Raw genomic sequence first — 88,749 nt, 5'->3', positions numbered from 1 at the left:
GTTCATATAATGAATTATCCTTCTAGCATATTTATAAGATTTATATCATATATTAAGAGAAAGAATGCAAGTTAGAAAGGAGTCTTACAGAATGAGTTATTTGGAGGGAAATGACTTTAGTGAACAAAATATGGTAAGTGTACCTAATCCCTACGTATATCAGACATTACAATCAGTAATTGGTAAAYATGTGGTTATTGAAACTGTAAGAGGTAATGTAAGAGGAAAGTTAAAGGATGTGAAACCAGATCATTTGCTCATTGAAGATACGGTACCGTATATTGTACGCATTCAACAAATTGTATGGATTATGCCAAAACAATAATCAAATTACATCTAATTTGATTTATAAMAGATTAGCGTCATARACRACCAAGTAAAAACACAGGGTTTTATCTCTGTGTTTCTTCAAATTTTCGTTTTTGAATATATGCTTGAGCATGAATAATTTCTTCCTGAAGCTCTTTTAATTCTTTCATAGATTCTGATTCAATAGCCATGTAAGTAGTAACTAAACTGATCATCATATCCATNTTGAGCATGAATAATTTCTTCCTGAAGCTCTTTTAATTCTTTCATAGATTCTGATTCAATAGCCATGTAAGTAGTAACTAAACTGATCATCATATCCATTTTCTCTACTATATTTTGAATGACCTGTTCAGATAGCTCTTTTTTAGGGTGTTGTATTGCTATTAATACATTTTCCATATAATTGTTCTTTCTTTGCTGGATATCATAAATAAACTGTTTTGTGTTTGAGTTCATTTGTTKTTCCTCCGTTTTGGATATATTTCCATTCTATCATATTTGAATAGAAAATATTGGATTCCCCTAAATTTACACCTGTCTCGCACATCCCCTCAAATATACAAACTAATTCCTTAACGTACAGGGAACTAATCGAAATGCGTCAATTTTATGTCTAAACGTATAATTTTCTTTTTTTGGTATGGTGACCCATGCCCATCAACTTAAGAACGGAAACAAAATGAACTTTCGTTCAAATGAACTAAAAAACTCTTAAAATACTTTTTGTCCTTAAAAATGAGCATGCCAAATAAACCTCAATCAATCAAATTTCAAAAATTATGCAGCTCTCTTNAAATGAACTAAAAAACTCTTAAAATACTTTTTGTCCTTAAAAATGAGCATGCCAAATAAACCTCAATCAATCAAATTTCAAAAATTATGCAGCTCTCTTTTGTTTTCCCAATCCACTATACTCATAGACAACACCCATAATATCAAAGACTGTTTTCTTTTCATATCGATGAGATTTCCACCCATTTTTCTGTAGTAGGTGGAATAGGCGGATTAGAATCTTTGTTATTTCTTACGATTAGTCAACCTATATTTTTAGATTTTTGATGAACTGGATATCACAAAATGTAGGTATCCATTCTCACGCATACCAAATACCCCTAACATGGATTCATTTTTTACTAGGGGAGAATATGGTATGATGAATGAAACTATGATGTTAGGCTGTTAATCGATAATCATAGTGTATATTGTGTGTAATAAGGTGAAGGAGAAGCTTCAATAACTTATTTACACATGCAATGGACGCAACTTTATGACATTTGTTATATGGTTGCGTTTTTAATTTATCGTAGTATTCTATAATGTGATTTCGTCCGTAACGCCGTAGTTTAATCATGTTTTGGATGATTAGGAAAAGTAATTTCCGTAAATGTTTATTTCCACGTTTTAAAGATAATCTCTATTTGCCAACGCAAAGTATATAACTCATGTATTTGTTCCATCGAAACCCATTCCCACGGTGTATTCGTCACGTACACGTTTAATCCCGCTATAAGTTTACTTTTCTCTGAGTACGCTCTATTTTTTGATTTTTCTTTTTCAGCAATCTTCGCTCGTCGTTTTTGAAGTTGTTTTTCTGTTAATCGATTAAAAATGACGCGTGCAAACAGTTGTTGTTTATCACCAATATAAGCATTTTTTAATTCAAATGTTTCTCCAGGTTGTAGTTGTTTTAAAATCTGTTTTACATCAATTTGTATGTATTCCGATTGTTTCTTAATTGCACCATTTTTAAAGTATTCTGGGTTTGGATTTTTCACATATACATTCGTGTTTAATTTTAAACGAGAAATATAGTATGTACCTCGTTGATCCATTTGATCTAAGTCTTCCAATGAAAAATAACCCAAATCACGAATACATAGATCCCCTGGTCGTAAGGTATCTAAGCACTCTGTACCAAATGTTTTGTCATTATTTTTTCCTGGTCCAACTTGAAAGTTAAGAAATTCCCCACTGTGCAGATCATATTCTAATTGAATTTTGATTCCGGCTGTTTGAGCACATCCTCCAGAGCCTGGATATACATTCTCTAAAGCATTTGGCACTTGAAATACGGTGGCATCTAGGATACAAATTCGTTGGAAATATGAGAAAAAATGGTTAGAAATTTGCGTTTGTTCACATACTTTTTGTTGTAACAGTAAAGAAAAAATATGTTTTAAAAATAAAACTGCTTTTGTATTTAAGCGTTTATTTAAGCCCTCAGGACTGAGTAAAGTACCAGTAGCTGCATGAAGCCTACTACATAATCGAACTAAGGGATCACTTGCTACCCGTTGACTAATCCAAATGCAAATAGTAGCTAAGTCTGAACCAGAAAACTTACGTTTTCGTTTTATAAATCCGATTTCTCTTGCAAGTTTTTCTAAGAATACAGGTGTAACATATCGTTGTAGTTCTTCCGCAAATGATTGTAATTCATCTTGAATCGAAAGATGCATAAGAAAACGTCATCTTTTCTAATTTAGCTTGTTTAGAAAGGATAACGTTTTTTGGTACTTTTGGGGTATTAAAATCTCTTAAGTTGATGGTGATGTGGCGAGACCCCTACTTAAAACTTACAATTCATAATTCTGCAGAAAGGAAGTATATCTTTTTGAATAAAAATAAACAAAGTGATGCAAAAACGGTAATTGGAATATCTAGGAATGTGTTTGGGGACAACTTTCGGGTTGCTTATTAATAACCTTGCTCTTGGTATGATGATTGGTGTTGCTATTGGATTTGGAGTTTCTAAAATAAAGCAAAAGAAATAGCTTCATTTATACTATACAACAGCAGTAGAATCCGTAGTCCTTAAGTGATATTAATATGAAACAACACTCAACTATTAGTTAATACTGAGGTGGATAAAAAAACAATACTATCGTGCTTATTTCTAAACTTTCATTTATATTTTTATTAAAGGGGGGGAGAATAAAAGTGAAAATATGTATTCATGAAAAAGGTAACTCTAAAATTGCTATCATAGAAAGTTCAGAGATTGTAATAGGTGATGTGCAAGGAGCATTAGACTTGATGGCAACAGTTAATTTTGCACATGGTTGCCAAAAAATATTAATTAACAAATTAAATGTTGCAGAGCAATTTTTTGAATTAAAAACTGGTTTAGCGGGTGAAATATTACAAAAATATATGAACTACCGCATAAAGCTAGCTATTGTTGGAGATTTCCAAACATACAATAGTAAAAGCCTTGCAGATTTTATATATGAGTGTAATAAAGGCAAAGCAGTATTCTTCTTAAAAGATAAGGAATCTGCTTTAAGTACTCTTCATAGCGTATAGTCTTGGATAAGAAAATCCTTGTAGAATCTTGTAGCTAACTCTATAAAGATTTTTTATTTGTATTTTGTATATCTTATACAGTAGTAGTTAACATAAATCCCGTTATCGGTAGAAAAATGTTAAAGCAATAATTACACATAAAGAAAAAGAATCCCTTATGATTTCTAGGATTCTTTTTCTTGTTTAAAGTTTGCTCACACAAATATTTTGGAGTTACTTGACGTTTACTGCGTAATTATATTAAAAATGTGATGTGTATCATTTGTAAATAAATAGGATAATCTTAATTTTATAAATAGAAAATATTTGTGCCTAAGAAAAAACGGTCTTAAATCAAAGTATTTGGGCAGTTTTTTTGTTTTTCTCTTTTAGAACTAAAAGAACGGATGGAAATGCTATTGAATATGAAACATTAATCATAGTACATTTAAAAAAGGGGGGATTTTTCATAAAGAAGGTGAGAAAATGCTTGATAAAGCTGATGGTTCAATAAGGAGTCATATGTATACAGAAGAAGAACAAAAAATGTTATATAAACGGACGTTAATAATCGTAAGTATTTCACAAATGTTTGGTGGTGCGGGGTTAGCTGCTGGAATTACGGTAGGCGCACTTCTTGCACAGCAAATGCTTGGGACAGATGCATTCGCAGGGTTGCCAGCTGCTATATTTACAATGGGATCGGCAGGAGCCGCTTTAGTAGTAGGAAGGCTTTCTCAACGTTATGGGCGTCGAATAGGGCTCGCGACAGGATTTATGGTAGGAGGTTTTGGGGCTATTGGTGTGGTAATTTCCGCTTTAATAAATAGTATTATTCTCTTACTTGTTTCCCTGCTGATTTATGGTGCAGGTACAGCCACAAATTTACAAGCTCGTTATGCCGGTACAGACTTAGCGAATAAGAAGCAACGGGCAACTGCTATTAGTATTACAATGGTTATGACGACCTTTGGTGCAGTAGCAGGACCAAACTTAGTGGGTGTAATGGGGAGTTTTGCTCTTTCTATTGGTATTCCTGAACTTGCTGGTCCTTTCATATTATCAGCAGCTGCATTTCTTTTAGCAGGTCTCGTACTTTTTGTCATGCTTCGTCCAGATCCATTAATTATAGCGAACATGATAGAGACATATAAACAGAAGCATACATATAAAGGACATTCGATAACTAAGAAATCAATAACAAATAAAAGAGGCGTTACAGTTGGGGCAATCGTTATGATACTTACTCAAGTTGTCATGGTTGCTATTATGACTATGACTCCCGTACATATGGAACACCATGACCATGGCTTAAGTGAAGTGGGGCTTGTCATTGGGTTTCATGTAGGGGCTATGTACCTTCCATCACTCGTTACGGGAATCCTTGTTGATAAGATTGGTCGAATGGCAATGAGCATTGCGTCCGGAGCTATACTACTTATTGCGGGTGTGTTAGCTGCCATTGCACCAAGCGATTCTTTAATACTCCTGGTCGTTGCTCTTTCTTTACTTGGATTAGGATGGAATTTTGGTTTAATAAGTGGTACTGCTCAAATTGTTGATTCAACAGAACCTTCGACACGTGCAAAGACACAAGGGAAAGTAGATGTTTTTATTGCGTTGGCAGGGGCTTCTGGTGGAGCGATGTCCGGCATGGTGGTAGCTAATTCAAGTTATACAGCATTATCATTAGCTGGAGGAGCTTTAGCCTTATTACTCATTCCTGTTGTGATATGGTCTAGAAAAGGTGAAGAACATTAAATAAAATAGAAGTCCCAAAAGTGTTGCTTATTTGTACTGACATAGCAAAACGCATACGGAAATCTATTAAAAAAAATCGAAGAATTTGATATATAAAATTGTAAGGAGTATGTTTCCTTTTAATAACTTCGTAGAGGATGAAGCCCTCCGCTGATTAAAGTTGTATTTTATTAATAGATTTGTCCGTAATTATATCAACAATGCAATGCAAAAACTAAGGGTTAAAGAACGTTCGCAAGTGGTTATTAAGCTTCTTCGTATAGGAGAATTCAAATTATAATGAATGGGCCAACTTTTTTGGAGAAAGTTGGCTATTTTTTTATAGACAAAGGGAGAAGAATGATAAACATTCTTCTCCCTTTGTGTGTAATTAGGGTTAGCATTATCAATAGATAGATACACACTATTGTGAATTGCTGGATGAACAATTCACTTTTAAAATTATAACAAAATAAACCACAATGTAATATGAAATATTACATATTAAGGTATTGAAATATATTAAATTATTCAGGAGGTCGAAAATTATTATGACAAATACAAAATAAGTTATAATTTGCTGAAAATAGCTTGAAATGTTTCCAAAATCTCTTTTTATTATTTTAACTGTTAGGGGAGAAGAAAAGATCGAATTTTGGGATTAACAATGAGTGCGGATGATTTAATTGAAGATCCTGATATGAAAATGCAATATCTAACGACAATTCTAAACGAAATACAAAGATTCAGTGGATTAATAACTTGTTTGAACTTTCTAAGTTAGAACTTGGACAAGAAACTTTTCATCCAAGTTTCACATATGTAGACAGCATTCTGTTAGAAGTACTAGATTTACATGCTATCTTATTGAAGGAAAAAGAGATTCATTTAGAATTGCACGTTTTGGATACATTGCCACGACTTTGGATTATGTCATGTAAAATAGTACGGGTTATCAGTAATTTATTACATAATGCAATTCGGCACTCTCCTATATATGGAACAATCGAGTTGATTGTCGAGGAGAATAAACAAAAACAGCAAGTCCAATTCACTTTGCGTGATGAAGGGGAAGGGATTGCTCTAAATGATCAATTACGTATATTTGAACGTTTTTTAGAACAGATCCATCAAGAAATTCACAATCTGAAGGGTCTGGACTCGGACTAGCCATTGGAAAATTGCTAGTTGAAATGCACAAAGGAGCAATTGGTGTTCGAGATCGTTCTGATGGGAAACAGGGATGTGAATTTTGGTTTACTCTTCCCGTTACATCGGAAAAAAATAAGACGGTCGAAAGACTTTTGTAATAGTTATGTTATAGAAATGATAGACCTTCTTGTTAACATACATACAAGCACTATGTTACAGGAGGATTTTTATATTATGAAAATAAAATATTTATTGTTTATCGGAGTAATTGTAATGGTTGGGGGAATTTTATGGTTTTTATTCCGTCCCGAAAAATTATTTATTGATAAGCAAATTAATGAAGCATTGCCACAAACAGAAATAAAATCAAAAGATGTTCAACAACAAGAACGAGTAATAAGCAAAGGGCAGTTTCAGAATGGCGTTCATGAAACCATTGGAGTAGCAACAATCTATCAATTACCTGATGGGAAACGTGTTCTAAGACTTACCAATTTTGAAACCTCTAATGGTCCAGATGTTCGAGTGGTATTGGTTCCTACGGAAAGTTTAAAAAATAATGAAGATGTAAAAAACTATAAATATATTGAATTAGGTAAGTTAAAGGGAAACAAAGGATCTCAAAACTATGAAATTCCTGAAGATGTAGATATCAATACATATGGTTTAGTTTCTATATGGTGTAAGAGATTTAATGAAAATTTTGGTATGGCTCATTTTAAGAAGTAAAAAGAGATATAGGAATGGGGTTTTGGTGAAATCTGAATTAAATCTGATTATAATGCAATTCCGAAATGAAAAGATATACAGAAGAATCTTGGTAGGGATATAGACTACGAGGTCGTTCGTAAAAGAATATTAATGATGTCGTAAGTGGTACAACTATATGTGTGTAAATATATAGAAAACAAGCATTATTGCTAAAGCACCTTTTTTGAAATCAAGGTGCTTTTTCATACTGATTTTTTTCAGAGTGCTAGTATCAGTATGTCCAAGTTTCAGAGATTAGTTACAATTATCCTCGAGTTTTTGCGTAAAAAATCAATGAAAGACATTTGTAACATTTGTGAAATAGTATAGAAAGATATTTAAACTAAGATGTACATATCGAAGCTGATTTTATTTTAATCCGAAGTAAAAAGTATAAGCAATGTACGGTATAATTTCATCTTTTGTATTTTTGTAGAGTTGATAAAAGAAAGGGAGAGATCATATGAAAAAAGTGATTCCTGCAGCATTAGCATTTGCTGTTCTAGCAAGTCCAGTTTTTGCTTTAAAAGCAGAAGCAAGTACAGTATCTTCAGTTTCTAGCGTAATTACTTCTATTGAAAAAGAAAATCCATCATTAAATATTAAAGAGGGACAGATATCCGAAGAAAATTCCAATGTAAACCAAGAATTTAATGCAGATTATATTAATAATAATATTATTAAAGCGAATTTTCCATCTGTTACACCGCCTCACATTAAGCAAGCAAAGCCGCTTGAATATGTATATTTAGATTATTTTTATACAAATAACAATAAAATTATTGGGGACTGGAGAAACAAAGAACTAAAACATATGGATCCAAAACCTAGATTTTATTATGATTTAGGATTTATGGGGTATACCGAATCCCAAGTCGAAGAATATTTTGGAAGCACTTATGGAGAGGCCTTTGTAAAAGGACTTGTTCTGGAAACATTAGAAAACTTTTTCCAAACTCGATATGCGCAAGATCCAAATGATCCTGATGTGCAAAAAATACTGCAATCTAAATATTACGAAAAAAGTGAAGCTGAAGATTCATTCTGGTTGCCAGAATTTTTCCAAGGAAATGGTGGTTTAGAACGAGCAATTCTAGAGGAATTTGGAAAGAAAAGTTTAGACGAGCTTGGAATCCAAGTTATTTGGGGCGATAATAATTGGGGCGCTGAAAAGGCCGTAACAATTGGTTATTCATCGAAGACGCCGTTTAATCCACTAAAAGACGCTGAACTAACTGAAAAGAAATATCTTAAGAAAGTTCCTGGTGGATCAGCATCAATTCCAGCAAAAAATACAGGATATGAAGTAACATTTGACATCAAAACAGGGTTGACTAATGAACAATCACAATCATTTGCTCACACAGTAGGTGTAAATGCTGGTTTTGGTATTGAAGATATTTTTGAAATTGGAGCAAGTTATGAGTTCCAAAGTACATTTGGTACAAGTATCTCACTAAGCGAAGAACAAACAGTATCCCGTAAATTTAGTCTTACTAACGATACTGATAAAACGATTACAGCAGCATTATATCAAGTTACTGCTGAGTATAGCCTAAAACCTGGATCAGTCGCTGCGGGAGCTGTAAATAAAACAATAAATTCACCTTTTGCACAGTTTTGGCAAGGTGGCGGTTATTGGGATACAGCTACAAAAGTTAAACCATCATCTACTTCAACAGGTGCAATTAAAACAGATGATTTAAAACTAGTTCGTTCAGATGTACTAGAAAAATAAAGAGGTACGGAAAAGGCACCTTATTTTTTTTCACTTATGAAATCTTACAAATGTGTCATCTTTATGTAAGGTAATTAGATAGTTCATTTACTATTTCAATGTGATAATAAAAGTATAAGAAATAATAAAATTTTAGATGTTATAGGAGAGTGCTAGTAATGATTGTAACAACAACTTCTACGATTCAAGGAAAAGAAATTATTGAGTATATTGACATTGTAAACGGTGAAGCAATTATGGGTGCAAATATCGTACGAGATCTATTTGCTTCTGTTCGTGACGTTGTTGGTGGCCGTTCTGGTGCATATGAAAGTAAATTGAAAGAAGCACGTGATATTGCAATGGAAGAAATGAAAGTTCTTGCGAAGCAAAAAGGTGCAAATGCAATTGTTGGTATTGATGTAGACTACGAAGTCGTTCGTGATGGAATGTTAATGGTGGCCGTAAGCGGTACAGCAGTACGTGTGTAAATAGATAGAATGTGGATTTTTCTATAGTTGTTATGTATTTTCTATAAATATAGAGAAATTATGTTTATGAACACATCACAAAATATAAAAAAGGAAGAGAATTATAAAAATTCTCTTCCTTTTTTATATGTTCATAGATTTCTTACACCAGGACCAAAAAATTTTTATACGCAAGCTTTTTTAGGATTCACATCCGTGTTTCCTGTTGTGATACCTACTTACCTTTAGTCAACTTCCTCATTATTTTCTATAAACATTTGAACTTGACAACTATAGGATTCTGTATTGAAGACATCATTAAATAAATCCACTTCAATAAAACTTTTAATTTTTAAATTATTTTCTTTTACATATTTAACTATTTTTCTTCTACGTTCCTCCTCATTATGTTTACTATAGGCTAAAGTTAAATACTTCCCCTTTGGTAATATTTTTACATTTTGTTCAACTTCTATATTAAAATTCCCTTGAAATCCACTAAAAACATATTTTGGTTCTACATTACCATCTGAATTAAAGTTATATATGATTCCTCTTTCCATTGACATTTTCCACTCTTTATCTTGAATGATTTTCTCTAGGTCTGAATAGTAAAGTAGCTCCTTTAAGCTTCCTACTTCTTTACATGGTGCTACAATTACATAACGCTGTTCAAAGAATTTAATAGATATTTCATCATGATTTAATATATCCTTAGAATTCTCTACCTGCGTATTTAAGGTATCAATGCTTTTGATTATTTCTTGCATTTTATTTATGTTTTCTTCTGCTTCATATCTTTTTAATTGTAAAAATTTTAGTAATTTATCAGTATCACAGTCCTTAAAAATCTCTTGAAGTTCTACTATACTAGTTTTTAACTCTCTACAATTTTTTATAATATCTATATAAATAAATTGATCTATAGAATAATATCTATAACCTGTTATCTCATCAATATATTTTGGAATAAGAATACCTATTTTATGGTAATATCTTAACGCTTTTATTGTAATGCCTTTCATTTTAGCAACTTCCCCAATAGAGAATAAGTTTTTCACCCTAATCACTTCCTTTATATTTTTCTTGTTGACTCTCCCCTTAGAGGAGACCTTATTATCATAATAAGTTATTTACAATACTATATATATCCATTTTAATTTTTCGACATATAAATCGCTGCTATGGAAAATACAACATGACCGCTACTTGCTCTCGTCCCCCTAAAAAGAAGGGTGTTTTTATGTCGTTTTTTTAATTTGTATATAAAAGGGAGTTTATAAACATGGATGAAGTAATATATAGAAGTCTAGTTAAAGAGGATTATGATTCTGTTAAAGAATTGATTGGTGAAGCATTTGGCTTCAATGAATTTATTAAGGATAGGAAATTTTTAGATGCAATATTAAACATCTATCTACAAAGTTGTATTTTAGGAAGTTCATTTAGTAAAGTAGCAGAAAGACACAATAAGATTATTGGTGTTATTTTGGGGGATTCAAAAAAAGACAAAAATCGTTTAAAGAAAGCTCATAATACTTTAAGTCTTGCCTATACCATGCTTAAAGTACTCATGGCTAATAAGGAGAATAAAAAATTCATAAAAGAATTCTCGAAAGTTCAAGACACATATAAAGAACTTATACAAGGAAAAGAAGATGATTTTCAAGGGTGTGTACAGTTATTTATTGTATCTGGGGAATCTAGAGGTCTTGGGGTTGGAAAGGTTCTAATGAATCATTTGTCTAATTATATGAAAAGTACGGATGTGAAATCTTTATATCTATATACAGATACTAGATGTAACTATGGGTTTTATGACAGCCAAAACTTTGAACGTATAAATGAAAAAGAAATTTATTTTGATTCAATTCAAGCAAAACTTAATGTATTTTTATACTGTTATAATTTTAATTCTGGTGCAAATATATAATGAAGAACAAAAATAACAATAGATTCCTAACAGAATCGCCCTTATGCTATAAGATCAAATACTTGATGAATGAATTTTTTCTGATTTTGGACAGACTGGTTTTCTAAATTAATCTGTCTCTTTTTAATCATATGCATAGCTTCAATGCCACTCAATATAGAGATGGCTGTTTGATACGACTTAAATCCTAACATACAACGTACACGTTTCTTAATAAAACGATGATCTTGCTCCACGATGTTGTTCAGATATTTTATTTGTCTCACTCGGGTGCCTTCCGGCATCTTTTTTCGTTGTTCAACTGTTGAATCGATACTGGATAGGTTGGATTGAAAACATAGGTGTTGAACGAATGCAAATGCTTAAAGAAAATTTCACAAAATTAGTTTATGAAGCAAATGAAGGTAAATTATCATCGAGGTTAAGGCCTGTCTGGTAAATATAGAGTTTATAAAGGGGACTAACCGTACGCTCATTAACTTAAGAAACAGATAATCCTCCAAACGATATAAGTAAGCATTTTTCTATCCAAATGGAAACAAAATTTTTGTTATGGGGGTATCTCAAATATTAGCTTGATGGGTATGTACACAAACCCCTATTTTGTGATTTTGCTCTTAGTGAATTTTAATCAATTAGAGAGTTGATATCATACAATTTGAATTTAGATTGTAAAAGTGGTATTTGTTTCCCTAAAAAAGGAGAATGTATATGTTTAATAAAATGCGGGGCTACCTTTTATTTGGTATTTTTCTGATATTAGGAGCAACATTTATATTTATAGTTTCGAATTATTCATTTAATGTATATGTGATTTTACCCAATTCTGAAAAAGGAACCGAATTGTTATCTAATCGAATTGCAACCATTGGATTTGTCATTTGCGCAATTTTATTTTTTCGATATCTAATAAATTATTTAGTGAGTAAAACAAAAAAATGAAATTCTGATAAATTAGATATTTTTCTCAAAGGTTTACATAACACCAATTATAGATAGCAATCATGTTAAAGCAATAATTACACATAAAGAAAAAGAATCCCTTATGATTTCTGGGATTCTTTTTCTTGTTTAAAGTTTGCTCACACAAATGATCTGCACATCAATTCATCTTTGATATACAGATCATTTGTATGATATTGCTTATAAATAATTGCTGAATGATAAACTTACATAAATGCTTTTAAAAGTTCTTGAACTAATGGAAGTACTCCACCTACAAATTTCAAAACTGCCATTGCGATTTCCATATTATTTCCTCCTCTTTTTTGAGTATTAAGATGTGATGAATCTTTATACTCTTATTATAGTAAGCGCTTACATGATTATCAATACATTTCAATATGCAATATTTCATATTTTTATATATTTTATATTGTTATAATAAAAAGGGAAAATTCTACAGCATTTTTCGATAAACTGAACAACTAAAGAACATGAAAGTTTCCTACTAAAAAAGGAAGAGAATTATAAAAATTCTCTTCCTTTTTTATGTGTTCATAAACATTACTTATCTATCTTAAGAAAGTACACGTATACGATTATTGGTTTTGGCACAAATGTGTTGCGCCCTTAAATAATTCATACAGATGTCTAATCAAAGTGTTTGTAATGGTATACCTTTACGAATACTTTTTATTTTCATACCTCTAAGAGGGGGGACGCCCCATGCCCATCAAGCTAAGGGTGGGTTTTATATGAACTTCCGTTCTTGTTATCTACATGCTTTATATTTTGTTTATTTGTTTTTTAAAATACGCATACCAAATAAACTTTGATAAGGTGTATTTTAAAGATTATGCAGTTTTCTGCTTTAGATTGGATATAGTACACTGATAAACGACATCTAAAATATCAAAGACTGTTTTTTTCTCATATCGATGGGATTTTCGTCTGTTTTTCTGTAAGAGGTCAAACAGATGAAGGGAAATTTTTGTTGTCCAATATAGGCCTTCCGAATTTCATAGGTATCTCCTGGGCATAAGGTATCTAAACAATCATCTGTACCAAAGGTTTTATCATTATTTTTACCTGGCTCCATTTGAAAATTGAGGAATTTTCCACTATGTAAATCATACTCTAGCTGAATTTTAATACCAGCTGTTTGTGCACATTTTCCTGAACCAGGATAAATAGGAGCCAAATGATTGGGGACTTGAAAAATAGTAGCATCTACAATACGTATACGTTGAAAATAAGAAGTATATTGGTTTTGGATTTGAGACGAATCGTTTAATTGGCTTTTGAATAAAAGGGTCAAAGGAATATAAGCTTACCACATTCTTGATATCAAAGTTGTATGAATGGTGCCTAAAACCATACCGCTGGTTAAAGAAAGTACATATGTAGTGGACCTTTTTGGATAGATATAGTTATGCAAAAATGATAGTAAGGGGGCAAGGAAGTGTTTAATGATTTTAAGCTTGTGGATGATCGTCCGGTTTATATTCAATTAAAGGATCATTTAAAAAAAATGATTATGAAAGGACACCTGCTGGAGCACCAAAAGCTTCCATCTACCCGAGAACTTAGTAAATTATTATCGGTCAGCAGGACTACCGTTCTCACTGCTTACGCGGATTTAGAACAAGAATGTCTAATCTATGCAATAAAGGGAAAAGGAAATTTTGTAGGGAAAGTCGAAACATCCAAAACCCCATCCATAGAACTAAACTGGAAAGAAAAGCTCAATGAAGTTACCTTGCTAGCTGATGAATTGGATTTAATGAAGCACGGTGTTCGCTGGAAAAAAGACATGATTTCATTCAATAGTATTGCCCCAGATGAAAAACTTTTTGATGTTGAAAATTTTAAAAGGGCTTTTTTGACAAGGATGTCCATTGAAGGCGATATCATTTTGAACTATGGATATGCAAAAGGTTATAAACCCCTAATTGATTACCTTCTTCACTATATGGAAATGAAAGGTGTAGATATTTCCAATAAGGATATTCTTATCACTAATGGCTTCACCGAGGGTCTGGATATTTTATTGTCTTCCTTAGCTAAAAAATCCGGGCGTATTATTTGCGAAAACCCTACCCATCACGCTGCATTAAAGCTTTTTCGATTACATGGATTTGACATCCACGGGATAGAAATGAAGGATGATGGTATCGATATTTGTCAAGTTGAGAAGAGCTTATCCGAAACGGATTTTGATTTTGCATATCTAATCCCGTCCTATCATAATCCTACTGGGATTGTCACTTCCTCTGAAAAAAGGACTGAAATCATGAAACTTTTTTCAAAATATCAAATTCCTATCGTGGAGGATGGATTTAATGAGGAATTACGTTATTCGGGTTCCCATTTAGCACCGTTATTGACTTTCGCGGGATCTGGAAACAATGTTATCTATATCAGCAGCTTTTCAAAAATTCTTTTTCCAGGCTTACGTGTTGGATGGATTTTAGCAGATAAGGAATTAATCCACTGCTTGGAAAGTATGAAAAGGGCACGGACTATTCATACATCCACAATGGATCAGGCAGTGATTTATCAATATTTGCATGATGGCTATTTCGAAAAATATTTAAAAAAGGCCAAGTCAGTTTATAAGAAAAAATATGAACTATCCCTTCATGTTTGCAATCAAAACATTCCTTTTAAAAGAATAACTGGGGATGGTGGACTTCATCTTTTTATAGAGTTAGAAAAAGGAATTAATTCGCGTACACTTTTGAAAAAATGCTATCAAAAGGGCGTTGTTTTTTCTCCTGGGGATGTTTTTTACACGGATGGAGGAGGAAGTAATACGTTTCGATTAGGATTTTCCCGGTTAAAAGAAACGGATATTGTCGATGGAATTAAGATAATTGGTGATACCTTGAAAAATGAAAATTGGGAGTTGAAAAAATGAGAGTTGGCGTTATTATGGGAGGAGTGTCTTCCGAAAAACAAGTGTCCCTCATGACAGGGGAAGAAATGATTGCACATTTGGATAAGAGTAAGTACAAAGTCGTGCCTATTCAACTAAATGATAAAAAAGAGCTTGTTGAAAAGGTAAGAAATCTTGATATTGCCTTGTTAGCGCTTCACGGAAAATACGGGGAGGACGGCACGATTCAAGGTACACTGGAAACCCTCGGCGTTCCATATACCGGAAGTGTCATGCTATCAAGTGGTATTTGTATGGATAAAAACATTTCGAAAAAAATTATTTGTTATGAAGGTATTCAAACACCGGATTGGATTCATCTTTCGAATATGGAAGAGCTTCAGTTGGATGAATTAGACAAAATGGGATATCCGTTAGTGGTAAAACCAAATTCGGGTGGTTCCAGTGTAGGGGTAAAAATAGTATACGATAAGGATTCTTTATTATCCTCGCTTGCGGATGTATTCGAATGGGATTCTGAAATAGTTATTGAAAAGTATATAAAGGGCGAAGAAATTACGTGTTCTATTTTTGACGGAAAGCTTTTACCAATCATTTCGATTCAACATGCGGCTGAGTTTTTTGACTATAATGCGAAATACGATAATGCCGCTACAATTGAAGAGGTTATAGAACTTCCAGTTGCAATACATGAACGTGTCGCCGAGGCTGCAATGGCCTGCTATAGAGTATTAAAATGTAGTGTTTATGCTAGAATTGATATGATTGTAAAGGATGGAATCCCATATGTCATGGAGGTCAATACATTGCCGGGGATGACAAAAAATAGCTTACTGCCAAAAAGCGCTCATGCGGCGGGAATCAGCTATAGCGAGCTATTGGATATGATTATTGAAACCTCCTTACAGGTTAGGGGAAGCGAAGGCTTTTAATAGAAACATAATTAAATACAGTGTTAAAATTTATTGTTAATTCAGGTACTTTAGAACTAGTGGAACCGTAGCTGCTCTAGTCAATCTGATATTTTAATAGTATGGGAAAATATGATTCTTGGAAAGAACACTATGTCTTATATTCTTTCCAAGAACCATTCGTTTGTTTCAAGTGCCTTCGAATTCACTCATTTAATTCAAGTCCATATTCATGCATCCAACGCATGATCGTTGTATGAGCAATAAATAGCCCGTGTTCTTCCATCATTTCCACCAAGTCACGAAAACTTAAATTGTACCTTAGTACCATCTCACAGCTAATAAAATTATACCAGGCGATGTTTCCATAAAAGAATATGATCTAAGTAAGCATTTGCAACTAGGAGTTCTAATCAAACTTTTTTATAAATAATACAGCATGGTGCGATGTAGAGGAGCTCATTTTGACCAATCTTTTTTCAAAATGGATTCCTTTTTGTTTATTACAAAACCCCCGTTCCATTAGTATGTTTGATCAAACTTTATTCCAAAGTAATATATGGTTTCGCTTTTTTGTTAAGAATGATATTTTCTACACATATGAACAACACAGCATATCACCAGCATGGCCTGCATGAACCAAATACCATGAGGTAATGAAGTGATCTTCACCAGTAGTGGCACAAGTCCAAATCCTACTAAAAACCCACATCTTGTTGTGAGCGTGTTGAGACCGAACAAGCGACCGCGAACATGTTCGTCACTGCGCTGAAGGAGCGTATAGTGATACACTTGCACCATTGCTTCTGTAGCTCCTACAAGTAATAGAATAAGAAACGTGACGGGTGTTAACTCATAAATAAATGTGAGCGACACGAATATTGCAAACAAAAGTAGGCTGACGATATAACGCTTCTCGTTTATAACTTGCTTCTTTAGAATCAATGAACAAATAAATGAACCTACAGCTACAGTCGACCACATCAAGCCATTATACAAGTCCCCTTGTTCTTTTACAGATGCGATAAGTGGTAGGGCATATTGATAGGCAGAAGCTGCAAGTGGATAAACAAATCCGACCGTCAGCAAAAACATATAAATCCCTGACTGTAAAGCGTTTCGGACAGTATTCTTCTGTTGATCGGGCTGTACCGATTTGGTTTGTTCTTTCCAGTGAATTTTTAATAATATTATAGCTGATCCGATATACATCACACTGTCAAATATAAGTAAATACTTATATGAAAAAAAGGCTGAAATAAAGCCACCAGCGGTAAAACCAATGATACTCAATGTCGCTCCAAGACGCACAAGAAGTGTGTTGGTTTCTGTAAGGCGATCTTCGCCAAACATCGATGGGATTGATGCCCGAAAACTCACATCAAAAAATGTATATGTGATACCAAGTAAAAAAGCAATAATCACAATAAACAGCGGATGTTCTATGAAAACTAAACTTAACACAGCTATTCCGCTTGCAAGTTCTGAAATAATCATCGTTCGGCGCTTCGAATAACGGTCGGCAACGACGCCAGCCAGGTAACTTATCATCATACCACCAATTTGTCTCCCTAAAAAAAAGAGCATCAAATACAGTTCAGGATGCTTACTCATTAGCAGTGCGTTCGTCAAGCCGATAAACTGCATGCGTGAACCAAAATCCGAAAACGCTTTCGTATATAAATAATAGATTGGTTTCATAATAGCCTCCAAAAGTCTGGCGGCTAAAGAAGTGTACGTCCCCCTTATTAAGGGCGTACACTGATGATTGTATGCATAATAATACCTCCTGAAAAATCACAAACAAAAAAATAAGAGTGGAAGGGACGTGCTTCCATTGCTCGCCTTGTATTCCCTTTTATTATATGTTATAGGGGAATTAATTGTATAACGAACTGAACTAAAATAATATATTATCTACATCAATCAATTTGGTTTCTAAAAACTAAAAGAAATTTATAATTTTCATATTGGGGGTATTCATTCTCATTAACTTGATGGCGATGGGGTGGCGTCAACAAAACGCGAATTTCGTACGCTAAGGATTTTTTTATGTAAAAAACTTGGTTTTATCGTACGTTAAGAAGGTTCCATAAACGTCCGTTATTGTTACTTTTTTTACTGAAACTAAATTATATGTATGTTAAGATAGAGAAAAGATTGTGAAGAAATGTACTTATGCGACCAGAGTAGGTTAGTATGCACAAGTTATAAATTGAATAGTTTAAAGTTATAGAGCATTCCTTTGTAATGAGGGATGCTTTTTATCTTTGTCTAAAATTAAAAGGATATTTCTATAACAATAAAAATATAATTAATATAGATAATAATTTATTGTATAACGATAAAATACGTGTTAAAATCAAATTTACAATAAATAAGTGAGGTGCTTTTTATGAAGCGAGTGTCAACGCTCTTTTTAAAGATAGCTGTTATTCTTATTGGAATTCCGATTCTTGCTTTGTGTATATTTGGCTTACCTTGGTTAGCTAATAATCCAGTAAATCCAGATTATGCCCATATACTATATCCCATTTTAATCATTATGTATGTATCAGTGATACCGTTTTTCGTTGCATTGTATCAGGCGTTCCGACTTCTAAGCTACATTGACAAGAACAAAGCTTTCTCGAAATTATCTGTAAGAGCTTTAAAAAATATAAAATACTGTGCAATCACAATCAGTATCTTGTATGTGGTAGGCATGCCACTCTTTTATTTCATGGCGGAGATAGACGACGCACCAGGTATCATATTAATCGGATTGGTCGTTATTTTTGCTTCAATGGTGATTGCAGTCTTTGCAGCTGTTCTTCAAAAGCTATTAAAAGACGCTATAGATATAAAATCAGAAAATGATTTAACGGTCTGAGGTGAATAACATGGCAATTATAATCAATATTGATGTGATGCTGGCTAAAAGAAAAATGAGCGTAACAGAACTTTCGGAGAAGGTTGGAATAACAATGGCTAACCTTTCTATATTGAAAAATGGAAAGGCAAAAGCAATTAGGCTTTCAACTTTAGATGCAATTTGCAAAGCATTAGAATGTCAACCCGGAGATATTTTAGAATACCGAAGTGATGAAGACACTCAAGATTAATAAAGTAGGAATATTTAACATTGAAAGGAAAAGAAAGATTTCTTTTTCCGTTATTTCACAAAAGGGGATTTACTCATGAATTTAACCATTCAAAAATGGAGGTGCAAATCATGAGAGCACTAAAACAACTCGTTCGTTTCGGCTTTGAGCAGGCCCTATCATGTTTGTTTCCTGTCGTTATTTTTGCCTCTTTGGCCTTTACACAATTCATGCCACTTCCCTTCCTACCACGTTATGACTGGCTGCTCATCATCTGCCTTCTGATGCAGTGGTGGATGGTGCGTTCTGGGCTTGAAACACGGGATGAACTAAAGGTTATCACATTGTTCCACCTTATTGGACTTGCTCTTGAACTTTTTAAGGTACATATGGGCTCCTGGTCTTATCCAGAGGAAGGATATTTCAAAATTTTTGGAGTGCCTTTGTATAGCGGATTCATGTACGCAAGTGTAGCGAGTTATCTTTGCCAGGCGTGGAGAAGGTTAAAGGTTGAACTGGTTAAGTGGCCACCGTTTTTGGTAGTTGTACCTCTTGCAGCTGCAATTTATTTAAATTTTTTTACCCACCATTATTGGATTGATGTTCGTTGGTGGTTATCTGGACTTGTAATTATCGTCTTTTGGCAATCATGGGTCACATACGAGGTTGATGGAACTCGTTACCGTATGCCGCTCGCACTTTCTTTTGTGCTCATCGGATTTTTTATATGGATAGCCGAAAATATCGCAACGTTCTTTGGAGCTTGGGAATATCCAAATCAAACCGATGCATGGAGTCTCGTTCATCTAGGAAAGGTGAGTTCATGGCTCTTATTAGTGATTGTTAGCTTTCTTATGGTAGCGACGTTAAAGCAGGTTAAGGCGAAAAATTCCACTAGGGTAGATGCTAGTCAATTTTTATAACTGTTAAGAACCCTCTTTTAAAAAAGTCAGTTCCTTTGAACTGCACCCCAATTGTTAGACATAGTCTAACAATTGGGGTGCAGTTTTTTATGGCTAAATTTTCTTCGAAAGAAAAAATACGAGCGGTAAGACGATATGTAAATGGTACTGAAGGTGGGAAAACCGTATGAAAAAATATCATTCTTATAAAGGAACGGTTGGAAAGACTACACCAAATATTTTAAATCGCAACTTCCAAGCTGAAAAACCAAATGAAAAATGGGTTACGGATATTACGGAGTTTAAATTATTTGGAGAGAAGTTATACGTATTACCGATGTTGGATTTATTTAATGGCGCAATTATCACATATACAATTGGTTCAAAACCAACCTATTCCCTTGTTTCAACAATGTTAGACCAATCTTTTGAACGTTTAACGGGAGAAGATACACTTCTCATTCATTCTGATCAAGGATGGCACTANACCAACCTATTCCCTTGTTTCAACAATGTTAGACCAATCTTTTGAACGTTTAACGGGAGAAGATACACTTCTCATTCATTCTGATCAAGGATGGCACTATCAAATGAAACAATATCGCCATTCCCTCAATACACGTGGCATTACACAAAGTATGTCTCGTAAAGGGAACTGTTATGATAACGCAGTGATTGAAAATTTCTTTGGGATCATGAAGTCCGAACTTCTATACCGAAAAGAATTTAAGAGTATAGAATATTTTAAGCAAGAACTAGCAAAGTACATAACTTACTATAATCATAAAAGAATCAAGGCAAAACTAAAAGGCATGAGTCCGATACAATACCGGACCCATGCCCAAGAAGCNAGAACTAGCAAAGTACATAACTTACTATAATCATAAAAGAATCAAGGCAAAACTAAAAGGCATGAGTCCGATACAATACCGGACCCATGCCCAAGAAGCCGCCTAATGAAATAACCTGTCTAACTTTTTGAGAAATGAAAAAAGATTCATGTTTCCATCCAATAAATGGCTTAACTACGTTATCAAAACTAGAAAAATAAATTTCTTATCTTTGCGATGTGACCGTACTCTTTTACTTAGCGAACACATGATTACCAATTACTGCAACGGTTTGGCGTGTGGTAATCCATTTGTCTGTAGAGGTTGTTGGATTATAAAAATAAAGCCAATCAGAATTAGTTCCCTTCGTAGAAATCGCTTCTTCTACTGCCATTCTCGCTTCAGGTGTTGCCGGTTGATTAATCCTTCCATCCGTAACAGGGGTAAATGCATAGCCATATTTGATAGGTTCATAAATAACATCTGTAATTGTATTTGGAAATTCCTTTGCATGAACACGATTTAATATGACTTTGGCCACTGCGACTTTTCCCTCATAAGGTTCACCACCTGCTTCTGCAGTCACCAAACGAGCCATTAAGTCTGTTTCTTTTTCTGAAATGCCTGTAGTAATTATTAAGTGTTGACCTGCATAGATGCGGTCACCGTTTGTTTTGTTAGCCTGTTTAATTGATTGTATTGATACATTATATCGATTTGCGATACTTTGTAATGTATCTCCTCTTTGAACTTGATAAACAGCTTGAACTGAATTGTTTGTAGCTGTTAGTTTAGATTGTGGTGCAGGCTCGCTTGATGTAGGTGAGGTTGGAATGGTTAAATGGTCTCCAATATAAATTTGATTATTGGTCTTATGATTGGCTTGTTTAATTGATTGAATTGAAACTCCGTATTGGTTGCTAATATCCCAGAGAGTGTCGTTCTTTTTAACAGTATGAACAGTTGCAGCATCCGCGACTCCTTGATTAGATGCTAGTGTAATTATTGCGGCAGATAGGGGGATCCAATTTTTCACCTTGTGTAACTTCATCCGAAAAAACCTCCTGAAAATAGTTAAGATATACTTAATTTTGAATAAAAATAAATAAAAAAGAATATTTATTCTTAAATATAATTAAGCTATTTATATACTAACAAATTGTATAGATAGCGTCATTGTTTGTTTGATAACATGTTTGTTACATCTTTGTAACGAGGTGTTTTGTTGAGTACATATCCTTTTTGTTCTTTTTATTCATTTATTATTCATTTTATTGTGATTCTTAAATGTTAGCTAACCCATGTTAGATGTATTGGTTTAGATAAATTTCGTTTTTTCATATGGGTCTGTCCTTGAATCATCAATTCTTATAAAACAAAAAAAGTACACCACTACATATATGAGTGGTGTACCATTTTAATATAATGCTTTTAAATATCTCATGTACAATTACTTGTCTTTAATACTACAAAGTAGAAAAGCATTTTTTTATTTGCGTGAGAATCCTTCTTCATCAAGGTATTCTGTAGCTTCTGGATAAGAGTTAAATGTACCGTCTAAGTTTACGCCAGCGTATACATTCCACATATCATCTTCTTGGATAAGAGTAAGAATGTGGCCGTCTTCATTACGCCATTCCTCTTCTTTAGCAGGTTCAGCTTGTACTACTACTTCTTCTGGTTCTTGAGACAGAAGTTCGATTGATTTTTGGATTAATGATTGTAGTTCTTCCGCTGAAAACTCACGGATGTTAACCATGCCCTTATCATCTGTTTTATAACCTTTAATTCCACTTGCATATACGAATCCATTTCCATTTGGATGTAAATGATAGACAACGTTCTTTTTATCTAAGCGACTTTCTTCAAATTGAAAGTTTACACGTTTTAATGATACATTTTTTCTTTCTAATTGCGGGAAAGATTCAATAATCGATAATTTTTCTTCAAAAGTTAGCATATTGCCTCCAAAGTTATAGTAAAAGATTTAATCCGTTCATTATAGCACAGTCGTTTATATTTCCAAAGGTAGAAAAAGAGATATTCATTGTGTTTTCAGAAAGAAGGAAGCTTGAAAGGATGAAGGCGGTTACTTCACGATACTGTAAAGAGTTTATTAGAAAATGCACTGACGAGTCACCTTGTCCACGTTACAATGGAATGTGGACATTATATAGAGGTGGTTTTTTTATGATTCAAAAAATAATAAAAGAATGTTTAGCTGGTTTTACGGTGGCTATTGTTGCATTGCCACTTGCAATTGCGTTTGGAATTGCAGCGACAGGAACATCTGAAGGAGCGTTAGTCGGATTATACGGCGCTATTTTTGCTGGATTATTTGCAGCGTTATTTGGCGGGACAGCGGGGCAAGTAACGGGTCCGACAGGCCCGATTACGGTTATTGCAACCGGAGTTATCGCGAGCCATGGATTAGAAGCAAGTTTTATCGCATTTATAATGGCTGGAGTGTTCCAAATTTTATTTGGTGTATGTAAGCTTGGGTCTTATATACGTTATATTCCATATTCGGTTGTTTCAGGATTCATGAATGGAATTGCACTTATTATTATTTTAGGTGAAATGAAGCATGTGAAGAATAGTTTTTTACTTGTGCTGTTAACCATCCTTGTTATGCTTCTTGCAGGAAAGTGGATTAAAGCGATCCCAGCGAGCCTTATTGCATTAGTGGGTGTTACGGCAACGTTGCCATTATTTTCTCATCTATTGCAAGGACTTACGATTCAGTTACCTTTTGTAGGAACAATTTCTTTGAATAAATTTGTTGAAAAGATCGGAGCAATTCCAGAAGCGATACCTTCTCTGCATCTACCATCTTTCAGTGGATCAGTAGTACTTGAACTTATTTTTCCAGCGCTCAGCATTGCTTTATTAGGGTCGATTGACTCTTTATTAACATCTGTTGTGATGGACAATGTAACAGGTACACGTCATAAAAGTAATAAAGAGCTGATTGGACAAGGATTAGGAAACATCGCTAGTGGATTGTTTGGGGGACTAGCAGGAGCGGGCGCGACAGTGAGATCGATTGTGAACATCAGAAGTGGCGGGAAAACAGCAATGTCTGCCTGTATGCATAGCGTTATTTTGTTTATTTTCATTATGGGACTTGGAGCAGTCGTACAATATATTCCACTCGCAGTCTTATCAGGTATTTTAATTTTAACAGGGATTGGAATGTTTGATTGGGATAGTGTGAAAAAGATGCATGTAGCCCCAAAAGGTGATGTTGCTGTTATGCTTTTAACGATGATTATCACAGTGAAATTTGATTTAATGATTGCGGTTGCGTTTGGTATATTATTTTCCTTCATTATATATAGGGTGAGATGTAAAGAACGAAAAGCTTCTATTGTAAAAGAAGAAGGAAATGAGGCGACATATAGGATTCAAGGACCACTTTCGTTTTTATCTGCGGATCGTATTTTCACTTCTTTACAAGAAGTGAAATCTCATACGACATTGTGTCTTAACAATGTGCACTATATAGATACTTCGGGAGCAATGGCATTATTAAACTTTGTTGATCAAACAGAGAAAATAGGTGTAAATGTAACGATTGAACAACTGCAACCACATGTAGAAAAAACACTTCTAACGATGGCGAATGATGGACAAAGAGAAAAGTTACAAAGAATTACTGCTTAAGTAAAAAGCTTACTATGAAATGGTGTCTATGAAAAAAGCCTATCACACGATGAATGATATCATCTGTTGATAGGCTTTTTCTTATGTTACTATCATGTGGTACAACTGCTCGTAAAATCCCGATTGGTGATGGAAGTTTCACTTTATTATGCGTCTTGTGGAATCGCTACATGCTGTGCGATATATATACACATTTCCTTCTCGAAATTGCTGTATGTGTATAAGAAAATTTTGAGCCCTTCTCTTTGATACATATGTGCTGGCTCTTCTTCTTGATAGGGCTTGAGCTCAATGCTTTTTTTACAATTATGCATCGCATCTAAATGGTTTATCCAGTTTTGATCGAGAAGGTGGATACCCATTTGGCAGAATGCGTGATGCAGTGCTGTATCATCATGTAGTGCTTGTACGTTATTCAAGTGATTTGCAAGTGAATCTGTTAATAGATTGTGTAATTCTTCAATTGAATGGACTGTATTTGCTGATAATAACGGTAGTTCTTCCGTTGGCATAACCGATTGTAATTCTTCTATTAATGAAGTGAAATTCCATTCTTCTGGAACCATTCCTTCTAGTAAATATTTCTTTGCGATAGAGTTAATTATATGCTCGAGCATTGGTGTAATAAGCTCTATTATAGTTGTTTTTTCATGTAAGAACTGATTGCGAAGCGCATAGATTATATGTCGCTGCTCATTCAACACATCGTCTAACTTTACATTGTATTCACGAATGGAAGCATGAACACCTTCACGAACTAGCTGTATACGATTTACGAAGTCATGGACTTTTGGACTCAAAATTAGTCCTGTGCTATCTGTTTTTAATGTCTTTTTTATTTTCTCTAGCTCTTCTTGGGCAAAGCGCTGGAACATGTTATCTTCTAATGAAAGAAAGAATTGTGAACTACCAGGGGCACCTTGTCGACCAGCTTGATCTTTTAATTGCTGATCAGCACGGCGGGATTCATGACGCTCTGTCCCAATAATGTGCAGTCCACCAAGCTCTAATGCATCTTCTCCTAATAAAACAGAAGTACCGCGTCCAGCCATATTTGTAGCAATTGTAATTTTACCTTTTTGACCAGCAGTTGCAATTAAATCGGCCTCTTGCTCTAAGTTAGTTGTATGTAGCAATTGATAAGGTAGATTCGCATCATCCAAATAACGAGCTACCATTTTAGATTGTAGAGGGGACATTGTTCCGATTAAGATTGGCTGCCCTTTTTCATGGCGTTTCATGATTTCTTCACGTATCGCTTTATATTTTTCATCGGCTTTCATATAGACTAAGTCTTTTGCATCTTCACGGATGATAGGACGATTTGTTGGAATCGATATAACATTCATTTTATATATATGGTTAAATTCTTTTTCTTCTGTCCTTGCTGTACCTGTCATTCCAGAAAGCGTAGAGTACATGCGGAAGAAGTTTTGAATGGTAATAGCCGCTTGTATTTGGTTTTCTGCTGTGATTTCTAATCCTTCTTTCGCCTCAATCGCTTGATATAGACCATCGTTTAACGAATGTTCATCCATAGTGTGTTCTGTGAAAGTAGCAATATATATAATTTTGTTATTTTGTACGATATAGTCAACATCTCGTTGAAATATAACATGTGCACGTAATGCTTGAATCATACAATAATATAAAGATTGATGTTCGATAGCATATACGTTATCAATATTGAATAACGCTTCTATTTTTTTTATGCCTTCATCTGTAAAGTTAGATGATTTCGTCTCTGCATCATATGTATAGTGAACAGTGTCTTGAAATGCCTTGATTTCTTTTGCACATAATGAATGTAATTTAGAATTGCTGTGTTTTTTCTCTGTAATAATCAGAGGCGTTTTCGCTTCATCCATTAAGACACTATCGATCTCATCGATAATTGCGAAATGATGAGGTCGCTGCACCTGTCCTGATAATGAAGTTTTTAAATTATCACGAAGATAATCAAACACGAATTCTGCGTGAGTACCGTATGTAATATCAGCTTCGTATACACGCTTTTTTTCAATTGGTTCAGCTGAGGAGGTATTTAATCCAACCTGTAAGTCAAGAAATTCGTGGACTTGACCAATTAATTCTTTATCGCGTGTTGCTAGATAATCGTTTATTGTAATCACGTGCACACCTTTTCCTTCTAGTGCACGTACATAAGCTGCTAGAGAAGAAACAAGCGTTTTGCCCTCTCCCGTCGGCATTTCAGCAATATTTCCTTCTAATAATACGAGTCCACCAATTAGCTGTACATCATAGTGACGTAATCCGAGTACACGCTTAGCCGCTTCGCGAACAACAGCAAATGCTTCTACTTTTATATCATCAACTGTTTTCCCGTTTTGAAGCATGTCTTTGAAACTAGCTGTCTTTTGACGCAATGCTTCATCAGACAGCGCTTCTATTTGTGGTTCAAGTGTATTTATTTCATCAACAAGTAGTTCATATTTTTTTAGCTTACGTTTTTGTGAATCCCCTAATATTTTTTTGAACGAATTCAGCATGCTGTTTACACTCCTCTTACTGACAATAACTTTATTATAACATAGGATTGTACAAGTTTATGACGTACTATTAGGAGTAGTGATTAGCAGGGAAACAGGGATAATACTATTTTTAAGTGAAAATGTTAGATTTTTTATGCCTTTTCTAAAGGGAATAGGGTCATGATAAAAAGCATCATCTAGTTATATAGATGATGCTTTTTTAGTCTACTTTCAAATCAACAATTAAATAGGCTAATATTAAAACAAAGAAAATGCTTACGGCCGGTGCAGTTAGTACATGTCCAGCTGTAAAGCTAATACCAAGCGAGAGTACCAGTGTACTAAGGAGAAGTGTGTATTTCACGGTCATCATCGATTTGAAATGTTTCATGATATGAATGAACAGGCGAATTCCAAAATAAACAAACGGTAGCATATAAATAAGAAAGCCGATGATTCCAAATGCGAAGAATAAATCGTGAAAATCCATTTCGATTAGCTTGATCTTCTCTTTATAATTTCCACCATACCCCATACCGAGTAGTTTTTGTGATACAGGAGCTTCTTTATAAGACTCTTGATATACTTTTAAAAATTTATCACGGTCACTATAAATTAAGCTTTTTACCTCGGAATCTTCTGTAGCAACTTTTCCTTCTTTTCTTGCTTGTTCTTCATTTACTGCCTTTCTGTCTTTGTATATTTGTAAGTGAATTCCCATGTTTTTCGCAATAGGAGTCAGAGGTGTTATCGCAATTAAGCTGCTAAGAACAACAAGTGAAATAATCGTGTTGATAAGATGAGTAACACCTTTTCCTTCTTTTTTTCGTTGCACAATATATTGGATGAAAGAAAAAAGTAATGCGATACCGAGCGTAAGAACGATAGCTCCGTATCCAACTTTTGTTCCAACCATAATACTTGCATACATTGCTAAAATTGTTGGAATCCAGTAGTATGCTTTTGAAAAAGAGGTTGTTTTATTTATAGAGTAAAGTACAACAATTGGGAACATAATTGCAAAAATGGCACTTAAATCATTCCCTGCAAAGAACCATCCTCTTGAACCGACTTTTGCATTTGGATAGCTTGGAAAATCTGTACCAGACGCAATTGCAGCAATCATAACAACACTTAAAAGTAACGTTGTATATAAGAAATAGGTAATGATTTTTTGATAAGCATACTGTTTATCTTTTAACGCTTTAAAGACAATGATATATCCAAACAATAAAACGATTGGATATACGCTTTTTAAAATAAACTTAATTTCTTCCCCAAAAGAGACGGGAGACTTGACCATTAGATTGTTTGCAAGACCAGCTGTAAGCACGATACCAAGCAAGCTTAGGTAGAGAACATATTTCTTGTTACCGGGCTTTTTCCAATTGAAAAGAAGATACCCTAGTGCGAGAAGCATAAAGGCAAAACGTATTACAATTCCGACTGTCGCACTCATGTGTAATATGTAGATTGAAAAAGATGTTAGTAAATCTAAAATTGGTTGTAACACAATGAATAGTAACAGGAAATGTGGGAAGTAGTTATCCGTTTGTTTCAACTTGTTAACCATATTTTCCTCCATTTCTTCATTCTTTTATCGCAGTAATATTTCCCTTAAGGATTAGAAGATAAGGGGAATAGACCGTTCAGAAAAGTCTTTATTATAGGATAAGGTGAATGAATTTCTACATTTATTTTGATATATTAAACCTAAGAATACAACATTTCATTCTAATGGTAAATAGATGAAGGGGAGGCGACGAATATGTTTAAATTCCGTTATTCTTCTTTGTTACCATATGCTTTATACGGAAATATATACATAGTTTGAAATTATTAGACAGAAAATTAAGAAAAAAGAAGGATTTTGTAAGCCCTTTCTATAATTATATAAGTATAATCTTTAAGTAAGAAAGAGGGATATATAATGGAAGTAAAAAGTAAAGCAGAGTCTGTAGTTGTACAATATGAAGGACGCGTAGCAACGGTCATGGTAAATCGCCCAGAGGTATTAAATGCGCTAGATGAACCTACCTTGAAAGAATTGTTAGCAAAACTGAAAGAAGTAGCCGAAAGTTCAGTTCATATTGTCGTATTATGCGGGAATGGTCGTGGTTTTTCTGCGGGTGGAGATATTAAATCCATGCTTTCAAGTAACGATGAAAGCCGATTTGAAAGTATAATGAATACCATTTCTGAAATTGTTGTAACGTTATATACAATGCCAAAGCTTGTCATTAGTGCCATTCATGGTCCGACAGCAGGACTTGGATTGAGTATCGCTTTAACAGCTGATTATGTATTAGCTGATATTTCATCCATCATTGCGATGAATTTCATCGGAATTGGTTTAATTCCAGACGGTGGCGGACATTTCTTCTTACAGAAACGTCTCGGTGAAAATGTAGCGAAACAAATCATTTGGGAAGGAAAGAAGTTACCTGCAACAGAAGCACTAGACATTGGTTTAATTGATGAAGTGGTCGGAGAAAACTTCCAAGGTGCTGTAAAACAAAAAATCAATGAATGGTTACAAAAACCAATTCAATCGATGATTCAAACAAAACAAATCTTATGCGAAGTGAATCGCTCAAGTCTAGAACAAACGCTTCAGCTTGAAAAACGCGGACAATACGCAATGAGAAAAACAGTTGATCACAAAGAGGGGATTGCTGCATTTTTAGAAAAGCGTCCACCGGTGTTTAAAGGAGAATAAAAGGAAGAAAGTGCTAACACATTTTAGGATAATTGTGTTAGCACTTTTTTAAGGTAATGAGGGAAAAGATGAAAACAAGGAATAGAAAAATTCTCTTGATTATGAGTTTACTTGTGCTTACTTATTTTGCTCTGCATAGCACGCCGACTCTTGCAGTTCGTACAGGACTATTTCTTGAGGGGCATCCAATTGTTGCGATGACAGGAGAGATTGCAAAGGAAAGAAATATACAGAAAGAGGCGACACCGGCTGCTTATCAAACCTTATATGGAAAAGAGAATAACGAACCGGATCACTATTTCTTTCCGGAGGTACGGGCTCACGGATCAGGAATTGATATGATAAGTGCATGTGTGAGGAAACAGTGGTTTTTGTATCAAGCGGAGCTAGGATGCTACTAAACATAGAAAGAAGATATGCTATAGTATAAGTATGATATCTTGGTGGAGGTTGAAATATGTCAGCTTATAATAAGTTAGTCAGGGATCGTGTTCCAGAGAAAATTTTAATGTCTGGAAAAACATATACTTCAAAGAAATTAACAGGTCAAGCATACATACAAGCCTTAGCGAAAATCGGAACAGAAGAAATCCGTGAATTTGCTTCTATGAAAGAACGAGAACACGCATTGGATTCACTGGCGGATGCCTTAGAAGTAATCATCTCATTAGCGCGTGAAGAAGGTGCAACATTAGAGGATATCGAACGCATCCGTAAACAGAAAGAAGAAGAGCTTGGTGGATTTCAAAGAGGAATGTATTTGCTGGATGTTTTGGAGGAGTAGTTTAATAGAAAATCTTAGCCTTTATAGGAAAGGCTGAGATTCTTTCGTTATTTTACTTTAGCAAGATTAACCTTAGCTACAAAAAGACTAATGATAAAGAATACCCCTGTTAATATCCAGCCACTTGTAATTGCAACAGGTGTTTGAATTGCATAAGCAACCTGTAAACAAATGAGAGATGCTAAAAACCAGATTAGTGCAATTTCTACATGTTTTTTCGTCAATTTCATTTCAACTGTCCCCTTTGTTATTCTAAAGAATATTTTACCATAATTATGAAGTGAAAAAGAAGGCTTTCCTTGCGTTACAGGAAGAACTTCTTTTTTAATACACTTAAATTTCATAAAGATGAAAACAGTGTAGGTTATAATATAAATGTAGAATTATCAAAAAATATTTTGTTTGAACTATAAAATATGAATATAAAGAGGTGTTTAGGGATGAATATTGAAATTATTTTTGGGAATTTTCCAGTATTGGAATCTGCGAATCTAGTTTTAAGAAAAATTGAAGAGAAACACTTACAGGAAGTATATACGATCTACGACAACGAAAATGTATTTAAGTATTGTGGGATCATTCCTAAACATAACATACAAACAGTAAGTAAGATGATCGGTCATTTTGATAGGGATTACCATAAAAAAAACAGAGTGAAGTGGGGAATCTTTCAGAAGAATCAAAGTGATAAATTGGTTGGGATTATTGAATCTATGGATTTTAACAAAAAAATAAACATGGTATCTATCGGTTACTTTTTGGCAGAGGACTATTGGGGTAAGGGCATTGCAACTGAATCCGTTCATATGTTAGTAAAATTTTTATTCGAAGAAGTTCATGTAAACAGAATTCAAGCAGAGGTCATGCCTGCAAACGAGGTTTCAAAGAAAGTCCTCTTAAAAAACGGTTTTATAAAAGAAGGATTGTTAAGACAAGCTTCCTTATGGTCTGGAAAAGGAATTGTCGATTTAGAAATATACGGCATCATTAAAGAGGACTACATGCGTAATTTTAATTAAATTGATACAATTATGTTGAATTTTAACCCGTTCTCTTATGGATAGATTGCTACTTAAAATCAACATTTAGATTTTCAAATTGGCGCTACTTTTAAAAGTGTTAACTATGAGTAGAGGTTTTTCGATAATTTCGTTACACTGAATATTAGAAAAAAGCAAGGGGGAACTACATTGGCACATCATGCAAAAGAAACAATGGAACTGATTAAACAGCTTGTTTCCATTCCAAGTCCATCTGGGAACACAGGCAAAATCATTCACTTCATCGAAAAATATGTAAAAGAATGGAATGTAGAAACGAAGCGTAACAATAAAGGTGCTCTTATTTTAACGGTCAAAGGAAAGAATGATGCGCAGCACCGCCTCTTAACTGCTCACGTGGATACATTAGGTGCAATGGTAAAAGAAATTAAATCTGATGGACGTCTTCGCTTATCTATGATCGGCGGATTTCGCTGGAACTCTGTTGAAGGAGAGTATTGCGAAATCGAAACAGCGAGCGGAAAAACATATACAGGGACAATCGTAATGCATCAAACATCTGTCCACGTATACAAAGATGCTGGCGAAGCGAAACGTGACGAAAAGAATATTGAAGTTCGTATCGACGAGCGTGTATCTTCAGCGGATGAAGTTCGTGAACTAGGTATTGAAGTAGGCGATTTCGTCTCATTCGACCCGCGCGTTCAAATTACAGAGAGTGGCTACATAAAATCACGTCATTTAGACGACAAAGTAAGTGTGGCAATCTTACTAAAATTAATTAAAAGATTACAAGATGAAAACATTACACTTCCATACACAACGCATTTCTTAATCTCTAATAATGAAGAAATTGGATACGGTGGTAACTCAAACATTCCAGAAGAAACGGTAGAATACTTAGCAGTAGACATGGGAGCACTAGGAGACGGACAAACATCAGACGAATACACAGTATCCATCTGTGCGAAAGACTCTAGCGGTCCATATCATTACGCATTACGTAAACACTTAACTAACCTTGCGAAAGAGAACAACATCGAATATAAAGTAGACATTTATCCATACTACGGATCAGATGCATCCGCAGCAATTCGTGCAGGCTTTGACGTAAAACACGCACTAATTGGAGCGGGCATTGATTCTTCCCACGCATTTGAACGTACGCACGAAACTTCAATTGCGCACACAGAAGCATTAGTGTTTGCTTACGTGTTATCTGATTTAATAGAAGAATAGAAGGGAAATGGTTTTCTGAAGGAGTGATTGATATTTGTATACCAATCACTTTTTTTAATCCTGCTATTTTTGGGCAGTGATACTCCCGCCTCGAAATTTAGCAAAATCAAAGACGGTAGGTAGGGCTGATAAAAGTTTCACTTTATTTGAATCATGTGATATCATTTAACTTTATTAAAAGCGTATGTGAACGATTATAAGGAGTTAGGAATGATAGCTAATTCCTAGAAATAAAGCGTTCTTTAAATAAGTAAAAGAATCCTATGAAAAGGACTAATAAAATGAGACAATCTTGCCTCGGCTTATTCGTCCCTTTTTCATACATTTCATGTTATATGACGCGACTGAGCGAATGATATGGATATAGTTCGAGAGGAAGAACAATTTAAAATGATAAAGGATGCGAACAGATTGAATAATCACAGCACAACACCGGCATTTATATATACGTATGCATTCCGTGAGGATGAACGATCTTTATGTTACATGGAGATGCGCTCCCTTTTTGGAGTAGAGTCTCATGTTAATATTTTGAAAAGCAACATCAAAATTGATCCGAGCCGAAGTCCGTTTATTAAAGAACGAATCGAAGTAATGCATGAAGGAGATAACCTGGCAGATATTTTAGAACAAGTAGGACAAATTGATTTGGCAGGCGCTACATTCAAAGTCATTTTTGTTAAAATTAACGATCTCGATGATTCGAATAAGATAGAATATGGACAGCGACGTGTAATTGAAAGAGACATCGGCATGGTGATTGAAGGAGAAGCAGACGTACATCATCCAGAGCGTGTATTTGGAATTGTTCCTCTTGGTGGTCGTTGGTATTTTGGCGAGTATATGGAAAGTGAAGCGGTTTGGTATCATCACGTGAAAAAACCGCGCAGCTACTCTACATCACTGAGCACACGCGTTGCGAGAGCTGTTGCGAATATCGCTGTGCCAAACCCAGATGGAGTCAAAGCAATTGACCCGTGCTGCGGTATTGGAACGGTATTAGTAGAAGCACTGTCTATGGGAATTGACATCGTAGGCCGTGATATAAACCCTCTTGTTGTAATTGGATCAAGAGAGAACATTGCGCATTTTGGATTCGAAGGAGACGTAACAGTAGGGCCGATTGCGGATGTCACAACAAACTACGATGTAGCAATTATTGACATGCCGTACAACCTATTTACGCATGCAACACCAGAAGACCAACTCTCCATTCTCAAACATGCGCGCAGCTTCACAAAAAAAGTAGTCGTTGTAACCATCGAAACAATGGACCACATGATCCAAGAAGCTGGATTTGAAATTATAGACCGCTGTGTAGCGAAAAAAGGAACATTTTCTAGGGAAATACTTGTTTGTGAATAAAGGAAAGCGATTGGTGTATGTGCCAATCGCTTTTTTGTTGTTTCCTTGGATTGGGGTGACCTCTTTTTGCGTGGCGAATTTTGTCGGAAGGTCGATATCTCATGTCGAATCGCCGATATATGGCGAGAAGCGGTCGATATATTTTGAAAAGCGCTGATATATTGGAAAGAACGGTTGATATCGTTTTATTAATTGATCGTGATGGATTATTTATCTTTCGTTTTTTCCTGTTGTTCAGCTAATAAATTACGTAAAACATGTGCACGGTAAGACTCTAACTTTCGTCCTTCGAGATAACGAACTCCTAATTTTTTAAGCTCCGCTACATACCATCCTTTTGTTCCGTAGTACATGGGGGTCACTTCCTTTTTTGCTTTTGAACAGTATATGTTTTGAGGATTTAGAACTTTCGTTTTTTGTGGAGAGAATTTATAGATAGCAATGTTTTTTCTTGGCGTACGGCATAACTATTTAGGATTTCCTTTTGAGAATAATAAAGATTTATATAGAGAGCTAATGCGCCAGCGCGGTTGTTTTTCCAAATATAAATGGAGGGTCTTGAAATAAGACCTGCCTTTCATAATATATCGGTATACGTAAAGATAAGATGTAAGGGGGAAGTTGTATGTGCAATTTTATCATTATCGGTGAAGGGGGTGTCGGCCTTTCAACTGGGATGGCCTTAACGAAAAAATTTCCTCATGCCAAAATAGCAGTAATTGAAAAAGAGAGTGCACTTGCTCATCACCAAACTGGACATAATAGCGGTGTAATTCATTCCGGCATTTACTATAAAACAGGTAGCTATAAAGCTAGATTTGCTAAAGAAGGTAATGTAGCCATGGTTCAGTTCTGTAAAGAAAATAGGCATTGCCTATGACATGTGCGGAAAAAGTGATTGTAGCTACAGAAAAAGAAGGACTTCCTCTTTTTCATAATCTGTATGAGAGAGGTCTGCAAAATGGTCTGGATATATCTAAAATCGATCAAGGGGAATTAGCCGAGATCGAGCCTCACGTAAAAAGATTAGGAGCTATTCGCGTTCCGTCTTGCGGCATTGCTGATTATAAAGGGGGCAGTCATACATTTGCGTGCTTCATAGAAAAAAATGGAGGAGAAGTACATTTAGGTACAAAAGCAGAACAAATTTTTGAACACAAAGATTTCGTTACAATCGAAACAAACAAAGGCGTCTTTGAAACGAAATTTCTTATTAACTGCGCTGGATTACATAGTGGTCGAATCGCCAAAAAAGCAGAAATACTAACAGACATGAAAATCGTCCCGTTCCGAAGTGAGTATTATGAACTTGTTCCAGAAAAGCGCCACCTAGTAAAACACTTAATTTACCCTGTTCCAAACCCAGACTTTCCGTTTCTAGGCGTTCACTTTACAAGAATGATAAACGGGGACGTACATGCTGGGCCAAACGCAGTCTTAAGCTTTAAGCGAGAAGGCTATACAAAAAAAGACTTTGACATAAAAGACTTCATAGAAACCATGACATACACCGGCTTTTGGAAAATGGCAATGCCAAACATGAAAAAAGGCATAAAAGAAATGGTCCGCTCTTTCAGTAAACAATCCTTTCTTAAAAGTTTGCAGCGCTTAATCCCAGAGCTCACAGAGAAAGACATCGTTCCAACTCATGCTGGTGTAAGAGCGCAGGCCATTTTATCGAATGGAAACATGGTAGATGACTTTTGTATTATCCCAGGCATTAACTCTATGCATATTTGTAATGCACCGTCTCCAGCGGCAACGGCGAGTTTGAAGATTGGGGAGGAGATTGCAGGGAAGGTGCCGGATGTGATTTTGGACCGAATTTCCTTGTCAAAAGCTACTTTTTGAGGTAGCTTTTTAATTTTTTTTGGTAAATAACAAAATTTGTTGAATTACGGATATATATTGAGAAACAAGCGATATCTTTGAAAAATAACTAATATAGGAGGGGAATACTTAATATTTCTGTATGAAATATGATGTATACGGATATTTTCGAAATATTTATGTGGTGTATTCTCTTCTGTGAAAGCGCTTTATTATTTAACATACAATCCATATCGTTAGACAAGGAATTGATTTTATGAAACAATAGTAACAGGTAAGGAGAGGGTGCTTTTCCTTAAGTGCTTCGTATTGAATTTATTCTATAAGAGAAGGTGTGCTTAATGATTTTAAATTAAATAAGGAGCTGTTTTTATTATATGCAACAAAAAAATAATTTAGATTTTGGACCTCAAGATGTTAATATTGTTAATCCTAAACAAGCGAGGAAAGCTGTTGTTGCCACTGGTATTGGGAATGCAATGGAGTGGTTTGACTTTGGCTTATATGCGTATTTAGCGGTTATTTTAAGTCAATTATTCTTCTCGGGTGTTCACAATAGTGGTCTCCAACTTGTACTTACATTTGGTACATTTGCTGCCGCCTTTCTAGTTCGACCAATTGGAGGTATTTTCTTTGGTAGAATTGGTGATAAATATGGTCGGAAGATTGTTTTAAGTACGACTATTATTTTAATGGCGCTTTCTACATTATTCATCGCACTACTGCCAACTTATGAACAAATTGGTATTTGGGCACCGATACTATTATTAGTTGCTCGAATGATTCAAGGTTTTTCTACAGGAGGCGAATATTCAGGTGCAATGGTTTATATCGCAGAATCTTCTCCAGATAAAAAGCGTGGTATACTCGGTAGTGGTCTTGAAATTGGAACACTCTCAGGTTACATTGCTGCTTCGGTAATCGTTACCATTTTGACGTTATTGTTAACAGATGAACAAATGCTTAGTTGGGGATGGCGTATTCCTTTCTTAATTGCTGCACCAATTGGTTTGGTCGGTTTATATTTACGCCGCCATTTAGATGAATCTCCAATCTTTCAAGAGATGGAAAAAGCACAAGAGGAATCTGAAGACAATGAACAAATTCCATTTATCGATATTTTAAAATATCATAAAAAAGACTTCCTGCTAAGCACAGTAATTGTTGCCTTCTTTAATATTACTAACTATATGATCCTTTCTTTTATTCCTTCTTATCTAACGCAAATATTAAAAATCAAAGAAACAACTGGTTTAATCATCATTTCAATTACGATGGCACTTATGATTCCACTGGCGCTTTATTTTGGTAAATTAAGTGATAAAGTTGGTAATAAACGTGTAGTACAATTTGGTTTACTTGGTTTAACATTATGTTCAATTCCAGCATTTTTATTAATAGGTAATGGACATATTGCAGCCGTTTTTGCGGGTATTCTTGTTTTAGGTTTTTTCCTAAGTGTTTATGAAGGAACACTGCCTTCGTTATTACCGGCTCTCTTTTTCACAGATGTACGTTATCGTGCACTTTCTATATCTTTTAATATTTCTGTATCCATATTCGGTGGTACAACACCACTTGTATGTTCATACTTAGTTCATGCTACTGGTAATGCTCTAGCACCAGCATTTTATTTAACAGGTATAAGCTTAATTGGGTTAGTTGTATTTAGTTTACTATTTGTTACAACATCAGGGCGTGCATTAAAAGGTTCTTATCCTACCGTAGAAACGAAAAAAGAGGCACATCAAATAGCTAAGCAAGACCCTGAAGAAACACTTTGGTGGCATGAAGAATCTTTAGAAATTGAAGAAGTGAAACAATTATAACTCATGGAAAGTAACATGAATTTTCGTAATTTTTAAAATTCTTTGATTGAAGAGGTAAATCATCGCACCTTTCTTAAAAACATCGTGACTCTATTTCAAATTCAAATGAAAAGCATAAAAAACAAAAATCCCCCTTATTACAAATTGAATTGTAATAAGGGGGATTTTTCATGATAAGAAATCGGATTTGATTTCTTTTTCGCTTATATACCAACATAATTTATAACATAAGTGGTGTGCTGTAGTCAACTTTTACTATAAAGCTTGCTTCTCTTCCTCTAAATCGCGTTTTTCCCAACACTCTGTATTCTTTAAGTCAGGGATATCACTTGCATGGAAGACAGGTGTCTTTCCAGCTTTCTTTTGCTTCATATAGTCTTCTAAAGTGGCGTATGCAAACTTACCAAGAAGGGTAATGGCAATTAAATTTGTAAATACCATGAGACCCATAAATAAATCCGCCATATTCCAAACCGTTTGAAGCGTCGCAACGGAGCCGAATAAAACCATCGCAACTACCGCAACACGATAAATCATTAACCATGCTTTACTTTCCTTAATGAATGCAATATTTGTTTCACCATAATAGTAGTTTCCTAGTAATGAACTAAACGCAAATAAGAAAATAATAATGGCTAAGAAACTACTTGCCCATGAGCCAATTTGAGAACTTAATGCGATTTGTGTTAACTCAATTCCTTCTAAATTCGCTTGCTTATATGCTCCAGAGCATAATACGATAAATGCCGTTGATGTACATACTAAAAACGTATCAACGAAAACGCCGAGCGCTTGAACAAGTCCTTGTTTTACAGGATGTGTGACATCCGATGTAGCGGCAGCGTTTGGTGAACTACCCATACCAGCTTCAGTCGCAAATAAACCACGCTGAATTCCAAACTTCATTGCTGCCCCAATGCCACCAGCTATCGCTTGATCTAAACCAAATGCACCTCTAAATATTTCTAGAAAAACATCTGGTAAAATATAAAAGTTTTTAATTACAACAAAAACAGCTACGGCGATATAAACAATAGCCATTGGCGGAACAATCGTTTCTGTAATACGTGCAATACTTTTAATACCACCAAAAATAATAATCGCAACTAATGCAGCCATTACAATTCCTACGATGTACCGTTCCAAACCAAATGCGTTTTCAAATGCTAATGTTACTGTATTTGCTTGTACAGAGTTGAAAATTAATCCGTAAGTAATTGTAATCAGGAGTGAGAACCAAACGCCCATCCAGCGTTTATTTAAGCCCTTTTCCATATAATAAGCAGGACCCCCGCGAAATCCACGTCCGTCTTTAACCTTATAAATTTGTGCAAGTGTACATTCTACAAAACTTGTAGCTGCTCCAATAATAGCGATGAACCACATCCAAAATACTGCACCAGGTCCGCCCATTGAGATGGCTAGCGCTACACCAGCTAGGTTTCCGATTCCAATGCGAGCTGCTGCACTCAAACAAAATGCTTGGAATGGGGATATGCTATCCTTTTTCTTTGTCTTTCGGTTAAACCCACTACTGATTAAGCGCATCATGTCACCAAAATGGCTAATTTGTACAAATTTTAATTTAAAAGAAAAATAAAGCCCGAGGCCGATTAACATTGCAATAAGAATATATGACCATAGAATGTTATTCGTTATCTCAAGGAATCTACTAAAGATATCGATCATGTAATGCACTTCCTTTTCTAGTTATAAGAAAAGTATATGCAAAAAATATCGTAGAATCAAATTCAGTATGAAATAATGCTTCTTAATATTGGTTTATAATGAGATTGAGTAACAATATATTTATTATTCTGATTATTTTATTTTTGTGGAATAATTCAAATGTGAGGGGGAGGGATCTTTATTAATAGAGGGAACTACGAAGTTTGGTGAGGTGAATACGCTAGAAGATGTAAAAAATCCCTTGATAAGCAAGGGATTTTTAGGATGAAGTATCGTTTTAAAATAGATACTTAAGAGCGCCTAGAACCAGATTTGCGGCCGGCTTGCGTATTTTCATCGGCCAGCTCGGCTTCGATGTGAGAGGTTTTCGAAGACTCACCCATACGCCAATAAGTGATAAAGCTTATGGCAATACAACCAGCTACATAGAAGTAGAAAAGCGACTCGTGTCCAATGCTTTTCAGCCATAATGCGATGAACTCCGCCGTCCCGCCGAACACTGCAACGGTGATTGCGTAGGGGAATCCCACACCAAGAGCGCGGATTTCAGTCGGGAAGAGCTCGGCTTTCACGATTGCATTGATAGAAGTATAACCGGTGACAATAATGAGACCTACCATCATAAGCAAGAAAGCAACAATAGGGTATGTCGTTTGCTCCATGATTAGGAACAGTGGCACTGTCAGTAAAGTTCCGAGGATGCCGAAACCAATCAATAGCGGACGTCGTCCAATTCGATCGGATAACATACCAGCAATAGGTTGAAGTACGACGAATACTAATAGGGCGATAAAGTTAATCCAGCTAACGACTTCTTTAGGAAGACCGACAGTATTCACCATGAACTTTTGTAAATACGTTGTGTACGTATAGAAGGCAACGGTTCCACCAAGCGTTAACCCGACTACTGTTAATACTGCTTTAGGATGTTTCAGTAAAGCCCGAATAGTTCCAGCGCTCTCGCGGCTTTTAGAATCCATTTTTGAGAATTGCTCCGATTCATCCATCGTACGGCGCAGCCACAATACAGCTACTGCTCCCATTGCTCCGATGATAAAAGGAATACGCCAACCCCACGATTTCATATCCGGTTCGCTAAGTATTTGCTGGAGGACGATCTGAACACCAAGTGCGACCAGCTGTCCAGCAACAAGTGTTACATACTGAAAGCTCGAGTAGAAACCGCGGCGGCCGCTGCTGGCCATCTCGGATAGGTATGTAGCTGAAGTTCCATACTCTCCACCTAACGACAACCCTTGAAGCAGACGTGCGAGAACGAGAATAATAGGAGCCAGTATACCAATCGTGCTATAACTTGGGGTACAGGCGATAATGAGAGAACCACTGGCCATGATGGTGATAGAAAGCGTCAGTGCGGCACGGCGGCCGTGACGATCGGCATAACGCCCCATCAACAGGCTTCCAAGCGGGCGCATCAAGAAGCCAACGGCAAAAATTGCTGCCGTGTTGAGCAATTGACTGGTCGGATCTCCCTTAGGGAAGAACTCTGCTGAGAAATATACGGCGAAAGCAGAATAGACGTACCAGTCGTACCACTCAATCAGATTTCCAATTGAACCTTTGAAGATGTTTCCTGTGATGCGTCGCGTCTTTGCGCGCTGGGTGGATTGAGACATTATTAAAACCTCCTGTTGAACAATACAGATTCACATTCAGTACAAGCGTTTTTTTACATTTGAAAACCATTGTGTATTGTACACTTCTGTTTAACACTAGCATTGTTCCTCTGCTAATCTATCAACCTCCATCTGATTGAAATGATTTGAAAAACATCATCATGAGCTAAGTATGAAAGCGTATTAAATATAAATAGATTATATTATTTTATCTAACAAATCTCAATATAATGAAAATTAACTCTATTTTACGAGTAAGCAAAGCGTTTGGAATAAATCCTGCAGAGCCTAGTCCTAGAACTTACAAAAAAAGACATTGTCCCAACGCACGCTGGCGTAAGAGCTCAAGCCATTCTATCGAATGGACACATGGTAGACGATTTTTGCATCATCCTCGGAATCAATTCCATGCACATATGCAATGCCCCATCTCCAGTTGTAACAGACAGCTTAAAAATCGGGGAGGAGATTGCGAGGAAGGTGCCGGATATGGTGGTGAATCGGATGAGCGTTTCGGAAGCTACCTTTTGAGGTGGTCTTTTTTTGTTTGGGGGTGTACTGGAGTTGTGGAATTTGTTGGGTGGTTGCTATTTTATATTGAATTGCCAATATATTTGAAGAGTGATATAAAAGGCGAGATATACGACGTAAATAGTGCCACATTTTAAGTTATAATTCAGTTATAACAACTTTTTGTTTTATAATCTTATAAATGGTGGTGTTAGAAATGGATTACAATTTTGAGATTTTATCGCTTTTAGATAACTCAATTGAGTTTGAGAAGTTGCATAGTAAGTTTAATCGTTTTAATCCTTTTAAAATATTAAAGGTAGATAAGTTTGAGATTAGGCATTCTAACATGATTTCTTGGTTACTGGATCCGGAAGGAAATCATCATTTAAGTTCGTTCTTTGTAAATAAGTTGCTTTCTAAAACGTTTGTAAAAACAGAAAATGAAGATTTAATTAGTAAGTATAATTTTATTAAATTACATAAGCAGTCTCTTCAAGATTTGGAAGTTTTTCGTGAAGTGCAGACAACTCATAATAAGAGAATCGATATTTTAGCAATATCAGAATCACAAAAAATTGTTATCCTTATTGAAAATAAATATAAATCTTCAGAATCAGACGGGCAATTACAAGACTATTTAAATTTTGTTCGTGATACATATAAAGGATATACCATCATTCCGATATTTTTAAGTTTAGATGGTAGTGTTCCAAGTCATCCAGACTATTTTATTTTAGATTATGGAGATATATTGAACATATTGAAAGGATACATAGAAATTAGCAGTGAATATACCTATAGTGTGATTAAAGATTTTCTTTCCTATTACATGGATGTATTGGAAGGCGAACTCGTTCGGGATGAGGAAGATATTGAGTTGGCGCTAACTGTATATAAAAAACATAAATATGCAGTTGATTTATTGTGTGTGAATAGTAATGGAAAAGCAACTGGAAAATTTGTTCATAGTGAGCTACTAGATATTGTTAGACGTTTAAGTTTAGAAGAAAAAGAGGCTCTTCGTAAAATTTACACGGCTTATGCAGAAACTCTCAACTTTATACATGAGGCAGGAAATAGTGTAATGAGAGAGTCGTTTTTACAATTTGTTCACCAAAATAAGATTCCGAGTGATTGCTACCGCGAACATATCCGAATCCCTTCTTTCATTTTCCCAGAATGGAAACAGCTTGATGAGGTGTTAGGAGTACCAAATGAAGAGTGGTGGCTAAATAATGCTCTAATTATATGGTTTGAGAGAAAAGCAGACGATCGAATGAAACTTATTATTGAAGTTGGACCATTAGAATATGAAAAGAGATTACAGCTATTATGTAAGTTAGAAGAGAATGGGATTAATATTAAAGCAAGATCTAAGGAAGCTGGTGCAATGTATACAAGAATTTATGCAGCGAATGAAAGGATAAACAATTGGGCAGATAAAGATGAAATTCTTCGTACAATGAATACAATGTACAATAGTAATGGCTTCAATGAAGCGATCGCAGCGGTATCCGAAACGATAAAAGGCATCATATATGAACAAGAGAATGAAGACGATTCTTTCTCTAACAATGCTGAAGCGAAAAGTAATCAGACTGAAAAGGATACTTTAGCGAATGCATTTCAATTATTCGTTAATCAACATAGATTTCAAGGAGACTTTTACAACATTCATCATAGACTTCCATCACTCATTATGCCAGAGTTCCGATTACTTGAAGAACAATTTGGTGTACCAAAATGGAATTGGTGGTTAAACAACTGCGTAATTATGTGGTTTGAGCGTTTGAAAGATAATAGGTTGAAATTCACCATAGAAATTGGGCCACTTGAATCTCATAAAAGAATAGCCTTGCTAACAAGGCTAGAAGATAAAGGGATAAAAATAAGTGAAAGGGCTAAAAAGCCGGAAGCAGCTTATACACGGATTTATACGAGCACATGCAATATTTCCGATTGGTCAAATAAGGAGGAAGTATTGAGTGTGATGAATAAGTTGTTTAGTCATGAAGAATGTCAGGGTGTTATAAAGCTACTAATCGAGATAGCGGGAAGTAAGAAGTTTGGGGAAGTAAGAGAAAAAGAGCTTTACATGTAGTAGTATACGAGCCCTTTCGTTAACTATTGGTGTGATGGTTATGTTACTTTTTCTCATTAGTTTAATTGCTAGTAAGTAGAGGTGAGTGTTGAATTATCACTTAAATAGATTTAAAAGAAATAAGGGCTATTGTATAATTAAATAGTTGTTTCATGTTATTTCCTGAAATCTCAATTATAAACAGTTAATCGTAAATCGTCTTTATTATTGAAAGTATTAGCAATCTTTTTTTGAAGAGGAGAGAAAGAATTAGCTGGTTATAATGATTGGATTAACGGTGTGGATATTTGGAAAAACTAATCCGATTTTATGTATAGATAAGATCGATTTCAAAGCAAGAGTTTTGATTGTTTGTGAATAGTAGATTTGCTTTATAGAAAGGAATTAAATATGGACGGAAAAAGAATTCAACAGTATTGGTCTAATGAAATGCAAGCCATGTTAGAAACCTATAAACAGTTTCAAATTTTAATTCCAGCCATTGATAGACAAGGAGCAGCACATAACGGAGAAGATGGTAGATATGTTGAAAATCTTATTAGAGAATACTTGAAAAAATATTTACCAAGAAACTTGGAAGTCATGACCGGATTTATTTTACGACCTGCCGTGAAAACTGAATTAAAATGCAAAAACAGGAAAAATGAAGTGGATGCACATTCAACTCAACTAGATATTATTGTGTATGATAGTTTTAATTATCCAATTTTTCAGAGGTTCGGTGATAATGTAATTGCTCCACCGGAAGGAGTAGTAGGTATAATTTCTGTTAAGAAAAATCTGTATGATACAGATATTAAACATGAGGTAAAGGCTCTAAAAGAGGCGTCAAAGTTATGTAGATGTGTTGATAATCATGGACATGCAGTTAGGGGACCTTTTTTGGCATTAGTTTCGATGGATTCCTTTGAGAAAAAAGAGAAAAAAACAGAAAACTGGATTTTTGATAAATTAAAAGAAGTATATTCAAATAAAGACGACTGGTTTGATGATTTAATAGGGTATATCGGCTCTTTTAATCAGTGGAGTATATTTAAAAGACGTCCTAAGAAGGGAGATGTAGCCGAATATATTTATTTTAAGCATAAAGAGGGTGAGCAGCATTTGGGATTCCAGTATTTGTTGACGGGACTATTAAGTGTATATTATGATCCAACGAGAAATTATTTAACTAGACCAGGATTTACAGGTTTCCCCTCTAACAGAGACAGTGATGTTGTTTTAGGAAAGATAGATGTTAAGGCACTTAGATAGTCTAGTTTTAGATGAGTAAAATATTCTACATCCAGAGGTAAAGAGCGGTAACAATTTCCCTTCGTGATCACAAGGTGTTTTTGACAGTTTAATTTGTTGATGGAGCATAGGGGCTCGTCCCCCTGATCTCTACGCTGCAAGCATAGAGATCTTATTATTTCTCCTTCTTTCTTTGTTTCTCCCATAACAAACTCCTCAAAACATGCCCTCGATAGCTCTCCAACTTCCGCTCTTCATAATAACGACTACCTAATTTTTTTAATTCCGCTACATACTATCCCTTTGTTCCGTAATACATGGAATCACTTCCTTTTTTGCTTTTAAACAGTATATGTTGTGAAAATTATAAATTTCATTTTTGTGGAAAGAATTTATGAGGTCATATAGATTTTTTAAAAAATTATTACCTTGATATTTATACTCTGAAATTGGAAAAACAAGGGTATAATCAAATTGTGTAGAAAAATATGAAATTTGTAAGAAGGGAGAATGATGATGACACATACTTTAGTAAGGGGACAAAAGACAGATATTACAAAGGCTCATCCGGGAGTGGGTAATTTACTAGTCGGATTAGATTGGAATGCTCCGGTGAATATGGAAGTAGATGCGTCTGCTTTCCTAGTAGGGATGAATGGGAAAATTACAAAAGAAGAAGACTTTGTATTCTATGGACAACCATATTCTAGCTGCCAATCAATCAAATTAAATGAAGATGCTTCAGGTGGGAATAAACAAGAGTTTTTGCTAGATCTTACTCGTATGAAAAATGAAGTCCAAAAAATTGTGTTTTCAATTACAATTCATCACGCAGAGGAAAAGAAACATTTCTTCCGAGATGTTACTCACTTTCAATTGGGAATTAAAAATGAACAAACGAAAGTAGAAATCGCAAATTTTCCTATTATCTCCTCCTTCACAGATGAAAGTGCCATTATTGTAGGAGAATTGTATCGACATGCAGGAGAATGGAAATTCAATCCGATTGGATCGGGATACTTTGGCGGATTAGCAGCGCTATGTGAAAATTTCGGGATAGAGGTTACTGATGATGAAGAGCAAGTACCTCCTCCTATAGAGAAAAAAACAATTCCTACTCCAACACCGATACAAGCACCTATGAAGGTTGAATTAAAGAAAAAACAATCTATTAATATACAAAAATCTAAGATGGTGACAGCGACTCTTGAATGGGAAACAAATAAGGATCTCGATCTATATTGTTTCTATGTGACAAAGGCTGGAGAAATAGGGAAGATTTATTATAGAAATTTAGGTTCATCTAATGCGTCGCCGTATATTGTAATTGATGGAGATGCACAAGAGCCAGGTAAAGAAACGATTCGTATTTATCGACCAGAAGCGCTAAAGTATGTTTTATTTGCTGCATATAGTGCCGTCGAAAACGGAATAGGTAGCTTCTATTCTATGAGGGCAAAAGCGGTTGTAGATAACCACATGGGAAATGTCATAACAGCTCCTTTATTGGAAATAAACGACAATGCTTACTGGGTATGTATTGCCCATATTGACTTTACAAATCAAAACGAAATGAAAATCTCTCACGTGGAAAGTTATTCTCAAGATCATTCTGAGGCTTCACCACTGTTATATGAGGATGGGGGATTTCTTATGGATGTTGGGCCGGTTGAGTTTAAGAGTGAAGAGGGGTATGAGAAGTACTATAAAGGATAAAGTGCAAGAAGAAAAAATCATACAGTAAGCGTATGATTTTTTCTTTTGTGATAGTTTGAATTTATAAAATGATGAGGAGAAACCTATAAATGATTTTTAAACATTAAGGGATGGCATTAAGAATGCTACCCCTTAATGTATTCTACTGAGAACTTTAGCTGAGCTTGACTATGTTATTTATTAGCTTATCTTGCAGACCAGTTTCATTTTCATATACATAAGTGTTTAAAGCAAACTCGACATCTATTTCAAAAGCGAATATCTTTCCAAAACCTGTATGTTTATCTTCTAATCCTTTTACAGCGGAGAAACCGAAATGTCTAATTGTTTCTGCACAGGTGGAAGGAAATAAAAATATGTTATGGATATCTTGGAAGGTATTACTATTTTCTGCAAATCCATTATTTTTAAATGATTGAGCATAAAATAATTGTTTAACAATATCTTTCCATCCTGGTAATTTACCTAAGCCCTCTTTAATTCTGTAGTATTTTGCGTCTAATACATATAGTTCATGATTTTTTTTGAAAAGTATATCAGGTATTTGTTTTGTTTCATATTCCCTATTATCTACTATCCAGTATGGATTAGGTACAAGCCTATGAAGCGACGCATCATCTTCGAATATTTGAGCACACATTAGTTCCCAAATGTTATGGAAATATGGTGTGGCATATATTGAAAGTGCACTTGAATCTTCTTGGCTGATTTTTTTTAAGTAGCTGATTAATTCTTGAAAAAGCTGAATTTCTCTTTCTACAAAAGTTTGACTAAGTGCATTTGTCAATATGTGAATCATATGTTCTATGTTAAATAACTCTTCCATGTTATTTGGATAGAATTTAAAATCAAATAACCATCCGAATTGTAAGGAAATCTGATGAAGCACATATTCATGAATATAAGAAATTTCATGTTCAGAAAAAATTTGAGTTCTGCTAGTTATCAAATCTAAGTATAGGGGAAAGTCTCCTTGTATGTAAGGTTGAGTCTGTTTCATTGTCTTTCCCCAATTTATGCGCCCTTTGCCGTTAATTTCTTGTTTTTTCTTTTGAAATTTAATAATTCCGAAGTTTTGGTAATCTTCGACAAGCCGAGCTATGCTAGAGAAAGCTTCTGCTATCACATCATTACCGTCACCAAGAAGGTGATTTTCAAGTGTGGATTTTTCATATTTAATTAAAGTCTTTAATAATAATTTAGCTTTTTGCTTATTAACATTAATATCTTTAGATAGTTGAAAACCTTTAGGGAATACTATAAAGAGGTTGTCTTTATCAGTGCCAAAACCAACAAATTTAAACCTTATTTGATTTTTAAGTTTTTCGCATAGGCCTAGCTCATAGAATTTTTTGGGGATTTGTGTACATAGGTTACTCCATTCATATTCTACAAAAAATTTAGGCTCACTCATCTGCATCAGTCGTCGGTTCTGTAGTTAGGTTAAAGATTTCTTTTTTGAAAACATTTTCGTTATTTATGAAACCTGTCAGTAGCTGAGAAAATATAAGGTATTGGTCCTGTCTAAATATTTTATCTCTTTGGTGCCTCAGTACATCATCCCAAAGATACATTAGCAATTTTGATGCAAATACTTCTCTATCTTCAATTTCTTCTTTTTTCATAAAATAGGGGCCAATATGTTTATCTTCATTTACTTTTAATTTAGCCAGTTGTAGGTTTATTGGTTCAATAAACTGTTTCCAAGTAAATGTTTTTCCTGCATAGCTAAGTTCTGTTGTGCAAATATCATCATTTTCATCAAATATAATAGGAATATATTTGAATTTCCATCTGCGTTTGAAAGCGGAGTCCATTAAAAAGACCCCTTGGTCTGCACTATTCATAGTAGCAACGATATTTAAGTTATTAGGAATCTTGATGTTTTTTAGGTCTAAATTGGTATCTTCATTCAAATATGTAAGTAAGTCATCATTTTCAATACTGTATTCACTGATTCCCTCGCCATTTCTGTCTAACAATTGGAATAGGTCTCCAAATACTGCAGCAGTGTTAGCTCTGTTAATTTCCTCAATGATTAAAGTTTTTGAGCCATTACCTAAATCTTGATATGCTTCTTTTAAAATTTTTGCAAAAGGACCAGGTGAGAACTTATAAGTTACTTTATCATTCTCATTTTTGGGTTTTAGACATCCTACAAAATCCTGATAAGTGTATTCTGGATGAAATGTGACACGTGGACAACCCTCTCCATACTTTGTTTTTAAGTAGTGGCTTTTTCCAGTCCCTGGAGCACCGTATACAATTAAATTAATCGCTTTACCGTAGGATTTTGTTTCGCTGTCCTCTATAACTATCATAGAGGATTCGACGAGGCTAGAACGGTTTCTCGTTGCCCTAAAAGCAGAGTATTCAATAAAAATCTTATCAAATATTGATATTAAACTAGAGGAGTCTGAATCTTTGATGAGTAAAGTGTCATAACTAAAGCTTTCTTTATGTTTAAGGAATACCAAAGTATCACCTTCAGCTAATAAATGTCTGAAATTTGTAAATTCTTCAGAATCAGTACTCATTGATCCTAACTCGGATTGATTGCCTCCACGACTTAGATAGTGAGTAGTAAAGCAATGAGAATCTTTATGTTCTTTCCCGTCAATATATTCTAAATTCTCTTTAAACAATCGGATGTTAATTTTAACGCCATATCTTCTTTTAAATGCTTCTGTTGGATATTCATTTTGAACAATCATTTGTACATAATTATCAAGATAAGGGAAAAAATTGATTTCTTTTTCGTTACTTAGAGCAATGTGTTTTTGTTTTCCGCTATTTCCTGTTAAAGTATTGCTTTTGGCTAATTTCTTTATGAAAATTCCTTCGTATATATCCTCTGATAATTTGATTCTATGAGATAAGGCTGGAATCGTTTGTTGTATGAATCCTTCTAAATGTTGTAGTCCTTCGTTAAATGTAATACTCATGTTTTCCTCCAATTGTATCGGAATTTGTAAAGTCACTATAAATAAAATATCATAATAGGCTGCATTTTTTGTGATATTTCTACAATTTTTTTATGTTTTTATAAATTTACACCCTGATGTAAATGTGTTAATATAAGAACGTATTTTCGATTTTTAGGGGAGTAATCAATTTGAGTGATAAATCTGTAGGAAGACCGAAAGGGAAAAAGAAAACTGCAAAGATAGAAGTAACGATTGAACCTCAATTAAAAGAAGAATTTATGAATATGCTTCATAACAATAATGAGTATGCATCGATTGTAATTAGGGATTGGATAATTGATTATATTCATAGGAGAGGTGAAATCGAATGAATGTGGTGTCTTTATTTAGTGGTTGTGGAGGATTAGATTTAGGCTTTATACAAGCGGGATTTAATGTAATTTGGGCTAATGATTTTGATAAATTTGCTGTTCAATCATATGAACATAACATTGGAAGACATATTGTTCATGGGGATTTAAATGACATAGAGGTAACAGAGATACCTAGTCATGATCTGCTAATAGGTGGGTTTCCTTGCCAACCATTTAGCATGATGGGACAACAACAAGGATTTAATGATACAAGGGGAACTTTGTTTTTTAATATTGAACAAATTATTTTACATCACAGACCGAAAATTGTTGTTTTAGAAAACGTTAGAACTTTAACGACACATGATAATGGCAGAACTTATGCGGTAATAACAGAAAGGTTACAAGAAGCTGGCTATAATATTCATGCTCAAGTATTAAATAGTGCTGATTATGGGGTTCCTCAAACGCGTAATCGTATTTTTATTGTCTGTTTTAGAGAAGATTTAAATGTACAATTTGAATTTCCTCAACCAATTCCTCTAGTTAAAACATTACAAGATGTTCTAGAACAAAATGTACCAAGTAAATATTATTTATCTCATAAGATATTGCCAACTATACTTGCAGAAGGAACAAAGACTTATAAAGCAAAAGCTGAAATTGATTTAAGTGTTGCTCGTCCTTTATGTGCAACTATGGCAAAAATGCATAGAGCTAGTCAAGATAATTATGTGACACAGCCTAGTCAACTAGCAGAAGAGGCTGGGAAAACGAAAATTAGACGGCTTACTCCGAGGGAATGTGCTCGCTTACAAGGTTTCCCAGAAAATCCAAGCTATGAAATAGTGGTTTCTGATAGTCAAGCTTATAAACAGTTTGGAAATGCTGTAACTGTTAATGTAGGATATCACCTCGCAATGCAAATATTGAACACAATTAATGGACAAGTAGGTGATATTAATGAATTACAAGTTCATGGAAATTACCAATAATAAATTAAAAAAAGCGTTTATTACTGAATTAAAAGAATTGATCGGTGTTTTGGAAAAAACAAAATCCAATCCAAGTAACTTGAGGGAAGCAGAAGTTATTAATATCCTGTTGGAATTAGGAATAATTGAAAATAGAAGTGAATTTAATCCATTGTTGGTTTTTGTTGAAGATAGTTTGAATGTTAGTTCTAATGAATTCTTTTCATTGATAAGCAAAATTAACCATAATAAAGATCAGCAATGCTCAGTATATAAGTATTGTGAATATTGTAGATCAAATTTGATGAAAGAGGAAGAAATAGCTGAAAAACCTATACTAGTTGATTTATTTTGTGGTGCAGGAGGAATGTCTTTAGGGTTTAAGCAGGTGGGGTTTAAAATTGCGTTTGCAAATGACATTGAACCAGCTTGCATAGAGACATATTCCTTTAATCATCCAGAAATTCCAAACGAGTTTATTTATGAGGATGATATCAATAATATTATTGATGAGATACAATGTAAATTGAGATTTAAGGAAGTAGATGTAGTAATAGGTGGACCACCTTGTCAAGGGTTTAGTACTGCCAACCGCCAAAGACTAATTGATGATCCGCGTAATAAATTATATAAAAGCTTTGTAAAAGTTGTAGGGAATATACAACCAAAATTTTTCGTAATGGAAAATGTAACTGGAATGCTTTCAGTAGCAGCACAAGTTGTAGAAGATTTTGCTTCTATTGGTTATGATGTGCATTATAAAATACTAAATTCTGCTGACTTTGGAGTTCCTCAAAATAGAAAAAGGTTGATTTTTATTGGGAATAGGTTAGGAGTTCATAATGCTTCTATTTTTGATGAAATTAACATTGAAAATAATTTCTCATCAAAAAGATTTGTTCTTGAAGATGCGATAAGTGATCTTCCTAAACTAGAAGCTTTGCGAATTAAAAATGCAACGGATTTAGATACAGAGGAAAGTGGTATGAAAGTTGCTGTACATCCTAATTATCAAAAAAATGAATACTTATCTTTGATTAATGAGAAAGACAGCAATATAATTTTTAATCATAAAGCCCGTTATAATAATGATAGGGATATTGAAATTTTTGGACGTATGCATCAAGGAGATAAATCTGATGATCCTAAAATAGCTGATATTATGCCTTATAAAAATAGGAATCATATTTTTAAAGATAAGTATTTTAAATTGGTGTATAAAGAATTGTGTAAAACGATTACAGCACATATGAAATTTGATTGCAATATGTATATTCATCCGACGCAAGCTAGGGGATTAACACCTAGGGAAGCTGCTAGAGTTCAATCTTTTCCGGATGATTATTTTTTTAAGGGCTCTTTTACAAAAACTTATATGCAGATTGGTAATTCAGTTCCACCACTTATGAGTAGAGGAATTGCCAATGCTTTATTAAAATATATACATGAAAATTAATATAAATTTTATAAGTATAATATGAAAAAGCAGCAATTTAATTTGCTGCTTTTTTGTACACCCAAACAAAGTGTTTCCCTACATAAAAATTCTAATATTACTACTGAAAAGATGAGGACGAGATTTCTTGGTGTTACAATTAATAAAATTAGTCCCTGTTATTCGTTTAATTCTAGAATTTTTTATTATCGACCATTGATTTGACACAATTCTTGTACTAATAGTCCTAACTGGGATCAAACAAGCGCCCTCTAATTTGTCGAGTCTGTATACTGTCAATTTTTAATTAGTTTAATTTAGGATAGATGTTGATAGATCGATGGTTTCACATGTTTAATTTTATAGTCATTTTTATAGACATAAGGAAAATTTTACTATACAATTTCTGCAGACCCAATCTGGAAAATGGATAGGTTACACTGAACTAGACAAAAAATTAAGGTCAAGTAGACTACAACCAATATACTTGAGGAGAATCTACTATGACGAAAAAGAAAAGAGAACGAAGAACCTTTACAGCGGAATTAAAGCACCAAATGGTTCAACTGTATCAAAATGGTAAACCAAGGAAAGACATCATCATTGGATCGGTGGATCAATCAAAATCATACGTCTGGCTCGTTAAAGAGAAAGATAATAAGACCGCTGAACAGCTAGAATTGGAAGCGTTGAGAAAACAAAACAAACAGCTTCTTATGGAAATTGATATTTTAAAGCAAGCGGCGCTGATACTAGGACGAAAGTAAAAGTAGTGAAGAATAACCTACATAAATACTCGATATCAGCAATGTGCAATGTCCTACAATTATCAAGAGCAACGTATTATTATGAGGAAAAACAAGCACAAGATACAGTAGATGAATTGTCACCACTCGTAAAAGAAATCTTCCGCGAGAGCCGTCAGAACTATGGAACACGAAAGATAAAAGTGGAATTAAAGAAGTTAGGATATGTGATTTCACGTCGCCTTATTGGACGAATCATGCAGAACCAAGGTTTAGTATCTAACTATACGATTGCACAATTTAAGCCGAAGAGAGTTAGCTGTAATGAAGAAAAAATTTCAAACGAACTCGATCGTCAGTTCAACCAGAAAGAAGAACTGGCTGTAGTCGTAAGTGATTTAACATACGTCCGTGTGAACAAAAAGTGGAATTACGTATGTTTATTAGTTGATCTCTTTAATCGAGAAATCATAGGACATAGTGCAGGCCAAAAGAAAGATGCCGAGCTTGTTTCGCAACGGTGAAAACAAATTTGAATCAGATTACCTTATTTCATACAGACCGAGGAAATGAATTCAAAAACAAGCTGATTCATGACACGTTAGAGACCTTCCAAATCAAGCGTTCATTAAGTGCAAAAGGCTGTCCATACGATAATGCAGTAGCGGAAGCAACTTACAAAATATTTAAAACAGAATTCGTTCGCGGTCGTCATTTCGCAAGTTTAGAAGAATTGACCTTAGAATTGAACGACTACGTAAACTGGTTTAACAATATTAGAATCCATGGAACACTAGGCTATTTGAGCCCTGTTCAGTACAGGCAGGAACACCTTAAAAAAATTGTCTAGTTTCGTGTTGACATACCAAAATGACTATTAGAGGTGAAATAATGTTAAAAAATATCTTAGACGAAGTTAATACGATTTATAGAGACGAAGGTTTCTCGTTAGATTTAAAAGTAAGTGATTACGATGCTATTGTAGTAAAAAAAATAGCGAAAACTGAAGTATTAAGAAGAAACTCACATGATGATCATACAGGGGTATTAAATAATTCATTGTGTTCAAGAGTTGATCCTACTTTAACAAACGGTAATGGGGTTACGCATTTCTTTTTACCTAAATCAACATTTGGAATTTTACCACCTTTACTAAGTAATATTGAAAATATGAATTATGCTTTAACTATTCCTGTTACAATACCTTTCATAACTATCCATCTAATGTTAAAAAATATTCCGACTGGATATTATGATACATCAAAAGTTGATGTCTTAAAAAATGAATACTCATTAGGTGGATCAATGGTATTACAGTTATCTGCAAAAGAAACATCAGGATCTCGTTTAATGTTTGCTAGTAAAGAATTTATTCATGACCTTAGTCAAAGACAATTTTTTATGGAATTAAAATCCACACAATTTGAAAATGATTATATGATTTTACTGAAATACAAATCATCATTTAGATACTTATTATTATTTATACCTCAACCTTTGGGTGATGCTAAAAATCTAGGTAGGGGATTATATAATATTTCATCTAATACACCTGTTCCTTCTACATATTTTCAAAGCACAGGAGCAAAGAATCTAATAGTTTTAGGTTCCCCAGGAACTGGTAAAAGTAATTGGATAAAGGAAAATTTTGAAGGTTCAACAGAATCAAAACGTGTAACATTCCATCCAGAATATACTTACAATGAATTTATTGGTAGTTTAAGACCTGTAAATGATCCTACAGATGGAGTTAAATATACGTTTACACCCGGACCTTTTACAAAAATTCTTCAGTTAGCGTATTCAAATCCTTCTAAAATATACACGTTAATAATTGAAGAAATAAACCGTGCAAATACAGCAGCTGTATTTGGTGATGTATTTCAAATATTAGACAGGAATATAGAAGGCTTTAGCGATTATGGAATCGAAAATGAAGAAATACTTAATTATATTAATGAAAGTCTATTACACATTCAATTAGAAGAGATAAAGCTACCGCCTAACCTAAATTTAATTGCAACAATGAACAGTGCAGATCAAGGAGTATTCCAGATGGATACAGCTTTTAAAAGGAGATGGAATATTCAATACGTACCAATTGAATTTGATGAATGGCATGATTCTATATATTTTAAATATAATAATAAGTTTATTTCTGCTAAAAACTTTATTACAACTTTAAATACATATTTATCTGAAAATCAGTATTTACAAGTCAATGAAGATAGACTGATTGGTCCGTACTTTCTAAGAAGGGAAGAAGCAGAGAGATGGTTTGACAAAGAAGAACAATATGATTATTACAAAAAGTTATTTATATATCTATGGGATGATATTGCGAGAATAGACAGAAATTCTTTATTTAAAAAAGATTATCGACAGTTCTCTCTATTATGTAAAGCTTTTGAAGATGGAGAAGCAATATTTGTAGAGGCCTTACACGAAACATTAACTACACAATTAGTTGACGATCTAAATAGGAATAATAACGGTACTGAAGTTGATACAGAAACTGAGCCTGAACAGGATACGAATAGTGAAGCAGATCTAAATAGTACAGATGAAGATAATGGGGAGTTACAACAAGTACAAGCAGCAAATGATGAAGATGATACACATACTGATACAAGTGTAAATCAAAATAATTCTGAACAAGATAATCAATCAAGTCCACCGGATAATTTGTAAGGAAAGGCACTCTTAATAATGGAGAATAAAGTATATTTTTTCACAGAATTAAAACCAGAAAAAGTATCTGTGAAAATTCCAAATTATTTTTTTAAGCAAGGATTATGCGAGGAAGAAAATGATTATATAAAGTTTAAAATTACAGGGTTTTTAGTTAGTCAACAAAATGTTTTTGTAATTTTCCCTAAAGGTATATTTAAAAGTAATGATACTAGTCAAAATTATTTCGTTGCACAAATACTGTTTAAAGCTCTATTAAAGTATAATAAAAAATCTATACAAAAATTCCATATTAATTTTGGAGAAAATAATGAAGATAATAGCTTCCTATCATTAATTAATTGGATAGTTGAAGATTATAAAAAGTATGGATTAATTAAAAGAGAATTCAAAAAGAAGGAATTTAATGGTGATGCGAAAATAAATTGGAGTAAAACTATCAAAGAAACTACTCCTTATATTATTAATGGTAAGGTTTTATACTTAGATACAATAAGTATAAAATCTTTGAGAAGCCTAAATAATGAAATAACTACTGTTCAATATCTTATTTTAAAAGATATTGAAGAAGAGTATGGATGGCTATTAAATTTTAAAATTAAACATTCCTCTAATCTTCTAGATAATCAATATACTTATGAACGAATGAGATTTATTCTTAATAATGCTTTAAGAGTTACTTTCAATCAAAAAGAAATAAATCTATATAAAATGCTGTTAAATTATATTAATAATAAATTAAAAGCAACAGGGAAGAGTGATTTTCAATTACTATATACAAAATATTATCAATACATTTGGGAAGTTATATGTAAACAATTGTTTGAGGATAATGCAAACCTTAAATATTTACTCCCTAAACCATATTGGAAGGTTAATAGTGAAATTCATGAGACAGAACAGATACCAGATATATTAACAGAAGATAATTTAAATAATCTATATATTATAGATGCTAAGTATTATCGATCCTATGATGGCATAAACAATTTGCCGGGATGGAAGGATATTGTAAAACAATTGTTTTATGCTAAGTCTATAGATGATTCTAAATTTAAAAAAATATACAATGTTTTCGTGTTCCCGTCACCAGATGGGGATAGGAAAACAAATCTTCTAAAACATGGTACATCTTCTGTAAACAGGAAAGAGAGTGAATTTGGTGAAATTTATTCATTTAATTTAAATGCATTCTATGCAATGTATTGGTATGTACAGAATGAAAAAGGTAACGTTAAACAGGAATTACTAGATTATTTAGATGATAGAAAAAGGGACGAATAAATTTCGTCCTTTAATATATTTATAGTCTTTATAGTCGTCTTTCGAAAGTTTTTTAGATTATAAAAAGCAATATTGTAAAGGTTTTAAAAAGAAATAAAACAATATATTCTATATTTAACGTAATTATTTTCATTATCGTCAGTAGCATTCATGGAATTGAGTCAATATTTTGGGTACAGGAAAGTTAAATCTAAGCTACTTTGTTAGCCAGATCTTCTATTGCTTGGGAAGTTGTGTAATCAATACTACTATGAATCTTCTTGGAATTATACCATCCTTCAATGTATTGAAATAGTGCTTGATTTTATAACTCGCGAGTAAGGTTTGGAATTCTTGACTTGTATATTGTGTTCCTAAGCCAGCAAGAATGGGACATTCTGATGTTTTTTGAACATAGTAAGCGTTTTTTAGTACTTTTACTACTAGACTCGTTGCCATATTTCGTGAAAATGAATATCCAATAATTTTCTTAGAATACAAATCCATCAAAGATGCCAGGTAACACCAGCCATCTTTTTGCGTGTGAATATAGGTGATATCTGATACCCATTTTTTATTAATTGTCATTGTAGAAAAGTCCCGTTCTAGTAGATTTGTACGCTCTTTTACAGTTGTTTTTGATGAAGAATCAAATTCAATTAACCTTATGGAAACTCAAGTGAAAAATCACTGGAAGAGTATTAAATCTCGATTAGAAAATCTTTAGAAATAAATATTTTGGGAGGTCTGATTCTTTGTAAAGGGTCAGACTTTATTTTTTAGTAAAACTATATCAATGATGTTGTAAGAAAAAAGAAACATGAATTCTTATACAAAAGTATGAAAAAGTGTCACAATGATATTTTACAGGGTAGAGAGTATAAACATAGCAGGAAGAATAAACTTAAGAGATTGCACAAGTTGGTTGGTTTAAGTGTTATGCTTGTTAATATGCGTGTAGGCTATCATACCATCGTCATAAGACATTCCTATTGAAAAAACTTAAAGATACTTATAAAACTAAACAATTACTAACTCAAAGCACTTGATTGTCTATTATGAAAAGAACCATTAAGATGGGACGAGGCAAAAGCACCTTTTATGTTGTATAGTTAAACTATATTATATGAGAGGTGTATTTTTAGGGGGATGATTACATGAAAAGTATTATAAATGTACTAATAATTTTATCAGTATTTTTGCTAGGTTACTTACTTGGTAATATAGGCTTGGAATCCATAGTAGATAAACTTAAAAATGAATTTAAAGAATTAAATTTAGTAGCAATAATAGGTTTTATGTCATCGATAACTACCATAGTTGTTTTCATTGCTTATATTATTGGTAAGTTGTTTGCAATTAAAAAGACGGAATTTACTTTAAAAGAAGTTGTGGAAGTTTCTTATAAAAGTGATATTGAAAAGTATAGAATAATAGATACGTTAGAGTTAGGTGATAACCTCGAAGAATCAATTTATTTTGTATCTTCTGAGCCGATTAGAAAAATTAAGTTTTATGAATATGATTTTGAAAAAGACAAAAATGGAAAATTGGTAAACGAATACGGTGTTTTAAAGAATGGTGAAGCTTTAAAAATTGAAACATTTCTGCCTTGTGGTATTCCAAATTATAATGTTGAATATGAAAGGTTCGATTACGTTAAAGGTAATATTGTACTTGGTGAAAACGGAAAAGACGGATCTTTAAGTAGGAATCTTTCTATTAATCATACTTGGAAGAGTTACTTTTACTACTTAGTAAAATCTTAAAACCTCACTTAAATACAACGAGGTGAGCCACATCATAAATAATGATAAACTTGTATGATAAAAAGGAATTTCTTACTCCATTTCATTAAGAAAGCTCCTTGACTATTAAAGTGAACCCAATTAGTGGAACTTGAACAAAATACCTCTTTAATTCGCATAATAAAACTGTGAATTAAAGAGGTGTTTTTCATTACATTATCCAGAAGAAGTAAATTGGAAAGTAATCGAAATGAAGAAAGAAGGTTATTCCAATCGAACGATTATGGAGAAATTAAGTGTTAAAAATGTAAGTCAAATTAAAAGGGTGATGAAATGGTATCGCATGGATCAAATATATCGTTTCCAACAGCCTGCGGGAAAACAATATCCCTATGGGGAAGGGCCTAAAGAGCTGAGTGAAATAGAACAGCTACGATTAGAGAATAAACACTTGAAGGCTAAACTACTTGTTTTGGGAAAGTACCTGGAAATCGAAAGGGGTTAAAACCAAGTATTATCGCTAAGTTATGGAAGGAATTAAGAACTGAAATGACAGTAAAGGAACTATGCGTAGTGTTAGAATTTCCACGTTCAACGTTTTATTGTTGGTTACCAAAAGCGAAAGTTCTTGGAAACGAAATTGAGAAGAAAATTAAGAAAGTGCATCTATGTCATAAACTACGTTATGGATACCGATTTAAACAGAGGTGTACGACAATATAGAGAATTTAAATACGATATTAGTAGAAAAAGAAAATAATAATACGATACTTGATAAGTTTTTACATAACCATTATTGTAATAATTTTCATGTGTTTCATTCTTGAATAAACTAGAACTGTGAGAAATACAGGTAATTTTTATCTATTAACATCAACTATATAGTATCTCAATATCTTCAAACAATATTATGTAGTATTTTGCAATATTAGAGGTTCGATATCTTAAATGCTTAAAGAGTGTACTTATATAAAAGATATCTCTCGTAATTAAATGAGGGAATAGTCAGTTCATCATGTTTTAGATAAAATATTAATTCATTATAAAAATAGTCCAACAAGAATTTGGCGACTGTTGGGAGTATTGAATTTTTTGGTACATAGGAGATTGGAATATTTGGATTGCTGTCTTTTATGTTGCCAACGTAAGAGACATACTTCTTTTTCTCTCCCCCCAGCTTCTCCCACAACAAACCCCTCAAACTATGCCCCCGATAACTCTCTAACTTCCGTCCTTCATGATAACGAATTCCAGATTTTTTAAGCTCCGCTACATACCATCCCTTTGATCCATAATACATAGGGATCACTTCCTTTTTGCTTTTAAACAGTATATGTTTCAAAAGTCACAACTTTCATTTATCCAAAAGAAATTTAACAATCCCCCTTGAACTTCCCCCAACGTCACCCCCTACGATAAAAAAGAAGACAAACCGAAAGGGGAGTTCCAATGAAAAACACTGCAAGAGAAAAAAGAAATATCGTCATCATGTTGTTGCTATCAGCTGTTTTAGGGATTTTTTCACCATTGTTTATGTACATAACGGTGGCACGTAAAAATGAAGCGTACAAATACCATTGCCGAAAAGTATTTAATTTTCATTTGCTGATATTTCTTCTATTTAATGTTAGTTCACGTATCAGTAGAGTTTTGTTCTGGATTGTATTTGCCTTTGAAGTGATTCAAGTTGTCAGCATTGCATGGAAAGTCATTTGTAATCACCCATACCGTTACTTCATTCGCATTCCGTTATTTAAAGAAGACAAATATGCTGTGGGAGGAGAATAGGTGATGAATAAAGAAATGGAGACAATGCGGAATAAAATTGTCATTGGCATGTTAGCTTTACTTATAGGTATTTATTTTTGGATCAAGAAAAGAAAACAAAATAATTTAGATTATTATTTTGAGGAATACGATAGCTACGAAAACTCAACTCGAAAAAAATTCAATTCTTTATTGCTTGTAGTATGTCTATTCCAGTTAGGTATGTAAATGAAGGGAAAGAAAGGGATATCGGCGATTGTTTCTGATATGCTTCAGTACACAATTACGAAAAGAAATGTTATGTAAAGATTTGAATTATAAACGAAAAAATGAAAAGCAGGTGAAAACATGTCCTGGACAATTAGCGAGTTCGCGAGTATAGGTGATGTGACAGTACGAACACTTCGTTATTATGACAAAATTAATCTATTAAAACCAAGCGATTATACAGAGGGTGGGCACCGTTTATATACGAAGGATGATTTATATGTATTGCAACAAATCCAAGCGTTGAAGCATCTTGGATTTTCACTAGGGGAAGTTCAAAACATCATTTTACAGAATGATATCCCTAAGGAGAATTTTATGGAGCGGATCCATTTTCAAAAAGAGTTGTTATTGGCGGAACAAGAAAGAATTACGAAGGTACTCACACATATGGATGAAATGGCAGCGGTATTGCAGAAAGAAGAAACGGTAGATGTACCTTTATTTTGTTCTTTCTTACAAACATTCATATGGGAGAAGGAAAACAGAGAGTGGTTAGAAGAACGAGGGATACAAGATATCGATGATCAAGAGCTGAAATTGAAATCAAATCAACAGTTCATGCGCTTAATCAAGCAGTTAAAGAGATATAAGAAAGAAAAGAAGGATCCAAAGCACCCAGAGGTTCAAGTTGTTACCAAACAGCTTTCTAAATTAATAGAAGAAATCATTCAAAGTACTGGTGTACCGCAAGATGATTTTAAAAATGTTGTGAAACAAGATGATATTCCATTAACCGAATTTCCTGCTCTTTTGACGAGGGAAGAAGAGCAGTATTTGAAGGAAGCGATGAAGAATATGTAGTTAACAAGCCATATGTAATTTTAAAATAGAGTCACGATGTTTCTATAATCTTTTAACAATAAATTAGTTAAAAATAAAAGACTACATACTATACGTGAAAGAATATAAACAGGGGAATTATGTACAAGGATTTGATTGGTTTTGGAGGAGGACGAAGCCCATAGCGGGAGGCGTATCCGCAGATGCGAAGCATCGAGAACCTTAGAGAATAAGAATAATTAACTAAACAAGCGATTATAAATTAAATAAAAATAATCAGCTATCTAGACAAATGTAGCTTTGTAAAAAAGTTTGATCATTAAGGGGATATGAAATAAACCCTAAATTTGTATAATTAAGTAAAAGGTGAGTTGGTTTTGGAGGTAATTACATGGGTTCAAAAGAAACACCAGAAGAAAAAAGAGAACGCTTAAGACAAAATGAATTAAAAAATAACCCTACAGGTTCTCTGAATGATGGATTAAAGAGATCCGAAAATGGTAATTTAGTTGATTTAGTAGGTGGTATGGGTTGGAAAGGTACAGGTATATTAATTTTAGTGTTAATTTTAGGCTATATTATATACAATTACATTTTCAGTTAGAGGTGAAAGGCTCCTTAACATAATGCGGGTGTGTCCTTGGACAGTAACTCTTAAAAGGATTTTGGAGCACTGACATACAGAGGGATTTTTTATTTTCCTCTTGGAAAGCACTACACTACATTTATAAAAAGATGAGCCGAAAACTAGTGGTGATTTTCGTTTTTTTCTATAGTTGAGTTAGGATATAATATTGAAAAATCAAAAGGGAGGGGACTACAATCGAACACACTAAATTTATTCTATTAAACGAAAGACTGTTATTAAGAGAACTCACAAATAATGATTGGATTGATGTTCATAAATATGCTTCACAAGATAAAGTTTGTGAATATCAACCTTGGGGACCTAATAAAGTAGAGGATTCAAAGGACTTTGTTAAGCAAGTGATTAAAGATGCTTCTCAAGAACCAAGAACAAGATATGTATTTGCAATTGTTCACAAGGATATGGAGAGTGTGGTTGGAGCTGGGGAGTTAAATATTAGAGATTTTACAAATAAAAATGGAGAAATTGGCTATATTGTTAATCCGGATTATTGGGGAAAGGGATTAGCTACAGATGTTGCTAATCTATTGATTGATTTTGGCTTTTCCGAACTTAAACTTCATAGGATATATGCTACTTGTGATCCTAGAAATATAGGTTCATCAAAAGTATTAGAAAAGGTCGGAATGACTAAAGAAGGAAGGATTCGTGAGAACTTGTTAATAAAAGGTGGTTGGAGGGATTCCTTGCTATACAGTATTTTGGAAAACGAATGGCAAGAATAAACTTACAAATCTTCTTTAACTAATTGGTGCTTGAATAAGGAATCGCAAAACTATCAAACTCTTTTATTAATAAGTCATTCAATTTAAAACAAGAAGAGCATGTTTTGATTAATCTTTTTCGAAACGCGCTCTTTTCTTTTGTTCATTTATCGAGGTTAATAGCATTATTTCAAAGCTACACCACATAAATTTGATAAGGTGCCTTTATAGTTTTTGAGAATGTGCATATAGATATTATAATTGAAGGGAAACCAAAATACTGGAGGAATCACGATGCCAACCTACAACAAACTAGTACGCGACCACATCCCAGAAATAATCGAGCATAACGGAAAAACACCAATAACAAGAATACTAGATGAACAAGAATACATAGAAGAAATAGGCAAGAAAATAGGAGAAGAACTAACGGAGTATGTAGAAGCAGAAAGTAAAGAACATAAGATTGAGGAACTAGCTGATTTATTAGAACTTGTAAACGCACTAGCACAGTATGAAGGTGTAACGTTAGAGAATGTGGAAAAAGTACGGAAACAAAAAGCGGAAAAGCGTGGTGGTTTTCAGGAGCGAATCTTTTTAGTTGAGGTACATGATGACTAAAGGTCAGCTTAACCTTGAAAGCATATATTGGCTTTAAATAGTTTTAGAAGTTTCAAGTATTTCACAAGGTGTTGTAAAATGGATATAAATTACATGCGAGAAAGAGCACGATTTGATAGGGAGGCTTCCAAATGCATATGGATGAAGTGGGAAATTTGCAGTTAACGAGCCAGGCTCTTCAGGTAATGAATAATGGAATTGCTTTTACAAGTCATGATGGAACGATCACGTTCAGCAATCAATCATTCTGCAGCATGTTAAACAAAACAGAAAACGAAATAATAGGTAAGCACATATCGATGATTATTCCTAATCATAAAAAGCTAGTAGTGAATCAAAATGATAGTTTGCATAAGTACGAGTGTAAGATTGGTAACCAAGTATTCACTGTGAATGAATTCTCTGTATATCAGGGCGAGAAAGAAGACGGATTGATTGTCATTCTAGAAAGCAATGAAAAGAGTGTGCAGTCTTTGGAAACGATCATTAGTCGGTATGAAAATGCTTTGAATTTACTGTCGGAGTGTATTCTAGGGGTAAATGAGCAAGGGATTGTCAATTTTTTAAGTGGTGCTTATGCGCGGTTTTTAGGAATTGATGATCCGAAGGAAGCGATTGGGAAGCATTGTACGGAGGTTGTCGAGAATACGAGGATGCATATTATCGTGAAGACGGGGCAGGTGGAAATTGGACATATTCAGCATATAAATAATCAGAATATTATTGCAACTCGCATACCTATTGTTAAGGAAGGTAAGATTGTTGGTGCCATCGGTAAAATCATGTTTCATGATATCCAGCAGTTTAAAGCTTTGGGAGATCAGATTTGTGCAATGGAATCAAAGTTATCTTACTATCAAACTGAATTACAGCGGTTGCAAGAAGGTAGGTTGTCCTTTCAAAGTATTATAGGAGAGAGTGCGAAAATGAAAGAAGTGAAAACGATGGCCTTGAAGGTTTCTAAAAGTCGGTCTACCGTTTTGATAAGAGGAGAGAGCGGTACAGGGAAGGAGCTCTTTGCGCATGCGGTTCATCGTGCGAGTCCGCGTGCTAGGGGTTCATTTATTCGTTTGAATTGTGCTGCGATTCCGAGGGATCTTTTGGAGGCTGAATTGTTCGGATACGAAGAGGGGGCTTTTACAGGAGCGAAAAAAGGCGGTAAGCCTGGGAAGATTGAGTTGGCCCATAAGGGAACGTTGTTTTTAGATGAGATCGGTGATATGTCTTTGGACATGCAGGTGAAGTTGCTTCGTGTGCTGCAAGAGAAAGAGATTGAAAGAATTGGTGGTACGAAAATTCAAAAGATTGATGTCCGTTTCATTGCGGCGACACATCGAAACCTCCGTGAAATGGTACAAAGAGGGGAATTTAGAGAGGATTTATATTATAGGTTGAATGTGTTTGCGATTGATATTCCTCCGTTACGAGAGAGAAAGGAAGATATGATACATATAACGGAATTTTTAATTCAGAAATTGAATGGGGAGCTTGGTAGTAGCGTTCTTTCATTGGATGAGAGAGTAAGTGATATATTCATGGAGCATGATTGGCCGGGGAATATTAGGGAACTGGAGAATGTGCTGGAACGGGCGATGAATGTTGTGGAAGGAACAATCATTCAAGTGCATCACCTTCCTGTCTATTTGCGGAAAAAAGATTTGGAAGAAGAGTTAGATCATGAAATATTTGCGGTGGGTCAAGAGGAGAATGAGATGAGTTATTCACTGCAGATGGAAGTGAAATCCGCTGAAAAACGGGCGATTATGAGAGCTTTGGAAAAAACAGCTGGAAATATAAAAGAGGCAGCCGAGCTTTTGGGGATTCACCGGGCCAGCTTATATCGAAAAATAGAAAGATACGGAATATGATGAAGGCATGTAAAGGGCAAATAGGCCCTTTTTTTGTTTGGTTTGCAGTAATACATGCTGTCGCGTTTTTGCGACACTTTCTTATATATGCGACATGATCGCTATCATTTGTAGCACAAATGCGACATGTGAGGGTGTACATGTAAGGGAGACTCGGGGCATGTCCCTGAAGGAATAAGGGAATAGGGAATGAGTCAAGCGTTGGCATGTTTCTTGCTATATAAATAAAAAGGGTTTTAGCAGGAGGGGGATGGAATCTAGTGCTGGAGAATCATAGTTTGCCGTATTTTATTATGCAAAGTATTGAAAAGTCGCCTGATAAGGTGTATTTACAATTTGAAGAACAAAGGGTTACGTATGAGGAGCTCTATCATCGGATTACAAAGGCTGCAGCGGGATTTTGTGAACTCGGTATCCAAAAAGGTGACAAGGTTTGTATTATGCTTCATAACACCCCTGAATATCTGGATGTATGGTTTGCTTTATCTTTTATGGGAGCAATTGCAGTGCCTCTTAATGTGCATTTAAAGGGAGAAGGTCTGCAGTATATTTTATCCCACTCCGATTGTAAGCTAATGATCGTTGATAAGGAATTTGTTTCTCAAATTGCTTCTTGTTTACCATTTATAAAAAGGGAAATTGGGATTGTTGTCTACGGCAATAATAAAAGCGTAATCATTATGGATGATGGTAAAGAACGGCCGGTAATCGGATTGAAAGATGTATTGAATACAAATGATCATCACCTTCCAACTGAAGTTGTTTCCTCTTCTTCTATTAACAGTATCCTTTACACCTCTGGAACGACAGGATTGCCTAAAGGGGTCATGTTAAGTCATTCTGCCTATGTAAATTCTGCCCAGTCATTCGCTACTTATATGGTCGGCGCGAATTCGCAAGATATTTTATTTACAGCGCTGCCGTTATTTCATATTAATGCTCAAGCTCATACAGTACTCGGGGCTATTTCTTCCAATGCGACGATTGCTCTTGGAAAGAGGTTTAGTGCTTCTCATTTTTGGGATGAGATTCGAGGGCATGGCGCAACCATTTTCAACTCATTAGGGTCTATGATTCCGATTCTCTGTAAGCAGCCGGAGAAGGAAACCGATTATGAAAATCCTGCAAGGGTGACGGTTTGTGCCGCTACGCCTAAGGAATTTTGGAAGCCGTTTGAGGAGAGGTTTGGCGTTCGGATTGTGGAAGGTTACGGATTAACGGAAACGACGGGGTTTTGTGTAACGAATCCATTAAACGCTAATAAGCCACCTTCTATCGGAAAACCATATTCCTACGTCGAGACGAAGATTGTGAATGAGGAAGGAAATGAAGTACGGACTGGTGAAATCGGAGAGATTTTCATTCGTTCCTTACAGGCGCAAACATTCATGGAAGGCTACTATAAAATGCCGGATAAAACAGAAGAAGCGATGGAGGGGGGATGGTTCCATACGGGAGATCGCGGTTATCAAGATGAGGAAGGCTACTTATACTTTTGCGATCGAATTAAACAGTGTATTAGGAGACGTGGAGAAAACATCTCTTCTTGGGAAATCGAAAAGGTCGTGAATAATCATCCGAAGGTGCTTGAATCAGCTGCTATTGGCGTCCCGTCAGAAGTAGGAGAAGAGGATGTCAAATTATATGTGATTTTGAAGCAAAGTGAAATTATGTCCCATGAAGAGATTATAGATTGGTGTCAAGAACGTATGGCTTACTTTATGGTACCGCGATACATTCAGTTCAGCGAATCTTTCCCAAAAACCGCCACGGAACGGATTCAGAAGTTCAAGCTGAAGGAGGAAGGAATCGGTACTGCTTGGGATCGCGAGCAGGCCGGGTATGTAATTAAAAGAATGAGTTGAAGACGATGATTTGATCCTGTGCTAATGGGTAGTAAGATGTTTTTTGCTGTACTAGGAAATGTTTGTCTCATTACATGTTGGAAAGAAGGGATTGCATTGGAAAATAAGCGAGTTGTTTCATGGTCTAAAGAAAAAGGAATCGCGACTATTATCATTGATAATCCTCCTGTGAATGTACTGAGTTATGCTGTGATTGAAGAGCTGACGGCGGTGGTCGATGAAATTGAACGAGATGATGAAGTAATTGTTGTCCTCCTAACAGGCGCTGGAGAAAAAGCTTTCGTTGCAGGAGGGGACATCAAGTCATTTCCGGAATGGATTGGAAAAGGAAGTGAATATGCAGAGGAAAAATCATTGTGGCTTCAGAAGCCATTAAATAAAATAGAAAGACTGCCAAAGCCTGTAATCGCTGCGATTAACGGATTAGCGCTTGGGGGCGGGTGTGAGTTAGCCTTATCATGTGATTTACGGATTATAGAAGAACATACCAAAATCGGGCTTCCAGAAGTAAAGCTAGGCTTGTTCCCAGGCGCGGGAGGAACGCAGCGTTTGCCTCGCTTAATAGGAACTGCAAGAGCAAAAGAAATGATGTTCACTGGTGAACCGCTCACTGCCGAAGAAGCTTGGCGAGTTGGTTTGGTGAATCATGTTGTTCCGCGTGGTGAAGCACTGAATAAGGCAAAGGAACTGGCTGGGAAGATGGCTCGATTTTCCCTTCCTGCTTTATCTTTGATGAAGCAATCTATTAATAAGGGGTTATCTCTTTCTCTTGAGGAAGGGCTGAAAGTAGAAGCTCAAAATTTTGGCCGTGTATTTCAAACGAGTGATGTAAAAGAGGGGGTGGAGGCTTTTATAGAAAAGAGAAGCCCGCTTTTTCATCATAAATAAAAAGGCGTGACTATAAATCAGTAACAAGGAACTACATAATAGGATGTCTGCCTCTGGCAGGCATCCTAACAATATATGCAAGCATAGAAGAATATAAAGCGAATTTAAGAGAATCCATTTTATTGAGGGGGATTGCGGTTATGGATTTATTGATTGTGTTGTTATCGCTCGGCTTGCTTATATTTGTGGCTTACCGGGGGTTCTCGGTCATTTTATTCGCTCCGTTATGTGCTTTACTGGCTGTGTTTTTGACTGAGCCGGAACACGTTTTGCCGTTCTTTTCCAATGTTTTCATGGCGAAGATGGTCGGATTCATAAAATTATATTTTCCTGTATTCTTGCTTGGAGCGATATTCGGTAAAGTGGTTGAAATCACTGGTGTAGCAGAGAAAATCGCAAAAATCATCGTCCGTTTTATAGGCGTGAAAAGAGCGATTCTTTCCATCGTGTTGATGGGAGCGATTCTTACATACAGCGGTGTAAGTTTATTTGTCGCAGTATTTGCGATTTATCCATTTGCGGCGCAATTATTTCGCGAAGCGGATATTCCGAAACGTCTCATTCCCGCGACAATTGCATTCAGTGCATTCACGTTTTCTATGGATTCTCTTCCCGGATCGCCTCAAATCCAAAATGTTATTCCAACTACTTTCTTTAAAACAGATATTTATGCAGCTCCCACATTAGGAATCATCGGAGCATTGTTTATTTTTACATGCGGCATGCTGTATTTGGAAAGGTGTAGAAAGAAGGCAGCGGCTAAAGGGGAGGGGTATTTTGGAAAAGGCGGTGCCACTTCTGAAATGGCCGCTACAACTAGCGCGCAAGCGGCACCGACGCCGATGGTTTCAAGCGATGTCATTCCAGCTAGTTACTGGATGGCTTTTCTTCCACTTGTACTAGTTGGAGTAATGAATAAAGTCTTTACAGAATTTATTCCCGTTTGGTATACAAAGGGATTTGATTTTGCATCCATCGGTTTGAAGGAGTACGGAGCAATTGATATGGGACAAGTCGTGGGTATTTGGTCAGTAGAACTGGCACTTCTTATCGGTATATTGAGCGGTATATTATTAAACTTCCAAGCGGTAAAAGAACATTTTCAATCTATTACAAGCGTGGGCGTAAGTGGTTCAATCTTAGCTGCGATGAACACTGCGGCGGAGTATGGATTTGGTGCTGTTATAGCGGCTCTACCTGGCTTTGTTATGATTCAAAATTATTTGACTGGGACATTTTCAAATCCTTTAATCAGCGGAGCAGTCATGACGAATATATTATGTGGGCTAACGGGATCAGGATCAGGCGGAATGAGTATTACATTAGGTTTAATGGCAGAACAATATATTGAAGCAGCAGCGAACTTTGGTATTCCATTAGATGTGCTGCATCGTGTAATTGCAATGGCAGCGGGAGGCATGGATACTCTTCCTCATAACGGAGCAGTTATCACTTTACTTGCAGTTACAGGATTAACGCACCGGGAAGCTTATAAAGAGATTTTTGGTATTACTTTAATTAAGACGGCTGCTGTTTTCTTCGTTGTTGGCGTGTATTTGATGTTTTCTATTGTATAAGCGTATATATAATTGCAAACAAGCCATCATTTTATGAAACGATGGCTTGTTTGTATGTTTTCAATGCCATCTTTTAGAAATATGCGACCATGTACCTATGAAAAGAACCCCTCCTAAGCCCCTTACAATCCCTTCCCAACTCCCTACCAATAAATAAATTACTAAAAAGAAACAAAATAAAAAACAAAAAAACTACTACAAGCATTACTCCAAAAGAATGAATGTCGTAGTAGTTTTTTTAAAATATAAAATTAAATTACCAATTTTCCTCTCTCCTCTTTATATATATGAAGGAAGCGACAATTTCCTATTTACCATTAAGAGTGGAGGGAATAAACATGGCAGTGTACCGTAATGTACAGGTGAATTTTTGGCAGGATGATTTTGTGTTGGATTTAACGCCGGAGGAGCGATATTTTTATATATACTTGCTGACGTGTTCGAAAACGACTCAATGTGGTATTTATCCACTGCCAAAACGTTTGGCGGAGATGGAAACAGGTTACAACAGAGAGACTGTTGAGAAGCTACTGCAGCGGTTCATCGAGTATGGAAAGATATTATATGATGCGGAGACGAAGGAGTTATATATCCAAAATTGGTTGCGTTATAACCCAGTTACGAACACGAACGTGGAGAAATGCGTGTTACGTGAGTTAAAGGCTGTGAAAAGCAAAGAGTTTGTATATATGTTTCTTCAAAAATGCTTGGAGGAAGAGCTGAATATTCCGCTATTACTAGAGCATTTCGGTATGCCTGTTGAAGTGTCTGAGATTATTCCTCAAGAGATTTTTGAAAGCGGTGAAACGGATGGGGAAGTTGAAGAAGTGGAGCCGGGAAGCAGTGTATTCATGTTTTATGAACAAAACTTCGGTAGTTTGTCGCCTTATACTGCGAATGAATTAAGTGAATGGATCGCAGATTTGTCGGAGGAGCTTGTACTGAAAGCACTCCAGATTGCGCATGAAAATAACAAGCGGACAATTGCTTACGTGAAGGGCATTTTACGAGATTGGCACGGAAAGGGATATACAACACTCATTGAAGTAGAGGAAGCGGCAGTGAAGTTTCGGAAGAAGGAAGCGTTTGTCGCTCGCGAGACTGAGAAATTTTTGGAGGAGTGTGAAGAGTGGGAGAAAAACGTACCGTCTGAAGAAGAGTTGCAGAAGTTCTTACAGGAAAAGGGGTGGCGTCCGTGAGCATTCAAAACGCCCAGGCGGAACAGATGGTATTAGGATCTTTGCTTTTTGATGGCGAACTGATTAAGGAATGCCGACTGACCGAGCAGCACTTTTCTACGACTGTGCATCAAGCCATATTTAAGTTGATACGGAAAATAGAGGGAGACGGACAGCCGCTTGATCTTGTTACGCTTGTTTCTAGAATGGAACCTGCTTTTTTGGAACAAGTTGGCGGTATTGAATACTTTGTAAATATGATCGAGAGTGTTCCTACTACTGCGAATTTCTCCTATTATGAGGGGCTTGTTCGGAGTGCGTGGAAAATGAATCGTGCGGGAAGCGTGGCGCACAGCATGTGTGAACAGCTTCTTGCGGAAAAGGATGAGAAAGTAATCGGTGAGACGATTACAGCGCTTTGCGAACTGGAAGAGGGGGATTGTACACTTGATTTTGATTTGAAGGATACTTTAGTTGGCTTGTATGAAGAGCTTCATCAAGATACAGAAGAGCTCACAGGTATTGAGACCGGCTTTTCGGCTTTAAACAAGATGACGTGCGGTTTGCAGGAAGGTGACTTCGTTGTGATTGGTGCCCGGCCTTCTATAGGAAAAACGGCGTTCGCTTTAAATAGTGCGCTTCATGCGGCAAAATCGGGTGCGGCAGTGGGGCTGTTCTCCTTGGAGATGAGCGACAAGCAACTGCTGAAACGAATGGTTTCCTGCGTCGGTGAAGTATCGGGGAAAAGGCTGAAAAATCCAAAGCATCGTTTTACGATAGAAGACTGGGGAAAAACAAGCCAGGCATTTGCAGAAATTGGAGATCTACCCCTGGAGATTTATGATAAGGCAGGCGTCACAACGCAAGAAATTTGGGTGCAAGTACGAAAGCTGAAACGAAAGCATGCGGATAAAAAACTGCTCGTCATTATTGATTATTTGCAACTGATTACAGGCGATTCGAAATATAGGGGAAACAGGTTTCAGGAAATGAGTGAAATCTCCCGTAAGCTAAAGCTAATGGCGCGTGATTTAAATGTGTGCGTAGTAGCGCTGTCGCAACTATCCCGTGCCGTGGAGTCGCGACATGATAAGCGTCCGCTTTTGTCTGACCTGCGGGAAACAGGGCAAATTGAGCAAGATGCTGATGTAATTATGCTGATGTATCGGGAGGATTATTATGATAAAGATACGGAGAACAAAGATGTTACAGAGATTCATGTGGCGAAGCATCGGAATGGGCCTGTTGGGATGATGAAGTTACGGTTTTTGAAGGAGTACGGGAGGTTTGTGGGGGAGAAGAAGCAGACTTCGTGATTTACGTAAAATGGCTGAGAAATCTAATAGATATATTGTATCCTACATGAACTGTGGGCCATCAGTGAGGAATGAAGAACACCCTCACTGATGGAAGTTTCATTCTATTGTACGTCGCTTTCTAAAATCGAGAATGTCTTCTTCTCACAATTTATTTCTGCCATTACACCGTAAGGTAAAATACACTTAGGTTCGGTATGACCAAAATTTAAATTATAAAGAATCGGTACATCTTCTAAACCATATTCTTTCATAACCGTTAAAATTTCTTGTTTATATTCTTCATAATACTTTTCGTCTTTTGGTTTGCCGAAAATGATTCCATTTGTGTTTTGTAAAATCCCTTGCGCTGCATAATTTCGTAACCAATATCTTATATAAGTTGGATCTGGCTTTTCTTCAGATGTTTCAAAGAACAGAATGCTGTTTTCCCAATATTTTTTCTCAGGCCAAAGTTCTGTTCCTTTTGCGAACTCCAGTACTTCTATACAACCTCCAATCAAACGACCTTGTACGATACCTGAGCCTTGAAGTAGTTCATATCCAGTGTTCTGCTGCATTGTACGCCGTTTACTTTTGTTCGATTCGATCCATTCTAAATGCTCACTCGTCCATTCTGTAGCCGGTTGAATTTCACCAATCATTTCATTTGAAAAGAGTGTTCGATTTACCATTTCAATTGTATATGGATCCATCTCAACGTTTTCAGCAAAATCGGTTAAAATGGCTGGACCATAAAAAGAAGAAATGCCCGCTTTATGACAAAATAAATGTGGAATGGTCACATCTGAATAGCCCATAAAAATTTTTGGATTTTCACGTATAACGTCAAAATCAATATAAGGAAGTAAGCGAATGCTATCTTCTCCGCCAATATTTGCAAAAATCCCTTTAATGTTTTTATCTTGAAATGCTGTCATTAAATCTATCGCACGGGCTTGTGGATTCTCGTAAATATACTCTGAACCTTTCAAACTATTGGGCATAGGTACAACCACAAGACCAAAAACTTCTTCTAATCTTTTTACCCCTTGTTCATAACGCCACCTTAGTTCCGGATCGCCTGCGCCTCCCCATGAAGGACTTACTGTTGCAATACGATCTCCCGGTTGTAATCTCTTTGGTTTTATTAACACTTTAACTCCCACCCTTATATAATTCGATTAACTATGATTATACGATCCGCATAGTTGAAGAACATAGCATATGAATTTAGTTTCTATATCATCAAGAAATCCCCTGCTATTATTCAAGAATATGGTCCGTTTGCTAACTAAGAATAACCGGAAATCCATCTTTATTGAGGTGAAATAATTCGGTTTATTTTTTTATTTTGGCGTTTTTAGATGAGGATGACAATCGTACAGATAAGGTGACTTCTCAGTACATAGCACTTTATCAATTCAGGGTATTGCCAGCATGTTTCTACTCAAAGTTCAGCAAAGGCAAAGAAGGTAGGTGGGGGGAGGGCTGCCCGTAACAGCCCGATTGGTCAGGGCTAATAATCAGTGGGGGAGGAAGCCCCCCACTGATTAAAGTTTCACTTTATAAACAGACCTCTGGTTGTGTGTATAAACAGGTCTACGGACGCATATCAAAGTAATTATTCTGTACTATTATTAAATGGTGTAATGGTTATGTTTTTCTACATATTCTTTAATAAGGAGGTGGCTTTTTTTATTGACAGAAATAGACTTCAGTTAACTTTTAGAGCATGGTTTTTTATTAATGGCCCAAAAAGGAAAGAATCGGTGCTGTGGGCCTTTTAATAGAATCAGGATATTAGGAGGTTATGAACATGACACGAAAAACATCTGGTGAATGGTGGCTGTCTAAGAAATGGGGATATGTAGCATCGGTCGCTCTCATTCCCTACGCCATTTTAAAGACGCTTTGGGTGTTTGGAGTTCCCCTATTGGTTTCTGAGCATGGCATCGAGGCATTGCATGCATCTATGAGAACCAACGCTGATCCGGTTAGTCGTTTTCTGTATTCCTATGGGGTTGACCTAACCGTCATTTTAGCTATCATCGCTTCATTACTTGCACTCGCGCTGGTTCGGCCATGGGGGTTGATCATCCCAAAAGGATTACCGGGCATTGGTGGACGGAAGGTTCCTGGCTGGTTGCTACTCATTCCTGCTTGGATCGGAGGGTTAACCTTTACCAGTATCTGCATCGTGACATTTTATAAATTAATCGTGGGTTCCATAAGGCTATCTGACACCCAGGATTTCGAGCCAGGGGTGATAATCCCGGTTTATGGAGGATTTTTCATATGGGGAGTGACGATTAGTCTGGCAGCTTTGTCCTACCAAATTAGAACGCGCAGTCATGGGCATTCTCAATAAAAGGATGTTTCTCTGCCCAATCTAATAAAGATTGTAGTAGTATCTTTCTGATTCCTAGTCCTTATGCGGTTTTTGAAGGAGTTGGGAGGTTGGTGGAGGAGTAGGGCTAGAAACAGACTAGTAAAATGGTCTTAATTTTTTCTTCAGACAGCTCGGATAAGATTAAGAAGTTGCTAATCAAAAATTTCTTCAAGCAGTAGGGAATGTAATTATTAGGAATATAAAAAAGACACTCCATCGAGTGTCTTTTTTATATTGAGAGATTATTTTTTGAATTTAACAATTAGTAAAAGAGTTTCATTACTTTTATATAGTTTTCATAGATCGCTGTAATGAAGTGAAATTTTCGTTTTGAGGTAACTTATTTTCTTAGATTGATAGGGATGAGGTGTTACCCTATCAATCTAAGAAATTCTTTGTTTATTGATGAAGATAGTTAATTATGAATTAAGGTTAACCATTATTAATTTAAGTTATTTTACTTTACTTGCTAAGTTCTCTTTGGGCTCCCATATAGCTTCCGATGATGTTTTGATAACTAGGAAGATGTTTAGCAAGTAAGGCCCCAAAGCCTTCAACGTCATTTCGCCAATCACGCTGCAATTCTGCTGCAACGCTAAAGCAGTTCATTAGTTGGACTCCTCTATGAGCCATACGCATAAGGGCAGCATCTGCAACTTGTTTACTAAAAGTTCCTGATGCATCGGTTACAACAAACACTTCATACCCTGCGTTTACAGCAGATAGTGCTGGGAACGCAACACAAACATCAGTAACAACTCCTGCGATAATTAGTTGTTTTTTACCTGTTGTTTCAATGGCTTTAACAAATTCTTCATTGTCCCATGCGTTAATTTGTCCAGGACGAGCTATCTTTGGCGCACCAGGAAAAAGCTCAACCAATTCTTGCATAAGTGGGCCATTAGGTCCGTTTTCAAAGCTTGTTGTTAAAATAACTGGTAAATCAAAAAACTTAGCAGTGTTAGCAAGAGCCAAAACATTGTTCTTGAATTCATCAACACCATAGTCACGTACTAGACTGGAAATAAGACCAGTTTGATGATCAACTAGAAGAACAGCGGCATCATTTTTGGAAAGACGAGAATAGAGATCAGACATTTTATAATCCTCCTTTAATTAATGTAAAAGAAGAGAATACTAAAACAGCGTCTTTTGGGGTGAAATCCTTTTTTGTTTTCTTGGTTTTGTCTTTTGTATTTTTCATATTTTACCTTCTTTCCTGTGACTTTAGAATAATGAAAATACCTTATATTACCATTTTATTAGAAGGTATAATATTTACAAATAATTATTTAAAAAGCAACAATCTTTTAGAAAACAGCCATCGATAAAAAACAGAATGGGCCAAGGAAGAAAACAATCTTCCCTGGCCCCTCATGTTTTTTTATTTCGGTAATGTGAATGTCACTTTTTTGCCTTTTGAGATGTCTTTTGCCTCTTTATTTCGCATCGGTCCTAATTCGATCTCAAAGTTTTTGTCTTTCCAAATCTTTTCATACTGCTCTTGATCTAATGTGTAGACCTGTAATAACTCGCCAGATGTTCCGGTTTTAATCGAATCATTATAGGCGTAATTCAGCAACATACCTTCACTAAGCGTATACTGCCCACCATCATTAAGTGTTAGTTTAGAAGTTAATGAAGACAATGCAATATCTTCAGCTTCTTTGTTATCTAGTTTAAATTTGACAGTTAATAAAACAGTGCCATTTTTGAAATTCCCAAATCGGGGAGCTTCAACGGAATTTGGTGTGAATTTGGTGAATTGGTATCCATCTAATGTAGCATGGACAGCACCTAATTCTTGACTTTGATTAATGTTTGATTTCTCTTTTAGCATTGTTTTCTCGCCCATGTTATCAGTGGTTGCTTTATCTTGATAAAACGTTTTATCTGCTGCAACCTTTTCAGCACCTTGTTTATTTAAACTTAATGCAAAATTCACCGGACTTCCGATTGGAGCGTCAAATTTTCCTTTATTAGCTTGCGCTGAAGGAATTTTAACTGCTACTGTTGATAGCTCTAAAATTTTTGCTAAATCATCTTTACCGAATGGATAAGCAACATAACCAGAAACAGTTTCTCCTGCTTTTACTATATAATCATTTCCTGGCGACAACTTTGTAGGTAATTGATCTTCTTTTGGAATTAAATCTCTATAGTTACTGTAAACCTTCTGAGCACCTGTAAATGACATGTCTAAGGCTGGCATATAATAAACATCTTTATTTGCACTATTCTTTACACTATAGTGCGCAAGAATAACCCCGCCATTTGTTTGATTGTTAAAAGGGATATTAAAATCGGTATGAAAATCATTCAGTTCAACTAATGTATAGCTATCAAGCGATACGGAAACATCATCTAATTTATGTACTTGCGCTTCTTTGTTTTCATAAACGACTTTTGTTTTTCCTTGTGTTTCTTTCTCCATATATGAGATAAGCTTTGAATAATCGTTTGAGTTTACTGCTGTATTTTTAGTGTTTTTATCTTCAGATTTTTTGTCTTTTGCTGTATCTGTTTTCTCTTCCTTATTTTCTTTTGTCACATTCTCTTTTTGCTCTTTATTTGCTGTATCACTTTGACCACAGCCAGTCACCATAAGGGCTGCAATCATTACGACAGAAAATAAAGAAAGTATTTTTTTAGACATTCCTCTTCCCCCTGTTTTTTCCTATTAAACTTTTAATCTACACAATCAAATAATTGATTATATCCCCTTCACGTTTTATTATAGAAAAAAGTTTTATCATTTACCAGCTTTTTCTAGTACCTTGCACCATCCAAGTGGATAAATCTGTCTGGTGAAGAGAAAGAAGACTTTGCCATTTTGAAAAATTCATCATAACAAGCAAAACGGAAAAAGGAATCCGTACACATTCAAAGATAATAGCTATGCGATTTTTATTTGTATACTCTCAAATTTTCCAAATGGATTAATTCTATCCTTACTTAGCTTCATTGATCCACATCGTAACAGACTCATTCATACGACCCTCTAAAGCTTGAATATTTTTATTAGAAATGGATAATGCCTGATTTGCATATTCTCTCGGGAACACCTTACGTAAAGAAGATTCATATTCCGCACCGTCACCTGGCTCTCTATAATCTTCTAATGTGAATTCATTTCCATTTTGGATAACTGTGACGCGAACGGGTAGTAAATGTCCTGATTGTGCAACAGTGCCTGTTTCACGATTATATCCTTGCATCAAGGAATGTAGGTACACATCCATGTTTCCGTTTCTACACATAACCCTACTATTCTAGTTTCGTTTATAAACATTTGGTATAATTATAGTGATATTATAAATTTTTATATATTAAGATTTGAACGTAATAACTTATTACTCATGAAAGAAAAGAGGTACAAAATGATGAGTGCTAAAAAAACAGTAGCAATATCTACACTAGCTTTAGCGATGATAGCGGGAGCTGACACCATTAATGCTGAAGTTCCTGATACCGTCAAAATACATGATTCTATCAAACAACATGCAGAAGAGAAGTTATCCGAACTAAATCAGGCGAAACAACATGCAGAAGAGAGAGTATCAGAATTAAAACAGGTGAAGCAAAATGTAGAAGAGAAAGTATCTGAAGCGAAGCAACATGCAGAAGAGAGAGTATCAGAATTAAAACAGACGAAACAAAATGTAGAAGAGAAAGTATCTGAAGCGAAGCAACATGCAGAAGAGAGAGCATCAGAATTAAAACAGACGAAACAAAATGTAGAAGAGAAAGTATCAGAATTAAAGCAGACGAAGCAAAATGTAGAAGAGAAAGTATCAGAATTAAAACAGACGAAACAAAATGCAGAAGAGAAAATAGCGGAATTAAAGCAGATTAGGAAAAATGCAGAAGAGAAATTAACTGAATTAAAACAAACAAAACAAAATGCAGAAGAGAAAATAGCGGAATTAAAGCAGATTAGGAAAAATGCAGAAGAGAAAATATCAAAATTAAAACAGACAAAGCAAAATGCAGAAGAGAAAGTATCAGAATTAAAACAGACGAAGCAAAATATAGAAGAGAAATTATTTGAATTAAAACAGACGAAGCAAAGGATAGAAGAGAAAGTAGCTGAATTAAAACAGATCAAGCAAACGATAGAAAATAAATTAACGGAATTAACACGTACCAAGCAAACCGTAGCAGAAGAGAAAGTATCAGAATTGAAACAGACGAAGCAAACGATAGAAAATAAATTAACGGAATTAACACGTACCAAGCAAACTGTAGAAGAGGAAATAGCTGAATTAACACAGACAAAGCAAAATGTAGAAAAGAAAGTAACTGAATTATCACAGACGAAACAAACTAACACCCCTCTTAAAATGAAAAACGATAACAGAGAACTTCCTAACGCCGGAGGTATAGGATCCAATACAATGCCTCTAGGGATGTTATCAATTTTAGGTGGAATTATATTAATAGTGCGAAATAGAATTAAAAATATATTTCAATAAAATTCATCATAGCAAACAAAACTGAAAAAGGAATCCGTACAAATTCAAAACGTTTTATGATAATAGCTAATAAATCTTAATCTTTTTTACATGAATAAAGTGTTCAATATAAGTGGTAAAAGCCGATTTCCATAGTTGATAGGAGAACGGCTTTTATTGCGTGGTACCTGCAATTGTCTTGTGATTAAAATTTCCTTAAACGAATTTATACATAAGAATATCATCTACGTATTCATTATCATTCATTTTAAATTCTTTCATTTTACGACCTTCTTCAATGAACCCCATTTTTTTGTACAAAGATATTGCACTATGATTTGTTGAGAAAACTCCTAAACTTATTTTTTCAATGAAAGGATGCTTCTTTGCCCAGTCTAATAAAGCTTGTAGTAACATTTTTCCAATTCCTAGTCCTCTGTAATTTTTACTGATCATTATTCCAAAGGAACCTGTATGAGACAATCGTTTTTTATTTTCGGTAAGAAATACGATCCATCCAACAACTTCGCCATCTTTTTCAGCTACAATTAATGTTTCTCTTTCATTTTCTAATATGCCCTGTACCCATTCTTTTTGCTGAGACGACGTTTTATTAAATTCTTCGGATAACGAAATGAGAAACTTGCCTTCGGAAACAACTGATTTCTGTATGTCTAAAATTGCCTCGGAGTCTTCTATTTTTCCAGTACGAATAATGTAGCTAGCAGTATCTTTTGAAACTGGCAATTATATCCCCCCTATAAAATATTTTGTTAATATTCTATATCTCTCTTATAATCTCCTACTTACACTAAACTGCTCCGTTCATTTAAGTAAGTACCTTTACAATCTTAATAATGTTATTTTGTCATCCAAATGCATTTATTAGGTATGATAAGTATTTTGCGGAGGTGACATATGTCAAAAGAGAATGAATTAAATGCGACATGCGAATACGTTGATTACCCTAAGCGAATTATTTAATCACAAAAACGTAGGTATTTGAGAAAAATGTACGTCAATGTAAAATGAATTAAAAACAGTTTAAATAGTGTTCAAAAGCTTATCTTTAAATCAAAATATCATTGAAATCATGCTATTGGATTTTGACAGCCTCTTAGCATATAAAAACGTTGAAATGCGCGTGCTACCCCATAAAGAAAAGGCACCCTTATGAGTGCCTTTCTCCGACTTGAACCACTTTACTTTTAATAATAGCTCTTTCTTCTCGCGTAATGAGATGAATATTCAAAAACCATGTTTTGGGGACCTGGTTCTGACAAATTGTTACTACACGAATAGAGTAACATTGATTTAATATACAGTAAATTGAGAATATTTATATAGAATATTGTTAATGTTTAGTATAGATACTTACCACTATGACTATAGGGGATAAGACTTTATTTGCTAGTTGAGGAATATTTATTCGTTAATAAGAGTTTCTTTTTTAAAACTTTTTTCATAATCTATTACTTCATCCATCGTTCTAAACACTAATACATCAAAAATTTCTTTTTCATTACCACAAATCACAACAAATCCATCAGTTGTTTGTAATACTCTTCCGACAGCTCCATCTGGGAGCGGAATGCTAGTAGAGTGCTTAATATTCATCTTATTTTTCTTAGCAATATATTCGTCAATCGGCATCCCAATAGGGAATGTATTTTGTAATTCTTTGGTGGTGTACAGGGAAGCTGAAGTTTCATTCTTTGCTGAGGCTTTTTGATAAGTTGGTTTACAAGCTGTTAAGGACATAAACAATGATCCAGAAATAACAAGCAAAGAAATCTTTTTAAACATAAAATAATCCACTCCATTCAGTATCCAATTAGTCACCAAATTAGAATAACAAATGGGTTCTATTAATTTTGTTACAATGTGTCTGTCATAAGAAGAAAAAAATGTGCTTATTTAGTGATTTTCCTCGAAATACTAAAAGGGTACTGTTGAATTTTGTAAATACAAGGACAATATATGCATTGGGGACGAGAAAAGTTTGGACAAGCGTTATATGAAGGGTATAAACAGAGAAAAGACACCCTCACGAGTGCCTTTCTCTAGTTCTTAAGTTTACACATTTTTTATAGGATTCTAGGTTTCTGATCTAATGAAAGAAAATATAGAGCAGTTCTATAAGATAATAACATTATGTTAGCTGTAGTTTATATGCAATTTTACATATATGGGTAGAACTAATAAAGTGTTTACTCCTGATCCCTACACATTGTGTGGGGGTTTTTTGTCTTTTTCCTAGACTACATATAGTTATAAAATACAAATCTATCAAAATAGACATTTATTTATATCAATAATATGATTGTTGCATATTATATAAAGAGTTTAATAGAAAGGAGGAATAGTAATGGGATTAGTTTGTTTTAAAGTAGAAAGTGGACAATATTTTTTATACGTTGAAGGCATTAAGATTCCAGTGCCAATTCCTGCAATTGCTGCAGCTCTTTTAATTGGATTAGGAGTAATACCTCTTTGTTCGTAATTCTATTAGATTTTAATAGAGTATTAATAGAACCATTTTCATAATACTCTAGCAGTTTATCCATTGCATCTAGTAGTTTTTTATGAAATTACTAGGTGCAATCCATATGATTTTTTTATAAAAAATCAAGTGTAATAATTATTAGTTACACTTTTACATAAAGAAAAGACACCCTTATGAGTGCCTTCCACCATAAACCATTTTACTTTTAACAACATGTTTTCTTCACAAATGTATCGTCAATCCCATCTCAAGAATATTTTACCATATTTAAATATATTGGTTGTTGAGAAAATAAAAAAGCACTCTTTCGAGTGCTCATACTTATGTAGATACAGAAGCATTACCTTTGCGGAAGATTCCCATTAATCCACCGATTAATAATAAAACTGCTGGTAAGATGTAAATGAATGAGATACAGATGAATCCACTGATAGCTGCAACAGTCATCATAATGCCGCCAACTTTAGCTTTACTTTTAACCATTACAGAGCCGACGATCCCTAAGATTGATAGAGCAACAGCTCCCCAACCTAATCCAATTACACTGTTTGCACTATCAGCGTCCATAGCAGCGCTTACACCACCGATAAATAGCGCAATGAATGCACATAGAATACCAAAAATACCACCAATTAATCCTAATACAAATTCAGTTGTTCGTTTCATGTTGTAAATTCTCCTTTATTTTGCCGCTGTGAATTCAAATTTCACAGATTTATTGTCTAATGTGAAAGTAGGTTTATATGTACCTGTATATTTATCTGACTCCGCTACGTCGAATAGCATTTTTCCTTGGATTTGGTTACCAGGAGCAATGTTTTCGTTAATGAATGGATTATCTCCACCGAAGTATTCTTTGAATTGGTTGCCATTAGCATCAGCAATCTTTAATTCAGAAGTTGCGAAGTAGATATCTTTTTTACCATTGTTTTTAGCATTGAAAGTGATTTCTAGAACTTTACCTTTTTCAGCTTTGATATATTCAGCAGGTTCAACAAACTTAGATGAATTAAAAGTGACTTGTAGTCCATTAATTTCAACTGTGTCGCCTACTTTGTACACTTTGTTTTCAGCAGTATCTTTTTTCTTTTCTTCCTGCTTAGGGTATCTTACTTGCTTACTTCCTTTACTTCAGTTTCTCCGCATGCAGCTAAGCTTAAAGCTAGAGCTCCACTTAGAGCTAATGTACCCAATTTTTTATACATTTTGTTTCCTCCAATTATGTAAAATGTAAGATTTCCTGAACCATCATAACAGAAAAGGTTACACCTATTTTGTCGAAGAAAAATAAAAAAAGAGAGCCAAAGCTCTAACTAATGTCATTTTGTCACCGCAAAGCATTTAATTAGGTATGATAAATGTTTCGCGGTGATGACATATATCAAAAGAAAATGAACTTAACTCACATGGAATTTTGCATGGCGCCGCATTAGATCCGAGTTCAGTCGGTCCAACAGAAGAAACTGGACCCACAGGACTAATAGGAGAAACAGGTTCAACGGGAGCAACTGGAGGAGGTCTAATTCTAGTATTTGGAATGTTAACTTTTTATCAGAAATACGAGTTGTTATTGGTCTAGATGATATAGTTACGGCATCAAGAACAGATTTACTTTCTTTAAACCAAGGGGATGTTCTCCGAATAAATGCTAGAAGTGCTTCTGCATTTATATCAATTGTTAATGCGTCATTTGTTGTTGTTGTAAAGGTTGGTTAGCACTTTTAACAAATAAAGAGAGCCGATTGGCTCTCTTGTTATATTTTATAAAATGGTGAAACTAGGGTTCATTTTGAAGCCCCCGGTTTCTATCTTCATAATAATTACAGAGTATTAAAAAGAAAATTGAAGTTAGTACAAATGTTATTTTGTCACCACAAAGCCCCGGATGTGTTTCACCCGAGGCTGATATTAGATTGAAGATTGAGTCAAGCGCCAGCTTTTTATACCCAAGCTAATCCTAACTACCAATTACCCACCTCAACATCTGCTTTTAACCATTTTTCCCAAAGTGGATCTTCTATTTTAAGGAAGCTTAATGACGTACCTTTCATATCTAAGGAGGTTAGGTGAGTTCCGACTTTTACAAATCGAATATCTAATCCTTCAAGTTCACATAAACGGCGAATGTCATTTGCGAAGATATACTGTTCCATTAATGGAGTAGCGCCTAATCCATTAATTAGGATGGCAAACTTATCACCTTTTTTCCAGCGGTAAATACTTTTGAGTTTATTCATAAGTTCAATGGCCAATTTTTCAGAAGAAAATAATGCCTCTTTACGATATCCTTTCTCTCCGTGGATGCCGACTCCATAAAAAACTTCATTGTCTTGTAAGGTAAAAGAAACCTTGCCCTGGATAGGGTCTATTGCTGGAGAAAGCGCAACTCCTAATGTATGGAGATTACGAATGGCAGAACGACCAATGTCCGTTAATTGTTGTAATGAATAGCCTTCAAGAGCTGCTGCTCCAAGTATTTTATGAACGAAAATCGTACCAGCTACTCCTCGTCTTCTTTTGTTAAAGGAGGCATCATCTTCGATGGAAACATCATCATTCACAATGACATGATCAACAAGTCTGCCTTCCTCTTTTGCCAAAGATTCAGCATTTAAAAAGCTTTCTACGTCAGCTTTAAAGTTTTTAATAATGAGTAGGACACTCTTTTCCTTGGGCACTAAGCGAATTGCCGCTAATACTTGTTCTGGTGTAGGGGGAGTGAAGATTTCCCCATTGACTGCGACTGAAAGCATCCCTTTTCCTACATAACCGATATCAGCTGGTTCATGCCCACTACCTCCGCCGCTTATCATAACAACATCTTGCCCAATTTCAGCAAGGTCTTTCCGATGGATGATGTTGTGTTCTCTGTTATAAGATACTCTATCGCTATGTTCAAAATAAAATCCATGTAACATATCCTGAACAATATTTTGAACATCATTTATAATTTTTTTCATTGTTTTTCCACCTTACGATTTGTTTGCTGATTGCTTTAGTAAAAGTACTAATTGATTGTTTATCATATTTTTGATCATAGAAGACATAATGGATGGGTCTACTGCGCAATGATTCTCAATCCAATCTTTTATCGTCCCAACAAATCCGTGACTATAAAAAGAGGCTAGTGTATCTTTTTTTACCTCAGAAATTGCTAAGTTACAGCCAATTAATAGTTCATCGATAATCTTGATGTATAAGTTTTTCGTATGTTCAAATAGATAGTGATTAAATGAATTTTGCTCGATTACTTTAAATGCATTTCGGTAAAACCCTTGATTTTGGTGAAAGTAATCAAATAATAGGTCGAAAATATTTTCCCATTTCTCATACTCAAGAAAGTCTATAATATTTTCCTTCGTTTCTTCTTTATAAATCCAACTTAGTAATTCAAATTTATCTTTAAAATGATAATAAAAAGTTTGCCTGCGCATCTGACAATCTAACATAATATCACTCACGGATATTTTATGAAAAGGCTCTGTTTCCATTAATTTTTTTAATGAGTTCGCTATGATTTTTTTTGAAATGATAGAAGAGGTCATTGTAATCATCCCTACAACTTTATTCGTTTTTAGACAAATCGTTGATTTTGTCCGTTTACTGTAAAACGCTTTCATTTTACTATAGTTAGTAATAATACGCTTTCAAATATATCACACTTCAGGTGGGAATGTATCGTGGCAGGAGTCCCCTATGAATCAATCAAATGATGGAAGTGTGTATATGGATAGGTTTGTGAAGAATGATTTAGGAAAATAACAAAACGTATAGAGGAGGAATAACAAGTGAAAAAAATTATGAATACACCTGAAACTCTCGTTATGGAGATGTGTAATGGGATGGTTATGGCTCATCCGGAGCTCGAGTTTTTGAAAAAGTATAAGGTCATAAAGAAAAAAGAAATGAACGAAAATAAGGTAACTTTAATTAGCGGTGGCGGTAGTGGGCATGAACCGGCACATGCGGGGTTAGTAGGAAAAGGAATGCTGGATGCCGCAGTATGCGGAGACGTATTTGCTTCTCCCTCGCAAATACAGGTATATCAAGCGATTAAAGAAACAGCTAGCAAAAAAGGTACTTTGCTGATTATTAAGAATTACAGTGGAGATATAATGAACTTTAAAAATGGAGCGCATTTAGCTACTGAGGATGGCATTCAAGTAGAATATGTCCGCGTAGATGATGATATTGCAGTAGAAGACAGTCTCTATACAGTAGGACGTCGCGGTGTTGCAGGAGTTGTGTTGGTACATAAAATAGCCGGTGCAGCAGCGGAAGAAGGTATGGATTTGATGCAGGTCAAGGCTGTAGCGGAAAAAGCAGCGGCAAATGTTCGAACGATTGGTCTAGCACTAACTTCCTGTACGGTTCCCGCTAGTGGTTCGCCTACTTTCAAATTGGGTGAGGATGAGATGGAATATGGCGTCGGTATTCATGGAGAGCCAGGCATAAGACGAGAAAAAATTGCGACTGCAAACGAATTGGCTTTACGCATGACAAATGACCTTGTGAAAGATTTAGAACTAGATGGTGATGAAATTACTGTTCTAGTAAACGGCTTTGGCGGTACACCGCTTCAAGAGCTTTATCTTTTTAACAATGCGGTTACAAGAGAGTTAAATAAAAGAAATATACGAATCAATAGAACGTTTGTCGGCAATTACATGACTAGTATCGATATGGCTGGAATTTCCCTAACAGTGATGAAGCTGGACGATGAACTGAAAACATTGTTATCTAAAGAATGTAATACACCTGCGTTTAAGGTAGATGGACCAATTGAGAGTGTGGAATACGTTGATATTGAGAATCACGAAGAAGAGAAGCCTGTTTTCTTTGAGACGGAAACGGCGGAAGAACACGCTGTAATCAAGAATGAGGTAATCACATTAAATAATATGATTTATCTTGTAGATAAAATGAGCGAAGTGATTATTAAGAACGAAGTACCATTCTGCGAATTGGATACGCATGCAGGTGATGGCGATTTTGGGATGAGCGTCGCTAAGGGATTCAAGCAATTAAAGCGAGAATGGAGATCGATTTTGGATCAAGAACATTTAAATATAGGAACATTTCTAGATGCGTGCTCTATGGTTATTATGGAACATTGCGGCGGAGCTTCTGGTCCGATTTGGGGCGGAGCTTTCCGAGCAGCAGGTAAGGCTATGGAAGGAAAAATGGAATTAACAGTCGGAGAGTTTGCTGAAATGTTGCATGCTTCACTGGAAGGTATACAGTCTATTGGTGAGCGCTCTTTCGGAAGAGGAGCAGAGGTAGGCGATAAAACGCTTGTGGATGCGCTTGTACCTTGTGTAAATTCTTGGTTAGAAAGTGCTACAGCTGGTACAGATTTTAAGACTGCTTTTGAAAAAGGAGCAGCGGCTGCCGTTAGAGGAGCTGAATATACAAAAGAAATTGTTGCTAGAATGGGACGCGCTGGTACGGTTGGGGAAAGAAGCCTAGGTTATCCTGATGCTGGTGCCTTTGCGCTAGGAGTTATTTTTACGGAGCTTTCTAGCAGTTTAAAATAATGACAGTGCGGTGTTTTTAAATATTGGAAAGTGCAAATTGTATAGATGAATAAAAGAAAAATAAGAAAGAAGCAATGTTCAATAAACGTTGCTTCTTTTCTATACATTAACGATTTTTTTTGATAAAGAAGGACTTATGAATAGAGATAAAAAATTATTGTTAACGAAAACTACGTACTATATTCTTTTAGTCTTATTAGAACTCATCATGGTGTGGCTTTGTATGAAAGTTTGATAAAACAACGGTTTAGAATTAATTTTTTTATTGAACGAACGGGGAAGGAGATGGAAATGAATGCTAACCCATTATGAAATAAAAGCTCTCAGACAAATCAATCCGTCTGAGAGCTGGCTGTATTGTATGTTACATCATTACTGTTTGATTTTTTTTGTCCTGAGAAGCATGTAGTTGTACCATCGCAAATCGTGCAATTGGTTGAATTACTAAGCTTTCAGCAATTAGGGCGATTAAGAAGTTTCTAGGCCAATGTGTTAAGAAGTTGCTAAAGACTTCAGAATGAAGCCCGTTTCCTACAATATCACCAATAAGCGTCATAGAGACTGACATTCCGAATACAGTGAATAAGATGCGGAATAAAATTTTTGCATGAAAGCTATCCGTTGGTTCTGTAAATTTTCCTACTAATTTTTCTGCAATACGACCAATAAGAACCGGTTCAATAATCATGACAATAATCCAAATTATTGGTAACGCCTTAAGAATCAGTAAGGCAGTGTTTTTATTTAATTCACCGACATCTAGAATGATATTTAATGACGTCATAAACAGAACTGTTAGTGTACAAATGATTGCACCGAACAAGGCACCCTCCTTTCGGTTTCTTGGCAATCTTGTTTCTTGTTTCATTGTTTTCTTCCTTTCAAAAGCTTATTTTAGACATTAGTAATACGATAAATACAGAGCAAATGCAGTCACAATTGTGTCAATAATTGATAACGTGACGGAGGGCATAAACGTTTGGCTTGTTGTAAATTCCTACGTCAAAATGCCCATTACAGGTACTACGATTCTTAAAGTTAAAGATAACCTGTTACTAACCACTAGATTGTGGTAACAAGCATGCTAAAAAGGGTGCTTCGTTTCTCCAAGTGCAATATTTAAGGCTGTTTCAATAAACAACTCGATAATTCCTGCAACTAATAGAGTCGTTATAATCGGACTTTGTTTTCATTTCTTTGTTTACTTTTTTTAAATGCTTCCAATGAATCTGGTAATAGTTTGGCTATAGTTTTTAAAGGATCTGTTGATTTTTGCGTTAAACAAAGCATCATCGCACCTTCAATTGAAGCTGTCATCAACAATGCAATAGCGGAAGCTGTTTCATCCGAAAATCCTTCCGTTACAAGTTTCGCACAGTAAATGTGTTGAATGTTTTCATATAGCGCATTACATGCTTTGCGGACAGGTTCATTCACCGTGGCCATTTCACTGACAATACTACTAAATGTATAGCCGGTAATCGTACCGTCTGATTCTAAAATGTGAATCAACGTATCAAT

Annotated in this window: 67 protein-coding genes and 21 pseudogenes (1 of these 88 running past the window's edge); 54 read left to right on the top strand and 34 right to left on the bottom strand. The window is 35.0% G+C overall.

Annotation, left to right across the window (positions count from 1 at the left end; all coding sequences use genetic code 11):
- Positions 1 to 91 precede the first annotated feature (91 nt).
- Positions 92 to 325, top strand: a complete 234-nt coding sequence (locus AZF08_RS22955) for a YuzF family protein (RefSeq protein ID WP_063177381.1) — start codon at positions 92 to 94, stop codon at positions 323 to 325.
- A gap of 164 nt (positions 326 to 489) precedes the next feature.
- On the opposite strand, the gene AZF08_RS22945 is transcribed toward AZF08_RS22955, so the two are convergent.
- The 3 genes and pseudogenes from AZF08_RS22945 to AZF08_RS22940 all read right to left on the bottom strand — a co-directional run.
- Entirely contained in the window at positions 490 to 768 is a 279-nt protein-coding gene (locus AZF08_RS22945; RefSeq protein WP_063177380.1) for a hypothetical protein, read from the bottom strand.
- A 715-nt stretch (positions 769 to 1,483) separates the two neighbouring features.
- Positions 1,484 to 1,714, bottom strand: a pseudogene (locus AZF08_RS29240) (IS110 family transposase); the annotation flags it as partial.
- Positions 1,704 to 2,771, bottom strand: a pseudogene (locus AZF08_RS22940) (IS4 family transposase); the annotation flags it as partial. The pseudogenes AZF08_RS29240 and AZF08_RS22940, both read right to left, overlap by 11 nt.
- Positions 2,772 to 3,252: 481 nt before the next feature.
- On the opposite strand from AZF08_RS22940, the gene AZF08_RS22935 reads away from it, so the two are divergent.
- The 6 genes and pseudogenes from AZF08_RS22935 (at position 3,253) to AZF08_RS22910 (ending at position 9,447) form a co-directional block, all read left to right on the top strand.
- A complete protein-coding gene (locus tag AZF08_RS22935) occupies positions 3,253 to 3,618 on the top strand; it encodes a DUF4180 domain-containing protein (protein WP_033678733.1) in 366 nt (121 codons plus the stop codon).
- A gap of 465 nt (positions 3,619 to 4,083) precedes the next feature.
- Positions 4,084 to 5,358, top strand: coding sequence for an MFS transporter (locus AZF08_RS22930; protein ID WP_033678735.1), 1,275 nt, complete (start codon positions 4,084 to 4,086; stop codon positions 5,356 to 5,358).
- A gap of 655 nt (positions 5,359 to 6,013) precedes the next feature.
- Positions 6,014 to 6,647, top strand: a pseudogene (locus AZF08_RS30220) (sensor histidine kinase); the annotation flags it as partial.
- Between the two features lie 76 nt (positions 6,648 to 6,723).
- Positions 6,724 to 7,218 (top strand): DM13 domain-containing protein, encoded by a 495-nt coding sequence (locus AZF08_RS22920; protein ID WP_033678737.1) that lies wholly within the window; start codon positions 6,724 to 6,726, stop codon positions 7,216 to 7,218.
- A gap of 484 nt (positions 7,219 to 7,702) precedes the next feature.
- Positions 7,703 to 8,977, top strand: a complete 1,275-nt coding sequence (locus AZF08_RS31560) for a hypothetical protein (protein WP_235190140.1) — start codon at positions 7,703 to 7,705, stop codon at positions 8,975 to 8,977.
- Between the two features lie 158 nt (positions 8,978 to 9,135).
- Positions 9,136 to 9,447 (top strand): heavy metal-binding domain-containing protein, encoded by a 312-nt coding sequence (locus AZF08_RS22910; protein ID WP_033678739.1) that lies wholly within the window; start codon positions 9,136 to 9,138, stop codon positions 9,445 to 9,447.
- A 224-nt stretch (positions 9,448 to 9,671) separates the two neighbouring features.
- On the opposite strand, the gene AZF08_RS22905 is transcribed toward AZF08_RS22910, so the two are convergent.
- A complete protein-coding gene (locus tag AZF08_RS22905) occupies positions 9,672 to 10,487 on the bottom strand; it encodes a MerR family transcriptional regulator (protein ID WP_033678740.1) in 816 nt (271 codons plus the stop codon).
- Positions 10,488 to 10,711: 224 nt separating this feature from the next.
- Between AZF08_RS22905 and AZF08_RS22900 the strand changes: the two genes are divergently transcribed.
- On the top strand, positions 10,712 to 11,359 hold the full coding sequence (locus AZF08_RS22900) for a GNAT family N-acetyltransferase (protein ID WP_033678741.1): 648 nt from the start codon (positions 10,712 to 10,714) through the stop codon (positions 11,357 to 11,359).
- A 41-nt stretch (positions 11,360 to 11,400) separates the two neighbouring features.
- On the opposite strand, the pseudogene AZF08_RS22895 reads toward AZF08_RS22900, so the two are convergent.
- A pseudogene (locus tag AZF08_RS22895) lies at positions 11,401 to 11,729 on the bottom strand (DDE-type integrase/transposase/recombinase); the annotation flags it as partial.
- On the opposite strand from AZF08_RS22895, the pseudogene AZF08_RS31555 reads away from it, so the two are divergent.
- Positions 11,685 to 11,798 (top strand): annotated as a pseudogene (locus AZF08_RS31555) (MarR family winged helix-turn-helix transcriptional regulator); the annotation flags it as partial. The pseudogenes AZF08_RS22895 and AZF08_RS31555 overlap by 45 nt on opposite strands.
- A gap of 730 nt (positions 11,799 to 12,528) precedes the next feature.
- On the opposite strand, the pseudogene AZF08_RS32050 reads toward AZF08_RS31555, so the two are convergent.
- Positions 12,529 to 12,716, bottom strand: a pseudogene (locus AZF08_RS32050) (hypothetical protein).
- Positions 12,717 to 13,328: 612 nt separating this feature from the next.
- Positions 13,329 to 13,559: pseudogene (locus tag AZF08_RS32265) on the bottom strand (transposase); the annotation flags it as partial.
- Positions 13,560 to 13,763: 204 nt separating this feature from the next.
- Here AZF08_RS32265 and pdxR point away from each other — a divergent pair.
- Positions 13,764 to 15,221: a MocR-like pyridoxine biosynthesis transcription factor PdxR gene (gene pdxR / locus AZF08_RS22875; RefSeq protein WP_033678745.1), complete on the top strand. Its 1,458-nt coding sequence runs from the start codon at positions 13,764 to 13,766 to the stop codon at positions 15,219 to 15,221.
- On the top strand, positions 15,218 to 16,132 hold the full coding sequence (locus AZF08_RS22870; RefSeq protein WP_033678747.1) for a D-alanine--D-alanine ligase: 915 nt from the start codon (positions 15,218 to 15,220) through the stop codon (positions 16,130 to 16,132). The genes pdxR and AZF08_RS22870 overlap by 4 nt, the downstream gene beginning before the upstream one ends.
- Positions 16,133 to 16,319: 187 nt before the next feature.
- Here the strand turns inward: AZF08_RS22870 and AZF08_RS29220 are convergent.
- Both AZF08_RS29220 and AZF08_RS22865 read right to left on the bottom strand, forming a co-directional pair.
- A pseudogene (locus tag AZF08_RS29220) lies at positions 16,320 to 16,480 on the bottom strand (IS6 family transposase); the annotation flags it as partial.
- A gap of 207 nt (positions 16,481 to 16,687) precedes the next feature.
- A complete protein-coding gene (locus AZF08_RS22865) occupies positions 16,688 to 17,812 on the bottom strand; it encodes an MFS transporter (protein WP_033678749.1) in 1,125 nt (374 codons plus the stop codon).
- Positions 17,813 to 18,506: 694 nt separating this feature from the next.
- Here AZF08_RS22865 and AZF08_RS22860 point away from each other — a divergent pair.
- From AZF08_RS22860 to AZF08_RS32415, 5 genes and pseudogenes are all read left to right on the top strand, one after another.
- Positions 18,507 to 18,983, top strand: coding sequence for a DUF2975 domain-containing protein (locus AZF08_RS22860; RefSeq protein ID WP_033678751.1), 477 nt, complete (start codon positions 18,507 to 18,509; stop codon positions 18,981 to 18,983).
- A 10-nt stretch (positions 18,984 to 18,993) separates the two neighbouring features.
- Complete coding sequence (locus AZF08_RS22855; RefSeq protein ID WP_063177378.1) at positions 18,994 to 19,215, top strand: helix-turn-helix domain-containing protein; 222 nt, start codon at positions 18,994 to 18,996, stop codon at positions 19,213 to 19,215.
- Between the two features lie 110 nt (positions 19,216 to 19,325).
- Positions 19,326 to 20,117 carry a DUF817 domain-containing protein gene (locus AZF08_RS22850; protein ID WP_033676641.1) on the top strand — a complete coding sequence of 264 codons (792 nt, stop codon included), beginning with the start codon at positions 19,326 to 19,328 and terminating at the stop codon, positions 20,115 to 20,117.
- A 163-nt stretch (positions 20,118 to 20,280) separates the two neighbouring features.
- A pseudogene (locus AZF08_RS22845) lies at positions 20,281 to 20,977 on the top strand (IS3 family transposase); the annotation flags it as partial.
- Positions 20,943 to 21,053, top strand: a pseudogene (locus AZF08_RS32415) (IS3 family transposase); the annotation flags it as partial. The pseudogenes AZF08_RS22845 and AZF08_RS32415, both read left to right, overlap by 35 nt.
- A gap of 126 nt (positions 21,054 to 21,179) precedes the next feature.
- On the opposite strand, the gene AZF08_RS22840 reads toward AZF08_RS32415, so the two are convergent.
- Complete coding sequence (locus AZF08_RS22840; protein WP_033676644.1) at positions 21,180 to 21,977, bottom strand: LysM peptidoglycan-binding domain-containing protein; 798 nt, start codon at positions 21,975 to 21,977, stop codon at positions 21,180 to 21,182.
- Positions 21,978 to 22,415: 438 nt separating this feature from the next.
- Positions 22,416 to 22,886, bottom strand: a complete 471-nt coding sequence (locus AZF08_RS22835) for a hypothetical protein (RefSeq protein ID WP_033676646.1) — start codon at positions 22,884 to 22,886, stop codon at positions 22,416 to 22,418.
- Between the two features lie 230 nt (positions 22,887 to 23,116).
- On the opposite strand from AZF08_RS22835, the gene AZF08_RS22830 reads away from it, so the two are divergent.
- On the top strand, positions 23,117 to 24,592 hold the full coding sequence (locus AZF08_RS22830) for a SulP family inorganic anion transporter (RefSeq protein WP_033676647.1): 1,476 nt from the start codon (positions 23,117 to 23,119) through the stop codon (positions 24,590 to 24,592).
- A gap of 146 nt (positions 24,593 to 24,738) precedes the next feature.
- Here AZF08_RS22830 and secA2 read toward each other — a convergent pair whose 3' ends face one another.
- Together secA2 and AZF08_RS22820 are read right to left on the bottom strand one after the other, a co-directional pair.
- On the bottom strand, positions 24,739 to 27,102 hold the full coding sequence (gene secA2, locus AZF08_RS22825; protein WP_033676648.1) for an accessory Sec system translocase SecA2: 2,364 nt from the start codon (positions 27,100 to 27,102) through the stop codon (positions 24,739 to 24,741).
- A gap of 202 nt (positions 27,103 to 27,304) precedes the next feature.
- On the bottom strand, positions 27,305 to 28,657 hold the full coding sequence (locus tag AZF08_RS22820; RefSeq protein ID WP_033676650.1) for an O-antigen ligase family protein: 1,353 nt from the start codon (positions 28,655 to 28,657) through the stop codon (positions 27,305 to 27,307).
- A 357-nt stretch (positions 28,658 to 29,014) separates the two neighbouring features.
- Here AZF08_RS22820 and AZF08_RS22815 point away from each other — a divergent pair, with 357 nt between their 5' ends.
- The 3 genes from AZF08_RS22815 (at position 29,015) to AZF08_RS22805 (ending at position 30,587) form a co-directional block, all read left to right on the top strand.
- Positions 29,015 to 29,803 carry an enoyl-CoA hydratase gene (locus AZF08_RS22815; RefSeq protein ID WP_033676653.1) on the top strand — a complete coding sequence of 263 codons (789 nt, stop codon included), beginning with the start codon at positions 29,015 to 29,017 and terminating at the stop codon, positions 29,801 to 29,803.
- 101 nt (positions 29,804 to 29,904) lie between these two features.
- Positions 29,905 to 30,204, top strand: coding sequence for a hypothetical protein (locus AZF08_RS22810; RefSeq protein ID WP_407639503.1), 300 nt, complete (start codon positions 29,905 to 29,907; stop codon positions 30,202 to 30,204).
- A 56-nt stretch (positions 30,205 to 30,260) separates the two neighbouring features.
- Positions 30,261 to 30,587 (top strand): nucleoside triphosphate pyrophosphohydrolase, encoded by a 327-nt coding sequence (locus tag AZF08_RS22805; protein WP_033676657.1) that lies wholly within the window; start codon positions 30,261 to 30,263, stop codon positions 30,585 to 30,587.
- A 47-nt stretch (positions 30,588 to 30,634) separates the two neighbouring features.
- On the opposite strand, the gene AZF08_RS22800 is transcribed toward AZF08_RS22805, so the two are convergent.
- On the bottom strand, positions 30,635 to 30,817 hold the full coding sequence (locus tag AZF08_RS22800) for a hypothetical protein (protein WP_033676658.1): 183 nt from the start codon (positions 30,815 to 30,817) through the stop codon (positions 30,635 to 30,637).
- A gap of 210 nt (positions 30,818 to 31,027) precedes the next feature.
- Here AZF08_RS22800 and AZF08_RS22795 point away from each other — a divergent pair, with 210 nt between their 5' ends.
- The 3 genes from AZF08_RS22795 (at position 31,028) to AZF08_RS22785 (ending at position 34,192) form a co-directional block, all read left to right on the top strand.
- Entirely contained in the window at positions 31,028 to 31,606 is a 579-nt protein-coding gene (locus tag AZF08_RS22795; RefSeq protein ID WP_033676660.1) for a GNAT family N-acetyltransferase, read from the top strand.
- A gap of 171 nt (positions 31,607 to 31,777) precedes the next feature.
- A complete protein-coding gene (locus AZF08_RS22790) occupies positions 31,778 to 32,827 on the top strand; it encodes a M42 family metallopeptidase (RefSeq protein ID WP_033676662.1) in 1,050 nt (349 codons plus the stop codon).
- Between the two features lie 411 nt (positions 32,828 to 33,238).
- Entirely contained in the window at positions 33,239 to 34,192 is a 954-nt protein-coding gene (locus AZF08_RS22785) for a TRM11 family SAM-dependent methyltransferase (protein WP_033676736.1), read from the top strand.
- A 206-nt stretch (positions 34,193 to 34,398) separates the two neighbouring features.
- Here AZF08_RS22785 and AZF08_RS22780 read toward each other — a convergent pair.
- Positions 34,399 to 34,592 (bottom strand): annotated as a pseudogene (locus AZF08_RS22780) (YflJ family protein).
- 225 nt (positions 34,593 to 34,817) lie between these two features.
- Between AZF08_RS22780 and lhgO the strand changes: the two are divergent.
- Together lhgO and AZF08_RS22770 are read left to right on the top strand one after the other, a co-directional pair.
- Positions 34,818 to 36,043, top strand: a pseudogene (gene lhgO / locus AZF08_RS22775) (L-2-hydroxyglutarate oxidase).
- A 356-nt stretch (positions 36,044 to 36,399) separates the two neighbouring features.
- Positions 36,400 to 37,851: an MFS transporter gene (locus tag AZF08_RS22770; RefSeq protein WP_033676664.1), complete on the top strand. Its 1,452-nt coding sequence runs from the start codon at positions 36,400 to 36,402 to the stop codon at positions 37,849 to 37,851.
- 255 nt (positions 37,852 to 38,106) lie between these two features.
- Here the strand turns inward: AZF08_RS22770 and AZF08_RS22765 are convergent, their stop codons facing one another.
- On the bottom strand, positions 38,107 to 39,540 hold the full coding sequence (locus AZF08_RS22765; protein WP_033676666.1) for an alanine/glycine:cation symporter family protein: 1,434 nt from the start codon (positions 39,538 to 39,540) through the stop codon (positions 38,107 to 38,109).
- A gap of 290 nt (positions 39,541 to 39,830) precedes the next feature.
- Complete coding sequence (locus tag AZF08_RS22760; RefSeq protein ID WP_033676668.1) at positions 39,831 to 41,177, bottom strand: MFS transporter; 1,347 nt, start codon at positions 41,175 to 41,177, stop codon at positions 39,831 to 39,833.
- Positions 41,178 to 41,456: 279 nt separating this feature from the next.
- Here AZF08_RS22760 and AZF08_RS30200 point away from each other — a divergent pair.
- From AZF08_RS30200 to AZF08_RS22745, 3 genes and pseudogenes are all read left to right on the top strand, one after another.
- Positions 41,457 to 41,708: pseudogene (locus AZF08_RS30200) on the top strand (L-2-hydroxyglutarate oxidase); the annotation flags it as partial.
- A gap of 196 nt (positions 41,709 to 41,904) precedes the next feature.
- Positions 41,905 to 43,791 carry a PDDEXK-like family protein gene (locus AZF08_RS22750; RefSeq protein WP_033676672.1) on the top strand — a complete coding sequence of 629 codons (1,887 nt, stop codon included), beginning with the start codon at positions 41,905 to 41,907 and terminating at the stop codon, positions 43,789 to 43,791.
- A 390-nt stretch (positions 43,792 to 44,181) separates the two neighbouring features.
- Positions 44,182 to 45,045, top strand: a complete 864-nt coding sequence (locus tag AZF08_RS22745; protein WP_033676673.1) for a DUF6602 domain-containing protein — start codon at positions 44,182 to 44,184, stop codon at positions 45,043 to 45,045.
- 154 nt (positions 45,046 to 45,199) lie between these two features.
- On the opposite strand, the pseudogene AZF08_RS29210 reads toward AZF08_RS22745, so the two are convergent.
- Positions 45,200 to 45,343, bottom strand: a pseudogene (locus AZF08_RS29210) (DUF2639 domain-containing protein).
- A gap of 197 nt (positions 45,344 to 45,540) precedes the next feature.
- Between AZF08_RS29210 and AZF08_RS22740 the strand changes: the two are divergent.
- Positions 45,541 to 46,740 carry a TerD family protein gene (locus tag AZF08_RS22740; RefSeq protein WP_033676675.1) on the top strand — a complete coding sequence of 400 codons (1,200 nt, stop codon included), beginning with the start codon at positions 45,541 to 45,543 and terminating at the stop codon, positions 46,738 to 46,740.
- A gap of 154 nt (positions 46,741 to 46,894) precedes the next feature.
- Here the strand turns inward: AZF08_RS22740 and AZF08_RS22735 are convergent, their stop codons facing one another.
- On the bottom strand, positions 46,895 to 48,154 hold the full coding sequence (locus AZF08_RS22735; protein ID WP_161486804.1) for an LlaJI family restriction endonuclease: 1,260 nt from the start codon (positions 48,152 to 48,154) through the stop codon (positions 46,895 to 46,897).
- Positions 48,147 to 49,685, bottom strand: a complete 1,539-nt coding sequence (locus AZF08_RS22730) for an AAA family ATPase (RefSeq protein ID WP_051725862.1) — start codon at positions 49,683 to 49,685, stop codon at positions 48,147 to 48,149. Before AZF08_RS22730 ends, AZF08_RS22735 begins: the two co-directional genes overlap by 8 nt.
- Positions 49,686 to 49,855: 170 nt before the next feature.
- Between AZF08_RS22730 and AZF08_RS22725 the strand changes: the two genes are divergently transcribed.
- From AZF08_RS22725 to AZF08_RS22695, 6 genes and pseudogenes are all read left to right on the top strand, one after another.
- Positions 49,856 to 50,038, top strand: a complete 183-nt coding sequence (locus tag AZF08_RS22725) for a hypothetical protein (protein WP_051725864.1) — start codon at positions 49,856 to 49,858, stop codon at positions 50,036 to 50,038.
- A complete protein-coding gene (locus tag AZF08_RS22720) occupies positions 50,035 to 51,015 on the top strand; it encodes a DNA cytosine methyltransferase (protein WP_033676680.1) in 981 nt (326 codons plus the stop codon). Before AZF08_RS22725 ends, AZF08_RS22720 begins: the two co-directional genes overlap by 4 nt.
- Positions 50,984 to 52,450 carry a DNA cytosine methyltransferase gene (locus AZF08_RS22715; protein ID WP_200875233.1) on the top strand — a complete coding sequence of 489 codons (1,467 nt, stop codon included), beginning with the start codon at positions 50,984 to 50,986 and terminating at the stop codon, positions 52,448 to 52,450. The genes AZF08_RS22720 and AZF08_RS22715 overlap by 32 nt, the downstream gene beginning before the upstream one ends.
- Before the next feature lie 482 nt (positions 52,451 to 52,932).
- Positions 52,933 to 54,025 (top strand): annotated as a pseudogene (locus AZF08_RS22705) (IS3 family transposase).
- Between the two features lie 41 nt (positions 54,026 to 54,066).
- Complete coding sequence (locus AZF08_RS22700) at positions 54,067 to 55,866, top strand: McrB family protein (RefSeq protein ID WP_051725865.1); 1,800 nt, start codon at positions 54,067 to 54,069, stop codon at positions 55,864 to 55,866.
- 18 nt (positions 55,867 to 55,884) lie between these two features.
- Positions 55,885 to 57,150 carry an LlaJI family restriction endonuclease gene (locus tag AZF08_RS22695; RefSeq protein ID WP_033676683.1) on the top strand — a complete coding sequence of 422 codons (1,266 nt, stop codon included), beginning with the start codon at positions 55,885 to 55,887 and terminating at the stop codon, positions 57,148 to 57,150.
- Positions 57,151 to 57,340: 190 nt separating this feature from the next.
- Here AZF08_RS22695 and AZF08_RS22690 read toward each other — a convergent pair.
- Positions 57,341 to 57,774: pseudogene (locus AZF08_RS22690) on the bottom strand (DDE-type integrase/transposase/recombinase); the annotation flags it as partial.
- A gap of 512 nt (positions 57,775 to 58,286) precedes the next feature.
- Between AZF08_RS22690 and AZF08_RS22685 the strand changes: the two are divergent.
- Together AZF08_RS22685 and AZF08_RS30195 are read left to right on the top strand one after the other, a co-directional pair.
- Positions 58,287 to 58,898: a hypothetical protein gene (locus AZF08_RS22685; protein WP_033676686.1), complete on the top strand. Its 612-nt coding sequence runs from the start codon at positions 58,287 to 58,289 to the stop codon at positions 58,896 to 58,898.
- A gap of 229 nt (positions 58,899 to 59,127) precedes the next feature.
- Positions 59,128 to 59,573 (top strand): annotated as a pseudogene (locus tag AZF08_RS30195) (IS3-like element ISBt2 family transposase); the annotation flags it as partial.
- Positions 59,574 to 60,063: 490 nt separating this feature from the next.
- Here the strand turns inward: AZF08_RS30195 and AZF08_RS29205 are convergent.
- Positions 60,064 to 60,177: pseudogene (locus AZF08_RS29205) on the bottom strand (YflJ family protein); the annotation flags it as partial.
- A gap of 149 nt (positions 60,178 to 60,326) precedes the next feature.
- Here AZF08_RS29205 and AZF08_RS22670 point away from each other — a divergent pair.
- The 12 genes from AZF08_RS22670 (at position 60,327) to dnaB (ending at position 72,360) form a co-directional block, all read left to right on the top strand.
- Positions 60,327 to 60,665, top strand: coding sequence for a DUF4870 domain-containing protein (locus AZF08_RS22670; protein WP_033676690.1), 339 nt, complete (start codon positions 60,327 to 60,329; stop codon positions 60,663 to 60,665).
- Positions 60,666 to 60,872: a hypothetical protein gene (locus AZF08_RS22665; RefSeq protein ID WP_033676692.1), complete on the top strand. Its 207-nt coding sequence runs from the start codon at positions 60,666 to 60,668 to the stop codon at positions 60,870 to 60,872.
- 120 nt (positions 60,873 to 60,992) lie between these two features.
- The gene (locus tag AZF08_RS22660; RefSeq protein ID WP_033676695.1) at positions 60,993 to 61,715 is read left to right on the top strand and encodes a MerR family transcriptional regulator; all 723 of its coding nucleotides are present in this window, start codon (positions 60,993 to 60,995) and stop codon (positions 61,713 to 61,715) included.
- Positions 61,716 to 62,085: 370 nt separating this feature from the next.
- On the top strand, positions 62,086 to 62,298 hold the full coding sequence (locus AZF08_RS22655) for a DUF6366 family protein (protein WP_033676697.1): 213 nt from the start codon (positions 62,086 to 62,088) through the stop codon (positions 62,296 to 62,298).
- A 236-nt stretch (positions 62,299 to 62,534) separates the two neighbouring features.
- Positions 62,535 to 63,068 (top strand): GNAT family N-acetyltransferase, encoded by a 534-nt coding sequence (locus tag AZF08_RS22650; protein ID WP_033676699.1) that lies wholly within the window; start codon positions 62,535 to 62,537, stop codon positions 63,066 to 63,068.
- A 273-nt stretch (positions 63,069 to 63,341) separates the two neighbouring features.
- On the top strand, positions 63,342 to 63,668 hold the full coding sequence (locus AZF08_RS22645) for a nucleoside triphosphate pyrophosphohydrolase (RefSeq protein ID WP_033676701.1): 327 nt from the start codon (positions 63,342 to 63,344) through the stop codon (positions 63,666 to 63,668).
- Between the two features lie 131 nt (positions 63,669 to 63,799).
- A complete protein-coding gene (locus AZF08_RS22640; protein ID WP_033676703.1) occupies positions 63,800 to 65,536 on the top strand; it encodes a sigma-54-dependent Fis family transcriptional regulator in 1,737 nt (578 codons plus the stop codon).
- 260 nt (positions 65,537 to 65,796) lie between these two features.
- Entirely contained in the window at positions 65,797 to 67,401 is a 1,605-nt protein-coding gene (locus AZF08_RS22635) for an ATP-dependent acyl-CoA ligase (RefSeq protein WP_033676704.1), read from the top strand.
- A 96-nt stretch (positions 67,402 to 67,497) separates the two neighbouring features.
- Positions 67,498 to 68,289 (top strand): enoyl-CoA hydratase, encoded by a 792-nt coding sequence (locus AZF08_RS22630; protein WP_033676744.1) that lies wholly within the window; start codon positions 67,498 to 67,500, stop codon positions 68,287 to 68,289.
- A 140-nt stretch (positions 68,290 to 68,429) separates the two neighbouring features.
- Positions 68,430 to 69,866, top strand: coding sequence for a GntP family permease (locus tag AZF08_RS22625; RefSeq protein ID WP_033676706.1), 1,437 nt, complete (start codon positions 68,430 to 68,432; stop codon positions 69,864 to 69,866).
- Between the two features lie 338 nt (positions 69,867 to 70,204).
- Positions 70,205 to 71,065: a DnaD domain-containing protein gene (locus tag AZF08_RS22620; RefSeq protein ID WP_033676709.1), complete on the top strand. Its 861-nt coding sequence runs from the start codon at positions 70,205 to 70,207 to the stop codon at positions 71,063 to 71,065.
- A complete protein-coding gene (gene dnaB / locus AZF08_RS22615; protein WP_033676711.1) occupies positions 71,062 to 72,360 on the top strand; it encodes a replicative DNA helicase in 1,299 nt (432 codons plus the stop codon). The genes AZF08_RS22620 and dnaB overlap by 4 nt, the downstream gene beginning before the upstream one ends.
- Positions 72,361 to 72,464: 104 nt before the next feature.
- Here the strand turns inward: dnaB and AZF08_RS22610 are convergent, their stop codons facing one another.
- Positions 72,465 to 73,496: a S66 family peptidase gene (locus AZF08_RS22610; protein ID WP_033676712.1), complete on the bottom strand. Its 1,032-nt coding sequence runs from the start codon at positions 73,494 to 73,496 to the stop codon at positions 72,465 to 72,467.
- 662 nt (positions 73,497 to 74,158) lie between these two features.
- Here AZF08_RS22610 and AZF08_RS22605 point away from each other — a divergent pair.
- The gene (locus AZF08_RS22605; protein WP_033676714.1) at positions 74,159 to 74,710 is read left to right on the top strand and encodes a hypothetical protein; all 552 of its coding nucleotides are present in this window, start codon (positions 74,159 to 74,161) and stop codon (positions 74,708 to 74,710) included.
- A 483-nt stretch (positions 74,711 to 75,193) separates the two neighbouring features.
- Here AZF08_RS22605 and ycaC read toward each other — a convergent pair whose 3' ends face one another.
- The 3 genes and pseudogenes from ycaC to AZF08_RS22590 all read right to left on the bottom strand — a co-directional run.
- On the bottom strand, positions 75,194 to 75,829 hold the full coding sequence (ycaC, locus tag AZF08_RS22600) for an isochorismate family cysteine hydrolase YcaC (protein ID WP_033676715.1): 636 nt from the start codon (positions 75,827 to 75,829) through the stop codon (positions 75,194 to 75,196).
- A gap of 286 nt (positions 75,830 to 76,115) precedes the next feature.
- Positions 76,116 to 77,387: a DUF5068 domain-containing protein gene (locus AZF08_RS22595; RefSeq protein ID WP_033676717.1), complete on the bottom strand. Its 1,272-nt coding sequence runs from the start codon at positions 77,385 to 77,387 to the stop codon at positions 76,116 to 76,118.
- Between the two features lie 295 nt (positions 77,388 to 77,682).
- Positions 77,683 to 77,973 (bottom strand): annotated as a pseudogene (locus AZF08_RS22590) (peptidase M56); the annotation flags it as partial.
- Positions 77,974 to 78,114: 141 nt separating this feature from the next.
- Here AZF08_RS22590 and AZF08_RS22585 point away from each other — a divergent pair.
- Complete coding sequence (locus AZF08_RS22585; protein WP_064504772.1) at positions 78,115 to 79,206, top strand: LPXTG cell wall anchor domain-containing protein; 1,092 nt, start codon at positions 78,115 to 78,117, stop codon at positions 79,204 to 79,206.
- A pseudogene (locus AZF08_RS30185) lies at positions 79,206 to 79,286 on the top strand (SAM-dependent methyltransferase); the annotation flags it as partial. The gene AZF08_RS22585 and the pseudogene AZF08_RS30185, both read left to right, overlap by 1 nt.
- Before the next feature lie 115 nt (positions 79,287 to 79,401).
- Here the strand turns inward: AZF08_RS30185 and AZF08_RS22580 are convergent.
- Both AZF08_RS22580 and AZF08_RS22575 read right to left on the bottom strand, forming a co-directional pair.
- Positions 79,402 to 79,932 (bottom strand): GNAT family N-acetyltransferase, encoded by a 531-nt coding sequence (locus AZF08_RS22580; protein ID WP_033676720.1) that lies wholly within the window; start codon positions 79,930 to 79,932, stop codon positions 79,402 to 79,404.
- A 678-nt stretch (positions 79,933 to 80,610) separates the two neighbouring features.
- Positions 80,611 to 80,991: a hypothetical protein gene (locus AZF08_RS22575; protein ID WP_033676722.1), complete on the bottom strand. Its 381-nt coding sequence runs from the start codon at positions 80,989 to 80,991 to the stop codon at positions 80,611 to 80,613.
- Positions 80,992 to 81,553: 562 nt separating this feature from the next.
- On the opposite strand from AZF08_RS22575, the gene AZF08_RS31885 reads away from it, so the two are divergent.
- A complete protein-coding gene (locus AZF08_RS31885; RefSeq protein WP_265182923.1) occupies positions 81,554 to 81,688 on the top strand; it encodes a hypothetical protein in 135 nt (44 codons plus the stop codon).
- A 324-nt stretch (positions 81,689 to 82,012) separates the two neighbouring features.
- Here the strand turns inward: AZF08_RS31885 and AZF08_RS22570 are convergent, their stop codons facing one another.
- The 4 genes and pseudogenes from AZF08_RS22570 to dhaS all read right to left on the bottom strand — a co-directional run bounded on the left by AZF08_RS22570 (position 82,013) and on the right by dhaS (position 85,236).
- The gene (locus tag AZF08_RS22570) at positions 82,013 to 82,357 is read right to left on the bottom strand and encodes a DUF4064 domain-containing protein (protein WP_033676724.1); all 345 of its coding nucleotides are present in this window, start codon (positions 82,355 to 82,357) and stop codon (positions 82,013 to 82,015) included.
- A 15-nt stretch (positions 82,358 to 82,372) separates the two neighbouring features.
- Positions 82,373 to 82,896 (bottom strand): annotated as a pseudogene (locus AZF08_RS22565) (DUF4352 domain-containing protein).
- A 756-nt stretch (positions 82,897 to 83,652) separates the two neighbouring features.
- Positions 83,653 to 84,651 carry a DhaKLM operon coactivator DhaQ gene (gene dhaQ, locus AZF08_RS22560; protein WP_033676726.1) on the bottom strand — a complete coding sequence of 333 codons (999 nt, stop codon included), beginning with the start codon at positions 84,649 to 84,651 and terminating at the stop codon, positions 83,653 to 83,655.
- 12 nt (positions 84,652 to 84,663) lie between these two features.
- Positions 84,664 to 85,236, bottom strand: coding sequence for a dihydroxyacetone kinase transcriptional activator DhaS (gene dhaS / locus AZF08_RS22555; RefSeq protein WP_033676727.1), 573 nt, complete (start codon positions 85,234 to 85,236; stop codon positions 84,664 to 84,666).
- 243 nt (positions 85,237 to 85,479) lie between these two features.
- On the opposite strand from dhaS, the gene dhaK reads away from it, so the two are divergent.
- The gene (gene dhaK / locus AZF08_RS28240; protein WP_033676729.1) at positions 85,480 to 87,228 is read left to right on the top strand and encodes a dihydroxyacetone kinase subunit DhaK; all 1,749 of its coding nucleotides are present in this window, start codon (positions 85,480 to 85,482) and stop codon (positions 87,226 to 87,228) included.
- A 364-nt stretch (positions 87,229 to 87,592) separates the two neighbouring features.
- On the opposite strand, the gene AZF08_RS22545 is transcribed toward dhaK, so the two are convergent.
- Positions 87,593 to 88,096 (bottom strand): DUF2798 domain-containing protein, encoded by a 504-nt coding sequence (locus AZF08_RS22545; protein WP_033676731.1) that lies wholly within the window; start codon positions 88,094 to 88,096, stop codon positions 87,593 to 87,595.
- A 302-nt stretch (positions 88,097 to 88,398) separates the two neighbouring features.
- Positions 88,399 to 88,749, bottom strand: the 3' portion of a protein-coding gene (locus AZF08_RS22540; protein ID WP_051725871.1) for a TetR/AcrR family transcriptional regulator. The gene runs 249 nt beyond the window's last position; 351 of the gene's 600 nt are visible here — the last part of the coding sequence; its start codon lies beyond the right edge, outside the window; its stop codon occupies positions 88,399 to 88,401.

Source organism: Bacillus gaemokensis (assembly GCF_001590835.1).
Classification (GTDB): Bacteria; Bacillota; Bacilli; order Bacillales; family Bacillaceae_G; genus Bacillus_A; species Bacillus_A gaemokensis.
Note: the sequence above shows the minus strand (reverse complement) of the source record. Positions and strands in the feature narration are given on the sequence as shown.

Coding starts and splice junctions, on each gene's coding strand:
- AZF08_RS22930 (WP_033678735.1), top strand. CDS start 4,084: ATGCTTGATAAAGCTGATGGTTCAATAAGGAGTCATATGTATACAGAA.
- AZF08_RS22920 (WP_033678737.1), top strand. CDS start 6,724: ATGAAAATAAAATATTTATTGTTTATCGGAGTAATTGTAATGGTTGGG.
- AZF08_RS31560 (WP_235190140.1), top strand. CDS start 7,703: ATGAAAAAAGTGATTCCTGCAGCATTAGCATTTGCTGTTCTAGCAAGT.
- AZF08_RS22910 (WP_033678739.1), top strand. CDS start 9,136: ATGATTGTAACAACAACTTCTACGATTCAAGGAAAAGAAATTATTGAG.
- AZF08_RS22900 (WP_033678741.1), top strand. CDS start 10,712: ATGGATGAAGTAATATATAGAAGTCTAGTTAAAGAGGATTATGATTCT.
- AZF08_RS22870 (WP_033678747.1), top strand. CDS start 15,218: ATGAGAGTTGGCGTTATTATGGGAGGAGTGTCTTCCGAAAAACAAGTG.
- AZF08_RS22865 (WP_033678749.1), bottom strand. CDS start 17,812: ATGAAACCAATCTATTATTTATATACGAAAGCGTTTTCGGATTTTGGT.
- AZF08_RS22860 (WP_033678751.1), top strand. CDS start 18,507: ATGAAGCGAGTGTCAACGCTCTTTTTAAAGATAGCTGTTATTCTTATT.
- AZF08_RS22855 (WP_063177378.1), top strand. CDS start 18,994: ATGGCAATTATAATCAATATTGATGTGATGCTGGCTAAAAGAAAAATG.
- AZF08_RS22850 (WP_033676641.1), top strand. CDS start 19,326: ATGAGAGCACTAAAACAACTCGTTCGTTTCGGCTTTGAGCAGGCCCTA.
- AZF08_RS22840 (WP_033676644.1), bottom strand. CDS start 21,977: ATGAAGTTACACAAGGTGAAAAATTGGATCCCCCTATCTGCCGCAATA.
- AZF08_RS22835 (WP_033676646.1), bottom strand. CDS start 22,886: ATGCTAACTTTTGAAGAAAAATTATCGATTATTGAATCTTTCCCGCAA.
- AZF08_RS22830 (WP_033676647.1), top strand. CDS start 23,117: ATGATTCAAAAAATAATAAAAGAATGTTTAGCTGGTTTTACGGTGGCT.
- secA2 (WP_033676648.1), bottom strand. CDS start 27,102: ATGCTGAATTCGTTCAAAAAAATATTAGGGGATTCACAAAAACGTAAG.
- AZF08_RS22820 (WP_033676650.1), bottom strand. CDS start 28,657: ATGGTTAACAAGTTGAAACAAACGGATAACTACTTCCCACATTTCCTG.
- AZF08_RS22815 (WP_033676653.1), top strand. CDS start 29,015: ATGGAAGTAAAAAGTAAAGCAGAGTCTGTAGTTGTACAATATGAAGGA.
- AZF08_RS22810 (WP_407639503.1), top strand. CDS start 29,905: ATGAGTTTACTTGTGCTTACTTATTTTGCTCTGCATAGCACGCCGACT.
- AZF08_RS22805 (WP_033676657.1), top strand. CDS start 30,261: ATGTCAGCTTATAATAAGTTAGTCAGGGATCGTGTTCCAGAGAAAATT.
- AZF08_RS22800 (WP_033676658.1), bottom strand. CDS start 30,817: ATGAAATTGACGAAAAAACATGTAGAAATTGCACTAATCTGGTTTTTA.
- AZF08_RS22795 (WP_033676660.1), top strand. CDS start 31,028: ATGAATATTGAAATTATTTTTGGGAATTTTCCAGTATTGGAATCTGCG.
- AZF08_RS22770 (WP_033676664.1), top strand. CDS start 36,400: ATGCAACAAAAAAATAATTTAGATTTTGGACCTCAAGATGTTAATATT.
- AZF08_RS22765 (WP_033676666.1), bottom strand. CDS start 39,540: ATGATCGATATCTTTAGTAGATTCCTTGAGATAACGAATAACATTCTA.
- AZF08_RS22760 (WP_033676668.1), bottom strand. CDS start 41,177: ATGTCTCAATCCACCCAGCGCGCAAAGACGCGACGCATCACAGGAAAC.
- AZF08_RS22750 (WP_033676672.1), top strand. CDS start 41,905: ATGGATTACAATTTTGAGATTTTATCGCTTTTAGATAACTCAATTGAG.
- AZF08_RS22745 (WP_033676673.1), top strand. CDS start 44,182: ATGGACGGAAAAAGAATTCAACAGTATTGGTCTAATGAAATGCAAGCC.
- AZF08_RS22740 (WP_033676675.1), top strand. CDS start 45,541: ATGACACATACTTTAGTAAGGGGACAAAAGACAGATATTACAAAGGCT.
- AZF08_RS22735 (WP_161486804.1), bottom strand. CDS start 48,154: ATGAGTGAGCCTAAATTTTTTGTAGAATATGAATGGAGTAACCTATGT.
- AZF08_RS22730 (WP_051725862.1), bottom strand. CDS start 49,685: ATGAGTATTACATTTAACGAAGGACTACAACATTTAGAAGGATTCATA.
- AZF08_RS22720 (WP_033676680.1), top strand. CDS start 50,035: ATGAATGTGGTGTCTTTATTTAGTGGTTGTGGAGGATTAGATTTAGGC.
- AZF08_RS22715 (WP_200875233.1), top strand. CDS start 50,984: ATGAATTACAAGTTCATGGAAATTACCAATAATAAATTAAAAAAAGCG.
- AZF08_RS22700 (WP_051725865.1), top strand. CDS start 54,067: ATGTTAAAAAATATCTTAGACGAAGTTAATACGATTTATAGAGACGAA.
- AZF08_RS22695 (WP_033676683.1), top strand. CDS start 55,885: ATGGAGAATAAAGTATATTTTTTCACAGAATTAAAACCAGAAAAAGTA.
- AZF08_RS22685 (WP_033676686.1), top strand. CDS start 58,287: ATGAAAAGTATTATAAATGTACTAATAATTTTATCAGTATTTTTGCTA.
- AZF08_RS22670 (WP_033676690.1), top strand. CDS start 60,327: ATGAAAAACACTGCAAGAGAAAAAAGAAATATCGTCATCATGTTGTTG.
- AZF08_RS22660 (WP_033676695.1), top strand. CDS start 60,993: ATGTCCTGGACAATTAGCGAGTTCGCGAGTATAGGTGATGTGACAGTA.
- AZF08_RS22655 (WP_033676697.1), top strand. CDS start 62,086: ATGGGTTCAAAAGAAACACCAGAAGAAAAAAGAGAACGCTTAAGACAA.
- AZF08_RS22645 (WP_033676701.1), top strand. CDS start 63,342: ATGCCAACCTACAACAAACTAGTACGCGACCACATCCCAGAAATAATC.
- AZF08_RS22640 (WP_033676703.1), top strand. CDS start 63,800: ATGCATATGGATGAAGTGGGAAATTTGCAGTTAACGAGCCAGGCTCTT.
- AZF08_RS22625 (WP_033676706.1), top strand. CDS start 68,430: ATGGATTTATTGATTGTGTTGTTATCGCTCGGCTTGCTTATATTTGTG.
- AZF08_RS22620 (WP_033676709.1), top strand. CDS start 70,205: ATGGCAGTGTACCGTAATGTACAGGTGAATTTTTGGCAGGATGATTTT.
- AZF08_RS22605 (WP_033676714.1), top strand. CDS start 74,159: ATGACACGAAAAACATCTGGTGAATGGTGGCTGTCTAAGAAATGGGGA.
- ycaC (WP_033676715.1), bottom strand. CDS start 75,829: ATGTCTGATCTCTATTCTCGTCTTTCCAAAAATGATGCCGCTGTTCTT.
- AZF08_RS22595 (WP_033676717.1), bottom strand. CDS start 77,387: ATGTCTAAAAAAATACTTTCTTTATTTTCTGTCGTAATGATTGCAGCC.
- AZF08_RS22585 (WP_064504772.1), top strand. CDS start 78,115: ATGAGTGCTAAAAAAACAGTAGCAATATCTACACTAGCTTTAGCGATG.
- AZF08_RS22575 (WP_033676722.1), bottom strand. CDS start 80,991: ATGTTTAAAAAGATTTCTTTGCTTGTTATTTCTGGATCATTGTTTATG.
- AZF08_RS31885 (WP_265182923.1), top strand. CDS start 81,554: ATGGGATTAGTTTGTTTTAAAGTAGAAAGTGGACAATATTTTTTATAC.
- AZF08_RS22570 (WP_033676724.1), bottom strand. CDS start 82,357: ATGAAACGAACAACTGAATTTGTATTAGGATTAATTGGTGGTATTTTT.
- dhaQ (WP_033676726.1), bottom strand. CDS start 84,651: ATGAAAAAAATTATAAATGATGTTCAAAATATTGTTCAGGATATGTTA.
- dhaS (WP_033676727.1), bottom strand. CDS start 85,236: ATGACCTCTTCTATCATTTCAAAAAAAATCATAGCGAACTCATTAAAA.
- AZF08_RS22545 (WP_033676731.1), bottom strand. CDS start 88,096: ATGAAACAAGAAACAAGATTGCCAAGAAACCGAAAGGAGGGTGCCTTG.